This window comes from Photobacterium sp. GB-210 (genome assembly GCF_003026075.1).
In the GTDB taxonomy this organism is placed as follows: Bacteria; Pseudomonadota; Gammaproteobacteria; order Enterobacterales; family Vibrionaceae; genus Photobacterium.
This window is the reverse complement of record NZ_PYNU01000001.1, coordinates 1-115,343: the sequence shown is the minus strand read 5'-3', so window position 1 is coordinate 115,343 and position 115,343 is coordinate 1. Positions and strand designations below refer to the sequence as shown.

Sequence of the window (115,343 nt, the reverse complement as noted above, 5' to 3'; positions counted from 1 at the left end):
GCCCCCTGCTCGATCAGACTCGCCTTCGTGAAAATCTAATGAACGCTGCGTCATATCAATCGTTTGTTGCATAATCACTTCGATTGGCGTTGGCTCAGGCCGGCCTGGCCTAAACTCTTGCGCAATAACACTCGTACCTTTAGGGATATCATTAACTTCAAGCATATTTTGCACCCCGAAAGCATATTTCATTGAACCTGCAATTTGCTTAAATTTCAGTACATCCATTTCAGAAAAAGAAAGTAGTAACACAAAGAAACACATTAATAGTGTGGCAAGATCAGCAAAGGTCGCCATCCATGGAGGCGCACCTTTTTTACATTTACAAGATTGCTCTTCCATAAAACTGTCTCTTACTCGTCAAGGATCACACTACGTTTCTTCTCATGAAGGTAGTTTTTCAAATAACCATCAATCACTCGTGGATTCTGCCCATCCTGAATTGCCAGCACGCCATCTAAGATTAAACGCTTATTTAAACGCTCTTGCTCTTTACGCAAGGTTAATTTATCCGCGATAGGTATCGCTACCATGTTTGCCAACATCGAGCCATATAGCGTCGTTAATAAGGCAACGGCCATTGCAGGACCAATAGCTTTCGGATCATCCATGTTAGAAAGCATGGCAACCAAGCCAATAAGCGTACCTATCATTCCCATAGCAGGCGCAACATCACCAAAGGAGGAGAAGATCCCTACCCCTTGTTCATGACGTTCATTGGTTAATGAAATATCTTTTTGTAGCGTGACGCGAACCACATCAGCATCATGGCCATCCACCAGCATATCAATGCCTTTACGCATAAAAGGATTCGTAATTTCCATCTCTTCTAATGCTAAAAATCCACCTTTACGCGCCGCATCAGCCATTTCTACAATTTTGGCAATTAACTCTTCTGGATTATCAGTCTTAAACATAAAGGCTTTAATGGCGATTTTTGCAGCACCAAAAAATTGCCCAATGTTGTATTTCATTAACACAACAAAAGTACTGCCGCCTAATACAATCAAAATCGATGATGTATCGTAAAACATAACCAGATCGCCGCCGAGCAGCATAGCCATAACAATGAATGCGAATGCACCAAGCAATCCTATAAGCGTCGCCAAATCCAAAGCATGATCCTCTTTTGCTAGGTAAAAATAATGGCTTGCGTTTATTGAACATCAATCAACACATCTGAATCTATCACTGAGATAATACGCTCTAAAGACAGCCAAAACTTTAAAGCCACCGCCATATTCACTATTTCGCCAAGGCATTTCTTAGCATTAAATGATGAATGTCATCAGCAAAGTAACTCTTTATCGACCAATTCAGCTTTTCATTTAGCTTTTTATTAACCAATTAATGAAGACTATTTATTAAAATTACTGTCAGCGACACAGATTCCTGTGACATAATTTGACCCCAGTAATTCTCTACGTTATTTTTCGTGCACTTAGATAAGAGTGAAAATGATATGGCAGCAAAAAAACCAGAAAATATGGCATTCGAAGCCGCCCTTGATGAGCTAGATGCCATTGTCAATGAACTAGAATCTGGCGATATCCCACTGGAAGATGCGCTAAAAAAATTCGAACGAGGTATTTCTCTTGCTCGCAGCAGCCAACAAAAGCTGACACAAGCTGAGCAACGTGTAGAAATTTTGCTTCAGGCAGATGATGAAGCTCCACTGACTGATTTTGAACCAAGCCATGACCAATAGTTCTTCTTTATCGCTATCCCTTAAGTGCTATCAACAACGTAGTAATGACGTATTGGCAAACTGGTTATCAACTCAACCATTTGCAGATAAAGCCCTACTTAAAGCCATGCAATACGGAACACTGCTGGGTGGCAAACGTGCGCGTCCTTTTCTAACCTATGTAACCGGTGAAATGTTAGGGGTAACTCAGGACTATCTTGACACGCCAGCCGCTGCGGTTGAGTGTATTCATGCGTACTCATTAATCCATGATGATTTACCTGCGATGGATGATGACGCATTACGTCGTGGTCAGCCCACTTGTCATATTGCGTTTGATGAAGCCATTGCCATTCTTGCGGGTGACGCACTACAAACACTGGCTTTTGATATTTTGGCGAATGGACAATTGAGCCAAGATGGCAACACCCAACGTATTGCTATGGTAAGTGAGCTTGCAAAAGCATCAGGCGCTGCCGGAATGTGTCTAGGGCAAGCCTTAGATCTTGATGCTGAAGGTAAACATGTTGGATTAGAACAACTAGAATTAATCCACCGACACAAAACTGGGGCTTTGATTCGCTGTGCCGTCCGCTTAGGAGCATTAGCTGCTGGTGATAAAGGCGTAGCAATTTTGCCGCAACTTGATAAGTATGCAGAAGCTATTGGCCTTGCATTCCAAGTGCAAGATGACATTTTAGATGTGATCAGTGATACCGAAACCTTAGGTAAACCACAAGGTTCTGATCTTGCCTTGGATAAAAGTACTTATCCTGCCTTGCTTGGCTTAGATGGTGCACAAGAAAAAGCACAACTACTTTATCAAGAAGCACTACAAGCATTAGCGGCTATACCCTACAATACATCCCAATTAGAAGTTTTTGCCCGATATATTATCGAACGCAAAAGCTAAATCAGTATAAGCGCCGACACTGTTATGACTTTGGATATCTCAAAATACCCTCATCTGGCCCTCGCAAACACGCCCGATGAATTACGATTATTGCCAGCTGAAAGCCTTCCACAAGTATGCGATGAACTTCGTACCTATTTGTTGAAATCTGTGAGTCAGACCAGCGGCCACTTTGCCTCCGGACTCGGTACAGTCGAGCTTACCGTTGCGCTTCACTACGTCTACAATACGCCTTTTGATAAAGTTATATGGGATGTTGGTCATCAAGCCTACCCACATAAAATTTTAACAGGACGTCGTGATGATATGGCAACCATTCGCCAAAAAGGCGGTTTGCACCCATTCCCATGGCGCGGTGAAAGTGAGTACGACACACTTTCGGTTGGCCACTCATCAACTTCCATTAGTGCAGGTCTAGGTCTCGCGATTGCAGCAGAAAAAGAAGGCCTAAATCGCAAAGTTGTTAGCATTATTGGCGATGGCGCTATCACCGCAGGCATGGCGTTTGAAGCGATGAACCATGCTGGTGATGTTCACAGCGATATGCTAGTTATCTTAAATGACAATGAAATGTCGATTTCTGAAAATGTCGGCGCGTTAAATAATCATTTAGCCCATTTACTATCGGGTAATTTCTATACCTCTATTCGCGAAGGTGGTAAGAAAGTCCTATCCAATGCGCCTCCTATCAAAGAAATGGTAAAACGTGCAGAAGAGCATATCAAAGGCATGGTTGTGCCAAGCACTATGTTTGAGGAGTTAGGCTTTAATTACATTGGCCCTGTTGATGGCCACGATGTGCATGAGCTTGTTAAGACACTGAAAAACATGCGTAACCTAAAAGGCCCACAATTTCTTCATATTATGACGAAAAAAGGCAAAGGTTATGCGCCAGCTGAAGCGGATCCAATTAATTACCATGCCGTTCCTAAATTTGATTTAAGCCAGAAACCATTACCCAAAGCGAAGGATGCAAGTCCGACGTTTTCTAAGATTTTCGGTGATTGGCTATGTGATATGGCAGCTATTGATGACAAATTGATGGCTATCACACCGGCTATGCGTGAAGGCTCAGGTATGGTGCGCTTTTCTAAAGAGTTCCCAGATCAATACTTTGATGTGGCGATTGCTGAACAACACGCGGTGACACTGGCAACGGGCATGGCAATTGGTGGTTATCATCCTATTGTCGCTATCTACTCAACTTTCCTTCAACGTGGATATGATCAATTAATTCATGATGTTGCTATCATGGATCTTCCTGTGATGTTTGCCATTGATCGTGCAGGCTTAGTCGGTGCTGATGGTCAAACCCACCAAGGTGCATTTGATATTAGCTTTATGCGCTGTATTCCTAACATGGTGATTATGGCACCGAGTGACGAAAATGAATGTCGTCAAATGCTCTATACTGGTCACCAATACCAAGGACCAAGTGCGGTCCGTTACCCTCGTGGTTGCGGTATGGAGGTCGATGTCGATCCTACAATGACAGAGCTTGAAATCGGTAAAGGTATCATTCGCCGTGAAGGTGAAAAAATCGCAATTTTAAACTTTGGCAGCATGCTCGGCTATGCATTAGAAGCAGCAGAAAATTTAAATGCGACTGTTGCTGACATGCGCTTTGTGAAACCGCTTGATGAAGCCTTAGTACTTGAATTAGCAAAAACTCATGATGTTCTTGTAACTGTTGAAGAAAATGCGATTGCTGGCGGTGCGGGTAGCGGCGTTATTGAATTTTTAATGAAAGAGAAGACACTGAAACCAGTACTGAATATTGGTTTGCCTGATCGATTCATTGAACAAGGAACACAAGCTGAACTGCATGAAATGTTAGAAATTGATGGTGCGGGTATCGAAAAGCAAATTCGCACTTATTTAGCTAAGTAATTTCACCGTTCAAATAAGCACTATGAAAAGGTTTTCTCTGTTATTAAGCAGGAAAACCTTTTTCTTTATTAGCCTTACGTTTATTGTTCATCTCAGCCCTTCTCAACTTTCTTTAAAATCACACCCTCATAGCCATTGACTTCAACATACTGTGTCGGCTCACCGAGTGAACCATCGTAATTTACTTTTTGATACAGGCCAGATAATGCTACACGTATCGAATCAACTTGATAAAATTCAGCGTGATTACGGTATTTAGAACCGCGATATAGCACTAACCCTTGCGTATATTGCCGCGCGATAACCCCATCTTTAGGAACATCGTCAAACCACCCTGTTCGATATAACCAAAACCAATTCGCAGGCTCTAATGCAATATCTCCAAACTTTGTCTCATCCGTTGCTACTTTTCCTGTTTTAGATAGCCATTTAACCGCTTCAAAGCCGTTAGGTATGGTCGTTGGTTTACCTATATCAACCGATAATAACTTTTGGGGCTGATACGCCCAATTCTTAGGCTCTCCAGTACGATACCAAATGGTTTTATTTAGCTGTTTCGGATCGGCATGGGTGTTATTACTGCCATAGATAAAGGTTTGATTCCAGCTGTGGTAGTAGGTTTTATTGGGAATATTAAACAGATAGTACAGGGCTAATCCGGTATAGATATCGTCTTCCCATGCTTGCTGAATTAATGGTGTTTGTTGGCTTTTGCCACCGCGAGTTGTGGTCATTATTAAGCTTTTATCGCCGAGTGCTGCTAACGCATAGCTGTCCCAATAGGATTGTAATCGCTCTAAGCCAATTGCAGGGCTTAAATAATGCTCTCGTAACCAAACATCCACCACCCCCCTTAATTGCTTTGGCCAATCAGGGTATTCCCACAAATTAAGCTCAGAAATATTAGCAGATAGCCACTGACTGCCCGTAGTCGATTTAACTAAATCAAGAAAATCAGACATTTTCGCTGCATAATATCCCGCCGCTTTTGAGGTACCAGCTCGAATCGGCGCTTCTAATATTTGTCCGCCAAATTGAACATTAAATTGGTTGGTACTGAACAATTTGGCCATATCATCATTGTAAGCACCGGTTAAACCTTGACGTTTCCAATCATATTTATACCAATTAGCATGATTTTGATTAAAAGAGTCATCATTAAAATTAGTCCGATACCAGCAACTGCCCGCCCACATTTTTCCAGTAGGGATCACTCTAGCTTGATGTTTAAATCTCGCACTTGCCGCTTGATTAGCTCTTACTAAAAACTCATCATCATCAACATAACCATCACCATTAGGATCGTTTTTAGGATCCCAACCAGGAAACAACATTGTCGCTGTGGATTGCTGACCAGATGTATTCACAACGGATAACCAAGGCTCAATATTAACGCCTTTCACTTCCGCCTTGCTGTTCCAGTTTAAAACGACTACCCAACTACGATACCCCGCCTTTAATGCCTTATTTCCAGTATTCAGCTCACGTCCTTGGAACCTAGCGTTTGTCGGTAACCAGCGCTGGTTAATATGACCAAACCATTTACCTTCTCGTTGAATCCAATGTACATCTGCTTTTTCTAAACCACCAATATCACCATCATCATTTACTCTCGTGATCCGTAATTCAGGATGCTGATTACTATCAATGACGATATTTTCAAACGGGTAAGCAGCATGAAAAATAATTTGTTCATTATCATTAACGGTTAAAGGAAAACGCGCAGTCAAGAAGTCATTATTTCGAATAAGAATACTTAACATCGATTCGCCATTTAATAGGTAATCTAACCCTTGGCTTTGATCAGGAACGGTAAGTTGAGTATCATTTTTATAATGCATGTAGCCCTTTTCAGGATCGTGCCCATTCAGGTAAGCATGGCGGTGAAGCCACCCTTGCTGTTCATCTGGGCGACAATCAAGTTTGTGTACGTAGATATAACCCATCGCAATGGTCTTTTGATTTAAATCGACATCTTGTAAGCTACCAAATACAACATCAGCATGATCCGCTTCCCAGCGCCTAACTTCTTTAATCGTATTTAATTCCGATATTGCGGTTGGCTGTTGCCAGTTTCCCGTTAACACCCAAGCCGTTTCCGTTGATGGATAAACTTGTCCATCAGCCATCGAAGCAACGGTTAATAAACCAACACTGATTATTTTCAGATAGGTACTCATAGAGCAATCCCTTCTCTCTATCTACATAATTTGAGACTAGTTAAACCGTCAGATTTATGATGAAAAATAAATGATTTTATTAGGAATGCGACACATTATATTTTGTAAAAATTGAGGAGATAAAAACAAAAAAAGCTGCACGAATGCAGCTTCTAAATCAATTTTATAATGTGATCGTTAGGTTTAACTAAAAACCAAGCCAGTAGCCAACCACCCATAACGCAATCATTGCCATGAAACCGGCAAGAATATCGTCAACCATAATGCCAAAGCCACCTTTAACATGTTTGTCTAGCCAGCTAATTGGCCATGGTTTTACCATGTCGAAGAAACGGAATAAAATAAAGCCCGTTAATACCCACTGCCATGTGGCTTCTGGGGCGATTGCCATTGTGATCCAAAAACCAACAAATTCATCCCACACAATACTGCCATGATCATGTACCTGCATATCGTTAGAGGTGATGGTACAAATTTTTATACCAATCAACGCAGCAATAAACACGACAACTAAGTACCAGCTAAAAGGTAACTGTGCTAACAGTAAATAGAGTGGAACAGCAGCTAATGTACCCATCGTGCCAGGCACGTACTTCGCTAAACCACTACCAAACCCTGTTGCTAATAAATGCCAAGGGTTACTCATTTTCAATAAATCTTTAGGATTTGTAGACACGCTGATACCTTACTTATTTGAACTCATAAAATGATCCCACCCTGACACTTGCCAATCAATAGGCTCACCTTGTTGTAATAAAACAATACCACTAGATTGAGTTAACTGACCAATACGAGACACTTGAATACCTTTTGCCATCATTAAAGATTCAACTTCAAGACATTGATGCTTCGGTACAGTAAAACACAATTGGTATTCTTCACCGCTGCTTAATGCCAATTGCTGCGCTTGCTCTGGTGTCGAACAATAGGCGATTAGCTCAGAAGATAAAGGAAGCTGCTCGATATAAATTTCAGCTCCGACACCTGATCGTTTAACTATATGATCTAAATCTGCAATTAAACCATCGGAAATATCTAACGCAGCAGATGCAATACCACGCAATGCAATTCCTGCTTCTACCTGCGGTGTCATCATAAAATGACGTTCTTTTAAGGCATAAGACAGAGCAAGATCATGATATGGTTTGTCCGTTAATAATAACGCTAAACCTGCTGCGCTATCACCCAATTGACCGGTCACATATATTGAATCACCTACCTTAGCACCACTACGTGTCAATGCTTGCCCGTTAGGAACAAACCCTTGAACCGTTAGAGTAATACTGAGAGGACCTTTGGTGGTATCCCCACCAATAAGTTGAACATTATACTGCTCAGCTAATTGGAAGAACCCCTCACAAAACTGATTTAGCCAATGCTCATCAAACGTCGGTAGTGTTAACGCCAAAGAAACCCAAGCAGGCGTTGCTCCCATGGCGGCTAGATCACTTAAATTTGAGGCTAATGCTTTATGTGCGACTAATTTAGGATCAGCATCTTGCAGAAAATGCGTGCCGGCAACTAACGAATCGGTACTGATCGCTAATTGACACCCTTCTGGAACACGAACTAATGCGCAATCATCACCAATCGCAAGATCAACATCTTCTCGCTTAACATTCTGGTGTTCAAAGTACCGCCCAATTAAATCAAATTCACCTTGTGCCATAATCGTTCAACTCATCCATTATCAGCCACCATTATAATGCCCTTATCTTTACGATTGCTTCATATCAACACAATAGATAAAAAAAAAGCCAGCTAAGCTGACTTCTTTTATCTAGTTTCGTTACTTCGAAAATTACTTTTCTTTACGAAGTGTTGGTGCAGCTTTATCAAGTACACCATTAACGAACTTGTGGCTATCTTCCGCACCGAATAGCTTAGCTAATTCGATTGCTTCGTTAATAACAACTTTAAATGGTACGTCTTCACGCTTAACCATTTCGTACATTGCAAGACGAAGTAGCGCAAGTTCCATCTGATCAAGATCCTGTAGAGGACGAGATAAGTATGGACGCATCTTGCTATCAAGTTCTTGGTGGCTTAGTACTACGCCTGTGAACAGATCACGGAAGTAGCTAACATCAGTATGTGGTGCAGCAAGAACTGGCGCATCAGCTTGATGTTCTTCTTCTTCAAACTTATCGCCAGAAAGAAAATGTTGCTCAATATCAGCAACATTACCTTTCGTAAGTTGCCAAGAGTAAATAGCTTGTACAGCAAACTGACGTGCATTACGACGTGCGGCTGGTTTCACAGTAACCCCCATTATTAGGATTCGATTTGGGACAGGACATTAACCATTTCGAGCGCGCTTAGTGCAGCCTCTGCCCCTTTATTACCAGCCTTGGTACCGGCACGCTCAATGGCTTGTTCAATAGAATCTACAGTCAAAACACCAAAAGCAACTGGAGTATTATACTCAAGTGCGATTTGTGCTAGACCTTTATTACACTCACCGGCAACATAATCGAAGTGCGGTGTACCGCCACGAATAACTGAGCCTAGAGCAACGATTGCATCATAACGGTCGCTTTTAGCAACCTGTTGAGCAACAAGTGGTAGCTCGTAAGCACCAGGACAACGAACAACAGTAATGTTGTCTTCGCTAACCTGTCCTTGACGTTTCAGCGCATCTAATGCACCTGAAAGTAAGCTTTCGTTAATAAAGCTGTTGAAGCGTGCAATTACGATAGCAACTTTTGCGTTTGGTGCCGCGATGGCGCCTTCAATTACCTTCATGGGCCTTCCTGTGACTATGTCTTTCCGGTTTGAGAAACCGCGGGAGTCTATCACACTTTGCAATATCTCTGCTATGGACAACCGTCGGTTTCAACAGATTTGTTAATATTTATTGCTTATCTGTCCTTGATTCGACCAATAAACAGTATTGAAAGCGGTAGTTAAAAATAATAATTGTCTTTAGCTACCGCAGATATCAGTTATTTTATCACTAGCATCTAACATTTGGTGAATTTAATCACAAATATACTCAACGACTTCTAAGCCAAAACCTGATAGTGAATGATAACGTTGCGTACTTGATGACAATAAACGCATTTTACTTACGCCTAAATCAGAAAGAATTTGTGAGCCTACACCAACTTGGCGAGACGGATCTTTCTGTGTCACTTTCACCTTAGGTTGACCTGCTTCTTCCGCAGCAATATTTTTCACTTTATGAATAATGGCATCAGTTGGTTCTTGTTTACTTAAAATAACCAATACACCATTTTCTTCGCTAATGCGCTTCATTGCTGCAGGCAGCGTCCATTGCGTTGCACCTGATTGCAGAATATCTTTAAACGTATCTTGCAAGTGAACACGTACAAGCGTTTCTTCACCCGCTTTGATATCGCCTTTACGCAGCGCATAGTGCACTTCGTTATCAATCTTGTCACGGTAAGTGATCATCTCAAACTCACCGAACTCTGTTGGTAATCGACACTCAGCTACACGCTCAATCGTGGTTTCATGATTATTACGGTATTCAATCAGATCAGCAATTGTACCTAATTTAAGGCCATGTTTTTCCGCAAACACTTCAAGCTGCGGGCGACGTGCCATCGTGCCATCTTCATTTAAGATCTCAACAATCACACTTGATGGCTCAAGGCCAGCTAAACGCGCAACATCACAACCCGCTTCAGTGTGACCTGCGCGGGTTAATACGCCACCTTCTTGTGCCATTAATGGGAAGATATGGCCCGGCATAACAATATCAGCTGCAGTCGCATTTGCTGCAACGGCTGCTTGTACTGTGCGAGAACGATCAGCGGCTGAAATACCCGTAGTTACCCCTTCAGCTGCTTCAATAGAAACAGTGAAAGGTGTGCCAAACTGTTCGGTATTTTCTTGAACCATTAAAGGCAAGTTCAATTTTTGACAACGGGCTTTGCTCAGTGTCAGACAAATTAGACCACGACCATAGGTCGCCATAAAATTAATAGCTTCAGGTGTAATTTTTTCAGATGCAATAATCAGATCGCCTTCATTTTCACGATCTTCATCATCCATCAGAATAACCATTTTGCCCTGACGAATATCATCAATAATTTCTTTTGCGCTGCTTAAAGCCATAACACTACCCTTAATTCTTATGTACCTTAGCTGACTAGCTAATCATCATATTTAGCCAAGAAAACCCGTTCTCGCTAATAAATCCATTGTGACTTGCGGTTTTTTATCTGCAGCTTTATCACCCAACATTAAACGCTCTAAATAGCGGGCAATCACATCTACTTCAAGATTTATCATTCGGCCTGGTTTGAATGCGTCCATTGTTGTTTCTAATGCTGTATGCGGAACAATGGTTAACTTAAATTCATCACCATTAATTTCATTCACCGTTAAGCTAATCCCATCAACCGCAACCGAGCCTTTTTCTGAGATATATTTCGCTAAATGCGCGGGTACTTTTACCCAAAACTCAATAGCGCGTCCCGTATGGTGACGTTCAATAATCTCAGCAACAGCATCAACATGACCAGATACCATATGACCGCCAAAACGCGTCGTCGGTAACATCGCTTTTTCTAAGTTGACGACCTGACCAGCCTGATAATGAGCAAAGGCAGTACGTTTTAAGGTTTCTAATGACAGATCAGCAACATAGCCTTTACCTGTCAATTTAACCACAGTTAAGCACACCCCATTTGTCGCAATACTGTCACCCAATTTAACATCGGACAGATCAAGATTGCCTGAGTCGACAGTGACAGAAATATCAGCGCCTTTAGGTGTTAAAGCGGTAATGGTTCCAATTGCTTCAATGATACCGGTGAACATGGAGAGTCCTTGCTTCTTTATTCTATTGATTAACAGCGTTTAACGGTGGCTGTAATTTTTACATCACAATCAACCATACGTAGATCTGTAATATTCAGATCGATAACTTGATCCATCGCGGTTAATGGCGATAAATTCATTAAACTACGACTATCAGCCCCCATTAATTTTGGGGCCAGATATAAAATCAAACAATCAACTAATTGTGCTTCAAGTAATCCACCCGCAAGCCCAGCGCCAGCTTCAACCCAAATATGGTTTATGCCATTTTCTGCTAACTTGCGCATGAGTAATGTGAGATCGAGTTGTTGGCTATTTTCTCGGGTAGGAATTATCCACTGAGACACGGAGTCAGGCCAATCTTCATTCCCCATTTCTGCGCGTGCCAAAATCGTTTCTCCCGGAAGGTGAAATAACTGATATGCCGGGGTTAATCGGTTTTGGCTGTCAATAATAACGCGAATAGGTTGACGAACATCTGCTTGTGGATATTCATCTTGAATCTGTGTACCCAACTCACTCCAACGCACATTCAGTGATGGATCATCAGCGATAACAGTGGCACTGGTTGATAATATTGCACCAGCTTGCGCACGATGACGTTGAACATCAGCACGAGCATAAGGCCCAGTGATCCATTTACTTTCACCGTTCGCTAACGCTGTTTTACCGTCAAGACTTGATGCCAGTTTTAATTCAACATACGGCATCTTGGTTGTCATTTGTTTAATGAACGCTTTATTAATGGCTTGAGCCTCTTCTTTAAGAAGCCCTACTTGCACATCTACCCCCGCTTTTTGCAACATTTCAACGCCACATCCAGCCACTAACGGGTTAGGATCAACCATGGCACAAATAACTCTACTTACGCCTGATTTAATTAATGCTTCAGCGCAAGGTGGTGTGCGTCCGTAATGAGAGCAGGGCTCTAAAGTGACATAGGCTGTTGCACCTTTCGCGCGCGCACCTGCTTGTTTTAATGCAAACACCTCCGCATGGGATTCTCCCGCGCGAAAATGAAAACCTTCACCAAGGATTTCATCGCCATTAGCAATAACACAACCCACCTTCGGGTTTGGCGCTGTTGTAAAACAACCACGTTTAGCTAACTGAATAGCGCGTAGCATTAATCGTGTATCAAGGTTAGTAAACATTACACTCAGCTTAACGTTCTAGTTTGGCTATTTCTTCACCAAACTCACGAATATCTTCAAAACTACGGTAAACCGATGCAAAGCGAATATAGGCGACTTTATCGAGCTCTTTTAATGCTTCCATCACTAAGTTGCCGATCATCTCTGAAGGCACTTCTCGCTCTCCAGTTGCGCGTAAACGAGTTTTAATATTATTAATCGCACGCTCGATGTCATCCGTACTCACAGGGCGTTTTTCTAATGCGCGTTGAATACCACCTCGAAGTTTTTCTTCATTAAACGGATCACGATTGCCATTGGTTTTCACCACACGAGGCATTACCAATTCGGCCGTTTCAAAGGTCGTATAACGTTCATTACAAGCTAAACATTGGCGGCGTCGGCGCACTTGGTGGCCATCCGCAACCAATCGTGAATCGATTACTTTGGTGTCATTCGCACCGCAAAAAGGACAATGCATTTAGCCTCCTACATTTAATCGCTTCAGTGTAACTCATTTAAAACCGTTAATGAGAATATTCACCCTGTTTTTCTACTCATTTTGATTAAAAAGCCACGAATAGTCGGTTTATTGTTCACTCCGAAAAAGCGCAAAATATAAAAAAGGCTTACCTAGTGGTAAGCCTTTATCATCATAACTCGACAGTTATGTTACTTAATGCATCTAAGTAGATTAAGCGTAAACAGGTAGACGCTTACAAATATCTAAAACTTTTGCTTTTGTTTCTGCAATAACTTCTTCGTTATCAACATTGTCTAAAACATCACACATCCAACCTGCAAGTTGACGCGCATCATCAGCAGTAAAGCCACGACGAGTAATAGACGGTGTGCCAACACGGATCCCTGATGTTACAAATGGGCTACGTGGGTCATTTGGTACACTGTTTTTGTTAACTGTGATGTTAGCGGCACCTAGTGCTGCATCGGCTTCTTTACCAGTGATACCTTTATCGATCAAATCAACAAGGAATAAGTGGTTTTCAGTGCTACCAGAAACAATCTTGTAACCGCGCTCTAGGAATTCACCTACCATTACTTTTGCGTTTTCAACAACACGTGCTTGGTAGTCTTTAAATTCTGGCTCCATTGCTTCTTTAAATGCGACTGCTTTTGCCGCAATAACATGCATTAGAGGGCCACCTTGACCACCAGGGAATACTGCAGAGTTCAGCTTCTTATAAAGATCTTCACCTTCATTAGATAGGATAAGACCACCACGAGGACCTGCTAGTGTTTTGTGCGTTGTTGTTGTAACAACATGTGCATGTGGAACTGGGTTAGGATAAACACCCGCTGCAATCAGACCCGCTACGTGCGCCATATCCACAAAGAAGTACGCGCCAACTTTGTCTGCGATCTCACGCATGCGTTTCCAATCAACAATTTGAGAGTAAGCTGAAAAACCACCGATGATCATCTTTGGTTTATGCTCAAGCGCTAACGCTTCAACTTCAGCGTAATCAATTTGACCGCTTTCATCGATACCGTATGGGATCACGTTGTAAAGCTTACCAGAGAAGTTTACAGGTGAACCGTGAGTTAAGTGACCGCCGTGAGCAAGACTCATACCTAGTACGGTATCGCCAGCATTCAGAAGTGCCATGTAAACAGCATTGTTCGCTTGTGAGCCTGAGTGAGGCTGAACGTTCGCGTATTCTGCACCAAATAGCTGACAAGCACGGTCGATAGCCAGTTGCTCGGCTTTATCAACAAACTCACAACCACCGTAATAGCGCTTGCCTGGATAACCTTCAGCATATTTGTTTGTTAGCTGAGAGCCTTGCGCTTCCATTACACGTGGGCTTGTATAGTTTTCAGAAGCAATCAACTCGATGTGTTCTTCCTGACGAGCTGTTTCTTCCTGAATGGCTGCAAATAGTTCCGCATCATAATCAGCAATATTCATATCGCGCTTTAGCATCTGTATCTCCTAACTCAGCTAAGTTAAATACCATTTTGAGCAAAAACTGAAAAATCGCAATGCTAGGCGCCACGTAGACGCAAACGTTTTCGTCTTGCTTGTTAATTATCGTCTATCTTACATAAATTGATCTAAATCAGGTAGTCCTAATTGTTCTTTTTCTTAATGATTAACTCGGTTTATTTTCAATAGAGCATGAATAATTTTCATCTTGATATACGATTCATGGCTCGATTTTAAATCAAATATAGATGGCAAGTATTTTAACAATAAAATTATTTACAACAGTGTAAAAAATAAATTACAACGCTAAAAAGTGCTTTTCACACGTAAACTTTTATAAATTCTTATTCCCTCTTACTATGGCTTTATTATTTACAAGGAGTTGTTCCATTGAGTCGTATTAAACATCCTGTTCATGAAAATATGATCGCTATTTTAACGGGGACATTTATTGTTGCTCAGGGCATATTTTTTCTACAGCAAAGCCAGTTATTAACGGGAGGCACGACAGGACTCGCGTTACTACTCACCCATTTTGTCGATATCTCTTTTGGTAAGCTGTATTTTTTAATGAACTGTCCGTTTTATTTAATGGCATGGTTTAGAATGGGCAAATCTTTTGCTATTAGCAGCGTCTTATCTGGTGCATTGGTCTCTATTATGGTGGATAACCTTCACCATGTATTAGCTATCAGTTGGCTTAATCCAATTTACTGCGCAGTGATTGGTGGCTTATTGATGGGGCTTGGTATGCTGATATTATTCCGTCATCACACCAGTCTTGGTGGATTTAATGTTCTGGTTTTATTCCTTCAAGATAAATTTGGTATTTCAGCAGGAAAAATCCAAATGTCGATAGATATCTGTATCTTGGTTGCATCCTTTTTCTTTGTTACCCCAACCACTTTATTGCTTTCAATTCTTGGTGCAATTACCCTAAATATTGTCCTTGCAATGAACTACAAACCAGGCCGATATAACCCTGTGGTCCCTGATGTGAATTAGCAATAAAAAAGGAGCATTACAGTCAATGTAATGCCCCTTTTTTGTATTCTTATACAACTTAAATCGCGTCTTCGTCTTCTTCTCCGGTACGAATACGCACTACACGTTCAATATCAAACATGAAGATTTTACCATCACCAATCTTACCTGTTTGTGCCGTTTCAACAATCGTATCAATGCATTGCTCTGCTACTTCATCAGTGACAACAATTTCAATTTTCACTTTAGGTAAAAAATCGACCATGTATTCTGCGCCACGGTATAATTCGGTATGGCCTTTCTGACGTCCAAACCCTTTCACTTCAGACACAGTCATGCCAGTAATACCTACTTCCGCTAATGCCTCACGAACGTCATCAAGCTTAAATGGCTTAATTATCGCTTCAATTTTTTTCATTCTCATCATCCTTTACTGAGCAGAAGTAATATTTTTACTTACAAGCAATTGATTTAATTGCTCTCATTATCGCAGATCCTACAGACAAATTTAAATTTATTTAAACTTCATGCAGTAAGTTTCGATCCATCCTACGCAATAATAAAAAAACTGAATACACTAAAACTACACTATTTAGCCCTAAGATCACCTGATTGCGATAAATACTAGGGACAAGTTCGGGGAGTATCGGAATAATACTGATATTAAGAAACATCGTTGCAGCAGGTATGTAGAAATACAGAGGAAGAAATCCCCATTTTTGACCTTTTAGTAAACCAATAATTGCCAACACGCCAGAAAATAAGACCAGTAAAACGATAATATTTGGCACTATAACTATTTGAGAGGTAGTAAAAAATTGGTCAAATCGGTCGAATTGACGAAAAATGCTCAGCGCAACCAGCACTGCCAGTATTTGGGATGCAATACATAAACGTAAAACTCTGGGAATACCTTCTCCCATATATAATCCTTTATCGCAATAAAAATTCCATTACATCTTATTCCCCAATTATAACCGTCTATTTTCAATTTTTAATGTGATTATTATCAATTAAAGGGTTGAAAAAGTGATTTTCATACAAGAAGAATAAAAAACCGCCATTTCTGGCGGTTTTTTGATTCTTCAACGCTGTTCTTTATTAACCTAAATTAACACGCGCATTTCTAAACATACGCATCCATGGGCTATTTTCACTCCAGTCATCTGGGTGCCATGAGTTTGCAACGGTTCTAAACACACGCTCAGGGTGCGGCATCATGATGGTTACACGGCCATCTGTTGTCGTCACACTGGTAATACCGTTTGGTGAACCATTAGGGTTCGCAGGGTACTGTTCTGTTAGCTTACCGTAGTTATCAATATATCGTAGTGCAACAATATCGGCTTGCTCTAATGCAGCAAGATGATCAGCATTACGCACTTCAACACGACCTTCACCATGAGATACCGCAATTGGCATGTGAGAGCCTGCCATTTCGTTAAAGAATAATGATGGGCTTTGTTGTACTTCAACCAAGCTAAAACGAGCTTCAAAACGCTCAGATTCATTGCGTACAAAACGCGGCCATAAATCAGCACCTGGAATTAAGTCGCGAAGGTTAGACATCATCTGACAACCGTTACAAACACCTAATGCCAACGTATCATTACGGTTAAAGAAAGCTTCAAATTGATCACGCGCAATATTGTTAAACAATACTGACTTCGCCCAACCTTCACCCGCACCTAATACATCACCGTAAGAGAAACCACCACAAGCAACTAAGCCGTTGAAACCATCAAGTTTCACGTTACCCGCTAAAATGTCACTCATATGAACATCTTTCGCATCAAAGCCTGCACGATCAAAGGCTGCCGCCATTTCAACGTGAGAGTTAACCCCTTGCTCACGTAAAATCGCCATTTGCGGTTTAGCGCCAAGATTAATCGCAGGGGCAATAAATGGAGCCGCTACATCATCATTAATATCAAACGTCAGCTTCACATTTAAACCAGGATCTTGGGTATCTTTCTTGGCTTCAAATTCTTGCAATGCGCCAGCTGGGTTATCACGCATCGCTTGCATTTGGTAAGTAGTTTCAGCCCATACGGCACGAAGTTCGGTACGGTTTTGCTCTAGCACTAAGTCATTGCCATTCCAAATACGAACAACATCTTCTTCAACCACAGTACCTAAAATATGGCTGCATGCTTCAAGACCGTTTGCTGCAAGTACCGACTGAACAAAATCAAGATCATCAGTACGTACTTGAATAACGGCACCTAACTCTTCGTTAAATAGCGAGGCTAATACATCATCAACTGCATCTTCACTGCCAGTATTAATATCAACTTCAATACCCGTGTGGCCTGCAAATGCCATTTCCGCTAGCGTGACGTATAAACCACCATCACCACGGTCGTGGTAAGCGAGTAGTTTTTCATCACGTACTAACGATTGCATTGCATAGAAGAAGCCTTTCAGTAATTCAGGACTATCTACATCAGCAGGCTTATCACCCAATTGCTTGTAAACCTGCGCCAGTGCTGTTGCACCTAGGCGGTTTTTACCACAACCTAAATCGACTAATAACAGGCTTGTATCACCTTTATCTGTACGCAGCTGAGGTGTCACGGTTTTACGCACATCTTCAACACGACCAAATGCAGTGATAATCAGCGACAATGGAGACGTCACTTCTTTCTCTTCACCATCTTGTTGCCACTTGGTTTTCATTGACATTGAGTCTTTACCAACAGGAATCGTCAAACCAAGTGCTGGACATAACTCCTCACCAACCGCTTTCACGGCTTCATATAAGCCAGCATCTTCGCCAGGGTGACCTGCTGGTGACATCCAGTTAGCCGAAAGATTGATACGCTTCATATCACCAATATCGCTACACGCAATATTAGTAACCGCTTCACCGACAGCTAAGCGTGCAGATGCGCCAAAATCGAGTAATGCAACAGGTGTACGCTCACCCATAGACATCGCTTCACCATGGTAGGTATCGTAACTAGCAGCAGTAACTGCACAGTTAGCAACAGGTACTTGCCATGGACCTACCATTTGATCGCGTGCAACCAAGCCGGTAACGGTGCGATCGCCAATTGTAATAAGGAAGGTTTTTTCAGCCACAGCTGGCAGACGGAGAATACGCTGCGTCGCTTCAACTAAGTCAATACCACTGCGGTCAATCGCTTGGCCTTCTACTTTTTGTGATTTTACATCACGGTGCATTTTCGGCGCTTTGCCCAATAGAATATCCATTGGCATATCAATTGGCGTATCGTCGAAATGGCTATCTTCTAAGGTTAAATGACGCTCTTCTGTCGCTTCACCCACAACGGCATACGGCGCACGTTCACGCTGACAAATCGCATCGAAAACCGCCATATGTTCTGGTGCAACGGCCATAACATAACGCTCTTGAGATTCGTTACACCAAATCTCTAGCGGGCTCATACCTGGTTCATCGTTAGGAACATCACGAAGTTGGAATTTACCACCACGCTCGCCATCATCAACCAACTCAGGTAAAGCGTTTGAAATACCACCCGCCCCCACATCGTGAATAAAGGCAATTGGGTTAGCGTCACCCAGCTGCCAACAGCGATCAATCACTTCCTGACAGCGACGTTCCATTTCTGGGTTTTCACGTTGTACAGAAGCAAAATCCAGATCTTCTGCCGATTGACCGGATGCCATTGATGAAGCAGCACCACCGCCAAGACCGATATTCATTGCAGGGCCGCCAAGAACAATTAACTTCGCGCCAACTGGAATTTCTTTTTTCTGTACGTGATCAGCACGGATATTCCCCATACCACCCGCGATCATAATTGGCTTATGGTAACCACGTACTTCTTCACCGGCATGCGACGTCACTTTTTCTTCGTAAGTACGGAAGTAACCCAATAGGTTTGGACGTCCAAATTCATTATTAAATGCCGCGCCGCCAAGTGGGCCTTCAAGCATAATATCAAGCGCTGTAACAATGCGGTCTGGTTTACCAAAATCAGTTTCCCAAGGTTGTTCAAACCCCGGAACTTTAAGGTTAGAGACAGTAAAGCCCACTAAACCTGCTTTAGGTTTACCGCCAATACCCGTTGCACCTTCATCACGAATTTCACCGCCCGAACCTGTTGATGCGCCCGGCCATGGGGAAATAGCGGTTGGGTGGTTATGCGTTTCTACCTTCATTAAGATATGAGTATCTTCATGGTGGTAGTTATATTGACGAGATTCTGGATCGGGGAAGAAACGCCCTACTTTTGAGCCTTCCATTACTGCTGCATTGTCTTTATATGCCGACAATACGTGCTCATGGTTTTGCTCATAGGTATTTTTGATCATCTTGAACAATGACTTGTCTTGATCAACACCATCAATCGTCCAATCTGCATTAAAGATTTTATGACGACAGTGCTCTGAGTTCGCCTGAGCAAACATCATCAACTCAATGTCATTTGGATTTCGACCTAGTTTGGTGAAGTTCTCAACTAAGTAGTCAATTTCATCTTCAGCTAAGGCAAGTCCTAAGGTCAAGTTAGCTTGCTCTAATGCCTGGCGACCACCAGCAAGGATATCAACGCTTTTCACCGGTGCAGGCTCTGCTTGTTTGAATAAAGCAGCCGCGGCTTCAAAATCGCCAACAATCACTTCCATCATGCGATCGTGGATTAACGCTTTGACTTGCGCTAATTGTGATGCTGATAGCTCGCAAGTTGATTCAATGTAATATGCGGTACCACGTTCAAGACGCTTAATTGATTTTAAGCCACAATTACGGGCAATATCGGTCGATTTTGATGACCAAGGAGAAATTGTCCCCGGACGAGGGGTAACAAGTAGCAAGGTGCCACAAGGCTCGTGCTCTGCAATCGTTGGACCGTAAGTTAAAAGACTCGCTAGTTTGCTATGCTCATCAGCAGTAAGGGCAGCAGATACATCAGCAAAGTGCATAAACTCAGCATAAATACCTGACACAGGCAGATCGAATTCGCGGCAACGCTCAAGTAGCTTATTAACGCGAAACTCAGACAGTGCGGGTGAACCACGCAAAATTTCCATGTGCAAACGTCTCTCGATTAGCGGTTAAAGAAAAGTAATATTGGCCTAACTCCCAAAAAAATGGGGTAATTACGTCAATGTCACCTCTGATTTATCCCTGATTATTGACTAAATAGATGAATAATCGATTTCGCACCCGCGCAGTATAAGCGATTTTTTTTTGTGACGTAACACCTGACGCAACCGTTTGCGTGTTTTTTTTTCAAACATCCTGAATTTATCAGTAATTTTGACATTAGCCCGATTTTTTGAGCAAAAACTAACCGATAAAACAAAAGGAGACTATTTTTTTGTTTCAATCCGTGAATTAACACATCCAACGACAGGGTTCAGCTTTTCCACTACCGTTCACTTTGATATAAATGACAGCTCATTTTTAAGTTAGGTTAGCTTTGTTGATATACCTTCAATCTCTTACCAATATATACCGTGTACTCATATCATTAATGCTTGCTTTATTATTAAGTGGTTGCCAATGGCAAGAAAAACCGCTTGATCCTTTAGAGCGCATTCGTGAAAGCGGTGTATTACGTGTAGGTACGTTAAATAATCAGCTGTCTTATTATATAGGGGCTGATGGACCAACAGGCCTAGATTATGAATTAGCTCAACGTTTTGCTAAAGAGCTAGGCGTAAAGCTGGAAATGCAAACCATGTTTACCCTCTCGGGCTTATTCCCTGCTTTAAAAAATGACGATATTGATATTGTTGCAGCAGGATTAACGGTAACGCCTCAACGTTTGCAAGGTTTTCACCCTGCTCCTGCTTATTATTATGCCAGCCAAGTGGTTGTTTATAAGAAAGGGAAACGCCGCCCTCGCGATATTGAAGAATTAGCCAATACTGACCGTTCGTTAGCTGTTGTAGCTAGCTCTAGTCATGAACGTAAATTAGAAGAGCTCAAGAAAAAATATCCCAACCTAACATGGCAATCGATCAAAGAAACCGATATCGATGACCTATTACGTAAAGTCGCTAATGGCGAGTTAGATTATACCGTTGCCGATTCTGTTGATGTTGCCCTACTACAACGAACTCATCCTGAATTAGCCATCGCACTTGAACTAACTGAAGATGAACCTATTAGCTGGTTTGTCAAAGACAGTAACAATGACAGCTTATATGCCCTCTTAATTGAATTTTTTGGTCATATAAAACAAAGCGGTGAATTAGCACAGCTAGAAGAGAAATACTTCGGCCATGTCGAACAATTTGATTACGTTGACACTCGTGCATTTTTACGCGCACTCGATAATAAATTGCCTAAGTGGCAAGGGCTATTTAAAAAGTATGCTAACGAGTTTGATTGGCGTTTAATTGCCGCTCTTGCTTATCAAGAGTCGCATTGGGATCCACAAGCGGTTTCTCCAACAGGCGTTCGTGGCATGATGATGCTGACCAATCCAACTGCGAAATCTGTTGGTGTTACTGATCGCCTCAATCCAGAGCAAAGTATTCGTGGAGGTACCGAGTATTTGAGAAAAATGGTTGCCCGTGTGCCTGACAGTATTGATGAGCACGAGAAAGTTTGGTTTGCTCTTGCCTCATACAATATTGGATTCGGTCATATGATGGATGCTCGTCGTCTAACGAAAGCACAACATGGTAATCCCAATACATGGGCTGATGTAAAGCAACGTTTGCCACTATTACAACAGCGAAAGTATTACACGCAAACTCGCTATGGGTATGCGCGCGGTACAGAAGCGGTTAACTATGTTGAAGGGATCCGCCGTTATTACCAAAGTATTATTGGTTTTGAGCAGACGCATAGCGACAATTATGATGGTGATGATGTCACGATTATTAATGGATTACAGACCATCACATTACCGAATAACCTAATACAAACTTCATCAGCGGCAAGAAACACCCTAACTAGCCCTTCTCAGGCGACAGCAACCTCAGCTGCGATTTCGGTCTCGACCTCAAAATAAATCGCCCACAATATAAAATTTAAAAACAAAAAAGCTCAGGTTATCCCTGAGCTTTTTCTTTTCCGTTGTTAGGCGATAGGTTAAAGCGACTGATCATTCGCCATCTGTTGTTTAGCTAATAGCTTTGCCGCTTTTTTCTCTGCTCGTCGACGTTTAAAAAAAGCTTGTAGCTGAGCACGACATTCCTCGACTAATACGCCTGATGTTTGCTCTACATGATGATTGACGCCATCATAGCTAAGTAAATTCATGGTACTTCCAGCCGCCCCTGTTTTTAGATCATCAGCACCGTAAACGACCTTTCCCACACGACAATGCACCATAGCTCCTGCACACATTGGGCAAGGCTCTAAAGTGACATACAATGTAGTATCAATTAAACGGTAATTTTCTAGCACTTTACCCGCTTGTCGCAACGCCATTATTTCTGCATGCGCTGTGGCATCATGTTGACCAATAGATCGGTTCCAGCCCTCACCCACCACTTGACCGTTATAAACAACAACGGCCCCAACAGGTACTTCACCTTCTTCTTCTGCTTTGGCTGCGAGCTCTATCGCACGGCGCATAAAGTGTTCGTCGTTTGGTTCTACTTGTATCGTCATCATTTACATATTCAGTCAAAAATACATTTTAGCTTATACGTCGTAATGGCTAATTCGCGGTAATTTCTCGGCCAAAAAGTCCACCAGCATTCTTATTTTAGGTGATAGGTGACGGTTATGTGGATACAGCGCCCAAATCCCTTCATCTGGCTCTTGGTAGTTAGTCAAAATAGGAACAATGGCACCCGAATCTAAATCTTTATCAATATAGTAATCAGGTAACTGCGCTATACCGATCCCTTTTAATACCGCATCACGTAAACCGTAACCACTATTGCAGTTTAAATTCCCAGAGACTCTAACACTTTTCTCTTTGCCTGATTCTTGAAAACGCCAATGATCATAGTTTCCGATCAAGCAGTTATGGTGACGTAATTCAGAAAGTGAATGTGGTACACCAAATCTTGCAAGATAATCAGGAGACGCACAAACATACATCGTACGAGAAGTTAAACGTTTTGCCATCATTGAAGAGCTTGTCAAACGACCAAGACGAATCGCTAAGTCAAAGCTACCTTCAACTAAATCAACCTGTCTATTGGTCATATCAATAACCACTTCAAGTTCTGGGTATTGCAGCATGAAATCATTCACTAACGGCATGATATATTTTTCACCGTAGGTGACAGGAGCCGTTAATTTAATTAAGCCTTGAGGTGTTCCACGTAAGTTACTTAATGCGCGTTCAGCTTCTTCCAAACCGTCCATCACTTGACGACAGTGCTGGTAATACACATTGCCTTCTTCGGTCAATGACACCTTACGCGTAGTACGATAGAATAATTTCGTATTAAGTCGATTCTCTAAGGCACTGACTTGTCGGCTCACTTGCGCAGTTGAAATACTTAATCGTTTAGATGCCGCTGTAAAACTTTCAGTTTCAGCTACAGCTACAAATTCTGTTACGCCTTCCCATAGGAACATCTTACTTACCTATATTTTGATACCAATAACAGTCATTATTACTGTTAGGTAAAAGTTATTTGCACTTTAACCTAATTATCATTTATTCAGAAATAAATACAATAGTCTTCATCGAATCGAGACAGAGAAATTTCGATTAAACTTAATTACTCTCTACGAATATCAATAACAACGTAGAACAAATAGAAGAGAATTATAATGACTGATAAATTTATCAAATCAAAAGCTGCGATTGCATGGGGTCCAAACCAACCACTTTCTGTTGAAGAAGTTGATGTAATGCTTCCTCGTGCAGGTGAAGTTCTCGTTCGCATCGTTGCAACTGGCGTATGTCATACTGACGCATTCACACTATCAGGTGATGATCCAGAAGGTATCTTCCCTGCAATTCTTGGTCACGAAGGCGGCGGTATTGTTGAAATGATTGGTGAAGGCGTTACCGATCTTCAAGTAGGCGACCACGTTATTCCACTTTACACAGCAGAATGTGGTAAGTGTAAGTACTGTCTATCTGGCAAAACAAACCTTTGTCAGGCAGTACGTGAAACTCAAGGTAAAGGCTTAATGCCAGACGGTACAACACGTTTCTACAAAGATGGTCAACCTATCTTCCATTACATGGGTTGTTCAACATTCTCTGAGTACACTGTTCTTCCTGAGATTTCACTAGCGAAAATCAACAAAGAAGCACCACTAGAAGAAGTTTGTCTACTAGGCTGTGGTGTAACAACAGGTATGGGTGCGGTACTTAATACAGCGAAAGTTGAAGAAGGTAGCACTGTTGCTGTATTCGGTCTTGGTGGTATCGGTCTAGCAGCGATTATTGGTGCAACTATGGCGAAAGCAAGCCGCATCATCGCTGTTGATATCAACGAAGAAAAATTCGAATTAGCACGTAAGTTAGGTGCAACTGACTGCATCAACCCAATGAAGTTCGACAAGCCGATTCAAGAAGTGATCGTTGAAATGACTGACGGCGGTGTTGATTACTCTTTCGAGTGTATTGGTAACGTAAACGTAATGCGTTCTGCACTTGAGTGTTGTCATAAAGGTTGGGGCGAATCAGTAATTATCGGTGTGGCTGGCGCAGGTCAAGAGATCTCTACTCGTCCATTCCAACTAGTAACAGGTCGTGTATGGCGTGGTTCTGCATTCGGTGGTGTTAAAGGCCGTTCAGAGCTTCCAGGTATCGTTGATCGTTACATGGCAGGTGAATTCCAACTTGATGACTTTATCTCATTCAATATGGGCTTAGACAAAATCAACGAAGCATTCGACCTACTACACGAAGGTAAAAGTATCCGTACTATTATCCACTTCGATAAATAAGAATATAATTACATAATAATTAATGCGCAGAGATCATCTTCTGTACCCTATCTCTGCGCCTAATCTGACTGAGAGAGCATCCCATGCCTTTAGAAAACATTAGCTGTAATAAAACTGCTGGCGGTTGGCATAAACAATATACACACCGCTCAGAAGTACTTAATTGCGATATGCGTTTTGCTATTTTCCTACCACCACAAACGGCTGCAGGACAAAAAGTACCAGTACTTTACTGGTTATCAGGCTTAACGTGTACTGATGAAAACTTCATGCAAAAAGCGGGCGCTCAACGTATCGCAGCAGAATTAGGTGTTGCCATTGTTGCACCCGATACTAGCCCACGCGGTGAAGGTGTAGAAGATGATCCTGTAGGTAGCTATGATTTTGGTTTAGGTGCTGGGTTCTACGTGAACGCAACAGAAGCACCTTGGAATCGTCATTACAACATGTACGATTACATTGTTAATGAGCTACCAGCATTAGTTGAAGCGCACTTCCCTGTATCAGATCAGCGTGCAATCAGTGGCCACTCAATGGGTGGACATGGCGCATTGATGATTGCGATGCGTAATCCTGAGCGTTTTTCTTCAGTATCTGCATTTAGCCCAATTGCTAATCCAATGAATTGTCCTTGGGGTCAAAAAGCCTTCACTGGTTACTTAGGTAGCAACACTGAAACGTGGAAGCAATACGATTCAAGCGAGTTAATTCGTAAAGCTGAGAAAAAACTGCCAATGCTGGTTGATCAAGGTACTCATGACAACTTCTACATTGAAGGTCAACTTCGTACCGAAAGTCTAGCTGCCGCTGCAAAAGTAAATAACTACCCGGTAGAAATTCGCATGCAAGATGGTTACGACCATAGCTACTACTTTATGGCAACATTTATTGAAGATCACTTACGTTTCCACGTAGAGCACTTCAACAAGCAATGAGTATGCGTGTCATACTGAAGTATTCACATAATATCTTCAGATGCTAAATAGAAAAAAGCCTCACTATTCTTAGCGAGGCTTTTCTTTTATCTGCTCAAATTTAAATGTTCAGTCACTTAAATTATAAGCTGTATGTGTATGGCGCTTGTACACCTAGAGGAATGCCTAACGCCCAGTAAGCAAGTAAGAAAATTGTCCAACCAACTAACATTGCAATTGAGTATGGCATCATCATTGACGCTAATGTACCGATACCAGAACTCTTCACATAACGTTGCATGTAAACAACAACCAATGGGAAGAACACCATCATTGGTGAAATGATGTTAGATACAGAGTCACCAACACGGTATGCCGCTTGCGTTAATTCTGGAGAAATTCCTACCGCCATTAGCATTGGAACCATGATAGGACCAATCAGTGCCCATTTTGCCGATGCAGAACCCACTAACAAGTTAACACTCGCCGTTAATAAAATCATACCCACAATCGTTATCTGGCCTGGCAAATTCATTTCTTGCAGTAACTGCGCGCCAGATAGTGCTAATAGCGTTCCCAGGTTAGATTGGGTAAAGGCTACTAGGAACTGAGCGATGAAAAAGACCATGACCATAAAGCCTGCCATACCAGCCATTGTAGTAGACATCGCTTTAATTACATCGCTGCTTTGCTTAAAGGTACCAGCAACGCGACCGTAAATGATCCCAGGGATCACGAACAGGATAAAGATTAGCGGTACGATTGATTGCATTACCGGTGCATTAAACGCTGCTATTTCACCCGTTGGGGAACGCAGTGGTGATGATTCTGGCCATACCGCTGCAACTAATAGTACGATACCAGCAACCATTGCCCAACCCGCGTAAGAAAATGCTTTGCTTTCAAGTTCAGTGAAAGAGCCCATATCAGGTGCTTCTTCCGCATCTTCATCGATAGCTGTTTTACTTAAACGAGGCTCAATCACTTTATCTGTAATGTACCAACCGATACCAATGATCACGATAGATGATAAACCAGTGAACATTAAGTTCGCTAGTGGGTTCACAATGTAGCTAGGATCCATAATACGTGCAGCTTCTTGGGTAAAGCCTGCAAGTAATGGGTCAATACCAGACGGAATAAAGTTTGCTGAGAAACCACCTGATACGCCAGCGAATGCAGCCGCAATACCCGCTAATGGGTGACGACCTGCCGCATGGAAAATAATACCACCTAGTGGAATAACCAGAACATAACCCGCATCAGCTGCAGTATGTGAAACAATCGCAACTAAAATTAACATTGGCGTTAATAGTTTAGCAGGGGTCACATTCAGCATCTTCTTTAGGCCGGTATTGATAAAGCCAGAAGCTTCAGCAACACCAACACCTAACATTGCCACCAGTACAATACCTAATGGGGCAAAGCCAGTGAAATTCTTCACCATATTGGCAAGGAAACTCGCCAACGCATCACCTGTTAAAAGATTGTTTACTTGTACAACTTGTTGTGTAACAGGGTGAACTAAACCAAAGTCAAACTGAGACATAATCGCGGAAAGTACCCAAACTGCGATTAATCCCCAAAAGAATAATAAAGCAGGATCTGGGATCTTATTACCTGCTCGCTCAATACCATTTAAAAACTTATCCATAGCACTTGATGGCTTCGGTGCTTGATTTAATGTTTTTTCGTTCATGGCAACTCCGTGCCCCCATATTGGTTACGTCTGCAAAGTGGACTTACTTTAGTAAGTCTCATTGTTTTGCCTTTCAGCTACTACGGCTGAATTTAGGTCGGGTGATTGTAGCGAAATACAATAAAAAAAAAGCCATATCACCTAACGAATAACTAAACCTTATTACGGAAGATTGTAACCAAGCATTAACCATAAACAATAAAGCAACAACTCAACAAACAATTAAAAACATAAACACCAACAAATACAAAACAAGTCTCAATCGCTTAGTTATACCTCTAGAAAATCCCCTCCAACAAGTAACCTTACGTGAAGCATGTCTTTCCTCATTTTCATCTTCATTTGAATGGATATCTATAAAATATGAGCAATAAAAAACCCTAGTAAGTCACCTTACTAGGGTTTGATGTTTGCTCAGTATTTTTCAGTAAGAGAGATTATTCCCACTCAATCGTTGCTGGCGGCTTACCTGAAATATCGTAAACCACACGAGAAATACCATCGACTTCGTTGATAATACGGTTCGATACTTTGCCAAGGAAGTCGTAAGGCAGGTGTGCCCAGTGTGCTGTCATAAAGTCGATTGTTTCTACTGCACGTAACGATACAACCCAATCATATTTACGACCGTCACCCATTACGCCAACAGAGCGAACGGGTAGGAACACGGTAAATGCTTGTGATACTTTGTTGTAAAGATCGGCTTTGTGAAGCTCTTCAATAAAGATAGCATCTGCACGACGAAGTAAATCACAATACTCTTTCTTCACTTCACCTAGTACACGTACACCTAGACCAGGCCCTGGGAATGGGTGGCGGTAAAGCATGTTGTAAGGTAAGCCTAGTTCTAGACCAATCTTACGTACTTCATCTTTAAATAACTCTTTTAATGGCTCAACTAGACCCATTTCCATATCGTCAGGTAGACCACCTACGTTATGGTGAGATTTAATCACGTGTGCTTTGCCTGTTTTCGATGCTGCAGATTCAATCACATCAGGGTAAATCGTTCCCTGCGCTAACCACTTCGCATTTTTCAGTTTCTTAGATTCTTCATCAAATACGTCAACGAATACGTGACCAATTTTCTTACGCTTCGCTTCTGGCTCATCAATACCTGCAAGTGCAGATAAGAAACGATCCTCAGCTTGTACATGAACAATGTTTAGACCGAACTTGTCGCCAAACATGTCCATCACTTGTTGACCTTCATTTAAACGAAGCAGGCCGTTATCAACAAATACACACGTTAGCTTGTCGCCAATCGCACGGTGAATAAGCATAGCAACAACTGATGAGTCTACGCCGCCAGAAAGGCCAAGAATCACTTCATCGTCACCCACTTGCTCTTTAATACGAGCAATAGCATCTTCAATGATATTTGCTGATGTCCATAGTTTTTCACAGCCACAGATATTCATTACGAAGTTCTCAATTAACTTCATACCTTGACGTGTATGCGTCACTTCAGGGTGAAACTGAACACCGTAAAAACGCTTCTCTTCATTCGCCATTGCTGCAAATGGGCACGTTTCTGTTTCTGCAACTTTGATAAAATCTGACGGGATTTCTACCACTTTATCGCCATGGCTCATCCACACATCCATTAATGATGTGCCGTCTTCGGCTGTTGCGTCTTGAATACCTTCAAGGAAATGTGTTGGTTCAACAATTTTAACTTGTGCGTAACCAAATTCACGCTCAGATGAACCTGCAACTTTACCGCCTAACTGCTCAGCCATGGTTTGCATGCCGTAGCACACACCAAATACAGGTACACCAGCTTCAAATACATATTGTGGTGCACGTGGAGAACCGGCTTCCGTTACACTTTCAGGACCACCAGAAAGAATAATACCGTTTGGCGCAAATTCACGGATATCGGCTTCATCAACATCCCAGCTCCAAAGTTCACAGTACACACCAATTTCGCGAATACGACGGGCGATTAGCTGTGTATATTGAGAGCCAAAGTCCAAAATAAGGATACGTTGTTCATGAATATTTGTGGTCATGGTCATTAGTGAATGTTCTCGAATAATTTTATATATTGGGAGCAAAGGCTCTGCTCCCGATGTTATTTCTTACTGACGTAATCGTTAAACCCAAAGATGAGTGGGTAACAATTAACCCATACGGTAATTAGGTGCTTCTTTAGTAATAGTCACATCATGAACGTGTGACTCTTTCATGCCAGCCCCTGAAATACGTACAAATTCAGCTTTAGTACGAAGATCTTCAATCGTTGCTGAGCCCGTTAGGCCCATGCTTGAGCGTAAGCCACCCATTTGTTGGTGAACGATTTCTTTTAGGTAACCTTTATAGGCAACACGGCCTTCAATACCTTCTGGTACCAATTTGTCAGCCGCATTATCAGTTTGGAAATAACGGTCAGAAGAACCTTTTGACATTGCGCCTAGTGAACCCATGCCACGGTATGATTTGTATGAACGACCTTGGTATAGTTCAACTTCACCCGGTGCTTCTTCAGTACCAGCAAACATAGAACCTACCATTACACATGATGCACCAGCGGCAATCGCTTTACACATATCACCAGAGTAACGAATACCGCCATCAGCAATAACAGGAATACCGTATTGATCAGCAACAGATGCCGCTTCTGAAATTGCGGTAATTTGTGGAACACCAACACCTGTAACAATACGAGTTGTACAGATTGAACCAGGGCCGATACCAACTTTTACTGCACTCACACCTGCTTCAATAAGAGCACGTGCACCTTCAGCCGTAGCGACATTACCGCCAACAATTGGAAGATTAGGGAATGCCGCACGCGTTTCACGAATACGTTGTAGAACGCCTTCAGAGTGACCGTGTGAAGAATCGATAAGCAGTACGTCTACGCCAGCTTCAACCAAAGCAGCTACACGCTCTTCATTACCAGCACCAGCACCAACCGCAGCACCTACACGTAAGCGGCCGCGCTCGTCTTTACAAGCATTAGGTTTACGTTCTGCTTTTTGGAAGTCTTTTGCAGTAATCATGCCTTTAAGGCGGAATTCATTATCAACAAGTAACACCTTTTCAACACGGTGTTGTTGCATGATAGCTTCAACTTCTTCACGAGATGCGCCTTCTTTAGCCGATGCTAAATCTGCTTTAGATGTCATCACTTCTTCAACTGTCTTTGAAAGATCAGTAACAAATCGAACATCACGACCTGTAATAATACCAACTAACTCATTGCTATCTGTTACTACAGGGTAACCAGCAAAACCGTTCAGCTCTGTTAATCGCTTAACATCAGCAATCGTTGCGGTAGGTTTAACAGTCACAGGTTCAGAAACAACACCTGCTTCGAACTTTTTCACCATGCGAACTTGATCCGCCTGCTGTTCGATAGACATATTTTTGTGAATGAAACCGATACCACCTTCTTGAGCAAGACCGATAGCTAAGCGACCTTCAGTCACAGTATCCATTGACGCTGACACCATTGGGATATTAAGAGAAATATCTTTTGTCAGTTGAGTGCGCAGATCGGCAGTGTTAGGTAGAACGGTTGAATGGGCAGGAACCAGCAAAACATCATCGAAGGTTAAAGCTTCTTGTTTAATTCGTAACATTGCAATATCTCACACCGAATAGGGGTTTAAAGAAGGATAAAATATTGCGGTCGAATTATACGTATGAAGCAAACGTTTGGCTAGATTTTTTTTAATTTTTTTTCTTGACACATTTTAATTGATAAGTAATATATTTCGGTTAACTATCCGGTGATGCGGTCAAGGAAATACGGCCAAGATCTGTCCATTGATCTGCCTGTATACTTTATGTCTTATTCGGTTTTATTTTGACCGCCTGCCTACTACTTCATTCGATAGCAGGTACCATTCCTAGTGACCACTTTTTCCCCTCAAAGCCAAACGAATAGTCGTATTTACACGGTTTCTAGCTTAAATGCACAAGTACGTCTCGTACTTGAAAATGAAATGGGTGTAGTGTGGCTTATTGGTGAGTTATCTAATTTTTCGATGCCCGTTTCTGGTCATTGGTATTTCACCCTGAAAGATTCACGTGCCCAAGTTAAATGTGCCATGTTTAAAGGCAGTAATCGACATGTGACCTTTAAACCTGCCAATGGTAATCAAGTATTAGTTAAGGCGCGTTTGTCATTATATGAACCACGTGGTGATTATCAGCTGATCATTGAAAGTATGCAGCCAGAAGGCGATGGTCGCTTACAACAGCAATTTGAACAATTAAAAATGTCGTTAGCAGCGGAAGGTTTATTTGCGCAATCACTCAAAAAAACGCTGCCAGAACAACCTAAACGAGTAGGTATTATTACCTCAAAAACAGGCGCGGCTCTGCACGACATTTTACAAGTATTGCAACGTCGCGATCCGAGTTTACCCGTTGTAATTTATCCAACCATGGTACAAGGCGAAGGCTCTGCAATTTCTATTGCACAAGCGATTGGTCGAGCCAATGCTAGGCAGGAATGTGATGTATTAATTGTCGGTCGAGGTGGCGGTTCACTGGAAGATCTTTGGGCATTTAATGAAGAAATTGTCGCGCGAACCATTGCCGCTAGCCAGATCCCCATTGTCAGTGCGGTTGGTCATGAGGTCGACGTCACTATCGCAGATTTTGTTGCCGATGTCCGTGCACCAACACCTTCTGCTGCCGCTGAGTTGATCAGTCGCGATATGACTCACCAAACACAATTACTCGATCGTAAAAAACAACAATTGCGCCATGCTATCAGGTCGTATTTATCACACTCTTTGCGCCAAGCAACTCAAATACAACACCGTTTAGAGCGTCAGCATCCACAGCTTCGTTTAAATCAGCAGCAGCAACATCTTGATGAAATTAGTCAACGCTTAGTTCAAGCGATGCAGAAAAAATTACAAAAGCATCAACAACATATCGATAGTAATAACTATAAAATATCACTTTACTCCCCCGCTACGTTAGTAAGCAATGCACAACGAAATTTAGAGCGGAGTGAACGAAGACTCTATGATGCTTTAGACCGTAAGCTGCTAAATGCAAAACATAAATTAGCGGTAGCTGCAGAAAAACTAGAAACAGTAAGCCCCCTCGCAACTTTGGCCCGTGGTTATTCTATTACTCGAAATGAGCAAGGTGATCTAATCAGAAATACATCACAAGTTCAGCATGGTGATAAACTTATCACCACAGTAACGGATGGTGATATCCATTCCTGTGTTATCAAATAACCATAGTATCTGTTAACAAAAATGGCGCTATTTAGCGCCATTTTTTATACATTCTATCTATTTAGCGTGTCTCAGCACGCATTTCAAATTGTACCTTAACCCGAGATTTAGACTTTAACTCATTGCAATGATTACAAAAATAACTTGCAGAACCACACGCTTGTAATCTTTCTAACTGCTCATTGCAATCAGGACAAAATACATGTTTCTCAACTTGTTGTTGGCAAAAATCGCAAAAATAGCCGTGATCTTTCCAACTTAATAAGCTGCTACATTGCGGACAAATATTTTCAACGTTATCAGCCATGCTCTTCGACCTCTGTACAAAATTTACATCTTCGAATGATTATTAAGTGCGGTAATCAGAAATACAATTATCTTGCGCGTAGAACTTCATCTTCATCACAAAGAATTATCATAAATAAGTTTTTTCCATTATTCGACAATCATAAAACAATCAATTTAGATCAACACGATGATCAACATGCTTAGTGGTGATCTTCTTTTAAAACAAACCTGATCAGCTAACAGGTATCAAAAGAACATTTATCAATACACTTCCCGAAAGCATAAGTTACATGTGCTGCATTTGGATTTTAAACAGGATATAAATCCAATAAATAATATTAAAACACAATGATCATGCATTATATAAATTAGGATCTTTATCTTTATAAGCATAACTCAGAGAATAAAATCTAAATAAACGTTTAATATTACGCTTTCACACTCTTGGTATACATCACAATCTCTTGGTCTGAATTCACTTTAAAATTAACGGTAACTGATTGATATTCAGATAAAGATAAAATATGAGTTCCACCACAAGGGATCTCAATAACGCCCTCAGAGCCTAAATTACATTGCCAATAACGCGAATCTGTCAGATGATCACCTTCTCGCCTCATTACCACAGCAGTTTTTAATGCTACCCAATCACTGAGTTGCAGATTAATACGCTCAGCTACAACATTAAGTTCTGCTAGTAGATCTGCGCTGTTTAGCCCACGCTTACGTAATGTTTTACCTAAACGATACGTGTCAGTACTGAGATCGGGCGTCACTTCACTTTTTTCTTGGGCATAGCTATGAAAATCATAGAAACCAAGCTCATCTCTACGAGTCGGCTCTTTTCGCCAGAAGTCATTATGAAGAACTTTATTTAACGCTAAAGAAGATAAATGCCCCGCACTATGTCCACGACTCAAACTTTGCTGATATTCCCTATCAACAGACAATGTCACTGTATCGCCAATATCAAAGTCTATTGTTCCTGTAATAATATGAACAACAACAAACACCCATCCTTCCGTATCCCGTTTAACCGGAATGTCTTGGGCAATAAAAAGATTGTTTGTTGCTAGCTCAATAGCACCAACGACACAATTGTTAACCTGATACTGTTTATCAGCATGAATAATCATCCCTTGATCAGCAGGATGATCAGGCCAAATATGGCTAACAGGATGAAAAGGGGTCGACTGGGTAACAACATAATTTTCGTCACCTGAATGACTTATCATTAGTACAGTACTATCAAGCAACCATTGTTGTTGAGTAAATACGACTTGCGTTGGCGCGATAACAGGCATCTTCTATCCTTAGTTCTACTTATAAAAAAGCCCAGCACAATGGCTGGGCTCTACATAAAATTAAATCACATAAGACAATCAACTTGCATTAGTTTTTTCAAATACCAAAAACTTATCGCCAGCATCAACAATGAGGCTATTGTTAATCACTTCAATACTTGTCGCACTGCGTAACACATTTAGCATATTATTTTCTTGTTTAACTAACTCAGGTAAACACATTTTGCGCGTGACAAATGGAAGCGAAAAATCACCGACTGGCTCAACCTTACCTTTAAAAACATTACAACCGGTAAAACCTGTTACCTTCATGTTTGATTCAATATTTAATGATGGTCGATGCTTTGTAATACCGGGGATCTCAACTCCACCTTTTAGTTTCCAATCACCAACCATTTGTGCTGATTTTTCAAATTGCTGGTTGGAAAAGCACCCAGTTAATGAAATGGTCATTAATGCTAATAAACATAACGTTGTTTTTTTCATTATTAGTCCTTACAACATATCTTAATTCATTCTAATTAAATCGCTTACGCTTGACGTACACCGTCCTCCGCATTAAGCGCGACGAATTAAAAGTGATTTAATGAGAATGTGATTAAAAAAATAATGCCGGTGAAAATATCACCGGCATTAATTTATCTTAGTAATAAAATACTAGATAGATGTGGATCAGTCTTAATTACTTAAGGATGATCTGTACTGAACGCTGAACGTAGTTAGTATTAGTCGCAGAGTCAGTTTTAAGTGGGTTGTTGTAACCTACAGAAGAAACAGTTAGACGAGATGCGTCGATACCGTTAGCTTCTAGGTATTTAGCAACGTTTGCTGCACGCTCTGCAGAAACTTTTTCGTTAACTGCAGCAGAACCAACTTTGTCTGCACGACCAATGATTTGAGCGTTAACTTCTGGGTTAGCTTGCATAGTTGCAATAACTTCACCTAGGTTGTAACGGCCGTAGTCATTTAGCTTAGTTTGACCATTTTGGTATGGTAGAACGTAAGAAGAACGAGTTGGTACTTGAGACTCAACAGCTACTTCTTTAACTACTTCAACGTTGTTAGTAACAACCATTGGAGTTGCTGGTTGACCGAACTTGTAAGTCATACCCCAGTACGCTTGAGTTAGATCAGCGTGACCGTGTGAAGTACGTAGGTCTTGGTAGTAATCAGCACCGATTTGAGTAGATAGTGCATGAGTGATTTGGTAAGACAGACCTAGACCAACTGTTGGTGAGAAGCTGTCAGACTTCATGTGTAGCGCGTTGTTTGCAAAGTTCTTGTTATCAGCGTAGATGTATGTAGCACCTAACTTACCGAACGCAGATAGTTTTTGAGTTAGAGGTAGGTTACCTTTCACACCCAAAGTACCTAGGTGCATGTCAGCATTACCTAGATCATGCATGTAATCGTAGCTACCGTAGATACCGAAGTATTGGTTGAAGTCGTAACCAGCATCTAGTTTAACACTTGGTGCTTCACCGTTTGCAGAACCAGGGAACTTAGAAATATCGCTGTTAGATACGTAACCCATACCTAGTGCGCCACCAACCCAGAAACCAGATTGATCGTAAGAAGGAGCAGTTTGTGCAGGCGCTGTAGCTGTAGTGCTAGTAGTTGCATCAGCTGCCGTAGCAGATGTAGCAACACCTAGAGATAAAGCTGCTAGTACAGATAGAGATAGAGATTTCAATTTCATGTTTAACTCCATTGAGTAATGCTTAAACTTTTTAAGTCTGCTTTATGTAGTGCGTACTATTTTTTTAATGTGTATCGCAAAGCAGTTATTGTCAGGAACGGGGTGTATTTTGTGACGAATACGATGTTATGGCAAGTAATAAAAAATGATGTTCACAATTATTTTGTGTTTTTCACCACAAAAAAAATCGGACTTCTGAAAAATAGTTTTTTCAGAAAAAAAAGGAGATAAAGGAAAATACAAAACAATTCATCTAGAAAAAACAGTTCTAAAAAAAGATAAAAAAACCATGTAAAAAAACATAAAGCAATAAAAAACAAATAATTAAATAGTTCTTTTTTATGATTCCAGCCATCTAAAAACATTACTTTATATAGGTGTATTGAATTATCAAAAAACGTTCAAAGATTAATTTATCTGCACAATGTGGTATCTGCTACTTTTATTATCTCTTCCATAAATAAATTTTTTTGTTAGCATCAATGCTGACAAAAAAGATACTGGATTATTTTTTGTTTTTCTTTCATCCAATACATGTTACTTAAGTCTTCAATTTAGACAGAGTAACTGCTAAAAATTGCGTAGTTTATCCCGCTGCGCCAAGATACATTTAGCACTATAAATAATAACAATGATAAATACGTTAAAAGGCGACTATGGTCTTTTGTAGATAGTGAATAGGTAAATCAATGATTATATATAAGCAGGGTAAAGATAGCTTTGAACCCCAAAAAAGCGCTTATTCTACACCTGATACTACAACCAAACTCAGTGCTAGTGAGACAAAAATACTACAATACTTAATTGATAATAATGGTGAGATTATTAGCCGCGATAAATTACTGGAGATCGGTTGGCCTGATAAAGTCGTTGTACCTAACTCATTAAATGTTGCTATCGCTAATTTACGCAAAGCTTTTAAAACAAAAAATGAAATTATCATTACGATAAAAGGGGCTGGATTTACGATTGCTAAAAACACTTTTATACAGCATAAAATCCAACCAGAGCTCGTATCAGACAGTGACCATATAACGACTAGTCAAAGTGCAAACGCATCTTTAAATAAAGAAGAGAATGTAACTGCATTATTGGATAATAACGGTGAGCAGAAAAATGACACCACAGCAAAACAACCGTTATCAAAGATAGCAAAAATTGGTTGTGGTATATCCATGATTGCATTATTAGCATGGATAGGACTTTGGACCAGTAGTTGGCAAACACCACCCTGTGTATCCGTTAATAATCAGCAGATCTGTGGTAATATAGAGCTTCTTAACTTAAATGAATTGCCTAAAAACCTGCCATCGAAAGGCACTATATATATAGATTCAGCAGGTAAACTGTATGAAAAAAATTAAATACATCATCATGGCCTTAGTTGCTCTGATGTTATTTCCAATTATTAACGGTATGGGTTGCGACTTTAACTATAAATTAACCACTCCCGGCCATGAACAGTTCGGCAGTTGTAAATTTGGTCAATACACCTTAATAGACTATCCCGACCCAAAACAAGATAATGGCTATACCGTATTAAAAGGACTGTATTTTTACGCTTTTGGCAATGCGGCAATATTAATCACCAGTAATGAAGATCACACCAAGAAAATTACTGATTCTTCGATAGAGAGCTTAAACTTTGCAAATAAACGTTTTTGGTACCAGCTTTCGTTACAAAGACTGAATAAAGATGAACTTGTGATTTTCACAAAGCATCCAAAACCCAAGCTACAAGTGATCCCTTACGACGGCACACTTGCAATGACTGACAGTAATTCATAATCAGAATTAATAACAGGTGCTAATTTTCTAGCGCCTGTTTATTCTTGTTGTACTAACCCTTCCAATATCGGACAGGTTGAATTTTTATCTCCAGGACATTGCTTCGTTAATGCTTCTAGTGTTTTCTTCATCTGTAGTAATTCATTAATCTTAATATCTATCTCTTTTAACTTTTCTTCCGCCTTTTGTTTTACATCACGACTCTGACGACTTGAGTTCATTGATAACGTTAATAAATCACGGCATTCATCAAGAGAAAATCCAATCATTCGAGAACGTTTGATCAACAGTAACTCTGAAATATGGTTTTGATTATAATAACGATATCCATTAGCACCTCTAGGAGCTGGGCTTATCACACCTTTCGCTTCATAAAACCGAATAGTTTTTGCTGTTAGCCCTGTTTTTTCAGCGACTTCACTTATATTAATCATCTTTATCCTTCCACGTTTTATCTATTCTTTAAAATACACCAAACATACCTTGACCTTACAGTAACTGGAAGGTTTATTCTTACTTCATCCTTTAAATATAGTAAGGCGTAAGGGCTCAAAATGAATGCTATTACTCTCCCACTCGCGAACGTCCATTGCATGAGCTGCGTAAATAAAATACGTTCAGCTTTAGCAACATTGCCCGACTGCCAAATTATCGATATAGATACAAAGCAAATTACTGTAAATAGTGAAAGCCCACTAAAAACAATGTCTGAAAAGATCAATGCATTAGGCTATCACGTCGGTTTCCACTATCAACTTGCACTAGCTGGTTTATCATGTGGTCGATGCGTGGCTAAAGTTGAAGCCGCACTAGCAAGCCGGAATGATATTTTCAGCGCTAGTATAACGAAAGAAACAGCTGATATAACGGGCTCTCTAAGTGAGCAAACACTTACCGATATTATTACATCACTGGGTTATCAAGTAATACCTGCTTCGTCGGAATTAGAAAAAGACACACTGATGTTTACTCTATCAGGGCTTTCATGCGGAAAGTGCGTTGCCAAATTGACAGAGAAACTAAAAGCCAATGATCAGATCAAAATCCTTGCTTTAGATAAAACGCATGCAGAAATTAGAACAATACTTACTGCAGAAGATGTCATTTCCATTATTACAGAGGCTGGCTACCAAGCAACACAAACAACTATAGATGACAAATTAGCTCAACCAGTAAACACCAATGAGCAAGAGAACAAGGATGATAAAGCGCTAAATGCTCTTCTCTCATCTGAAAGTTCTCAGGTTCAACAGTTACTGTTATCAGGTATGACATGTGCCAGTTGTGTCGCCTCTGTTGAAAAAGCGATTAAGCAAGTTACAGGTGTTGATACCGTCAGTGTAAACCTTGCGGAGCGTACAGCACTTATCTCAGGTAATCCTGATATAAAAGCCGTTATTACCGCGATTACTGCAGCCGGTTATGGCGCTGAAATCAGTGAAGATGAACAAACTCGACGTCATCGTCAACAACAACAAAATACTCAAACATTCAAAACACACTTAAGAAATGCATTTATTGCACTTGGCTTAGGGGTTCCTATGATGGCTTGGGGGATCTTTGGCGGTAGTATGATGATCGACTCAACCACCAGCCAATTGGCATGGGGATTTGTTGGCTTAATCACCCTATTATTGATCGTAACTGTTGGTAAAGATTTCTATCTCAATAGTTGGAAAGCATTTAAACATCATCGCGCTACTATGGATACATTAGTTGCGCTGGGGACCGGTGCTGCTTGGCTATTTTCAATGTTAGTTGTGCTTAAACCTGATATGTTTCCAGCTGCTGCTCGCCATGTGTATTTCGAAGCAACAGCCATGATTATAGGTTTAATTACATTAGGCCATGCCCTTGAAGCTCGCGCGCGTAGTCAAACATCGAAAGCATTAGAGCGTTTAATCGATCTACAACCACAAACGGCTATCGTAGTTGAAAACGGCGTGGAAAGTGAGCGTCCACTTAATGAAATAAAAAGTGGGATGACGTTACGTCTTCGCCCTGGTGCAAAAGTCGCTGTTGACGGTGTCGTTATTGAAGGTAATACCTATATAGATGAATCCATGCTAACGGGTGAGCCTCTTGCTGTTCACAAACAGAATGGTGACAAAATCAGAGCAGGGACGATCAACCAGCAAGGAGCATTACTCTTTAAAGCTGAGCATATTGGCAGCGATACAATGCTAGCTCGAATTATCCAACTCGTTCGTCAAGCTCAAAGCAGTAAACCTGCACTTGCACGCTTAGCTGATACTATTTCAAGTATCTTTGTGCCAAGTGTCATGATCATCGCCATCATTACTGCCATGGTGTGGTACTACTTCGGTCCAGCACCGTCATCGGTTTATATGTTAGTCGCAGCGACAACCGTACTTATCATTGCTTGTCCTTGTGCATTAGGGCTCGCTACACCAATGTCAGTGACTGTAGGAGTTGGACGCGCAGCAGAGCTAGGAATTTTAATTCGTGATGCTGAAGCTATGCAGCAAGCAGCCAACATCAATACTGTTGTGTTAGATAAAACAGGTACGCTCACTGAAGGAAAGCCACAAGTGGTAAGTATTCAGAGCTATACCGCTCTTACTGAAGATCAGCTATTACAATTAACCGCTACCTTAGAACAAGGTTCGGAGCATCCTTTAGCGAACGCTATTATTGAATCAGCGAAACAAAAAGATCTGACTCTCAGTCGAGTAACAGAATTTAAAGCCATTGCAGGTATGGGTGTGTCAGGCACTATTGATACAAGCAGCGTGATACTGGGAAATGAAAAATTAATGACCCAATACAATGTTGATATCAATCAAGCCCAAACTGACTTTGATAATATCGCCTCTCAAGGTGCAACACCTGTTTACTTAGCGAAAAATAACCAACTTATCGGAATTATTGGCATTAGCGATCCTCTACGTAGTGACTCATTAAGTGCGGTTAAACGAATGCAAAAAATGGGTCTGACTGTTGTGATGCTAACGGGAGACAGTTTTAAAACAGCACAAGTTATCGCGACTAAATTAGGCATTACGGATGTAGTTGCTGATGTGCTACCCGATGGTAAAGCGGAACAAATAAAACAGCTTCAACAACAAGGTAATCGAGTTGCCATGGTCGGTGATGGTATCAACGATGCTCCGGCTCTTGCATTGGCAGAAGTCGGTATTGCGATGGGAAGTGGTACTGATGTTGCAATAGAAAGTGCGCAGTTTACATTAATGCGTCACTCTCTTCATGGAGTGGTTGATGCATTAGAGTTATCTAAAGCAACTTTGCGAAATATGAAAGAAAACCTATTTGGTGCTTTTATTTACAATAGCTTAGGTATTCCTGTTGCTGCAGGTGTATTGTACCCACTCACGGGGGCATTACTCAGCCCAGTCATTGCGGGGGCTGCCATGGCGTTATCATCCATAACGGTAGTTACCAATGCCAATCGACTTCGCTTATTTAAACCTAGCTACCAAGCTAAATCAGCACAGGAGAAATAGTATGTGCTTGTTATTAGGCATTGCTGCTATTGCATTAATTATTTGGTGGTTCTGGCTTCACCCTAGCCTTAGTTAACCAAACTAATACCAAAGGCTACTCTCAGTAGCCTTTTTTATTACTAATCAGGAATATTTTGTTATAACTAAGAAAACGTATAATTTCTTATTTTAAGGCGATGAATGTTTAGATCTTTACTTTCAAAAATTCTGGTGCTGCTGCCATTTATTTCTCATCATGCATTCGCAGAGCCCATTGTTTGGAAAATTTATGACACGCAACGCCAGTTCTATGTATTAGGTTCAATACATGCGGGTGAGAAAGACATGTTTCCATTACCAAAGGCTTTTTTAACGCAATGGAAACATGCTGATGCATTAATTGTTGAAGCCAATATACTCACTCAATCAACATCGACCATAGAACAATACCAGCCACCATTAACCCAAGACAAACTCAATTCCGAACAACTCCAAACGCTTCAAATAATCACAACATCACTACAACTTCCTTATGAACACCTTATTGCTCAGCCACCATGGTTGACAGCAACTTATCTCCAGCTTGCACTCGCTAAGCAACAAAATCTATCGACCGATCAGGGTATCGATTATGTGTTATTGAAAAGAGCGCAGCAGCAAAATCTACCAATTAAGGCATTTGAAACGGTTGAGCATCAATTAAACCTGCTTCAAAACTTACCTGAAAATGGCACTAACATGTTGTTAGAGACCATCAATAACTGGCAACAAACAGAGCAAGCACTGAAATGTTTAGTTAATGTATGGAAACAAGGCGACAGTAAAAAATTTACCGAACTATTCAACGATACCCAATTTGATCCAGAAACCAACGATGCCTTAATTTTTTCTCGGAATCGTCAATGGACAAAAATACTCAGTGAATCAGAAGATTATCAATCTGGACGGTTTATGGTTGTTGTCGGCGCATTTCATTTAATCGGAGAGCAAGGACTTCCCGCTTTGATGGAGAAAGAAGGATTTACTGTTGAAAGGATCACCAAAGGTGTTACGGCACAGTGTGATGGATGGGAAAAGCTAACGTCATAAATACCAACACATGGCTGTGTAAAAACACTTTAAATCGTATTATTTACTCACAGGGTTTATAAACATCAGATGTAAAAAAGCCCCGTTTTTCAACGAGGCTTTTTATAAGTGGTCGGTGAAGAGCAGGTTTTTAATAGATCAGGAACCCCCGACCCTCTGGTCCGCCATTTACCTAGAGCTGTGATGCTCTACCAAACATGCTATTCAACAAAATATGAAAGACATCTGATGCAAAAAAGCCCCGTCTTTCGACGAGGCTTCTAATAAGTGGTCGGTGAAGAGGGATTCGAACCCCCGACCCTCTGGTCCCAAACCAGATGCGCTACCAAACTGCGCTATTCACCGACTGTAAATAATGGCTTTATTAAACCACTATTTTTAAATAGTGGTCGGTGAAGAGGGATTCGAACCCCCGACCCTCTGGTCCCAAACCAGATGCGCTACCAAACTGCGCTATTCACCGACTGTAAATAATGGTTATATTAAACCACTACTTTTAAATTGTGGTCAGTGAAGAGCTGAGTCTATATAGAGAAGGAATCTCCGACCCTCTGGTCCGCTATTTCCAAAAACAGGATGCTTACCAAGCTACGTCATTCACCGACTGTAAATAATGGTTATATTAAACCACTATTTTTAAATAGTGGTCGGTGAAGAGGGATTCGAACCCCCGACCCTCTGGTCCCAAACCAGATGCGCTACCAAACTGCGCTATTCACCGACTGAAATAATGGTTGATTACAACCACTACTTTTAATAGTGGTCGGTGAAGAGCTGAGTCTATATAGAGAAGGAATCTCCGACCCTCTGGTCCGCTATTTCCAAAAATAGGATGCTTACCAAGCTACGTCATTCACCGACTGTAAATAATGGTTTTATCGAAACCACTACCTTTTAATAGTGGTCGGTGAAGAGGGATTCGAACCCCCGACCCTCTGGTCCCAAACCAGATGCGCTACCAAACTGCGCTATTCACCGACTGTAAATAATGGTTTATTAAACCACTACTTTTAAATTGTGGTCAGTGAAGAGCTGAGTCTATATAGAGAAGGAATCTCCGACCCTCTGGTCCGCTATTTCCAAAAACAGGATGCTTACCAAGCTACGTCATTCACCGACTGTAAATAATGGTTATATTAAACCACTACTTTTAAAATAGTGGTCGGTGAAGAGGGATTCGAACCCCCGACCCTCTGGTCCCAAACCAGATGCGCTACCAAACTGCGCTATTCACCGACAAATTCAACAACGCTCTGCGTCGTCGAGGTCGCTTATAATACTCGCCAAATTGATTTTAGCAACCCCTATACGGTATTTTTTTTTGTAACGAATTTTTTTGCTCATCAAGCAACCAAATTTGTGCATTCTCGGTAACTTAAGTGCTCTCAAACGCACAAATAACCACAACAATGAAACAGCCTTTTTACTCCTGTTCTAGATCATAACAACAGGCAATACACATGGCTTAAATAACCACCATCATATCTAAATGTTAGGGCTATAATATGGACATTTGATTAGAGCGTTTATTTGGAAATAATATAGGACTTGCTTCTATACTTGTTATTTTTTCATTTTCTTACCTTTCACCATCAACTAGGCAAGATTTTATTACACTTGTATAATCAATAGCATCGGTTACTTAAAGTGAAAGTCCTATGCCAGATAATAATGAATTAGACCTTTTTAAAGAAATGATGGCCGATGTTGCGCCAATCAAACAAGATACTGTGACCATTTCACAAAAATATCAGGTATCAGAGTCTCAACTAGCTCGTCGAATTGCAGCTCAAAGTCTCGCTGAAAGTGATTCTGAATACTTATCATTAGATAATGCCAAAATGGTAAAACCTGATGATATGATTGAATTTAAACGAGATGGTGTACAAGAAGCTGTATTTAGAAAAATGCGTCAAGGTAAGTACGATATTCACGGCCGTTTAGATCTTCATAAAAAGTCATTACAACAAGCCCGTGATGAAATATTAGCATTTCTAAAGCAATCACAACGTTTAGATATTCGCACCGTTATGATAGTTCATGGCAAAGGTGAGCGTGCTAATCCACCAGCATTAATGAAAAGCTATGTCACAACATGGCTAGAGCAAATATCTGATGTGCTTTGCTTTCACTCGGCGCAACGGCAACATGGTGGCACTGGTGCGCTATATGTCATGCTAAAGAAAAGCCCTGAGAAAAAAGCTGAAACACGTGAACGACATCTAAATCGTCGCAGTGAATAATTCAAAGACCATAAAGAGCGGTTTTGCCGCTCTTTTCTTTTAGACTTTACAATCATACTAGCCAGAGTACACGACAAGCCAGTCCAATAAGCACTACACCAGATAGACGATCAATCAGTACAGCGCGGGATCTTAACGTTTGTAATACTCGAGGGTATGACAAGACACAAGCAACTAAGGTGTACCATAATCCATCGACTAATAGTGGTGTCGCCACAATAACAATTTTACTTCCAGTTTCTGTACCCAACGCAACAAACTGACTAAATAGAGCCAAAAAATATAACGCTAATTTAGGGTTTAATAATGAGATCATTAAACCATCTCTTGCCGCATGAAGAAGGGAAGAAGGCTTTCCTGCTGCGAGTTTTTCTGCAACGCCGCCTTTAGAACGCAACGCATTAACGCCTAAATAGGCTAAGTAGCCAGCTCCTGCATAGCTAATCAGATTAAAGACTGTTGGTGATTGTTTTAAAACAACCGCAAGCCCTAATAATGTTAATAATGCGTATAAACCTACCCCACAAGCATGAGACCAAGCCGTTACTAAGCCATGTTTACGCCCACCGGTTAAGCTATGCTTAGCAACAACAGCAAGACTCGGTCCTGGTGACATCGCCCCTAAAATACAAATTAATAATAATGATAGCCAAATACTGATGGTCATGATGTTCTCCTTACATTGGTAGAAAAAATACCAAGTAAGCGTTATAAGAAGAAATCAAAAGAAATCATTACGGTCATGATAAAAAATCATTACCTTTCGGTGTCGTAAAAACACATCATTGTTCGTTAATGATTTATTGCCCCATTGAATACAAAGAGTTCTTCATTAACGTTAGCACATGCTCTCGCAACCATTGATGGGATAATTCGTTGTTATATTTAGGGTGCCATAGCAGCCAATACTGATTCAGCACACTTGGAAATGGTAATGGCTTATAAACAATATTATAGAAATCTTGCATCGTAACAGCTATATGTTCTGGAATAACAAGAAACATTTCTGTACGAGATACAATACTTAAAGCAGATCCGAAAAATGGCACTGTTGTTTGAATATGTCGCCGATAACCTAAAGTACGTAACTCCACATCAACGAAACTGTCTTTATCTCCACCACCGTTAACAGAAATATGATTGTAGGCAACAAAGTCTTGTACCGTTAAATCTAACTTTGTATTTGCTAATGGATGCGTTGTACTCATCACGCACACTGCACGATCAGATCCAATCTGTATCCCAGATAATCCGGTAGGTATCTTTGGGGCCATAGTCGAGACTAATTGAATATCAAGATCGGCTAATTGATCAGTATAACTTGGTGACCATAGCTGATAGCTCACATCAAGCAAAGGCGCGTGCAATGTTAATAACTCGACGATATCAGGAAAGATATATTGCGCGACATAATCAGAAGATGACAAGACTATTTTCCCGCGCCAGTGATGCGGCGAGAACTGTTCTGGTTCAAATACCAAATCGCAATCGGTAAGCAATGACGTAATTTTATCTTGTAGTGAAAGTGCGCGAGGGGTCGGTAATAACCGGTTTCCCTCACGCACAAACAAAGGATCAGAAAAAATTTCACGTAATTGTGTCAGTTGCCGACTTACTGCAGACTGCGTAATGTGTAAACGCTCAGCCGTACGTGTTACATGGCACTCATCCAATAAGACATGTAATGTTCGAAGTAAGTTTAAATTAGGTACTGACACACTCTTTGCTCTCTATCCTTGGTATTAGTCTTCCTTGCCAATCGGGGCAAATTTACCGCCAGTCAAACTAACTAAATCTTTTGCCGCAAGTTCTATTTCTAAGCCGCGACGACCTGCACTAACACAAATAGTATCAAACGTTTCTGCGCTGCTATCAACAAAGGTTGGCAGCCGTTTTTTTTGTCCTAACGGGCTAATACCACCCACTATGTACCCTGTTACTTTTTCCGCAAGCTTTGGATCGGCCATTTCAGCCTTCTTACCGCCCGCAGCTTTAGCTGCTGCTTTTAAATCTAACATGCCAGATACAGGAACGACGGCAACCGCTAAATTTTTAGGATCGCCATTTAATGCAAATAATAAGGTTTTAAATACGCGATTAGGATCTAGCCCTAAGACTTCTGCCGCTTCATGACCAAAATTATTATTGGCTGGATCATGTTCATATTGATGCACTTGATACGAAATTTTTTGTTTCTTTGCTAATTGAATCGCTGGAGTCATTATTTTTCACTCTATTTTTCATTCAAACAGCTGTGGTTAATTCCCCCTATTGCTCAAAAGCAACTAAAGAAATTAAGAACATCTGTTTACCTGTAATGATTATATCGTGAGTTGACAGTTTTCGGCTATATCCATCAAAAGAAGGATTTTAAATACAAAAAAGCGCATCGAATAAAAATATAAGATGCGCTTTCGAGCAATTAATATTGCTTATTTATAAACAATTTCACCTTTCGGCGCGAATTTGTTTACATCAATGGGTGAATTCGTTTCCAAGTATTGCTTTAATACTTCCGCGTCAACAAACCCCGTATTTACATGGCCTGCATGATCATTGATCTTCGGATAGCCGTCACCACCAGCTGCGTTGTAGCTTGGTACAGTGAAACGGTAAGTCTTTTTCAGATCTAACGGCTTACCAGCTAACTTAACATCACTTACTTTGCCATTTTCAACCGTCATTGAAATACCGTAGAACTGCGCATAAGCACCAGAATCTATCGGCTTAGTGGCAACAATATTCAGATAATCTAAAACTTCTTTACCTGACATATCGGTGTACGTCACGATATTGCCAAAAGGTTGAACGGTGAGTACATCTTTATAAGTAATATCGCCGCCTTCAATTGAGTCACGAACACCACCAGAGTTCATTACAGCAAAGTCCGCTTTAGCACGTTGCATGTGTGACGCAGCAATAAGACGACCTAAGTTTGTTTGCTCAAATCGAACCACATTACGATCGCCTTCTAGCTTGCCATTCGACTTGGCAATCTTAACGTTTAACTGCTCTTGTCCATGCTCTTGGTAAGGCTTAAGGAAGTTATACACTTCTTGGTTTTTTACAATTTCATCTTGAATAAAGACACGCTTGCTTGAGCCATCATCTAGCTTAACTTTTTTCTTCAAGTTAACGGGGATCAAATCGTAACTAACCAGTGAAAGCTCACCGTTCTGAAATTCAAAGTCAGCACGACCTACATACTTACCCCACTCGTGGGCTTGGACAATCCATGTACCATTTTGCTGATCAGGTACACACTCGTCACCCGGTTTAAAATCTTTCTTCGCAACATTTGGGCCTTCCATACAGACAGGCTCTTGCGAGTGACCACCGACGATCATATCGAGATCGCCATCATCTAAATAACGTGCAAGCGCAACATCACCCGGAGCATTAATACCACGATGACCATCTTCATAGTGACCCATATGAGTTGCCGCAATGATCACATCAGGCTTTTCTGTTTTTTCTAGCTCAGCAATCACTTTTTTGGCTTCAGATTTTGGATCGCGAAACTCTACATTGCCGATAAATTCAGGATTACCAATTTTAGCCGTATCTTCTGTCGTCAAACCAATGACGGCAATCTTGATCCCTTGCTTTTCAAAAATTTGGTAAGGCTGAAATAAGCGCTCACCTGTTGTCTTATCGTAAATATTAGCCGACAACATTGGGAAATTCGCCCACTCTTCTTGCTTACGTAGTACATCTAATGGGTTATCAAATTCATGATTTCCTAATGCCATTGCATCATAGCCAAGCAGATTCATTCCTTTAAAATCAGGTTCTGCATCTTGTAGATCTGATTCAGGAACACCCGTGTTAATGTCACCGCCAGAAAGTAATAAGCTAGTACCACCTTGTTCTTCTACTTCTGCGCGGATTTCATCAATCAATGTCTTGCGGGCAGCCATACCGTACTCACCATTCTGGTTATGCCAGAAACGACCATGGTTATCGTTGGTATGAAGAATCGTGATTCTATAAGTTGTATCAGCATCCCATGCTGATGAGGCTTTTTCCGCTGTCGTTGCACAACCTGAAAGAACGGCAACGAGAGCGGCGCTTAATGCTGTTTTAGCAAATAGGCGTTGCTTCATGGTATCCACCTTAACTGTATTTTTAATGGCGACTTCAAACGAAGATAATATTCGTAAAACTGGAAAAATTAATTAGTCACATTTTCACCACAAAAAAATGTCGGTAAAAGTGAAACAATGTGACCAATATCGCCAGTGTAACGAAATAAATACGTATGAATTTTCCATTTTAAATTTTTGTTAACAGGATCACTTTTCGTCTTTTAAAACTCTTGTTTATGTCACACCCAAGCACAAAAAAGCCCAGTAAATACTGGGCTTTTTTCAAACAGTTATGCTCAACACTACTTTATAGTGATAGATATCACATTATACTTTCGCCAATTTTCGACTAGGGTGTTTCAACATAATCGCAACAATGGCAGAAAGAGCTAAGAAGAAACAGTAATAAGAGTGCGCAACAACATCTAATGGTGATAACTCAAAAACAGAACCAAGGAGTAACGCTTGCGCTCCGTATGGTAAAACACCTTGAATTACACACGAGAAAATATCGAGTAAACTCGCGGAACGACGTGGTGTAACCCCATTTTCATCAGCCAGTTCACGTGCAACACCGCCTGATACAATAATCGCAACAGTATTATTTGCCGTACATAAGTTAGTCAAGCTCACAAGACTAGCAATACCAAACTCACTCGCCCGTAAATTTTCAGATGACTGATGTTTTTTGCTAAATACATTAATCACACGACTGATACTTTGAGTTAAGAAAGCGAGTCCACCTTGTTGGCGCATTAATTCACTAATACCACCAATCAACATAGAGAGCAGGAAGATTTCCTGCATATTGCTAAAACCACCATAAATATCTTTGCCAAAACTGGTAAAACTATAATCAGCAGCAGATGTTAGACCGACACCACCAGCCAGTAAAATACCGACAGATAGAACAACAAACACATTAACCCCAGAGACTGCGAGCACCAAGATAGTGATATAAGGAATGACTTTTAACCACTCAATAGGTGCTGTTTCAGGCAATTGTGTAACCGAGCTATTAAACGCAAATAATAAAATAGCGGCAATTGCAGCAGGTAAGGCGATTTTAATGTTTTCACGGAATTTATCTTTCATCTGACAGCCTTGTGATCGCGTTGCTGCGATTGTGGTATCAGAAATAATTGAAAGATTATCACCAAACATTGCCCCACTAAGAACCACACCAGCAGTTAATGCGACATCCATACCAGACGCATGCGCAATGCCTAATGCGACGGGGGCTACTGCTGCAATCGTCCCCATAGATGTTCCCATTGCAGTAGCAATAAAAGCAGAGATCACAAAGATACCGGGTAAAATCATGCTTGCAGGAATAAGTGATAAACCAAGGTTAACCGTTGCATCGACCCCACCCGACGCTTTAGCAACAGAAGCAAAAGCGCCTGCCAATAGGTAAATCATACACATTGCGATAATGTCACTATGACCCACACCGCGGATAAATTGCTCTATCGCTTTATTCAGTTTTTCTTTACTTAATAAAATCGCAACAACAACAGCAGGCAAAGCTGCGACAGGTGAAGGTAATTGATAAAAAGCAAAATCAACCCCTTGCATCGTAAGGTAAGTACCTACACCAATGAATAAAGCTAAAAAAATACCCAAGGGTAAGAGTGCTAATGCAGAAGGTGAAATGGTTTGATTTTTTTTATCTATATTTGGCATGGCGACGACTAAAGTTCTATTTATACATTCATTCCAAGACTAAAGGGATGCGCTCACAGTGTCAACATCTAGACGTCTAAACATCCAAAAGATATGTAACTAAATTACATATTCAGTCAAGTTCAGTTTATTTCTTGTGTTTTATGACAAGAAAAACGCTTATTTTGTAGTAAAAGCACAAAAAATGGAACGGTCATCACTCAATTCAGTAACACTAATAACAATTCCATTATTTAAGGTGCATCAATGATAAACAACCGCTAAAATCTGCTAACATTTACTGGATTTTAGGGATATATAATGCAGTTAACATTAAAACAAAAACTTATTGTCGCGAGTTTATCGGCAGTTTTAGTGATGGCGACTGCACTCACTTGGCTCTCTGCTAATCAAATTGATACTCAAGCTAAACGTGATCTTTACGCTCGAGCAAGTAGCCTAACCGAGGCTGTTAGCAGCAGTGTGGGTGACTGGGTAAATATTCGTACCAATATTATTGACTCAGTAACAATTAACAATCCTGACATTGCTACGATCCCCTCTTTAAAGCAAGCCCGTTTAGCGGGTCAATTTGAAGATATTTACTTCGGCAGCACCGCAGGTATCGCCACTAGCTCTTTTGCTGAACGTGATTTATCTCAGGTAGATCCACGTACCCGTCCTTGGTACCAACAAGCACAAAAAGCGAATGAAACCATCATATCGTCACCGTATATGGACACCTTAACTAAAGCTAAAATGGTGACCATCGCCAAACCTGTTTATGATAATTCCACTTTTATCGGTGTTATCGGCGCTGATATATTGATCACCCAATTAATCGACGACATCGTCAATTTGAATGTTGGTCAAAATGCATTTGCTATGTTGATCAATAAAAAAGACGCCACATTTATCGCTCACCCCGATCAGCAGCTATTGCTACAACCTATTTCACGTTATAGCAACGCGCTTTCTATTAATTATATTGAGCAGCAAATTCATAATAATGCACTGACTAACCTGACCATTAACGATCAGCCTAAACTACTTTATTTTGCTAACATCCCTCATACTGACTGGATATTAGCACTCAACATGGATAAAAAAACCGAGGAAGCCAGCCATAAAGCATTGCTTTATAAGCTCCTTCTTACCGCTGCGGTTATTGCACTGTTAGTCATTACTACAGTGGCATGGTTAGTTAACTTCTTGTTCCGCGATTTAGATCGCGTATCAAACGCGCTGGCAGAAATCGCCAGTGGTGAAGGCGATCTAACTCAACGTATTGAGCCAAAGAGCAATGATGAAGTGGGCCAACTCGCCAATAACTTCAACCAGTTTGTTGGCAACATGCATCAAATGGTGGCACGTTTAAACCATGTATCTCAATCTCTCAGTCAACAGTCACATTTAACGGCAACCCAAGCAGAAGAACGTAGTACCCGTATCCAGCATCAACAAGATGAAATCAATATGGTCGCAACTGCTATTAACGAAATGGCAGCGGCAACCAAAGAAATTGCCTCTAACGCTGAGAATACAGCACGAACAGCAGAAGAAACTGTGATGGCATCTAATCATGGTGCTACTCAGGTCAATCAAAGCCAACAATCTATTTCTAGTTTGGCGCAAGAAGTTGAAACGGCAACGACAGTGATTAGCGATCTTAATAGCCATGCCCAAAGTATCAATACGATTCTTTCAACTATCCAAGGCATTGCAGAGCAAACTAACTTGCTGGCATTAAACGCCGCGATTGAAGCTGCACGTGCTGGCGAACAAGGTCGTGGATTTGCGGTTGTTGCAGATGAAGTACGAGTATTAAGTCAACGTACCCATGCCTCGACCCAAGAAATTCAGCAAATGATTGAAACGCTACAACAAACCACAGGGCAAGCGGTTGGGATAATGGAAGATAGTCGTCACCTATCTGAAACCAGTGTTGATGATGCAAGCTCTGCTTCTGCTAGTTTGGCGCAAATTACCAATGCTGTTAATAACATCAATGATATGGCAACCCAAATAGCCTCTGCTGCCGAAGAGCAATCATCAGTGACATCAGAGATCACGCGCAATACCGAAGGGATCCGTGATGTCTCAAACGAGTTGGCTGTTGAAGCTAATGAAGCCGCAAAACAAGCCGCTGAATTATCAGAGCTCTCTTATGAACTGCAGCAAGAAATCAACCGCTTTAAATTATAAAGCCTGATACTGCTAAATAAACAAAAAGGCTTGCGTATAACGCAAGCCTTTATTTTAGAAACCAATTTAAACCAGCTATCAAGTAAATGTTTACACTAAGCTAAAAATAATCGCCGCGACTGCTAAACATCCCATCAATAAAATAAACCAAGTACTGATTTTACCTCGGTACATTTTCAGACTTTCAATTCGATATACCGCAAGCATTGGCATAATAAAAAGTATCATCGCAATCACAGGGCCTGATAACGCTTCCATCATCCCTAAAATACTTGGGTTCATAACAGCAGCAAACCAAATAGAGAAGAACATGATCACTACCCCAACCTTGTCGATGGTTTTTAATGGCAGTGATGTTTGTTTCGCTACAATGCCATTGAAGCTTTCACGTGCGCCCATAAAGTGCCCTAAAAACGATGACGTAATTGCAATAAAAGCAATTAAAGGGCCTAGCAACATAATAAAGTGACTGTCTTTAACGTTCGCTAAATAAGATAACACTGACACGTTATCCATTTTTGCATGCTGTAACTGCTCAGGGGATAAACTTAGCACGCAAGAGAACACAAAGAACAAAACAAAAGTAATCAACATCATTGAGGTACGCTTTAAGATTGTTTCTGATTTTCGATGTGCATGATCGCCATACTGACGACGTTGAGCATTCACAAAGCCAGAAACGACAGGCGTATAACTAAAAGCAAAAACAACAACTGGTATTGATAACCATAACGATGAGCTAAATTCAGTAATACTTTGAGAGAAGTTAAGATTAGGTACATGCCAGCTTGGGATCAGGTAAATAGAAATGCCCGTCAGAATAAATGCCAGTGGGTAGACAATCACTTCAAACGCTTTAAGCATCGCTTTTTCACCCGCAAGCATCACAGTGATCATCAAGAAGACTAATCCGCCTGATAACAACACCCGTGACGGCGCTTGCCAACCTAATTGATGGACAATAAAACTATCAACGGTATTGGTTAGGCCGACACCATAAATGAGTAAAATAGGAAAGATAGAAAGAAAATACAGGACTGAAATTAAGCGTCCGTAACGGGAACCAAAATGCTCTTCAACTACATCGGTAAAATCAGCGTCAGAAGATGATGATGATAAAACAAAACGCGCTAATCCACGATGAGCCCAAAATGTCATAGGTCCTGCTAATAATGCCATTATAACCAGTGACCAGAATCCACCTGAGCCAATATTGATAGGTAAAAATAAAATACCCGCCCCGACCGATGTGCCAAACAAACTTAACATCCAACGGGTGTCATGCTGTGTCCATTTAGAAGGATGTGCTGTGCTCTCTTTTTCGGGGTGCGCTTGGATTGTTGTTAATGACACAAGTAACTCTCTAACCAAATAAAATCGGCTATAAGTATGAAACTACGATCTTTAAGTTTCAAAACAAGCGAGACACATATCACACTGGATAACTAATACCCAATAAGCATGAGAACTGCAATACTAACAAATAACAATATATAACTTCACATATCACTTAAAAAATAAGAATTAAATATCGTTTTTGTGGATTTATTAACTTTTCATATATTGAATATTTATCACACAAAATAATCATTCAGTTCGTTATCGGCAATAAAAAAGCCCAGTGATTTATACTCTCTGGGCTTTAAAATCTAAATGAAAGACTTAGTTCACTTCAATTGGAGCAAAGCTCTTAATCAAATCATCAAGCTGTTTAATTTGTGCTAAAAACGGTTCTAGCTTATCGAGTGGGAATGCTGATGGACCATCACAAAGCGCGAGATCTGGCGTTGGGTGTGCTTCCATAAATAGGCCCGCAATACCCGTTGCAATACCAGAGCGAGCTAGATCAACGGTTTGCTCACGACGACCACCAGAAGCCGCACCTAGTGGATCACGACACTGCAGCGCATGTGTCACATCAAAGATGATTGGGCTACCCTTTGATGCTTTTTTCATTACATCAAAACCAAGCATATCAACCACTAAGTTATCGTAACCGTGCAATACACCACGCTCACATAAGATCACATTGTGATTATCACACTCAGCGAATTTCTCAACAATGTTACCGACTTGACCAGGGCTCATGAACTGTGGTTTTTTCACATTAATCACAGCGCCTGTTTTTGCCATTGCTTCAACAAGATCAGTTTGACGAGCCAGAAACGCTGGAAGCTGAATCACATCAACCACATCAGCAACAGGTTGTGCCTGCTCTTTCTCGTGAATATCAGTGATAATTTTCACACCAAACGTATCTTTTAGCTCTTGAAAGATTTTTAAACCTTCTTCCATACCAGGACCACGGTATGAATGAACAGATGAACGGTTAGCTTTATCAAAAGAAGCTTTAAATACGTAAGGAATACCTAATTTCTCAGTGACCTTCACGTAGTGCTCACACATTTGCATCGCTAAGTCGCGAGACTCAAGCACATTCATGCCACCAAATAAAACAAATGGCTTATCATTTGCAACATCAATATCGCCAATGCGAACAGTTTTTTGTTCCATCATATTTGTTGTTCTCTTCTAGTGTAGAATCAGAGGCTCATCAAAGAGCGTCTCTACTTGAGTTTTAAGTAAATCAGCGGCTGGATCTTCTGGGCATTGCTCAATAAAGTATGAGTAATCCATCGCTGCAGCGTGATTACAGTCAAGCTGTTGATAAATATAGCCTCGGTCACGGATCTCATGGGGATCGCCTGGGCTAAATACCAGCGCAAGATCACTACAACGTAAAGCATCCGTAAAATGCTCTTCACGAAGAAGTGCACTTTTCATAACCGTTAACCAACGCGTTAAAATTTCATGATTCTGCTGCGTTTTAAGGTATTCAGGTTTAAGTTCAGTAAATGGACCACGGTGACCAATCAACCAGCTACGTAATATATGCGTGCTAACAAACTCACCATCAAACGGATTAATATACTGAACATCGCTTTCAGACCATGTCGCTTTTAATAGAAACTGGGTCGGAAAGCCTACGCTTTCAATCGGCAGATCAAGGTGCTGAGATAAATAAAGAAATAAAGCACCAAGGCTTACAGGGATCCCCTTTCGACGCTCCAGTACTTTATCTAAGAATGCATTATCTGACGAAAAGTATTGTTGGTGATCGCCTTGAAATCCCCACTCTCGATAAAAAAGGCGTAACAGCCCCTCTAACCGTAAACGAGGATTAACTTCTTCCATTAATGTTTGCTCAGCTTCCTGCGCTAATTGAGATAACTTTAACTCCACCCACTGGGTTGGAAATTCAGGCACGATGTCCTTCATCATATCAATAGCACCATAAACTAATGGCCGCGAATTTAATTCGTCTTCATTAAACAGCATCATGATATAACCTAACTTAACCTAAAATTGGCGTTTTCGTTACCGCCAATTGCGCAGCCAGAAATACCCAGCCCAATGCGCCTAAAAAGGCAAATGTCTTAAAGACTTTATTTTTACCCATATGCAGTGTGACATAACCAAGGGCGATGTAAGCGAGTACACAAGTTAACTTTTCAGTTAACCAACTATTACCAGCCGTAAAAGGCATAAATCCTGTAATAAAAATTAATGCCACACCACTTGCTAAAAGCACAGTGTCAACAATATGGGGAGTGATCTTGAAAAACTTTTTATTTAAAAGTGATGAGTTTGCCATCATCATGATGTAGCGAGTCACAAACAGTAAAACACTGAGTGCGATTGCCACTAAATGAAGATGTTTCATTGCCATATACATAATTATAATTCTCCTTGCCAGCAGCCCATCGTGACACGATCGAGCCCTGCATAGTCTTGACTGGTAGATACTTGTTGATAACCCAACTGTTCTAAAATAGTTCTTACAGCCGAACCTTGTTCGAAGCCATGCTCCATTAACAACCAACCACCTACTGTTAAGTGTTTGCGTCCTTGCGCGCTAATAATACGGATATCAGCTAAGCCATTATCATCAGCAACTAATGCACTCTTTGGTTCAAAGCGGACATCGCCTTGAACTAAATGGGGATCGGCCTGATCAATGTAAGGCGGATTACTCACAATTAGCTCAAACACATCATTGTCTTGTAATGGTGAATACCAACTTCCCGCTAAAAATCGGGTATTTAATATTGATAAACGTTGGCTATTTTCATGCGCAAGCTCAGCCGCTTCTTGACGTAAGTCAATGCCTGTAACCTGAAGACTTGGACACTCAGAAGCAATCGCCAGTGCAATCGCACCGGTTCCGGTTCCTAAATCCAATACTTTGGTAGTAGCGCTTGTGATTTTATCTAATGCAAGTTCAACCAAACGCTCAGTATCAGGACGAGGGATTAAGGTTGAAGGTGAGACTTTTAATGGCAGTGACCAAAATTCACGCTCACCAACAATATATGCGATAGGCTCACCATTTCGGCGGCGTGCAAGTAACTGCTGAAAAAAATTATATTGCTCATCATCTAGTTGCTTTTCAGGCCACGTTAATAAATAACTGCGTGGCTTATCAAGCGCATGACATAGCAAAACAACGCTATCAAGTTGCGGACTCTCAGAGCCCGCACTTGCTAGTTGTTCAGTGGTTTGCTTTAGCAAATATTCAATGCTTTGAGGCATTAGTTTTGCTCAGACATCGCAGCTAACTGATCCGCCTGGTATTCAGTAAATACCGGTTGGATCAATGCATCTAAATCACCTTCCATCACTTCATTTAAGCGGTAAAGTGTCAGTGTAATACGGTGATCAGAAACACGACCTTGTGGGTAGTTGTAAGTACGAATACGATCAGAACGATCACCTGAACCTAGTAGGTTACGACGTGTGCTCGCTTCTTCAGCATGACGTTTCTCTTCTTCTGCTTTGATAATACGAGCAGCAAGTACCGACATCGCTTTTGCTTTGTTTTTATGCTGTGAGCGCTCATCCTGACACTCAACAACAATACCTGTTGGTAAGTGAGTAATACGGATTGCAGAGTCGGTGGTGTTAACGTGCTGACCACCCGCACCTGATGAACGGAAGGTATCAATACGTAAATCGCCAGCATTGATTTCTGGAATTTCCGCTTCTGGAATTTCAGGTAATACCGCAACAGTACAAGCTGAAGTATGTACACGACCTTGAGATTCTGTTGCAGGAACACGCTGAACGCGGTGACCGCCTGACTCAAATTTCAAAATACCGTAAGCACCATCGCCGTTCACTTTTGCGATCATCTCTTTGTAACCGCCTTGTTCTGAGCGGTTTTCATTGATGATCTCGATACGCCAGCCACGACGTTCAGCATATTTGCTGTACATACGGAAAAGATCACCCGCAAAGATACCCGCTTCATCACCACCCGCACCTGCGCGGATTTCGACAAAACAGTTACGATCATCGTTAGGATCTTTAGGAATCAATAGCACCTGAAGTTCATCAGCTAAGCGTTCAATTTCAGCTTTGGCTTCTTTGATCTCTTCTTGTGCCATTTCACGCATTTCTGCATCGTCTTCCTGCGCCATTTCTTCAGCAGCCACTAAATCTTCTTTTGCTTGTTGGTAAGCTTGAAAACACTTAGTCACTTCTTCTAGCTGAGAATATTCTTTTGATAACGCACGAAAGCGGTTTTGATCCGCAAGAACACTTGGATCACCGAGGAGATGTTGAACTTCTTCGTAACGTTCAACAAGAGTTTCTAATTTAACTAAAATTGATTGCTTCATAATCTTCTAATAGTGCTGAGCGAAAGCCAAAGGCGATCAACTACTAATCGTTATAGGAATCCAGACCGAGTGCTTCACGAATCACAGCTAATTTTTCAGATTCGCCATTTTTTGCGACCTGCTGCATAGCCTTGGTTGGTGCATGGATAAGCTTATTGGTAAGTTTGTTACTGAGCTCTGCTAACGCCTTTTCAGGCTCGGTACCATTAGCAATGGCTTGGAGACTACGCTGTAGTAGCTCCTGTTTAATTTGTTCGGCAAATTGACGATAATCTCGAATACTATCAACTGCTTCAAGTGAGCGTAACCACTGCATAAACACAGCGCTTTCTTCACTTATAATGGCTTCAGCTTGAATCGCTGCGACCTTACGCTGCTCACGGTTCTTCTCTACAATCGAGTGAAGATCATCAACAGAATATAAGTAAGCATCGTTCAATTCGCCAACTTGTTGTTCTATATCTCTAGGCACAGCAATATCCACCAACAGCATAGGTTGATGACGACGTTGTTTTAATGCCATTTCAACCATCCCTTTACCAACAATCGGCAATGGGCTTGCGGTTGAACTAATAACAATATCAGCGCGATGGAGGTGATCAGGAATTTCTTCAAGACTGATCACTTCAGCACCAAACTCTTGTGCAATGCCTTCTGCTCTCTCACGCGTACGGTTAGCAACAATCAAACTATTACAACCTTGTTCAACGACATGGCGAGAAACAAGTTCAATTGTTTCGCCTGCACCAACAAGTAAAATAGTAGCACCCGATAAAGACTCAAAAATTTGTCGCGCTAAAGAACACGCCGCATAAGCTACAGAGACAGCATTGCCGCCAATGTCCGTTTCAGTACGTACGCGTTTCGCTACTGTAAAGGTTTTTTGAAACAGCTTTTCTAAGGTGCCACCTACTGCTTCGTTGTCTTTTGATTCCGAATAAGACTGCTTCACCTGTCCTAGGATTTGCGGCTCGCCCAATACTAACGAATCAAGGCCACAAGCAACACGCATTAAATGACGTGCTGCCGCTTGCTCTTCATGAAAGTACAGGCTTGGCATCAGTTCTTCGGCTGTGATCTGATGAAATTTGGTCAACCAGTCAATGATCACACCCGGCCCTGACTGTGAAATCTCACAGTAAACTTCAGTACGGTTACAGGTAGATACTATAACCCCACTTAATACCTCAGGGTGGTTTTTCAGCTGCTGCAACGCCAAAGATAGCTTTTCAGGAGAAAAAGCTACTTTTTCGCGTAAATCAACAGAAGCTGTTTTATGGTTGATTCCTAATGCAAGCAAGGTCATGGAGACGGTGTACCCACTTCGCCAGTGAAAAAATCTAAGGAGGGGATTTTACTTGATGCCCTGACTTAATAAAAGGTAGCTGACGTAATCAATCAATAATGACTGCATTTTTATTGCCTTATTTGCCTAATTTACCCCTTATTTTTGCTTAATATTTGGCTTTAATTAAAATAATCGTTATTGTTTTTGCTCATTCTTATTACGAGCTTTCATCATGAGATTACGTAATTTAGCCTTTATTGCTATTACATTTTCCTTATTATCTGGCTGTGCGCAAACGCCCAAAAGCACCGCAAAAGTCGATTGGGAAATCCATCAAGCCCAATTAAAACACCTCACCGATTATCAAGCGAAAGGTGTGTTTGGCTATTTAAGCCCTGAGCAACGCATATCTCTCACCTTTAACTGGAAAAATCATGCTGATAAATACCAGTTAATCTTAACAAAAATGTACAAAACCGTCCTTAATCTCAATGCAGAGCCAGGCAACGTAACACTCATCGATCCTGATGGTAAAACCTATCATGGCACTGATGCTGCGCAATTAGTGAAGCAATTAACAGGAATCGAATTACCCCTATCACAAATGCGCGATTGGCTAATTGGTTTACCGACGGCTGCTGATACTTATCAGCTAAACAAAAATGATCAAGTCGCTTATCTCGCCAAAGAGATTGATGGTCAAGTATGGGAAATGCACTACAACACGTATAATGATCAAAGCCCTGCCTTACCCACACAAATGGTACTAAACCAAGGCAAACTCAAAATTAAAATAAAAATCTCTAACTGGTTAGCAAATTAAACAGCAAAGCATTTTCGATTACTCAAAATAGACGAGCATTGCATGAGTCAATACATCCCTTTTGGTGTCGCGAGCCAATGGCCAGCGCCAGCAAAACTGAATTTATTTTTATACATTACAGGCCAACGTCCAAATGGCTACCATGATTTACAGACGCTGTTTCAGTTTGTCGATTATGGCGATACTTTAACCATCACGCCACGTCGTGATAACCAAATTAATTTAACGCCTGCAATTGAAGGAGTTAAAACCGAAGATAACCTGATTTATCGCGCTGCAAATGCACTTCGTCAAGCCTCACATTGTGACTTAGGAGCCGATATTCATATTGATAAGATCCTTCCTATGGGAGGTGGTCTTGGTGGTGGCTCCTCTAATGCAGCCACAGCATTAGTCGCCCTCAATCATCTTTGGCAAACCCAGCTATCGGTTGATGAATTAGCAGATATTGGTCTTAAATTAGGTGCTGATGTCCCTGTTTTTGTCCGTGGTACTAGCGCATTTGCCGAAGGTATTGGTGAAAAACTGCAACCGGCAGAACCGCAAGAAAAATGGTTTTTAATCGCAAAGCCTGATATTAGCATTGCAACTGTCGATATTTTCACCCATCCAGAACTTCCGCGTAATACTAAAAAACGTAGCCTAGATGCACTGTTACGTGGAGTTTACGAAAACGATTGCGAGAAAATTGTAAGAAGTCTTAATCCCGAGGTTGATCAGGCGCTTTCGTGGCTGTTAGAATACGCGCCATCAAGATTGACCGGCACTGGCGCTTGTGTATTTTCGGAGTTTAATACGCAGGAAGAAGCCAACGCAATTTTGAAAATTTTACCTGACTGGCTCCACGGATTTGTCGCAAAAGGTGTCAACACGTCTCCTCTTATGACAACCTTAGCCGCACATTCTACGGATTGTCAGTAATTACAACTTGGACGCAACCTGAGGTTTACACCGTGCCTGATATGAAGCTGTTTGCTGGTAACGCAACACCAGAACTAGCCCAACGCATCGCTGATCGTCTTTATATTTCATTGGGAGATGCAACGGTTAACCGTTTCTCCGATGGTGAAGTATGTGTACAAATTAATGAAAACGTACGTGGTAGCGACGTATTCATTATCCAATCAACTTGTGCACCAACGAACGACAACCTAATGGAACTGGTTGTTATGATCGATGCACTACGCCGCGCTTCAGCTGGCCGTATTACAGCAGTAATTCCATACTTTGGTTATGCTCGCCAAGATCGCCGCGTTCGCTCTGCTCGTGTACCAATCACTGCAAAAGTAGTTGCTGATTTCCTTTCTAATGTGGGTGTTGACCGTGTTCTTACTGTTGACCTACACGCTGAGCAAATCCAAGGCTTCTTCGATGTTCCTGTAGATAACGTATTTGGTAGCCCAGTTCTTCTAGAAGACATGCTAGCCAAAGATCTTCAAGATCCTGTTGTGGTATCACCAGACATCGGTGGTGTTGTCCGTGCTCGTGCTATTGCAAAACTACTTGATGACACAGATATCGCTATCATCGATAAGCGTCGTCCACGTGCAAACGTATCTCAAGTCATGCACCTAATCGGTGACGTTGAAGGTCGTGACTGTATCATCGTTGATGACATGATCGATACAGGCGGTACCCTATGTAAAGCAGCAGAAGCGCTAAAAGAGCGTGGTGCAAAACGTGTATTTGCATACGCTACTCACCCAGTATTTTCAGGTAGTGCACTAGAGAATATCCGTGAATCTGTTATCGATGAAATTATCGTTACAGACTCAATTACGCTAACAAAAGAAATTGAAGCGACGGGTAAAGTATCAGTATTAACACTGTCAGGTATGCTAGCTGAAGCTATTCGCCGCATTAGCAACGAAGAATCAATTTCAGCAATGTTTGAGCACTAATTTGCTCACTCGGTTAGGTTGCCTTAATTTAACCGAATAAGATATTTAACGCCTCGCAATAGCGAGGCGTTTTCTTTTGTCTAGCCAGCAAAAACAGTGACTACGAAGAGCCATATCAATTTTAGTTAATTTAATATAATATATGGCGCGTTTTGAGCCCAACACCCAGTAACTCATTGTCACTATAATTTCAGGTGCAACCTGCTAAGTTACTGGTAAATGACAAGAGAGATAAACGTGAGTAATAATATTCGTTTGCTTGTTGGCCTCGCTAACCCGGGTCAAGAGTACGCCAACACCCGCCATAATGCCGGTGCATGGGTCGTTGAAGAATTAGCGCGCGTCCACAATGTAACCCTTCGCCCTGATCCCAAGTATTTTGGTTTAACAGGAAGAATTACAGCCAATGGACAAGATCTTCGCCTATTGATCCCATCGACTTTTATGAATCTGTCAGGAAAGTCGGTTGCTGCGTTAGCTAACTTCTTCCAAATCAAACCCGAAGAAATTTTAGTTGCTCACGATGAATTAGATTTACCACCCGGTGTTGCGAAATTTAAAAAAGGTGGTGGTCATGGCGGACATAATGGTCTTCGCGATATCATTAGTAAAATGGGCAACAATAAAGATTTCTATCGTCTGAGGATCGCTATCGGTCATCCAGGCGATAAAAACAAAGTCGCAGGCTACGTACTTGGAAAAGCACCTGCTAAAGAGCAAGAATTGATTGATGCTGCAGTAGATGAATCTGTTCGCTGCATTGATATCTTACTTAAAGACGGCTTAACAAAGGCGCAAAATCGCCTACATACATTCAAAGCAGAATAGCCACACATTTTCGCGTACTATTTTGCCGCTATAGATACAGTCATTCGTACTATAGTTGAGTTGTTACACAGAATAATCACCAAAAGGGTTTTAAACCATGGGTTTTAAATGCGGTATCGTAGGTCTACCAAACGTTGGTAAGTCAACTCTATTCAACGCCTTAACAAAAGCAGGCATTGAAGCAGCAAACTTCCCGTTCTGTACTATTGAACCAAACACAGGTGTAGTACCTGTTCCTGATCCACGTATGGATGCATTGGCAGTATTCGTAAATCCAGAACGAATTATGCCAACGACGATGGAGTTTGTTGATATCGCGGGTCTTGTTGCTGGTGCATCTAAAGGTGAAGGTCTAGGTAATAAATTCCTAGCTAACATCCGTGAAACAGATGCTATTGGCCACGTTGTTCGTTGTTTCGAAAACGATAATATTGTCCACGTTGCTGGCCGTATCGATCCGTTAGAAGACATGGATATCATCAACCTTGAGCTTGCGATGGCAGACTTAGATACGTGTGAACGCGCAATCCAGCGTTTAGCTAAACGCGCAAAAGGCGGTGATAACGATGCTAAGTTTGAAATCAAAGTACTAGAGAAGATGCTTCCTCACCTAACTGAAGGTGGCATGCTACGTGCACTTGAGCTGACAAAAGAAGAAAAAGCAGCGATCGATTACCTACACTTCTTAACGCTTAAGCCAACCATGTACATCGCTAATGTTAATGAAGACGGTTTTGAAAATAACCCATTCCTTGACAAAGTTATTGCACGTGCAACTGAAGAAAATGCGGTTGTTGTTCCAGTATGTGCGGCAATGGAATCAGAGATCGCTGAACTGGATGATGAAGATCGTGAAGAGTTCCTTGCCGATATGGGTATCGAAGAACCAGGTCTTAACCGTGTTATCCGTTCAGGTTATCAGCTATTGTCTCTTCAGACTTACTTTACAGCAGGTGTTAAAGAAGTGCGAGCATGGACAATCCCTGTCGGTGCAACAGCACCAAAAGCAGCGGGTGTTATCCACACGGACTTCGAAAAAGGCTTTATTCGTGCAGAAGTTATTGGCTATGACGATTACATCAATTTCGGTGGTGAGTCAGGTGCTAAGGAAGCAGGTAAATGGCGTCTAGAAGGTAAAGAGTACATTGTTAAAGACGGTGATGTTGTTCATTTCCGTTTTAACGTGTAATTTGTAGCTTAGCCGCTAATTTTACAAATTCTATAAGCCAGCTTTATTAGCTGGCTTATTTTCATCTAAATATAAATTTCACTTATTTGTTAGCAATATAAATAACTTGATAGTGTTCACATTTTTTGAAGTTTTAAGCTGACAATCGTAATTTCAGTTTGTCATTCGCACACATCGCCCAAATATGCGCCGAACAAACGAATTTTGACGATATATTTAAAAAAACTATTGACGGTTTTCGCTGGTATGAGCATAATGCGCCCCGTTCCCGACACAGTGATTCGTTAAGAATCAGTGTTAAAAAACGGAAAATGGCTACGTAGCTCAGTTGGTTAGAGCACATCACTCATAATGATGGGGTCACAGGTTCGAATCCCGTCGTAGCCACCATTCAATTTTCACGTTAAAATTGAATATCGGTTCTAGAAACTGATAACATGCGGAAGTGGCGGAATTGGTAGACGCACCAGATTTAGGTTCTGGCGCCGCAAGGTGTGAGAGTTCAAGTCTCTCCTTCCGCACCATTCTCTCAATAGCGTTGAGAGATGCTTTTAAAAAGCACTAGTAGGTCTATCGCCAAGCGGTAAGGCAGCGGCTTTTGATGCCGCCATTCCCTGGTTCGAATCCAGGTAGACCTGCCATTATTTAAGAGTATTGATGAAATTCAGTATTCTATGTTGGCTACGTAGCTCAGTTGGTTAGAGCACATCACTCATAATGATGGGGTCACAGGTTCGAATCCCGTCGTAGCCACCATTTATTCTTTAAATCAGCTTTTTACCAATTACTGATTTAAATTATACAACTAGAGAAACAACAGTTATTTGTAACTGACAATATGCGGAAGTGGCGGAATTGGTAGACGCACCAGATTTAGGTTCTGGCGCCGCAAGGTGTGAGAGTTCAAGTCTCTCCTTCCGCACCATTCTCTCTAGTTTGTGAAAAGTCTTGTGTAAACAAGCGCTGTAGGTCTATCGCCAAGCGGTAAGGCAGCGGCTTTTGATGCCGCCATTCCCTGGTTCGAATCCAGGTAGACCTGCCATTATTTAAGATTGATTGTCTCGACGATTAATCATGCGGAAGTGGCGGAATTGGTAGACGCACCAGATTTAGGTTCTGGCGCCGCAAGGTGTGAGAGTTCAAGTCTCTCCTTCCGCACCATACACTAGAAACCCACTCTTTGAGTGGGTTTTCTTTTATCTAGCGATATATTATTAGATAAAGAAAAAGCCGATAGATCATGTCTCTCGGCTTTCTGCATTTCGTTATAAAAATAGCAAAATCTTTAACTAAAGACCCATCGCGTATTTCAATACTTGTTTTTTAATGCCGCCAGCCCCATCAGCTAAACGAAGTCCTGCATTACGAATAAACTTTAATGGCGTGATGTTATTACTAAATGTCACATAGAAAAAATCCATCCCTGTTTGCATTATAAGGTTATCAGGACGACGACGACGTTGGTACTTATCAAGTACCGAACTTTCCGCCCAATGCTCACCTGCCGCTTCTATTTCTTGAAGTAAAACATCAACATCTTTAAAGCCAAGATTCACACCTTGGCCTGCTAATGGATTAATCGTATGAGCAGCATCACCTAATAAAACGACATTTGGCTTGTAATAGGTTTGTGCGTGACGACGCGTTAATGGAAAAGATCCATGATCAACCACACTGAACTCACCAAGCTCTTCAGGAAAAACGGCAGAGATCTCTGCATGCAACTGTTCGGTAGTCATATGTGATAGGCGTCGAATACGTTCAGGGCTGTCATACCATACTAATGAACCTTGATGTCCTGGCAACGGTAAGAATGAACGAGGGCCTGCTGGCGTAAACTGCTGCCAAGTAATATCTTGTTGCGGCAATGCTGTTTCTATATTAATGAGCATGCAGTGTTGACGGTAATCCCACGCAGTAATACCAATACCGGCTTGTTGGCGTACTTGAGAATTAGCACCATCGGCACCAATTAATAATCGACACTGTAGCTGTTGAGTATTTTCTAGCTCAACGATATAGCCATTTTCAATCGATGTTGTTGAAACCATTTTTGATGGGCAATATAACGTCAAGTTCTCGATATTGTCGAATTGCTGCCAAAGCGCAAGTTGCAACAGGCGATTTTCAACAATATAGCCTAGTTGATCTAATCCCATATCATCAGCATTAAAGCGTGTACGACATTCTGGATTTTCCCATGTTTCCAATCGTTTAAAAGGACACAAACGCATGTTGAGCACCTCATTCCATGCGCCTAACCGATCTAATAATGCAACGGAATGAGGAGAAATTGCGGAAACACGTAAATCCATCGGTTGTGTGTTTGCAAAAGGTCGAGGGGCAAAGCCTTCTAATACAGCAACATCTAAACCTAACTTCGCTAAGCCAAGCGCGGTTGCAGCCCCAACCATACCGCCACCCGCAACGATGACATCATACTGCTTCATTATTTACCTACCTATTACGTTCAGGCTCATTATTTGGTTATAATCCAATAAACCATCATAGTAACTCGAATTGTATAAAAAATTTTAATATATAAGGAATGTCACTAAGATAAACATTCTTTTATTGTGCAATCACTTTGATAATCAGGAAACAGTCTTACCATGCTAAAACGTTTTTTTACTAAATTTCTTTTATTTGTACTTTTGTTTCCTATATTTCTCGTGATTATTTTTAAGTTTATTAATCCACCATTTTGGGGATGGGAGATTAGCCGAACACTATTTCCACCTCAAGGTTACCCTGCGCACACTCAACATCAGTGGGTTAATTTAGATGAAATATCAAAAAATATGCAGTTAGCGGTGATTGCTTCAGAAGATCAAACCTTTCCTGAGCATCACGGCATTGACATACAAGCGACACTGTCAGTGTTAAGACACGAAGGTAAAAATGGGCCTGTACGTGGAGCCAGTACGATTAGCCAGCAAGCGGCTAAAAATATGTTTCTATTCCCAATTCACTCATATATTCGTAAAGGTATCGAATTATACTTCTCTTTATTGATGGAAATAGTTTGGGGAAAAGAACGTATTCTTGAAGTTTACCTAAATATTATTGAATTCGGTCCTGGTATTTATGGTGTAGAAGCAGCAAGTGAACACTTTTTCCATATACCTGCCAGCCAACTAAGTATCCAACAGGCTGCACAGCTTGCTGCGGTATTACCAAACCCATATAAGATAAAAGCATCACCAATGAGTAATTACGTCTATCAACGTACTCTATGGATCCGCCGTCAAATGCACCAACTTGGTATGGTAACGCTCGATAAAGTCTATAATGAACAATCACTTTTTAAATCATTCCATCTTTACCCATAGCTTGGAATAAACCCACAATTTATTCAGGGTGGTGATGTTCTGGTCAGAGCGAGTTTAAAGCAGTACAATACGCGGCTTGCTACAGGCGATGACTATCATGTCCCCTGTCAGCCCGTAATCTGAATGTAATGAAATCAACACTACGAGCGAAGAGTTAGAGATGGCGAAGAAACTGCTGATCAAAACCTGGGGCTGCCAGATGAACGAATACGATTCATCTAAAATGGCAGATCTTCTTAATGCAGCTAATGGCTTTGAGTTAACCGAAATCCCAGAAGAAGCAGATGTTGTGCTACTTAACACCTGCTCGATCCGTGAGAAGGCACAAGAGAAAGTTTTCCATCAGCTAGGGCGTTGGAAAAAATTAAAAGATAATAAGCCAGATCTTGTGATCGGTGTCGGTGGTTGTGTAGCCACGCAAGAAGGTGACTCGATTCGTAAACGTGCACCGTATGTTGACGTAATCTTTGGTCCGCAAACACTGCACCGTTTGCCAGAGATGATTAAGCGTTCACAATCAAATGAAAAAACCGTTATGGATATCTCCTTCCCTGAAGTTGAGAAATTCGATAGCTTGCCTGAGCCTCGTGCTGAAGGCGCAACAGCATTTGTATCTATTATGGAAGGTTGTTCTAAATACTGTACTTACTGCGTAGTACCTTATACTCGCGGTGAAGAAGTGAGCCGTCCACTAGATGATGTACTGTTTGAAATTGCACAACTTGCAGAACAAGGCGTTCGTGAAGTCAATCTACTTGGACAAAACGTAAATGCTTATCGTGGTCCAATGCACGATGGAGAACTAGCAAGCTTTGCCGAGTTACTGCGTTTAGTCGCTGCGATTGATGGTATTGACCGTATTCGTTACACAACTAGTCATCCTATTGAATTTACTGATGACATTATTGATGTGTACAAAGATACACCAGAATTAGTGAACTACTTACACTTACCAGTACAAAGTGGTTCAGATCGTATTCTGACGATGATGAAACGCCCTCATACGGCAATAGAGTACAAATCTAAGATTCGTAAATTGCGTAAAGTTCGCCCAGATATCACAATGAGCTCAGACTTTATCGTCGCGTTCCCTGGTGAAACGGATCAAGATTTCGAAGATACGATGAAGTTAATTCGTGAAATCGACTTTGATATTAGTTACAGCTTTATCTTCTCTCCACGTCCAGGTACACCAGCAGCTGATTACCCTTGTGATTTGTCTGAAGAAGTGAAGAAAGAACGTTTATACGCACTACAGCAACAGCTAAACAGCCAAGCAATGCGACATGCGCGTCAAATGTTAGGTACAGAACAACGTATCCTTGTTGAAGGTCCTTCACGTAAAAACGTGATGGAACTGCGTGGCCGTACTGAAAACAACCGAATCGTAAACTTTGAAGGTTCTGCTGATTTAATTGGTCAATTCGTCGATGTGAAAATTGTTGATGTATTTACCAACTCCCTACGTGGCGAATTAGTACGTACTGAAGCAGAAATGGATCTACGTGTTGCAATGTCACCATCTGAAATGATGGCAAAAACACGTAAAGAAAATGAATTGGGTGTAGGCGTATTTACACCAGAGTAAACCGTTAGCTCTTGCTCTACATTGGTAGGCATGTACGTTTTACCTGAGTACGTCTCCTGCCCTGAACCTATGGCCGTCATCATGGCGGCCTTAATGAGAGGCAAACCTTGAGCAAAATAATTACTGTAGAATTTCAACTAGAGCCGGCTGATAACCAACGTTTATCTAGTCTTTGTGGCCCTTTCGACGATAATATCAAACAATTAGAACGTCGATTAGGGGTTGAAATTAATCACCGTAGCAATAACTTTAGCGTAGTTGGAAAAAACTATTCCGTAGAGGCTGCGACAAATATCATCAAAGATCTCTACGTTGATACGGCGCCAGTTCGTAACGTTATTCCTGATATCGAACCAGATCAAATCCACCTTGCGATCAAAGAATCTGGCATATTAGAGCAAACAACAGAATCTTCTATCCCATACGGTAAAGAAATTCACATCAAAACCAAAAAAGGTGTAATTAAACCGCGTACCCCTAACCAAGCGCAATATATTGCCAATATGGTGACGCATGATATAACCTTTGGTATTGGTCCTGCTGGTACAGGTAAAACCTACCTTGCCGTTGCCGCTGCCGTTGATGCATTAGAACGTCAAGAGATCCGACGTATTCTATTAACACGTCCAGCAGTAGAAGCTGGGGAAAAGTTAGGTTTCCTTCCTGGCGATCTAAGCCAAAAAGTCGACCCTTACTTACGTCCTCTCTATGATGCGCTATTTGAAATGTTAGGTTTCGAGCGTGTAGAAAAATTAATTGAACGAAATGTGATTGAAGTTGCCCCATTAGCATATATGCGTGGACGTACCCTTAATGATGCATTTATTATTCTAGATGAAAGCCAAAACACTACAGTGGAGCAGATGAAAATGTTCCTTACTCGTATTGGTTTTAATTCTCGTGCCGTGATCACAGGTGATGTGACGCAAATTGACCTACCTCGTGGTGCACGTTCAGGGCTACGTCATGCTATTGAAGTATTGTCTGAAGTTGATGAGATCAGCTTTAATTTCTTCTTAGCCGATGATGTCGTTCGACATCCTGTGGTAGCACGTATTGTTCAAGCTTACGAAGTATGGGAAAGCGAAGACCAAAAACAACGTAAGCTTGCAGAGCAACGCCGTCGAGCAGAGCAGGAAGCAAAAGAAGCGGCATTAGTTGCCGTCGCTACTGCGGCAAAGATAGAATCAGAAAAGAGTAATTAATGGCTATTTACCTCGATTTACAACACGCCACTGAGAGTCTGGACGGGTTACCGACAGAAGCGGAGTTTCAACAGTGGTTAAATGCAGCCGTTATCCCTTTTCAAGCTGATGCAGAAGTCACGATCCGTTTAGTTGATGAAAAAGAGAGCCATGCACTAAATCTCGAGTACCGTGGTAAAGATCGTCCAACAAATGTGTTATCTTTCCCATTTGAAGCGCCTCCTGGCATGGAATTGGAACTGCTTGGCGATTTAATTATTTGTCGTCAAGTTGTAGAAAAAGAAGCCGTTGAACAAAATAAGCCCCTAAAAGCACACTGGGCACATATGGTTGTACATGGCAGTCTCCATCTGCTAGGTTATGATCATATTGAAGATGAAGAAGCTGAAGAAATGGAAAATTTGGAAACAGAGATCATGCAAAACATGGGATTTGTTGACCCTTATATTTCTGAGAAGCTGTAATCATTTATATCGCGATTCATCCAACGATGAATCGCATTTCCGTGGCATCGTCCACTTAGCTGACAAGCTATTTGCTGAAAGTAAATAATGAACGAAGATAACTCTCCAACATCTGAAGGTCCGAGTAGAAAGTCCTTCTTTGAACGTATTGGCCAACTATTTCAAGGTGATCCACAAAACCGTGAAGAATTGGTTGAAGTTTTTCGAGATTCAGAAGAAAACGATCTAATCGACCATGACACTCGCGATATGCTTGAGGGTGTTATGGAAATTTCTGAAATGCGTGTTCGTGACATCATGATCCCACGTTCGCAAATGATCACGATTGAACGTTCTCAGAAGTTAGAAGATCTGATTGATTTAATTGTTGAAGCCCAACACTCTCGTTACCCAGTTATCAGTGATGATAAAGACCACGTAGAAGGTATCTTACTTGCTAAAGATCTCCTGCGTTATCTGCTTCCTGATAGCGAGCCTTTTGATATGGATAAAGTGCTGCGTCCCGCCGTTGTGGTGCCGGAAAGTAAGCGCGTTGACCGACTATTAAAAGAGTTCCGTGAAGAACGTTACCACATGGCTATTGTGGTTGATGAGTTTGGTGGTGTTTCAGGCGTTATCACCATTGAAGATATTCTTGAACAAATCGTTGGCGAAATTGAAGATGAATTCGATGACGAGGAAGAGCAAGATGTCCGTCAGTTAAGTAAACATACTTTTGCGGTAAAAGCACTGACAACCATTGAAGATTTCAATGAACTATTCCAAACCTCATTCTGTGATGAAGAAGTCGATACTGTCGGCGGACTTGTGATGATGAACTTTGGTCACCTACCAACACGTGGTGAAGTTGTTGAAGTTAATGGTTACTCGTTTAAAGTGACTTCTGCCGATAACCGTCGTGTTATCCAGTTACAAGTAACGGTACCTGACGAAGCATTTCAACCGACTATTACTTCTTAAAGAATGACAAAAAAATCATTATTATCGTGGGGACAGCTGCTTGCAGCTGTACCTGCGGGTGCAATTGCAACACTTTCTTTTGCACCTTATAACTACTGGCTTCTCGCGCCATTATCTCTCATCGCTTTTTTCTTTTTACTCCAACATAAAACAGCCAAACGTTCAGCCCTAATCGGTTTTCTTTACGGTTTAGGTATGTTTGGTACTGGCATAAGCTGGGTACACGTGAGTATAGATAACTTTGGTGGTATGCCAAAGATTGCAAGTGTCTTCTTAATGACACTGCTGATCAGCTACTTAGCACTATACCCTGCGTTATATGGCTATCTCTACAATCGCTTTAATCGTACTCGCCCTTTCCACCAGCTACTGTTAACAGGCCCTGTGATCTGGTTAATTTTAGACTGGATACGTGGTTGGCTATTTACTGGCTTCCCATGGTTATGGATGGGTTACAGCCAAATTGATACTCCCTTGGCTGCTATTGCGCCAATCTTCGGCGTTGAAGGTATTACCCTTGCCTTAGTGCTTATTTCCGGTGCGATTGTTGCTGCGATAACCTACCGTAATTGGAAACCATTACTGATCCCTATTGTCATTATTGGTTTGTCTTTATGGGCAGGAAAAGCACAATGGGTGAAACCTGATCATAAACACAGCGTGTCTGTCGCTTTAATTCAAGGCAATATTCCTCAAGACCAAAAATGGCTACCGAGCCAACGTTGGCCAACCTTGATGAAATATATGGATCTCACCCGTGAAAACTGGGGATCCGACCTTATTATTTGGCCTGAAGCTGCAATCCCTGCACTCGAAGCACATATTCCTGTTTTTTTACAAGGCTTAGATAATGCAGCCCGTGCCCATAACAGTACAGTGATCACCGGTATTCTTGATCAAAAACCTGATGGTCAGTTCTTCAATAATATCTTAACTCTCGGTGTGGATGCTGATGGTCCGTATAACTACGACACAGCAACACGATACAGTAAGCATCACTTACTCCCATTTGGTGAGTTTGTGCCGTTTGGCAATTTATTGCGCCCTATTGCACCGTTGTTTAACTTGCCAATGTCATCATTTAGCCGTGGTGCTTATATACAACCGAATATTCAAGCCCATGGCTATTCAATAGCACCTGCATTATGTTATGAAGTGGCATTTAGTGAGCAAATGCGTGAGAACATAACCAAGCACACGGAAATGCTACTAACGCTTTCTAATGACGCATGGTTTGGTCACTCTATTGGTCCTTTCCAACATATGGAAATAGCCCAAATGCGCGCATTAGAATTGGGGAAACCACTCTTACGTGCAACTAATACAGGTATTACAGCGGTCGTTGATTATAAGGGGATGATCACTAAAAAATTACCTCAGTTTGTCACTGGAGTACTAAAAGCAACGGTGATCCCAACGATAGGTATGACACCTTATACTACCATGGGTAGTTGGCCTTTATATTTCTATAGCTTCTGGGCTTTCGCGTTATCTTGGATCCTTATCCGCCGTCAACGTGGACATTTCCGTGACACAAGGCAATTAGAAATAGAATAAGATACTCAAAAAGGTGAAGCTTTAAACTTCACCTTTTTTTTCAGCTCATGGTATGTTGAGTTGAATAACAAAATAAATATAGAAAGAACACTTAATAATGAGAACCTATGATTCGTAAGGCTTCCCTTGGTACTTACGCAACCCACAAGGATCGGATAATGAAAGCGATACATAAACTATTTGTAACCTTATGTGCCTGTGCCGTAATGCTGAGTTCAACGTCTGTGTTTGCACAAGATAGCGATACAAAAATCGCATTAGATCATTTTTACCAATCACCGCAAACACAACCTTTCTTTAACTCAGCCTATGGCTATGCGGTTTTTCCATCTGTCGGTAAAGGTGGCTTCTGGGTTGGTGGTGCTTATGGTAAGGGCGTTGTCTTTAAAGCGAATAAAGCCACTGGATTTGCAAAACTATTTCAAGTTTCTATTGGCTTACAATTCGGGGGGCAAGCTTACAGCGAGATTCTGTTTTTCCAAGACAAACGTGCTTATGACAATTTCGTCAGCGGCAGCTTTGAGCTAGATGCCCAAGCATCAGCAGTAGCCATAGATGAAGGCGCATCTGCAAAAGCGGGAACCGCGGGTGCCGGTGCTGGCTCTAATGGTAACTATGCAACAAAAAGTTACATCAATGGCGTAGCCATTTTCACCAAAACGAAAGGCGGTGCCATGGTTGAAGCATCACTGGCTGGACAAAAGTTCACTTTCGAGCCGATGACAGAAGCAACGCGAAAAGTAAAAGGTTACGATAACGATGTTCCCCAAGGGCTTCAGCAGCCAGCAAAACAGAAACAGCAAAAACCAGCAGCAACGTTAACTCAACCCCAAGATGATTCTGCTGTTGTGGTTGATACTATCGAGCGCCCTGACGATTTTTAACGCCTAAGCGTCATGACTTATTCTAAAATAAAAAACGCAGCCTATTCGCTGCGTTTTTATTTTTTGCATTAATCCCCTATACGAAGATTAAGGCTCTAAAGGCTGACGATTAAACTCTACGCAACCGCACTTAATGCATGGCTCAATACGAGTCACATGCGTAATGGTTTGTTGATGACCACATTTTTCACAAACTAAATGTCCAAGTCCAACCAGCTCACCTGCGCGATACACTCCTTTATGTTTAATATCATCCATCACCTCAATCCACTCTAATTGTGTTTTGTCTGTGATCTCAGCAAGGTGTCGCCATACTGTTTCACTTACTAACTTATAGAATGGACTTTCTTTGAACGGTTCAGGGCTATTTTTCACTTCATCACTGAATGTTTTTAAATCACTTTTTAAATATGCTTCGATCAGTGCAAGTTCATCTTTGGTCATATCGCTGGCGGCTTTACCATACAGTTCAGTCGTCTCAATAAACTTCTTAAGCTCGTGTGGGCTATTCTTTAATGTCTCTGTTACTTTTTCTAATAGTGCTTCGTAATGTGCTTTTTGCTGAGTCATGATGTTTCTCCTTAGCCTATATTGACTAAAAGCGTGCTGAAATACCGCCAAATAGAAGATTAAAGGTACCGAATTGCCTTCAGCTATTGTTGACACCTTTACCTTTGGTTATTCTATGTCGATTAATTTTAATGTGTTTATATTAAACTCACAAAATCCCGGATGTCATCGATGCAAGAACAATATCGTCCACAGGACATTGAACAAAAAGTTCAAGAACATTGGGACAACAAAAAAACATTTGTTGTTAGTGAAGACCCTAATAAAGAAAAATTCTATTGTCTGTCCATGTTCCCGTACCCTAGTGGTCGACTGCACATGGGTCACGTGCGTAACTACACTATCGGTGATGTTATCTCTCGCTACCAGCGCTTACAAGGTAAAAATGTAATGCAGCCAATCGGCTGGGATGCATTTGGTCTACCTGCTGAAAATGCGGCAGTAAAAAATAAGACAGCCCCTGCACCATGGACTTACGAAAACATTGAGTACATGAAAAACCAGCTTAAGCTATTAGGCTTTGGTTATGATTGGAACCGTGAATTCGCAACGTGTACGCCAGAGTACTACCGTTGGGAACAAGAGTTTTTCACTAAGCTTTACAATAAAGGCCTAGTTTATAAGAAGACTTCATCTGTTAACTGGTGTCCTAACGACCAAACTGTACTTGCTAACGAGCAGGTTGAAGATGGTTGTTGTTGGCGTTGTGATACACCTGTTGAGCAAAAAGAGATCCCACAATGGTTCATTAAGATCACTGAGTACGCGCAAGAGTTACTTGACGATCTTGACAACCTTGATGGCTGGCCTGAAATGGTTAAAACCATGCAGCGCAACTGGATTGGTCGCTCTGAAGGTGTTGAACTAACATTTAACGTTAAAGGTCAAGACGATCTAGAAGTTTATACTACCCGTCCTGATACCCTTATGGGGGTTACATTTGTCAGCATTGCTGCAGGCCACCCGCTTGCTGCAAAAGCGGCTGAAAATAACCCTGCGCTTGCCGATTTCATTCACGAATGCCGCAATAACAAAGTTGCAGAAGCCGATCTTGCAACGATGGAAAAGAAAGGCATGGATACAGGCTTAACAGCTATCCACCCACTAGATGGTCGTGAAGTACCAGTTTACGTTGCAAACTTTGTACTGATGGATTACGGCACAGGTGCGGTAATGGCAGTACCTGCGCATGATCAGCGTGACTTTGAATTTGCAACAAAATACAACATCGACATCATGGCGGTTATCAAGCCTGAAGATGGTAGCAATGCTGACATTTCTGAGGCGGCATACACAGAAAAAGGTGTACTGTTTAATTCAGGTGAATTCGATGGCCTTAACTTCCAACAAGCGTTCGATGCAATTGCAACGAAACTTGAAGCTGAAGGCAAAGGCAAAAAGACAGTTAACTTCCGTCTACGTGACTGGGGCGTTTCTCGTCAACGTTACTGGGGTGCGCCAATCCCAATGGTCACAACTGAAGATGGCGAAGTTCACCCAGTACCTGCAGATCAACTACCCGTGATCTTGCCTGAAGATGTGGTAATGGATGGCGTAACGAGCCCAATCAAAGCGGATAAAGAGTGGGCAAAAACTACCTTTAACGGTGAACCAGCACTTCGTGAAACAGATACATTCGATACTTTCATGGAATCGTCTTGGTACTACGCGCGTTACTGTTCGCCACAAGCTGACGATATTCTAGATCCAGAAAAAGCGAACTACTGGCTACCTGTTGATCAATACATCGGTGGTATTGAACACGCATGTATGCACCTGCTGTACTCTCGCTTCTTCCACAAATTGCTACGTGATGCAGGCTACGTAACATCTGACGAACCATTCAAGCAACTACTATGTCAAGGCATGGTACTGGCTGACGCATTCTTCTATACCACAGAGAAAGGCGGTAAAGAGTGGGTTGCACCAACAGATGTAACTGTTGAACGTGACGGTAAAGGTCGCATCACGTCTGCTGTTGACTCTCAAGGTCACAACGTTGAACACTCAGGCATGATCAAAATGTCTAAGTCTAAGAACAACGGTATCGACCCTCAAGAAATGGTAGATAAGTACGGTGCTGATACCGTTCGTCTATTCATGATGTTTGCATCACCTGCCGACATGACACTTGAATGGCAAGAATCAGGCGTTGAAGGCGCTAACCGTTTCCTTAAGCGTGTTTGGAAACTCGTACGTGAACATACAACGAAAGGCGCAGCTGAAGCAGTTGATACAGCCGCACTAACTGCAGATCAAAAAGCACTTCGTCGTGATATTCACAAAACTATTGCAAAAGTAAGTGATGATATTGGTCGTCGTCAGACATTCAACACTGCAATTGCTGCTATCATGGAGCTGATGAATAAGCTGGCTAAAGCCTCTCAAGAATCAGTTCAAGATCGCGCAATTCTTGATGAAGCACTAAAAGCAATTGTTACTATGCTTTACCCTATCACGCCACATATCTGTTTCGAAATGTGGGCGGCACTGGGCGAAACTGATATTGATAATGCACTATGGCCACAAGCTGACGAAAAAGCATTAGTTGAAGATGAGAAGCTGATCATTGTTCAAGTTAACGGTAAGCTTCGTGCTAAGTTAACAGTTGCAGCAGATGCAACAAAAGAACAAGTTGAAGAACTTGGTCTAAACGATGAGAACGTCATTAAGTTCACTGATGGTTTAACGATCCGTAAAGTCATTTACGTACCGGGCAAACTGCTTAACATTGTTGCTAGCTAATTAGGTTATTTTCTCTGTTAGTGCATCTAGCAGAGCGAGTAACCCTAAGATCCCCGCTTCTGCGGGGATCTTTATAATAACCGTTCAATTTTATTTTGCGCCTAGCGCACCTTCTTTTACTTCAAGGAGCTGACTTTCGTGAAAAGTTTTTTCTCGGCCAACAGCCTAACTCGACTACTTATCATTACTCTTCTCGCGCTAACAACAGCTTCTTGTGGCTTCCACCTTCGCGGTAATTACATGCTTCCTGACGGTATTGCTAAACTATCATTAACCAGTTTTGACCCTTATGGTCAGCTAACCCGTATGGTTAGATACCAATTTAAACTCCATGGTATTAGCGAAGTTGCACCTGCGAAAAATGTGCCGAACCTAAATATAAACAGTGAGTCTCAAGGTGAGCGCACTTTATCGATTTATCAAAACAACGGTAAAGCGGAATACGATTTAACCTTAACGGTTAATTACTCAGTCACTATCCCTAATCAAGGTCAGCAAACGTATACCACCAAAGTGACTCGTACGTTCCTTGATAACCCATTAACAGCATTAGCGAAGTCTGTTGAGCAAGATGAATTGGTTAACGTTATGCGTGAACAAGCCGCGCAACAAATTATGCGTAAATTAGCGCGTCTAACCACCGTATTTAATAAGATTGAAGAAGATAAATTAGACTCTCAATTAAAAGAAATTCTTAACGAAGAAGATAAAAAAGAATCTTCAGATGAGACAGGTAAAACGATTATTACAACGTTACCTGCTAAGCAGTCAAATACAGTTATTGAGCATGATAGTCATAACGCGCAATGAGAGTTTATCCTGAACAACTGACGCAGCAACTCAATAAGGGCCTGCGTCAGGCTTACCTTTTATTTGGTAATGAGCCACTACTTAAACAAGAATGTGGTGACAATATTAAGCAACTTGCTCAACAGCAAGGCTTTCTTGAGCGCCACCGTTTTACCATTGATAACCAGTTAGATTGGAATCAAGTTCTCGATTGCTGCCAAGCCATGAGCTTATTCTCAGCCCAGCAAATCATTGAATTAGAATTTCCAGAAACAGGGCTTAATGCTAACCAAGCAAAAGCCTTGTTAGAGATTGTTGCACACTTAAACCCTGACATTCTTTTATTACTGACAGGCCCTTATTTAAATAAGAAGCAAGAAGCGACAAAGTGGTTTAAAGCACTTGATAGCTTAGGCTTATATGTGCCATGTAATACCCCCGACGCTAAACAAATGCCGCGCTTTATTCAAACCCGCTGTCGAATGCTCGGTTTAAAGCCAGATCATGAATCGGTACAAATGCTAGCGCAATGGCATGAAGGTAATTTACTGGCGTTAGCACAAAGCTTACATAAGCTGGTTTTACTTTATCCTGATGGTGAACTAACCATTATTCGCCTACAAGAAGCATTAAGTCGCCATAATCACTATACCCCTTTCCAATTGGTTGATGCGGTATTAGCAGGACAGGCAAAACGCAGCCAACGCGTGCTTCGTCAATTGCAAGGTGAGGGAGTTGAAGCCACGATCTTATTACGTACCTTGCAACGAGAGTTAACCCAGCTCTATAAGATGCAAGAGATGGGGAAAAAAGGGACACCACTTAATATCATTTTTGAGCAATTTAGAGTGTGGCAAAACCGCCGTGAAATTTATATTGGTGCACTTCATCGCTTACCGTTGTCGCGTTTAGTAAAGATCATTCGGCAATTAACTCAACTTGAAATCCAGGTTAAAACTGATTACGACACCACACCATGGCCAGCCCTTAGTGCCCTGTGTGCTGAAATCTGCGGCTTAGAAACTCACTTACAACACACATAATTCTATATAAATACGGTCTTCAGTCATTGTTGACCGTTTTTTTTATAAAACTAACCTTAAGCGGTCGAAAAATCACCGTCTGAACCATGTCCTTTTATCGCTGTCAGATAAGAGCGTGGTATACTTCCGATCTTATTACGGTCGCAACCTTTTTACCTATCCTAGCCAGTAGTAAAATAGATCATAACGACTAAACATTTATTAAACGCTTATTGAGGGAATCCCTTTGCAAGTTCAAGAACTACACGATTTCATTGTTGATAAAATTGACGACATTAAAGCACAAGACATCGTAACAATTGATGTTCGTGGTAAATCAAGCATCACAGATGTAATGGTTATCTGTACTGGTACTTCAAACCGTCACGTGAGCTCTATTGCTGATCACGTAAACAAAGAATCAAAGTTAATTGACTTCCCTCCATTTGGTATTAGTGGCGAAGAAGAAGGCCAATGGGTGATAGTTGATATGGGTAACGTAATGCTACATATCATGCAAGAAGATGCTCGCCAAGTATACCAACTGGAGAAGCTTTGGAGCTAAGTGAGTCATGAAGCTTCAATTAATTGCTGTTGGCACAAAAATGCCTAAATGGGTTGAGGAAGGCTATAAAGAATATAGCCGCCGTTTCCCTAAAGATATGCCTCTGGAATTGATTGAGATCCCAGCAGGTAAGCGCGGAAAAAATGCAGACATTGCTCGTATCCTTCAAAAAGAAGGTGAAGCGATGTTAGCTGCCGTTGCTAAGGGTAACCGAATTGTTACTCTAGATATTCCTGGCAAACGCTGGGATACCGAGCAACTAGCAGGTCAGCTAGAAGTTTGGAAACTTGATGGTCGCGACGTCTCAATTTTAATTGGCGGACCTGAAGGCCTTTCACCAGCCTGTAAAGCAGCTGCAGAGCAAAGCTGGTCACTATCACCATTAACACTTCCGCACCCGTTAGTGCGTGTCGTTATGGCAGAAAGTTTATACCGTGCATGGAGCATCACGGCTAACCATCCGTACCACAGGGAATAACCATCGATGAGACAAAAGCGAACCCAGATCCGCGACCATCGCGCTGAGTCGGCGCTGTTTTTCCGCCGAGCTCTTGTCTCATTTATTGGAATTATCATTCTGGTCAGTGTCTTATTGTTCAATCTCTTTAATATTCAGGTTGAACAACACCAAGACTATAAGACCCGTTCTAATGACAATCGAATCAAAATTGTTCCTGTCGCACCTAATCGCGGTCTTATTTATGACCGCAACGGTGTGCTTCTGGCTGAAAATCGACCTATCTATAACCTTGAAGTCACCATTGAAAAAGTACCAGACATGGAACAAACCTATGCGGATTTAAAATCAGTATTAGGTCTAACCGATGAAGACATTGAGCAATTTAAAAAAGAGCGTCGCCGTACTCGCCGTTTTAAGTCTGTGCCGATCCTTGAGGGATTAAACGAGCAGCAAGTTGCTTTGTTTGCAGTTAACCAACATAAATTCCCAGGCGTGGAAGTTAAAGCCTATTTAAAACGTTACTATCCATATGGTGATTCGCTCACGCACGTCTTGGGTTATGTCGCGAAAATTAACGATCGTGACCTTAAAAAACTCGATAAAGCTGAGAAACTCAGTAACTACAAAGCCACACGCGATATCGGTAAATTGGGTATCGAACGTTATTACGAAGATCTACTACATGGAACTTCAGGCTACCAAGAAGTCGAAGTTAACAGCCGTGGACGTATTATTCGTACCCTTAAGTACGTGCCTCCTATCCCTGGCAAAGATATTGCGTTAAATATTGATCTTCAGCTCCAGCTTTATGTACAAGAACTACTGACTGAACGTAAGATCGATCCTAAAACCGGTGAAGAGATCATTAAACACAAGCGTGGCTCTGTCGTAGTGTTAGATCCAAAAGACGATGCTATTCTCGCCATGGTTTCTAGCCCAAGTTACGATCCCAATTTATTTGTTCGTGGGATTTCCAGTAAAAAATATCGCGAATTATTAAATAATCCTGATCGCCCATTAGTTAACCGTGTCACGCTTGGCATTTATCCACCAGCATCGACGGTAAAACCGTTAATTGCAGTCGCTGCATTAACAGAAGGTGTGATCACGCCAAAAACCACCCGTAACGATCCCGGTTGGTGGCAGATCCCTAACACGACTAGCCGTAAATTCCGTGACTGGCTACGTTGGGGACATGGACGCGTCAACATTTATAAAGCCATTGAAGAGTCAGTAGATACTTACTTTTACCAAGTCGCCTACGATATGGGGATCGATAGACTTTCAACCTGGATGAATAAATTTGGTTATGGCGTCTATACCGGTATCGATATTCACGAAGAAAGTAAGGCCAACATGCCAACACGTGAGTGGAAACAAGCACGCCATAAACGTCCTTGGTATCAAGGGGACACCATTCCTGTCGGAATTGGGCAAGGCTATTGGACAGCAACACCATTACAAATAGCAAAAGCGACATCTGTACTGGTCAATAACGGTGTAGTTCATCGCCCTCATCTTCTAAAAGATGTTATTGACGAAGAAACAGTTAAACCAGCTGAATTTAAAGATTTCCCACCGATAACAGGCGTGACACCTGAAACATGGGAGATTGCTCGTGAAGGTATGCATCGTGTGCTTTATGGCAATCGTGGTACAGCACGTAAAGCATTTTATGATACGCCATATGAAGCGGGCGGAAAGTCAGGCTCAGCACAGGTATTCGGTTTGGCTGAAAACCAAAAATATAATGCTGATGAACTTGAAGAGCGTCTACGTGACCATGCGTTATTTACTGCATTTGCGCCATTTGATAAACCTGAAGTCGTCGTTGCTATGGTATTAGAAAATGCCGGTGGTGGCTCGAGTAATGGTGGGCCAATTGCACGTCAAATTTTTGATCATATGTTAATTAAACCAATCGCTGACAGCGATCTTAAATCAAAGCCTGAACTCACTGCAACACAACCAACAGAGGTACAATAATGAGTATTATGGCGGCAACCGGTACCAAGCGAACGTTAACTGATCGCTTACATATCGATATGCCACTATTACTAGGGATCCTTGCCTTAATGGGATTTGCCCTTATCATCATGTGGAGCGCAAGCGGACAAAACATTGCTATGATGGAACGCCAGGCAATGCGCATGCTGATGTCACTAGGGATCATGGTTTTACTCGCGCAAATTGCACCACGCCATTACGAAGCATGGGCACCTTACCTCTTTGGTATTGGCTTACTGCTGTTATTCAGTGTATTAGCTTTTGGTGAAGTATCAAAAGGTGCTCAACGTTGGTTAAATTTAGGTTTTGTTCGCTTTCAGCCATCAGAACTATTAAAACTCGCTGTACCTTTGATGGTGGCAAGATTCATTGGTAATCGTCCCTTACCGCCATCGATGCGTAATATCTTTGTTGCCTTAGTATTAATCTTCACACCGACCATCTTAATTGCTAAACAACCCGACCTTGGAACCTCCATTTTGGTGGCTGCATCAGGTATCTTTGTTCTGTTTCTGTCAGGAATGAGCTGGAGACTGATTATCGGGGCGTTAGTATTACTCGGTGCGTTTATTCCTGTGTTATGGTTCTTCCTTATGCACGACTACCAGCGAACACGAGTGTTGACTTTGTTTAATCCAGAGTCTGATCCGCTTGGTGCAGGATATCATATTATCCAATCCAAAATCGCGATTGGCTCTGGTGGAATAAGCGGTAAGGGTTGGCTCCATGGTACTCAATCACAGCTTGAATTTGTTCCAGAGCGACATACCGACTTCATTTTTGCTGTAATTGCAGAGGAATGGGGATTAACCGGTGTGATTGGTTTACTAACAATGTACCTGTTCATATTAGGACGAGGTTTATGGTTAGCCAGCCAAGCACAAACTGCATTTGGGCGTATGATGGCTGGTAGTATTGTATTAAGTTTCTTTGTTTATGTTTTTGTAAATATCGGCATGGTAAGTGGCATTCTGCCTGTGGTGGGTGTTCCACTTCCTTTGGTGAGCTACGGCGGCACATCCATGATGACCCTACTAGCTGGCTTCGGTATTTTGATGTCTATCCACACTCACAGAAAAATGTTGTCTAAGGCGACCTAAATGCGTTCACTTTTTTTATTGTTCTTTGTTCTACTTGCAGGATGTAGCTCCGCGCCAGATAAACCTCAACAGGCAGAGACAAAAGCAGATCAAGCCACACCCGGTTTACTGTTTAAACCCAATACTCCAACCAATGATGATCCCAACGCGGGCCGTTATTCATTAAAAGATGACCGTGCACCAAAGGTTGTACCTGATTTTAGTAAAGTGCCGCCAGTGGTACCGCATTATGAACCTTATAGCCGTGGTGGTAATAAAGACTACACATTACGTGGTAAACGCTACCATATTATAAAAAACACCAAAGGTTACACCGAGACAGGCTACGCTTCTTGGTACGGTGAAAAGTTCCACGGACACAAAACCTCTAATGGTGAAACGTACAATATGTTTGCTATGACAGCGGCACATAAAACCTTACCGCTTCCGAGTTTTGTACGCGTAACCAATACCCTTAATGGTAAATCGACCATCGTTCGAGTGAACGACCGTGGTCCATTCCATGACGGTCGTATCATCGATTTAAGCATGGCAGCTGCCGCAAAAATTGGCGTCATTAGTCTTGGCACAGCCCCAGTTAAGATAGAAGTGATAAATGTACCCAAGCCGACAAATAAAAGTACGATGAAGAACTCTCCAATTCCTCATCACTATTTTGTCCAATTGGCGGCGGTAAATAGCTTAGCAAAAGCCGAAGAGATGAAAAAAGAGCTAAAGCGTAACTTCAATACCGATATTGATATCGAAAAAATTGAGAGTCGTGCGGTATATCGTGTGCGCTTAGGCCCCTATATGGATCACCGAGATGCTGAAATACAACTTAGTAAAGTAAAATCTCATCACTATCCAAAAGCATTTATAACCACTGTTAATAGATAATGGGAACCTAATCAACATTTAGGACTCATAACATCGGCTTGTATGTTTACTCGTTTAACGTAATGAACATACAAGCTTTATTTTGTTCACAACAATGAGGTAATCACCAATCTTTGCGCACATTACGTCCGCTTAATGTCAATAATTGGGATTCTCCCCCCCATTCAACTGATAGGTAAGGCGTTATCTGCTATAGTGAACGTCATTTCTTGTCTTAGATAAACTAAAGTTATAATAATCATGAAGAAAACAGCTGCGCTTTTCCGTTCTGTCGCCATCTCAGCCACTTTGCTGGCTTCAGCTACTGTTGCTGCATCACCAGCAGTCGTACCTGAAGCTCCACAAATTGCGGCAAAAGGCTATATCCTCGTCGACTATAACTCAGGTAAAATCCTTGCCGGTCATAATGAATATGAAAAATTAGCGCCTGCTAGTTTGACAAAAATGATGACCAGTTACGTTATCGGTCAAGAAATTAAAAACGGTAACATCTCACCAGATGACACTGTTGTTATCAGTAAAAATGCATGGGCGAAAAATTTCCCAGGCTCATCCAAAATGTTCCTTGAGGTCGGTAAAAGCGTAAAAGTTTCTGACTTAAACCGCGGTATTATCGTAGATTCTGGTAACGATGCCTGTGTCGCAATGGCTGAGCACGTTGCTGGCTCTCAAGAGTCTTTTGTTGATTTAATGAATGGCTGGGCTAAAAATCTTGGCATGAAATCAACACACTTTGCAAATGTTCATGGCCTAGATCGCCCAGATCTATACACAACACCTTACGATCTTTCAATTCTAGCGCGCTCACTCATCCGTGACTTGCCTAATGAATTTAAAATCTACTCAGAAAAATCATTTACTTACAACGGCATCACCCAATACAACCGTAATGGTCTACTTTGGGATAAAAGCATGCACGTTGACGGTCTAAAAACAGGCCATACAGATAACGCAGGTTACAGCCTCGTAAGTACTGCCACAGAAGGCAATATGCGCCTGATCTCTGTTGTGATGGGCACTGCAAGTAAAAACGCTCGCCTTGCTGAGAGCAAAAAGCTACTGAACTTTGGTTTCCGTTTCTACGAAACACTTTCACCAAACAAAAAAGATCAAACCATTGAAACTGAAAAAGTTTGGATGGGTGACACTGACACAGTAAACCTAGGTGTGGCTGAAAACACCTACGTAACATTACCTCGTAGCCAAGCTAAAGATCTGAAAGCTAGCTTTGTGCTAACTAAAGAGCTAAAGGCGCCAATCACCAAAGGTGAAGTCGTCGGTAAATTAACTTACCGTGTTGGCGATCAAGACGTTGCTGAATACCCTCTTGTGGCATTAAACGATGTAAAAGAAGGTAGCCTATTTAGCCGTATGGTCGACTACGTAATGATGCTAGTACAAAGTTGGTTTAAGTAATTTAAACCATCGACTTCATCAACGACTAAGGGGCAACTTCGGTTGCCTCTTTGTTTTCATTACTGAATACAAACATTACCTCCTATATTCCCTATCCTCTTCATCCTTCCCTTGTTTTACAATCACTGACACATTAAGATGCCTGCAATACACTACTATTAACCATAATAGTAATGATGAAAGACACATTGAAAGCGAACTTTGGAGTTCTATATGCAAGAACAAGAGCAACCAAAACTAAAAGATCTACTGGAATTCCCTTGTATCTTTACTTTTAAAGTAATGGGCGAAAACAAGCCAGAATTGCCAGATCGTGTGGTTGAAGTTATTCAGAGTATTATCCCTGGTGATTACACTCCAACAACAAAACCAAGTAGCAAAGGAACATACACTGCAGTTTCTGTTGCTGTAAACGCGACCAATGTTGAACAAATTGAAACCTTATACAAAGAGTTAGGTTCAATTGATATTGTTCGTGTAGTGTTATAAGCACTATTTTTCAGGCGGTTATAATACCGCCTGTCTTCTATTCTCTTTACCTTTCTTATAATCCTCATTTATTATCCATAACTCCTTCATCAGTCGTTAACATTACATCCACAACAAGTTTAGGTATAATGCCCTGACCTGGCCTTCTTTATGATTGGCATCTTAATTATTATCTGGGTAGTACATTGCAAACAGCTCTTATTATTAAAAACCTTGGCCGTTGCGATTACCAAGCGACGTACGATGCCATGCATGAGTTCACCAATAATCGAACTGAAGACTCCGCAGATGAAATCTGGCTGGTCGAACATTCACCTGTTTTCACTCAAGGACAGGCAGGCAAAGTCGAACACTTGCTCAACACAGGCGATATCCCTGTTGTTCAAAGTGACCGTGGCGGTCAAGTAACCTATCATGGTCCTGGACAACAAGTGGCTTATATCTTGATCGACTTGCGCCGTAAAAAATTAGGTGTACGTGAATTAGTTACGCACATCGAAAATACAGTAATCAATACTTTATCCCGCTTTGGGATTAGCTCTAACGCTCGCCCTGATGCGCCTGGTGTGTATGTGAATAACCAAAAAATATGCTCATTAGGATTACGGATCAGACGTGGGTGCTCTTTTCACGGTCTGGCACTCAATATAAATATGGATCTGGCGCCTTTTCTTCGTATTAATCCTTGCGGTTATGCTGGAATGGAAATGACACAAACAGCGTCATTAAATGGCCCAACTGAACTGACGGAAGTTCAGCCTGTACTCGTTGAAGAATTAACTAAATTACTCGATTATCCGAAAATCGAGTGGATGACGGAAAGCAATCAACCATGAGTAAACCAATTAAAATTGAACAAGGCGTCAAATATCGCGATGCCGATAAAATGGCATTGATCCCAGTTCGTAACGTTGCGAATGAAGATGCGCCAAAAGAAGTATTACGTAAACCTGAATGGATGAAAATCAAGCTACCGTCTGATAGTAAGCGTATTCAGGAAATCAAATCTGCCCTACGTAAAAACAAACTTCACTCAGTTTGTGAAGAGGCTTCTTGCCCGAATTTAGCCGAATGTTTTAACCACGGTACAGCCACCTTTATGATCTTAGGTGCCATTTGTACCCGTCGTTGCCCATTCTGTGATGTTGCTCATGGTCGTCCTCTACCACCGAATGCTGAAGAGCCTGCGCATTTAGCACAGACAATCGCAGATATGAAGCTACGTTATGTGGTTGTCACCTCTGTTGACCGTGACGATCTACGTGATGGTGGCGCACAACATTTCGTTGACTGTATTACTGAGATTAGAGCCAAAAACCCAAGCATTCATATTGAAACATTAGTGCCTGATTTCCGTGGCCGTATGGACCGTGCACTAGAAATCTTCCGTGATACTGCACCTAATGTTTTTAACCACAACTTAGAAACTGCACCACGCCTGTACCGTAAAGCTCGCCCAGGTGCTAACTACCAGTGGTCACTAGATTTATTGAAAAAATTCAAAGAGCTTCATCCTGATGTACCGACTAAATCGGGTGTAATGATGGGCTTAGGTGAAACCAAAGAAGAAATCATTCAAGTATTAAAAGATCTTCGTGCTCATGGCGTTACCATGCTGACACTGGGTCAATATTTAGCACCAAGCCGTCACCACTTACCGGTTGAGCGTTATGTTCCGCCAGAAGAGTTTGATGAACTTAAAGCAATCGCTCTCGATCTTGGCTTTACGCACGCGGCATGTGGGCCATTTGTGCGATCGTCGTACCACGCCGATCTACAAGCACAAGGTGTAGAGATTAAATAATATCTCGACATTTTTGGCAGTAAGATAAAAATTAAATATAAAAAAACCGCTTTAACTAAAGCGGTTTTTTTTATGACAGAAATAACGAATTATTTCTGGAAACTTGCAGCAAAAGCGGGAGCCGCTGATTCTAAAATTTCACCGGTCACTGGCTTACCATCATTGTCAGTAATATTAATTGACGTACGATTACCAAGATCACCAACTAAAATACGGTACTTATCATCCGTTAATTTCATTGGTTTAGTCCCTAGTTTTTGCCAGAACTCATCATTAGGCTCACGGTACTTAACATCAATCAAACCTTGTGAACGGTTACGATCTTCAACAGTAAAGCCAAGTTTTTCTAACGCTTTCGGTAAACGTTCCCACATATCATTATAAGAGGCACGAGCAATAAGCACAGGGAAACCGCTGCGATCCATTCCCATTGAAATAGGGATATTTTTCAGCTGCTCAGCCGCTGCTAAACGTGCTTGCTCACGAATAGTCTCATCGTATTTCGACATCACCAAGTTAGTCATCAAAATGCTGTAACGACGTTTATTATTCGCCGTAACAGGCATCGTTTTACCATCTTCACGCCAATCCGTTAAGATAATGCGGTAACTATTCGTCGCTGGTGATTTCTCAATACTATAGCGACTGCTCACTTCATGATCTTCATCTTCATTTGTCCAGCTTACCCAATCAGTATCAATACGATCAGCGCTTTGCTTTGCAATTCCAATGTTATTTTTACTGATCAAATTTTGGGTAACTTGCCATAGTTTGGTTAAATCAGAAGTTCGAGGAAGTTGAACTGTTACACCATCTTGGTCCACGTTAGAGCGCATACCAGGGATCAGATTAAGAACCTGTTGCGGTGGGCGAATATCAACGCTAGCACCAACATCACCAGCAAATGCCTTACTCGGAATCGCGTAACTGGCATTACTAAAAGGCATAGCCCCTGACGGCAACGTCCATGATTCTAAGGGGTGAGTATCAAGATAGTTAAAATCTTGATTAGCTTGACGACGAGCCTCTGGCCCACCGGAACAAGCAGACAAACTGGTTACCACGAATGCAGCTAGTGCTAGTCGATATTTATAATTCATTTATGCTCCTGCGCTCCTACGCTTGTGCAACTTAAAGCACACCGGCATCCAAAAGAGCCTGTTTAACAACCGGTTGCTGTGACTCGCTTAATACAGTTAGCGGAAGTCGTAATTCACCATTATCAATCAAACCTAACTGATGAGCGGCCCATTTCACTGGAATAGGGTTAGCTTCAACAAACAGATGACTGTGTAATGGCATTAAACGCTGATTAATTTCTCGTGCAGCGTCAATTTGGCCACTTAATGCGAGTGTAAACATTTGAGCCATATCTGCAGCGGCAATATTTGCCGTAACAGAAATAACACCGTGACCACCTTCAGCGACAAAATCTACGGCTGTCGCGTCATCACCGCTTAATTGGATGAAATCTTCGCCACAAAGTTCCCGTGTTTTTTTCACACGAGATAAATCAGCTGTCGCATCTTTAATACCAATAATATTATCAATTTTAGCTAAACGTGCGACAGTTTCAGGTAATAAGTCTACCGCAGTTCGTCCTGGTACATTGTAAAGAATTTGCGGAATATCTGTTGCTTCAGCAATAGCTTTATAATGTTGGAATAAACCTTCTTGGGTTGGTTTATTATAGTACGGTGTCACACTTAAACATGCTGCTACACCCGTGCCAGAAAAAAGCTTGGTAATAGTGATGGCTTCATGCGTCGCATTTGCGCCTGTACCTGCAATAACAGGAACTCGTCCATCAACATATTCCAATGTTTTTAAAACAACCTTGATATGCTCATCAACGGTAAGTGTTGCAGACTCTCCCGTGGTACCCACGGCAATAATCGCATTTGTTCCTGCGTTAATATGATAATCCACCAGCGTTTTCAAACCGACGTAATCTACTTCGCCTGCTGAATCTAGTGGAGTTAATAGCGCAACCATGCTTCCTTTAAACATGTCCATCCCCCTCTTCTTATATATCCAAACGGCTTTCTCACCATTACCTTATGGGGCTGTATGCTAAAACCGTTAGGGTATAACTTTGTCATGGTACTTTTGAGTGACTATAAACTCAAGCAAAGGCTGATTGAAAACAGTGAACTAACAGGCTTTATCATCTTCTTTCATCACAATTTTGTACTTTGAAACTCAAATATCAATAAACCCAATCATGTTTCTCTTTTTTTGCTTAAAAATCAGTCAAATTTGATCTCAACAGCAATGACTATTGTCATTAAATTTGCCATCGTATCAATAGCAGTCTGTGCTAACATGTTTAAATTATAATTTTACAATGAAGACCAATATGGAACACTACCTTGTCATCACTGCTGTAGGTACTGATCGCCCAGGTATCTCTGATGAAATCACCCACCTTGTGACTCAATGTGGCTGTAATATCGTAGATAGCCGCATAGCCCTGTTTGGTTCTGAGTTTACCTTGATCATGCTGTTATCAGGTAATAACAATGCAATATCTCGAATTGAATCGACCTTGCCATTAAAAGGGCAAGAGCATGATCTTATTACTGTTATAAAACGTACGAGTAAACACCAACAACGTTTTTTCCCTTATACCGCTGATTTCCATGTCGAAGCTAATGATAGTCCAGGTTTAATTAAGCAATTTACTCACTTTATGGCGAGCCGACACATCGATATTTCGACGCTTAGTGCCAATACCGTTGAAAGCCAAACTGTGGAAACAATGAATAAACTTATTTTGCAAATTAGCACAAATTTACCTGAAGACTGTAATCTGATGACGCTGCAAGAGGAATTTGAAACCTTGTGCCATAGCTTATCAGCAAAAGGGTCTGTGAATTTTATTAGTCATAAAAATTAACGAAAGCAAAAATAATAAGACTTTCATTATCAGCCTCATGTTCGTTCAACATGCAATGCATCGAGATACGATAACTAAAAGGATATTATACTTATGAATACGCTCACAGCAGGCATGCCTGCACCTGATTTTACTTTAATGAATCAAGATAACGAGCCTGTTAGTCTCAGTGATTTTAAAGGTAAGAAAGTACTTGCTTACTTTTACCCTAAAGCAATGACCCCTGGTTGTACGGTACAGGCATGTGGACTGCGTGACAGCAAAGCCGAGCTTGATGAAAAAAATGTAGTCGTACTGGGTATTAGTATTGATGCGGTAAAACGTCTACCAAAATTTATCGAACGCGATAACCTAAACTTCACCCTTTTATCTGATGAAGATCATGCCGTCGCTGATCAGTTCGGTGTTTGGGGACTGAAGAAGTATATGGGCAAAGAATATGACGGCTTACACCGCATCAGCTTTTTAATTGATGAAAACGGTATGATTGAGCACGTATTTAATAAGTTTAAAACAAAAGATCACCACCAAGTGGTACTTGATTATTTAAATCAATGATCGCTTAGGTTTTAATTAGATATAAAAAAGGCCGTTTTCACGGCCTTTTTACTACACTTTTTCTGACACATCGGAGGATGATAAATTATTATCGCTCGCAGGTAATGCTCCCCACACGGCTTTAACTAATGTCGCTAATGGGATAGCAAAAAATACTCCCCAAAATCCCCATAAACCGCCAAAAAACAACACAGCAACAATAATTGCGACAGGGTGTAGATTTACCGCTTCAGAAAATAGAATAGGTACTAATACATTGCCATCTAACATTTGAATAATACCATATGCCAGTAATAGCCACCAAAAATCTGACGTCCATCCCCACTGGAATAATCCAACCATAGCAACAGGAACCGTTACAGCAGCCGCGCCAATGTAAGGTATTAGAACAGAAAGCCCGACTAATACACCTAATAGTACGGCGTAGCGTAAATCCATAACTTCAAAAGTGATATAACTTGCAATGCCAACAATAATAATTTCAGTGACTTTACCGCGAATATAATTAGAGATCTGCTGATTCATCTCGCTGCCAACTTTGCTGGCTAAACGACGATTTTGAGGCAAAATGTTTAATAACGTGCGCAACATTTCGTCTTTATCTTTAAGTAAAAAGAAAACAAGCAATGGCACTAAGATCAGATATACCCCGATTGTTGCTAAACTGACTAATGATGCCAGTGAGCCTTTTACAACACTTTCGCCCAGTCCTAATACCTTCTCACGCAGTGTATTCATGAAATCAACCACTTGAGCCGGTTGAACAAAATCAGGGTAGCGTTCCGGTAAGCTAGATACATAGATTTGAAGATCGTTAAACATCTTCGGCACATCAGCACTTAAATTGGTAATTTGATGCCAAATCGTCGGCACTAAACCAAATAAAGCAAGCACCATTAACCCTGCAAAGACCAATAGTACGATAGCGACTGAAAGGGTTCTTGGCATCCCTAGTTTATGTAACCTTGCTACTGGCCACTCTAATAAATAAGCCAAAACAATGGCGACTAATAACGGCGTAATTAAACTGCCAAAAAAGTAAATAGTAAGAAAGCCGCCGAGAAGAATAACAACAAGGCTTACAGCGTGGGGGTCTGAAAATCGACGCTGATACCAGCGATTTAGCATGCGTAACATGTTGATCTCTATCCTTTTTCCACCATTATGATTAGTTGGGCATTATCATCAACTAAAATATCGGTAACATATCCATTATTATGCAAGAAACGAGGGATATCACTTCTTGCGCCGCTGTCTGAAATTCGTATTTCTAACCCTTGATAGGGAAGAAGTGTTGCGCATGCGCGTTTAGCTAACAATAAAGCCAGCGGACAACGTTCGGCCATTAGATCAAGTGATATAATTTCCATTTCATTTAAGTGACAGGTATTTTGTATTGCCGTATTGTAACCTCAGCACATATAAGATGCGAGATATCGAAAGGACATGAATCACATTAACGAACCTCTAAAGTATTTCGGTGTCCTAACTTATAGATATTAAAGATAACTCAACAAGGAGGTTGTATCATTCCCATGTTTCGATTTACCAAAGCACCGACCTATCTTTTGCTTTCTGCGCTTTTTAGTAGCAGTATTCCAGCTATTGCTAGTGATGATAATCGCTTACCTGAAATGGGAACGACAGCCTCTTCTACATTAACGATTGATAAAGAACGTGAATATGGCGATGCATATATGCGCATGCTAAGCGCCAGCCAGCCTGTTATTAACGACCCTTTACTCTCAAATTATGTTCAAGCTTTGGGCCATAAACTTGTTGCCAGTGCGGAAGATGTCCGAACACCATTCCATTTCTTTTTGATCCAAAACCCTGAAATTAATGCTTTTGCTTTTTTTGGCGGCTATGTTGCGATCCACTCTGGGTTATTTCTTCATGCCGAAACAGAAAGTGAGCTCGCCTCTGTTATGGCGCATGAAATTGCCCATGTCACCCAAAGACACCTTGCGCGAAGAATGGAAGCAGAGGCCAGAAATTCGCCTATCACGATGGCTGCACTGATTGGCTCACTGTTATTAACAATCGCAGCTCCTGAAGCAGGTTTAGCCGCCATTCATGCCACCACGGCCGTGGGAATTCAAGGACAAATTAACTTTACGCGCAGTAATGAAAAAGAAGCCGACCGTATTGGTATAACAACCCTCGCCAAAGCGGGGTTTGATGCCTATGCGATGCCACGTTTTTTTGGTCGTTTAGCCGATCAATATCGTTATACTTCAAAATTGCCCGCAATGTTGTTAACGCACCCATTACCCGAATCACGGGTCACAGATAGTCGTATGCGCGCAAGAAAATATCCGCTTGTAAATTTACCCCCCTCTGAAGATTATTTACTCGCTCGTTCACGTATTGTCGCCCGTAATGCTGGTTTGAGCGATACTTCTGCGCTCAACTGGCTTAACCGTGAGTTAAAAAAAGCACCACCCAATCGCCGCAAAGAGCTCAATTACGGTAAGGCACTGATTTATTTAGATAATGATAAATACGAATTAGCGCATCAAATACTTGACCCATTATTGGCTGGCGAACCCAATAATTTATTTTTTATTGATGCTGCAACCGATCTCGATCTCAATCAAAAACAATTTGATCGTGCGATCACCCGCTTAAACAATGCGCTTAAAATGAGTCCTGACAGTAATGTATTGCGCTTAAACTTAGCCAATATTTACCTTGAATCGGGACAATATCAAAAGAGTATTCAAATTTTGAATCGTTACTCTTACGATCACCCTAATGATATTAATGGGTGGACATTATTAGCACACAACTACGCCAAAATAGGTGATCGTAGCGCAGAGCTTGCTGCCCTTGGGGAGCTATTAGCTTTGCGTGCTCAATGGGATAAAGCCATTCATAATTATACTCAAGCCGCACAAATGGCAAAGCTCGGCTCCATGGAGCAAGCACGTTATGATGCACGCATTGATCAACTTCGCTTTCAACGTCAAAAATTCAAAGCATTACAATAATGTATTGATTTATTATAGTTCATCGACAATAAATCAATCGTAATAAAATACACTAGCTAATACAGTCATCAGTTAGGAGACGACATGTCAGTCACTATTTATCATAATCCTCGTTGCTCTAAAAGCCGTGAAACACTGGCGCTATTAGAAGAAAAAGGGATCACACCGACTATCATTAAATACCTAGAACAAACACCAAGCGTCGCGGAACTAGAAACGTTATACCGCCAACTGGGCTTGGACTCTGTGCGTAAAATGATGCGTACCAAAGAAGCGGATTATAAAACACTGGGACTCGGTAATAATGACGTATCTGATGAGGCACTCTTCATTGCAATGAGTACTCATCCAAAACTAATCGAACGTCCAATTGTAGTAAGTGGTGAAAAAGCGGCATTAGGTCGCCCACCAGAGCAAGTGTTGGATATTTTATAATGCATAAAATCTTAGTTCTTTATTACAGCCGTCATGGTAATACACGTCAGTTAGCACGACATATTGGTCGCGGTATTGAGCAAGTAGCCGGTTGTGAAGCAGTGCTAAGAACGGTTGCTGAAATCGACACAAATGATCTTCAGCAATCGCCCCTTGATCCAATCGTCAATCATGACGATCTGAAACAATGCATTGGTTTAGCAATGGGAAGCCCTGTTCGGTTTGGTAATATGGCTGCGCCATTAAAACACTTTATTGATAGTACTAGCCAAGAATGGTTATCAGGTACATTAATCGATAAACCAGCCTGTGTCTTTACCTCATCATCCTCTATGCATGGCGGTCAAGAAACAACGTTACAATCGATGATGTTACCGTTACTGCATCACGGCATGCTAATTGTTGGGATCCCTTATTCCGAACCCACTTTGCATACCACGCAACATGGAGGTACTCCCTATGGGGCTTCACATCTCAACATTGGTACTAATAAGCAGCTCCATAGTGATGAAATTGAACTTGCACAAGCTCTCGGTAAACGGCTTGCACTAACCGCGATGCAACTTCAGCGTTAACTCATATGGCAAACGAAAAGGGATATTCGATGCCTCCGATGCAACCGCAAACACAATATATTCACCGCTTTGCCGTCTGCGCGAATTTAACTCTTATGCTATGGGTCGCGTTATGGCAAACGATCCTCTCTCCCCACCCACATATTAATAACTGGGTAATGGCTGTTGTTTGGATCATTCCTTTACTATTGCCATTACGTGGGATGTTAGCTGCAAAACCTTATACTTACGCATGGTCTAACTTCATTTTAATGTTTTATTTCCTGCATGCTCTAACGCTACTCACTATTGATGAAGGAGAACGCGGGTTAGCAGGCATAGAGCTACTACTCGTAACCATAGCCTTTCTCAGTAACATACTTTTTGCACGCGTAAGAGCAAAAGAACTCGGCATAAAACTCCAGCGTCTATCGCAAGTGGAGCGACAAGAACGCGAACGTTTTGAACCACCTGAAGATTGAACCAATCGCTCGTTCTCTAATAATGAGATATTAAAAAGCCCTCATCGTGAGGGCTTAATTATTGTTATTAACACCAGATTTTAGTTATGCCATATATACATGTCATCAGGTGCAACATAGTTTTCAGGTTGAGTTTGCGACTGTGATTGTGTCGCTGTGACATCCAACGTATTAGGATCTTGGTTCACATCAGTATTTGGCATTGTCGTTGCCTTAGTATTAGTAACAGTAGAATCATCGGCGCTAATACGACTTTCATGGCTCAATTCGCGCTTAAACTCAGCATCAGATGCTGATAAGTTCATACGGAAAATCACCTTATCACCTTTAATATTTACCGCATTAGCACTACTTACTGTCGTCATCTGATTAAGCATACGTTCAAGCGTAAAAAAGTCTTCTGTTGAATTAACATTCTCCACTTCAATATTAACGCTGCCTGACGCGACACTACCTAATTCGATAGCATATTTCTGTGCTAAGTGGTTTGTCACTTGATTCATCATATCACGGCTAGCTTGTGCCAATGTACCGCTCGCTTTGCCGGTAATAGGTTGAGTATCGGCTGCAATCGTACTAGGCTGTTGAGCATACAGTTGCCATGTTAATTCAACCTTATCTGCGTCTTGTTGGTGAGCTTTTACTAACAATAAACCACCCGCATTATAACGTTGACTTGCGCTAGTGATGGTGTCGATAAAACTCCCCCAAAGATCGGATACGTGTACTGCCGTAACATCGTTAAAATCACCCACTGGGAAAGTAACGGGTAGACCACGATCATTTGCGGCTTGTTTGGTATCAGCGACGAGTGCATTGGTTGATTGATCCCATAAAATATCTCGGCTATTACCGTTATCATCAACCATCCAAACGAGAATATTAGGACGCTGAGCACTCCAAAAATTCGCTTTAGCTTGTGTTAATAGCTGCTTAATTTGTACCTTATCAAAGGTTAAATCTAGCGTCTTCTGTCCATTATATTGGCCATAACCAAACTGGCTGACGTAATTTGAACTGTTCGCTATCGCCTGAGCCACAACACTATTTTGGGTAATGTTCGGATTACCAGTCACTTTAACTAATACTTGCTTAAAGCCTTGCTCTCTTGCTGCTTGATCGGGGGTTTGCCCATCAGTAGGCATCACTACTTGAGCCTGATATAAATCACTGACAGTAGCCGCTTTAATAGGTAAAGCCAGTAGAGCTAAAAATAACAACGCAAATCGCAACATATCGCACTCGTAATTTACAAAAATAAGTCGTCAAAAGATAAAAAGATAAAAAGATAATCAAAAAGACCTAAAGACTCATTGATATTCAGTATAGCCACATAGTCTAAAATTAATTAGCTATACAATATGTACTTTTTCCTGAACCAACACAATACAACAGGCAAGAAACAAACCATTTGCTGAAAAATATTCTCTAGTGAGAAATAGTAGCGTTTACAAAATTAACATTGTGGCGGGGAATGGTATCGCCACTATTGTCGCATCTCTTAATTGCCGATCCAACAAATACGACTGAGTCAGAAGTCACGAGAGGGGTAATGTTAACGAAACCCTTTTATCCTGTGATCATCACATGAGCGACGATAACAGCATTGGTATTAGCGTTTGTCGGTAAATTAAGAGCCGTATTGCAATACGATTCTAGCACCTGTAATGAGCGGTATTGTTGCAGTTGTACTCAACCTAATTTCCCCAAAGACTTGAGCGAGAATAATGCGGTAGACAATGCTCAAATCGAAGATACCGAGTACTTATAATTACTTACCTTAATATTTAGCACTTTTCAGAAATAAAAAACCGGACGTCATGTCCGGTTTTATTTTAATCTTGGCTACTAAGTTACTTAGTACCGAAGATTTTATCACCAGCATCACCTAAACCAGGAACGATATAACCTTTATCGTTTAGCTTCTCATCAATTGCAGCTGTGTATAGCTCAACATCTGGGTGTGCTTTTTCTAATGCAGCAATACCTTCAGGTGCTGCTACTAATACTAGTACTTTAAATTGCGTACAACCGTGCTCTTTTAACAAATCCAGTGTTGCAATCATAGAGCCACCCGTTGCTAGCATTGGATCAACAACAAGCGCAATACGCTCATCAATGTTTGATGCTAGCTTGTTGAAGTATGGAACAGGCTCAAGCGTTTCTTCATCACGGTAAATACCAACAACGCTGATACGTGCACTTGGCATATGCTCAAGTACGCCATCCATCATGCCAAGACCAGCACGCAGAATAGGTACTACCGTTACTTTTTTACCTTTGATCTGGTCAATTTCTACTGGACCATTCCAACCTTCAATCGTAACTTTTTCTGTCTCGAAGTCTGAAGTCGCTTCATATGTCAGTAGGCTACCAACTTCAGTTGCTAACTCACGGAAACGCTTAGTGCTGATGTCACCTTCGCGCATAAGACCAATCTTATGTTTAACCAGTGGGTGTTTTACCTCAACGACTTTCATCTCTGACTCCTGAGCAATTAAAAAATAAAATCGCATTATTATATACTAAGCCAAACGATTTCAGATAGTAGTAAACGTTTAACTGTTTACTTAATATCCAGCTAAAAAAATTGACGCAAACGTTTTCCTTTAGACGGTGACTGCTGTTATCATGTATTCGCTTTTTTTACTTTAATACGTTGAGGGATCATCTGTGAGCGACAAAAACTCTTCTCTTAGTTACAAAGATGCTGGTGTTGATATCGATGCCGGTAATGCATTAGTAGACCGTATTAAAGGGGTGGTAAAACGTACTCATCGCCCAGAAGTTATGGGGGGAATTGGTGGTTTTGGTGCACTTTGTTCACTACCAACCAAATATAAAGAGCCCGTTTTAGTTTCAGGCACGGATGGTGTAGGAACTAAACTTCGCTTGGCTATGGATTTAAACCAACACGATTCAATCGGTATCGATCTGGTTGCTATGTGTGTGAACGATCTTATTGTTCAAGGTGCTGAACCTCTGTTCTTCCTTGATTACTACGCAACCGGTAAGTTAGATATTGATACAGCAGCAAGTGTTGTAACAGGTATTGGCGAAGGCTGTATCCAATCAGGTTGTGCTCTAATTGGTGGTGAAACTGCTGAAATGCCGGGTATGTACCACGGTGAAGATTATGACGTGGCAGGTTTCTGCGTTGGTGTTGTTGAAAAAGCAGATATCATCGATGGCTCAAAAGTGACGGCTGGTGATGCACTTATCGCTGTCGGTTCAAGCGGCCCACACTCAAACGGTTACTCATTAGTACGTAAAATCATTGACGTTTCCAATGCCGATTTGAATCAAGAATTAGAAGGTAAAACACTTTCTGAACATCTATTAACACCAACTAAAATTTACGTTAAATCAACGCTAAAAATGATGGAAAGCTGTGACGTACATGCTATTTCACACATTACAGGTGGTGGTTTCTGGGAAAATATCCCACGTGTACTTCCTAAAGGCACAAAAGCGGTTGTAAATGGCGCAAGCTGGCAATGGCCTGCCATCTTCAACTGGCTACAAACTGCAGGTAATGTCGAAACTTACGAAATGTACCGTACGTTTAACTGTGGTGTTGGCCTTGTCATTGCCCTTCCACAAGATCAAGCACAACAAGCCATTGATATCCTAAACGCTGAAGGCGAAAACGCATGGCTACTAGGTGAAATTGCAAACGCTGCTGATAACGAAGAGCAAGTCGAGATCAAATAACTCTCAACAGTGCTGACTCGTAATAAAAAGAATGAGGACGCTATGTCCTCATTCTGCTATCTACATACCGATAACCTTTCAATAAATGGTAGTACCAAATATGAAAAATATCGTCGTCCTTATTTCAGGTAGCGGAAGTAATCTCCAAGCGATTATCGATGCATGCAGTGCAGGTTTGATTAAAAACAGTCAAATAACCGCTGTGATCTCAAATAAAGAAAATGCTTATGGGTTAGAACGTGCGCGTAATGCCAATATTGAAGCGATACATATTGCGCCTAATCAGTATGCTGACCGTGAACAATATGACGAAGCCTTAGCGGATTGTATTGAACAGTTCAAACCCGATGTGGTTATTTTAGCCGGATTTATGCGTATTTTGAGCGCAGACTTTGTTCGTCGCTTTAAAGGAAAGATGCTAAATATTCACCCATCACTCCTTCCTAAGTATCCCGGCTTAAATACTCACCAACGAGCGATGGATGCTGGCGATGACGTACATGGCACCAGTGTCCACTTCGTAACAGAAGAATTGGATGGCGGCCCTGTTATTTTACAAGCCAGAGTGCCTATTTTTGACAATGACACCGTTGAAGAAGTAACAGCTCGTGTTCAAAAGCAAGAACATGCTATTTATCCACTTGTAACTCAATGGTTAGCGGAAAATCGTTTGACCATGAGTAGTGACGGCAAAGCTATCCTAGATGGTATTGAACTCCCCGCTCAAGGATATGCAGCACAATAAAAAAGGCGATCGTAAGATCGCCTTTTTACTATTGCAGATAATACCACTTCAATAGTGACAGAAAATAACCATTATTCTGTTTTACCTTCAGCCACTAACTGGTTGAAAACAGGCTCACCAAAGTGAAACACAATAAACTCGCCTGTTGCCATTTTGTGCCAATTTTCATCATTGGTTAATGGCTGAGTAGCGATAACTGTCACAACATCATCAGGAGTTGTTTCTTGCTTAAAATCAATCGTGACATCTTCATCAATTAATGATGCTTGTCCAAATGGTGCTCGACGCGTGATCCAATGTAAATTATTAGTGCAATAGGTAAGTACGTACTCACCATTGCTTAACAGCATATTATAAACGCCAAGCTGACGTAACTGATCACAACACTGAGCAAAGTAACTAAATACTGGGTTTAAATCGTCAGGTAATTCTGGAAATCTAGACTCAAGTTGATTGAGTAACCAGCAAAAAGCAATTTCACTGTCGGTATCACCTACCGCTTTATGACGACCTGTTTCTAAACTCTCATAACCCGTTAGCTGACCATTATGAGCAAACGTCCAATAATTACCCCATAACTCGCGCGTAAAAGGATGGGTGTTTTCTAAATTCACCGCTCCTCGGTTAGCTTGGCGAATATGGCTCACCACTGCACGACTTTTTATCGGATATTGTTGGACTAATTCAGCAATACGGGACTGACAGCTTGGATTCGGATCTTTAAAGGTTCGAAAACCTTTACCCTCATAAAACGTAATGCCCCAACCATCGCGATGAGGACCTGTATTGCCTCCTCGCTGCATTAATCCCGTAAAACTAAAACAAATATCTGTTGGCACATTTGCGCTCATGCCTAGCAATTCACACATTTTCCTTTATGCCCTTTATTATTGATTAACGATACTTATCGATAGCCAGAATGACCTAAGGCTTATTCTGCTGCCATTTCCTTTTCCACTAGCATAATTAAAATATGAATAATCTTAATATGGATTTCTTGAATGCGATCCGCATAACCAAAGTGAGGAACACGAATTTCAACATCCGCTAAGCCAGCCATTTGACCACCATCTTTACCGGTTAAGGCTATTGTCTTCATGCCTTTGGCCTTTGCCGCTTCAATTGCCTTTAAAATATTGCCTGAATTACCAGAAGTAGACAGCCCAAATAATACGTCCCCTTTAGCGCCAACGGCTTCTAAATAGCGTGAAAATACGTATTCATAACCGAAGTCATTACTTACACACGATAAGTGGCTTGGATCAGAAATCGCAATACCAGGATAACCAGGGCGGTTTTCACGGTAACGACCTGTTAGTTCTTCAGCAAAGTGCATTGCATCACAATGCGATCCGCCGTTACCGCAAGACAATACTTTACCGCCTTGTTTAAAGGAATCAGCCAATAGCTTTGCTGCCGCCTCAATATCTGCAAGGTTTTTATCATCACTTAAAAAGCGATTGAGTACATCAGCTGCATCTGTTAATTCAGCGCGGATCAGATCCTGATACATAAGCGATTCTCTCTATTATTCTTTAGATACAAATCAAGCGGGTAAATACCCGCTTGATGTTTTAAATACACCGTTATTCGCAGTTTACATACAAATAACTTACAGTGTCGACTCCTGATCAGAATGATTGTGAGAATTAATCAGTAAAACTTGCTGTAATTGACTAACAGAGTGAGCTAAATGCACATTCTCAGCTTCAAATATTCCAGCATGGTAGAGTTTACGTTCAACATGCGGCTGCGTACCTAATAAATAGACAGGTAACTCAGACAAGCGATCTAACGCCATATCAAAGGCATGAATCGCCGTAATATCAATGGTTGATACATCACTAAAATCGAGCACAACCGCACGCGTTTCTGTCGTTGCATGTTCAATAACAGAAAAAGCTTTCTCACTCGCAGCAAAAAATAATGGGCCATTAATATCATAAACCACTACATCACCGCCAAAGTTGAGATGTGGATGCTCATCATGTGAAATCGTAACTGTCGTTAATGTCGCAATACGCTGAATAAATAACACGCCCGCAAGTAATAAACCGACAATAACAGCGACAACCATGTCAAATGCAACGGTTAAGATAAAGCATGTCATCAAGACGGCAACGTCACGACGAGGTGCAACCTTTAATGTATGCACAAAGTGAGGTGCTTCAGACATATTCCACGCAACCATGATCAGTAAGCCAGCCAACGCACTCATCGGAACAAACGATAGCGCTGGTGCTAATACAATCATCGCAGCTAAAACAAAAAGCGCATGCGTCATACCAGATATCGGTGAAAACGCACCAGAGCGAATATTGGTCGCTGTGCGAGCAATCGCCGCTGTTGCTGGAATTCCGCCAAAGAAAGGGACGACAATATTCGCGATCCCTTGACCGACAAGCTCTGCATTCGGATTGTGCTTTTTACTTGTCATACCGTCTGCTACAACCGCACATAATAGTGATTCGATACAACCTAGCATCGCGATAGTTAATGCTGAAGGCATTAATTCAATTACGGTGGCCCAATTAAATGTATTGGACTTCCACAGCGCAATAAACTGCGGTGCTTCTTGTGGAATACCATGACCCACAAGGCTACCAATGGTGTAGCTAAATTTTTCACCCAGCAAAGTCACATGCTCAGGGCCAAATTTATTTAATGCTAAAGCTAAAACCGTCCCTACCAGTAATGAAACTAAATGGGGTGGAATACGCGTTTTTAATTTCGCCCAGCCAATAAAAACAAAAATGGTGACCACACCGACAATCGCGTCAGCATAGTTCGTGGTAGGTAGTGCATGGGCATACGACATCACTTTTTCAGGAAAATGGATTGGGCTACCTTGAAGATGTAGGCCTAATAAATCTTTAAGTTGTAAAAAAGCAATAACAAAACCGATACCGGCAGTAAATCCGGTGGTAACTGGGTATGGTACATACGCCACCAGCTGTCCTAAGCGGAAAACGCCCATCAATAACAGGATAATGCCTGACATCATGGTCGCTAACATTAAGCCTGATAAGCCATATTTTTGAGTGATCGGTAAAAGGATGACTACAAAGGCTGCGGTTGGGCCTGTGATATTAAATCGTGAACCACCTAATAACGCCGCTAAAAAGCCCGCCACAATGACGGTATACAATCCATGTTGTGGTGGCACACCGACAGCAATTGCTAATGCCATCCCCAATGGAATCGCCACAATACCGACCGTAATACCCGATACAATATCGGCACGAAATTTAGAGAAGGAATAACCATCCTTCCACGCCTGTGATAAAGCATGAAATAACAACACAACAAGACCTCTTGTACTTTGCGTACATTTGATAAACAGGAATTGATGTCAACCCGATGTAAGGGAGTCCGGCGGGCATGTGTCAGTCGGAATCGGGAAAGGCAACAAAGGGAAATACCATTCAGTACAGATGGTCAGAACTCAACCACTCAAAATAACGTGAACAGTATCACAACACGGCGTATGTTAACGCTCTGCTAAAAATCTGCAAGTAAAAAAAATAGTCACAATGATTTCGATCAATCCCTTTAATAACCTGACCTCAGCCCACTTTGTACACATAACAGTTTACTTTCATATCAAAAAACTATTTTACATTTTGTTAAAAAACGCATTACAATAATTTAAAAGTGGTAAGACCTCTTACCTTAATAATAATTACCCTACAATTAACAATAAAATGTGTAGCAATGTACTGAACTCTTCATCATGAAATCAGGTGTCGCTCGATTATTCTTGATGATGTGTAAGTAGTCTTACTATACAGATTAAGGAGAATCACTATGGTTACGCTTGCGTATGTCATTGGTTTTATCGGTGTTATGTTCATATTGGCGTATCATCGCGCGTCGTTAAAAACCTTTACGGCAGTAATTGCTGCAACACTATTAATTGGTACTGTTTTTTCCATTACAGGTATTATTAGTTGGTTAATTTTCGCTGCGATTGCGATTCCTCTTAATATCCCAGCCTTACGTAAAAAATATCTCGCCGCTCCTGCGTTAAAAGCCTTTCAAGGTGTTATGCCAGAAATGTCTCGTACCGAAAAAGAAGCAATCGATGCGGGTACAGTGTGGTGGGAAGCTGATTTATTTGGTGGTAATCCAGACTGGAAAAAGCTCCATGATATCCCTGCACCAACCCTTTCAGCAGAAGAGCAAGCTTTTCTCGATGGACCAGTAAATGAACTTTGCCGCATGGTGAATGATTTTCAAATTACCCATGAACTTGCCGATCTACCACCCGAAGTATGGCAATACTTAAAAGATCATAAATTCTTCGCCATGATCATTAAAAAGCAATATGGTGGACTTGAGTTTTCTGCTTATGCCCAATCTTTAGTACTGCAAAAATTAACCGGTGCTTCTGCGGTATTATCATCAACCGTTGGTGTGCCTAATTCACTAGGTCCAGGTGAACTGCTTCAACACTATGGTACTGAAGAGCAAAAAAACCATTATTTACCCCGCTTAGCAGCTGGCCAGGAAATCCCTTGTTTTGCCTTAACTAGCCCAGAAGCAGGCTCAGATGCTGGTTCTATCCCAGATTTCGGTATTGTGAAAAAAGGTCTGTGGCAAGGCGAAGAAGTTCTTGGGATGGAGTTAACATGGAACAAACGTTACATCACTCTAGCACCGGTGGCTACGGTACTAGGTCTTGCCTTTAAACTATCGGATCCTGACAACTTACTCGGAGATCAAAAAGATCTGGGTATCACTTGTGCATTGATCCCAACCGATCTAGAGGGCGTTGAGATTGGCCGTCGTCACTTCCCTCTTAATGTACCATTCCAAAATGGTCCTACTAAAGGTAACAAGATCTTTGTTCCTATTGATTTTATTATCGGTGGTCAGGAAATGGCAGGCCAAGGATGGCGTATGCTAGTGGAATGTCTATCGGTGGGTCGCGGTATTACGCTCCCGTCTAATTCAACGGGTGGATTAAAAACCGCAGCAATCGCAACAGGCGCTTATGCTCGTATTCGTCGACAATTTAAAATGCCTATTGGTAAAATGGAGGGGATTGAAGAGCCACTTGCACGTATTGCGGGTAATGCTTATGTCTTAGATGCAGCCAGTACTCTAACCGTCGCGGGTATCGATCTTGGAGAAAAACCTTCCGTTATCTCTGCGATTGTAAAATACCATTGTACCCATCGTAGCCAACGCGGTGTGATTGATGCGATGGATATTGTCGGTGGTAAAGGGATCTGTATGGGACCGAGCAACTTTATTGCTCGTGCTTATCAAGGAGCACCTATTGCAGTCACCGTTGAAGGAGCGAATATTCTAACACGTTCAATGATCATCTTTGGACAAGGCGCCATCCGTTGTCACCCTTATGTGTTAGAAGAGATGAACGCTGCTTATAATGATGATAAAAAACAAGCCTTAGAGAGCTTTGATAAAGCCGTATTTGCGCATGTTGGCTTCGTGATAAGTAACATGGCACGCTCTTTCTGGTTAGGTATTACCGATGGCTACGGTTCATCCGCACCACGTAAAGATGCAACCACACGTTATTACCAACAACTCAACCGCTACAGTGCTAACCTTGCTCTACTGGCTGATATTTCTATGGCTGTGCTTGGTGGTTCATTAAAACGTAAAGAGCGTTTATCTGCCCGTTTAGGTGATGTGCTTAGCCAGCTTTATTTATCATCAGCAACACTAAAACGTTATGCCGATGATGGTTATCAACAGCAAGATCTTCCATTAGTACATTGGGGTCTACAGGATTCATTATACCAAGCAGAAACAGCCCTTGATGACTTCCTAAGTAACTTCCCTAATAAGTTCATTGCTGGCGCACTACGTGTTGTATTGTTCCCATTAGGTCAACGTCGTATCAAACCAAGTGATAACTTAGATCATGCCGTTGCTCGTTTAGCACAAACACCATCAGAAACTCGAGATCGCCTAGGTCGAGGTCAATTCTTAGAAGCATCTGAAGGGAATCCAGTCGGTATGATGGAAGCTGCACTTAACGATATTCTTGCCGCTGAGCCGATTTATGATCGAGTGTGTAAAGCTGCGAACAAAAAATATCCGTTTGTACAGTTAGGTAATGTTGCAGATAAAGGGCTTGAACTCGGTGTAATTGAACATGCTGAAGCTGAGTTATTGCGCCGTGCAGAATTAGGTCGTTTACGTACGATTAATGTTGATGACTTTGAGCCTGAACAATTAGCAGCAAAGACAAACCCTGATTACTCAATCAATCACGCGGCTTAAGCACGACATATTTCGTTGTTTGAAGTCAGTTAAAAATACAAAAGGGAAGCTAGCGCTTCCCTTTTCTTTGTTCTCTGACCATTGTTTATAAGGGTAAAACAAGGGCTTCTTTTTTCTCTTTTCGACGCTTTTTAAATACTCGCCAGCCCCATATTCCACTAATGACCAATACGATTACCGCTATATTCCCCATTACCATCACGCTAAGTGTTTTTTCACGTGAGGTTTTTTGCAATTCAATTTCTTTCAATATCTGTTGTCGTTCAAGTTCCGCTTTATCGATAGGCGTGATCTCAACATGAGTTTCTGAACGAATATTATTAATCACCGCAAAATGGCTCTCAACTAACGGAAATATCAGCTCGCGTTGATACAAACGATCAGTACCATAGATCCAACCTTCCCACGAATATTTCCCCGCCTCACCATCAAAAGGTAATCTCATCGACAGCTTAGTTTCATTTGGTAATGTTCGTTGCTGAATAATTTGCTGCTTGGTCTTTGGTGTACCGTAGCGAATATAAGCAGCTAACGATCCTGCGACCAACGCATCATCTTGTGGTAATACGACTAACTGGTGAGGTTCTTGCGGCTTATGACTTCTAATGAGAGTGGCAGAAAACGGTTTAGGGTAAACTAATACTTCTTGCTCTATGGCTCGCGTAAAAACACCATTCATTGATTTAATCACAACCCGGTATTTACCCGGTGCAACCGTTACAGGAAGAGAAACAGTAAAGATACCATCCCCTGCCACTTCATCACGATCTTGACCATTATCTTCAAAATTACCCACCACTATTGGCTCAGGCTGTACATCATGAACGAGTTGCTGCTCTTTCGATATATAGGGGTAAAATGACACACGTAATTTAACCCGATCTAAAAAGTCACGGACGGTTAAAGGTTGGTCATTCTGCAACAGTTTTGCTGAGAACTTTAACACTTCAGATTGGTATAAATTCTGCGGCAACGTGTCAGCTGTTAGGCGAAGATTAGACAGCAAGGTAATACGGTTATCTTGCGACACACGTCCAATTGCTTGCCAAGGTCCAGCCATTGGCTCATCAATCGAAATAATATCGAGATCATTTTCAGAATACCAAGAAACATGCTTAGGATGACGACTGGAGTAATATTTCGTGCCATCCGGCGCAACCAACACCACAGGGCGACTTGGTTGCTCTCGTTTAACCATGAAAGACACTTGCTTTATTGTTGGATCCACACGGAAACGGTTATCAAGCCACGTCATCCGATCATTATCTTGCGCCCAAGCAAATAATGGCCAGACAGCCATACATATTAATAACCGCTTCAGCATAACTCTCCTACAGACGCCAAAGAACGTCAGCTTTTTTTCCGATCAAATCGAGTCTTTCTTCGTGTGAAACTAATTCATCGGCAGAAGCACAGATAACCTTTAGCCCTTTTCTCTCTCCGACTAAACGCTTTATCGCAAATTCTTTCTCACTATCCCCTTCGTTATCACCACTTAATTTCAATGATGTTTGACCACCCGTCATCATTAAGTAAACATCAGCAAGGATCTCGGCATCGAGCAAAGCCCCGTGGAGCGTTCGATGCGAGTTATCTATGCCATAACGTGAACAAAGAATATCAAGGTTATTACGTTTACCAGGAAAGAGGCGTTTTGCCATTTCCAAGGTATCCGTTACTTTGCAGATATCTTCCGTTTTCTTAAGATCAGATCCCATTAACTGGAATTCATAATCCATGAAGCCAATATCGAACGATGCGTTATGAGCCACCAGCTCTGCACCATCAATAAAGTCGATAAACTCTTGATGGATGTCAGCATAGCTCGGCTTACCGATTAAGAACTCATCCGTAATACCGTGAACATCAATCGCTTCAGGATCGATTGGGCGATCAGGCTTGATATAAACATGGAATGTTTTACCGGTTAATTTACGGTTAATGATTTCAACCGCACCAATTTCAACAATCCGATGCCCTTCATAATGCGGGCCCGTCATATTCATACCGGTAGTTTCTGTATCAAATACAATAATGCGTTGGTTAGTGGCTTTCATAGTGGCTTATGTGTCAGACTTAAGTTTTTATCTAGGGCAATACTACCAAATATGATGAAGCAGGTAGAAATTTACACAGACGGTTCTTGTTTAGGTAATCCAGGTCCCGGTGGCTATGGCGCAGTACTTAGGTACAAGCAACATGAAAAAGAATTAAGTGACGGCTTTTTCATGACAACTAACAATCGAATGGAGCTACTTGCAGCCATTGAAGGGTTAGCAAGCCTTAAGGAATCATGTTTAGTTGATCTTACCACTGATAGCCAGTATGTGCGTCAAGGAATTACCCAGTGGATCCATAATTGGAAAAAACGGGGCTGGAAAACAGCCGATAAAAAGCCGGTAAAAAATGCAGATTTATGGCAACGTTTAGACACAGAAACCCAACGTCATCAGGTGCAATGGCATTGGGTAAAAGGTCACGCGGGTCATCCAGAAAATGAACGTTGCGATGTATTAGCTAGAGCCGCGGCAGAAAAACCCACCTTTACTGACGAAGGTTACCAAGCCAATTAGTTTGACTTTTTATACGCCTCATCTCTCTTCTCCATTTTATTACAGGCTTCGGTACGACAATTTACTTGTAACGGAGCCAATTGACGTCTCACTTTCCATTTTGGTTCTATCGGCTTTAATGGAAAAGTACGCTTTCTAGCCACGATAAAGTACAAACTTCCGACTGCAGATAAGGGTTCTGATAAGATATTTTCCAGCCATGCTGAACACGTTAAATGACGCGTAGAAGGTAATACCGCAAATGTTTCGTGATATATCACCTCATAGTTTAACAACCTAAGCCAATCAATCACTCGAGAGGATAAATACATTCGTCCATTCCATGGCGCTTTTTTTCTATTCCACGGCAATAATCCACAAAACCCATTAACACTTAATGGATTATTACCACTAAGTAACAGGTAGCCATCATCAACAGTAACTCTATCAATTTCACGCAATAATCGATGAGGATCCGTTGAATAATCGAGCTGATGAATAAGCAAACACGCATCAAATGACTTTTCAATAAAGGGCAATTCAAAAGATTCAGCCTCGACGTTACGATAACTACTGAATTTATCTACACTAATTTGATGTTGGATATTACAATGGTGACTGGTCAGCTCTGCACTTAAGCCACCAAGCTTTAACATATGGTAACCAAACAGCTTCGGACACCACTCATCGATTCGAGCTTGTAATAATTGTGCCGCCCATTCACCATTGGTCACATTAGACCAAGAATAAGGCACTTCAATATGTGTTACTGTACGCGCTGGCTTCATAATAGTACTGCTCAACACTTGAATAAGGCTGGAGAAGAAATTCATGCTAACAGTTAAAAGCATACCCGCATTTAATGACAATTACATCTGGCTCATTCACAACAAAGATAATCACTGTGTCGTTGTCGATCCCGGTGATGCAACTCCGGTTTTAGAAACCATCGATAAATTCGGTTTTACCCTTGATGCGATTTTAATCACTCACCATCATCATGATCATATCGGGGGGATCAGTGAACTCAAACGCCGCTTTCCATCAACGAAAGTCGTTGGACCGGTTAATGAGCCAATCCCTGGGCTAACGCAGCCAGTAGAAGATGGCGACCAAGTGGATATTTTTGGTGAACGTTTTATGGTGCTTAGTGTTCCAGGCCATACCTTAGGTCATGTCGCTTATGTCGGGGATGAAAAACTCTTTTGTGGTGATACCCTTTTCTCGGCGGGTTGTGGACGCTTATTTGAAGGCACGCCAGCACAAATGTTCGATTCACTACAAAAAATTGCTAGCCTTCCTGATGAAACAGAAGTTTTTTGTGCTCACGAATACACCGCAAGTAATCTCGCTTTTGCTCTTGTCGCTGAGCAAGATAATCCCCACCTACAGCAATACCGCGATAAAGTGATTCGACTTCGTGCCAACGGAAAATCAACGCTTCCATCAACACTAAGTCAAGAAAAACGCATCAATCCTTTTTTACGTTGCGATCAACCTAGCATCAAGCGTTCTGTTGCTGATAAAGCATATGATAACTCCGATCTTGAGACTTTCGCAGCACTTCGACGTTGGAAAGATAAGTTTTAACATACTAGACCTTGTCACTAAGGTGGTTGGACACGTATTATCTCCAGCCACTTTAGCAATAGACGACAGTTATGAAATCACGGATTCTTTTAGCAAGCGTGCTTTTATTAGTTGGCTGTGAAACATCACAGCCTATCACCAAAAAAGCCGAGACTAACGATGTAAATACCGTCGTTGTAAAACCGACAAATGAAGTCATTCCCCCCTTGTTTGAATCCCAACCAGACAAGGTAACTTCAGAAGTAAAAAAAATTACACCCCAACAACAAAAAAATGTCTGGGATCGCATTGGCATGCAAATCGATACCCACATCCCAAATAATAAACGTATCCGTTATTACCGTAACTGGTACTTAGAACACCCTCGCAATTTAGAAATCATTGCAGAGCGTGCTCAACCTTTCTTGTACTACATTACAGAACAAGTTGAGAAACGCGGTATGCCATTAGAAATTGCCTTACTGCCTATTGTAGAAAGCTCATTTGATCAAAACGCCTACTCTAATATGGCAGCGGCAGGTTTATGGCAAATTATCCCCGATACAGGTCGTCGCTTTGGCTTAAAGCAAAATAGTTGGTACGACGGTCGTCGCGATATTGTGAAATCAACAAATGCTGCATTAAATCTACTGACTTATCTTAATAAAAAATTTGATGGTAATTGGCAGTACGCACTGGCTGCATACAATACCGGTGAAGGCCGAGTATTTAATGCCATTAAGAAAAATAAAGCGCTTGGTAAATCAACCGATTATTGGGATTTAGATCTACCGGATGAAACCAGTAGTTATGTGCCTAAACTTTATGCTGTTGCTGATATTATCAAAAATCAGAAAAAATACGGCATCACATTACCCGCAATTAGTAACAAACCTGCGGTTGCAATAGTTAAGCCCAATACACAAATCGATCTTAATATTGCAGCAAAGTTTGCAGGTATCAGCACAGCTGAAATAAAAGCGCTAAATCCGGCTTATCGTCGAGGCGTTACGGCACCTAATGGGTTAAACGATTTATTATTGCCAATAAACAGCGTCAATAAATTTAATCGCGCATTAGCTAATAATAGGAATAAAGCCTTAAGAACTACGACTTACACAGTTAAGTCTGGCGATAGCTTAGGTGTAATAGCAGCTCGTCATAACACAACAATCAGTGCGATTAAACAAACAAACCACCTCAAAACAAGCAATATACGCATTGGCCAAAAACTGAAACTACCATCATCAAGTTATGCCTTAGTTCGTACTCAGCACAGCAATGCGGTTGCTCACACACACCATACCGTTCGTAAAGGTGATAGCTTGTGGACAATTGCACGTCAATACAACACCTCTGTTAACGCACTAGCGAAAGCGAATAAACTCTCCACGAAATCAACGTTACATTTAGGTCAAAAACTAAAAGTTTCTGATAATAAAGTATCGACAAGTACTGGAAAATCAACCAATAAAGTCAAAACAATTAGCTATAAAGTAAAAAATGGCGATAGTTTAAGTGTTATTGCACAACGTCACAAAGTGACAGTAAAACAAATAGTAAAATGGAATAATCTCAATAGTAAAAAGTATCTAAAACAGGGCCAAACACTTAAACTGGTTATAGATACAAGCAAGGTTAAAGCATGACACCGTCCAAAAATCCATTAATTGCTCTTGTTGATCTTTTCCGTTCGCCGATTGATTGTTTTGCAGCGGTTTATGAACGTCCAAAGTGGGCGTTCTTACCCTACATCATCATTATTTTAGGCTCATTTATCTTATGGGGGAGTTACTTTAATCACGTTGATCTACCTTGGTTACAGCAAGCCTTACAAAGCCAACTGGGTAGTGTGGATGAATCCGTAAAACAAGCGTGGTTAACAAAAGAAGTATTACTAGCAGGAGAAGTATTTAGCGATTTTTCAGGCAGAACTGCGGTTATTTTTCTACTGGCATTATGGTTAAAAATGGCCACTAAAGGAAGTCAATATCAACACAGTTACGGTAAATGGTTAGCAGCCTCTTGCTTTATCATGTTACCTGCATTTATTGGTGATATTGCGAGTTATATAAATGTTATCTTTAATTCTGCAAATATTCTGCCCAATGCCGCTGATTTAAACAGCATTAATGGGCTATTAAAGTTACCGTTAAACAATCCATGGGCACCGTTTGCGACCACAATACCATTGTTAGCGCCTTGGTATATTGCACTCACTTATGCAGCTGTAGGCGCTTGGACTGACTTTGATCGTCCTAAAGCAATTATTGTTGCCGTATTACCTTGGGCATTAACACTTATCGTTTGGCCACTACTGATTATTGTGGCCTAACAACTTCGTCGCTCGCCTTGTTACTTCAACCTAAAGGATGCAAGTAGCGGATTATGATCAGAAGCATCAGTTCTTGGTGCTTCTGATTTAACTAACGTTAAATCACGATAATACAAATGATCAAGTGGCTTGCCTAAGATACGAATACGTTGATCATCTGCAAATGATACTTCTTTCAATCCTAATGAATGTGCAAACGACTTTAGCACCTTGATCCGCCCCTGACGCCAAGTATTAAAATCCCCAGCCAAAATGATTGGACCAACATGATTGGACAACACATTTTTTAAACTATTGAGCTGTGCTTTGTACTCATCAAGCCCTAATGCAAAGTTCACACCGTGCAAGTTCACAACAACCAGTGTTTGCCCATTAGAAAGCGAAAACTCTGATAACAATGCTGACTTTGGTAATCGTAACCAAGGCTCCATGGCTAGATAAGCGCACGTCTGCTTAGAGTCTACTCGAGATAAATTCATCACCCCTGCCGGCGTATCTAGGAAACGAAAAGCATTCGCCATCCGTACCATCCAGCTATTATCATCAAGGTATGATTTTAAATCAGTATTTAAGCTCGCTTCTTGCAGTAAAACTAAATCCGTTCCTGCTGAAAAAGACTCTAAAGCCTTACGCCAATTACTGCGTTGTTGTTTATAGATGTTCCAGACCGCTACCGTTAATTCACCATCAATATCCAATGGCGGCGCAATAACACTTTCCATACAACGATACGAGAGGTGTGGAGCAAAGACCTCATTAGTAACATCAGGTTGGGTTGATATATCAAAAGAAGCATTAAAAGCCCCAAGGCCTAACGCCCCTGCCACCACCCCGACACCAGCAACAAGCTTCGTTTTTGTATAACGTGCCATACTACCCCTTAAACAGAGTAAGTCAGCCTATTGGATATAAGCTGACTTATAAAAATGAATACTTAAACGTTTGAATATCTGTTTTAGAGAGGAATATTAATAATGTTCGCCATTATCATAATAAGCGGTTGCCGTTAATGCGGTAAAAATGACGGCAACATCCTGATCTTTATCATCCAGTACTTTACGTATAGAAGCGGTTATTACCGCTGCAACTTTATCTTGCGTTTCTTGTCCGCGCTCAAACCACAAAACTTCTACAAACGGGTAAGCATCAGATACTTCTCCGTCAAAGATAAAAGATGCCGGAATATGCTCTAGAGTAAAATCTTCGCGAGGACATGACATAAGTGGTTGAAGTTCATCAACAAGATCTGTTGATAATGTTTTCACTGCATCAAACTCTACAGCACGGAAACGAAGATGAGGCATGAACTCTCCTTGATTGATCAATGTTAGCAGCACTAGATTATCACTTAATCTTACCTAAGCTCGAGATTTTATTGTTAGCGATAGGTCAATCTCTTTGCTTATAAGCGTAATCATACCCCTCCTTTTTTGCTTTTACACCAAGCAATACAATATCAACAGCAGAATACATTGAAGAGTAAATACAATGATAATTTACATTCAATAAAAGAAATCAATAAACGAGAGTTAAAAAGAACATAGCGGAGCTAATAATATCCAGACGTAAAAAAGCCCCGTCATTTCTGACGAGGCTTTCTTGAAGATGGCAGGGGTGGAGAGATTCGAACTCCCAACACGCGGATTTGGAATCCGCTGCTCTGCCAATTGGAGCTACACCCCTGTAGTTATTTTAAAGACTTAA

General features: G+C 41.4%; 104 protein-coding genes and 13 tRNA genes (1 of these 117 running past the window's edge). 58 read left to right on the top strand and 59 right to left on the bottom strand.

The annotated features are described in order from the left end of the window. Both C9J38_RS00595 and pomA read right to left on the bottom strand, forming a co-directional pair. On the bottom strand, positions 1-342 hold the 5' end (the start) of the coding sequence (locus tag C9J38_RS00595; RefSeq protein ID WP_107205422.1) for a flagellar motor protein MotB. 582 nt of this gene lie to the left of the window's left edge; only the first 342 of its 924 coding nucleotides appear in the window; the start codon lies at positions 340-342; its stop codon lies beyond the left edge, outside the window. Between the two features lie 11 nt (positions 343-353). Beyond that, a complete protein-coding gene (gene pomA / locus C9J38_RS00590) occupies positions 354-1,115 on the bottom strand; it encodes a flagellar motor protein PomA (RefSeq protein ID WP_107205421.1) in 762 nt (253 codons plus the stop codon). A 347-nt stretch (positions 1,116-1,462) separates the two neighbouring features. Here pomA and xseB point away from each other — a divergent pair, with 347 nt between their 5' ends. From xseB to dxs, 3 genes are read left to right on the top strand one after another with little or no spacing between them, the layout of a single operon-like run. Then, positions 1,463-1,708: an exodeoxyribonuclease VII small subunit gene (gene xseB, locus C9J38_RS00585; protein ID WP_005370105.1), complete on the top strand. Its 246-nt coding sequence runs from the start codon at positions 1,463-1,465 to the stop codon at positions 1,706-1,708. Beyond that, positions 1,698-2,600 (top strand): (2E,6E)-farnesyl diphosphate synthase, encoded by a 903-nt coding sequence (gene ispA / locus C9J38_RS00580; RefSeq protein ID WP_107205420.1) that lies wholly within the window; start codon positions 1,698-1,700, stop codon positions 2,598-2,600. The genes xseB and ispA overlap by 11 nt, the downstream gene beginning before the upstream one ends. Before the next feature lie 24 nt (positions 2,601-2,624). Then, complete coding sequence (dxs, locus tag C9J38_RS00575) at positions 2,625-4,490, top strand: 1-deoxy-D-xylulose-5-phosphate synthase (RefSeq protein ID WP_107205419.1); 1,866 nt, start codon at positions 2,625-2,627, stop codon at positions 4,488-4,490. 92 nt (positions 4,491-4,582) lie between these two features. Here the strand turns inward: dxs and C9J38_RS00570 are convergent, their stop codons facing one another. From C9J38_RS00570 to glyA, 10 genes are all read right to left on the bottom strand, one after another. Next, entirely contained in the window at positions 4,583-6,670 is a 2,088-nt protein-coding gene (locus C9J38_RS00570; RefSeq protein ID WP_107205418.1) for a hypothetical protein, read from the bottom strand. Between the two features lie 187 nt (positions 6,671-6,857). Continuing rightward, the gene (pgpA, locus tag C9J38_RS00565; protein WP_107205417.1) at positions 6,858-7,346 is read right to left on the bottom strand and encodes a phosphatidylglycerophosphatase A; all 489 of its coding nucleotides are present in this window, start codon (positions 7,344-7,346) and stop codon (positions 6,858-6,860) included. A gap of 9 nt (positions 7,347-7,355) precedes the next feature. Next, positions 7,356-8,339 (bottom strand): thiamine-phosphate kinase, encoded by a 984-nt coding sequence (gene thiL, locus C9J38_RS00560; protein ID WP_107205416.1) that lies wholly within the window; start codon positions 8,337-8,339, stop codon positions 7,356-7,358. Between the two features lie 132 nt (positions 8,340-8,471). After that, positions 8,472-8,942, bottom strand: a complete 471-nt coding sequence (gene nusB / locus C9J38_RS00555; RefSeq protein ID WP_005370080.1) for a transcription antitermination factor NusB — start codon at positions 8,940-8,942, stop codon at positions 8,472-8,474. A gap of 2 nt (positions 8,943-8,944) precedes the next feature. Beyond that, on the bottom strand, positions 8,945-9,415 hold the full coding sequence (gene ribE, locus C9J38_RS00550) for a 6,7-dimethyl-8-ribityllumazine synthase (protein WP_006646664.1): 471 nt from the start codon (positions 9,413-9,415) through the stop codon (positions 8,945-8,947). A gap of 234 nt (positions 9,416-9,649) precedes the next feature. Continuing rightward, a complete protein-coding gene (gene ribBA, locus C9J38_RS00545; protein ID WP_107205415.1) occupies positions 9,650-10,753 on the bottom strand; it encodes a bifunctional 3,4-dihydroxy-2-butanone-4-phosphate synthase/GTP cyclohydrolase II in 1,104 nt (367 codons plus the stop codon). A 51-nt stretch (positions 10,754-10,804) separates the two neighbouring features. Next, the gene (locus C9J38_RS00540; RefSeq protein WP_105060781.1) at positions 10,805-11,461 is read right to left on the bottom strand and encodes a riboflavin synthase; all 657 of its coding nucleotides are present in this window, start codon (positions 11,459-11,461) and stop codon (positions 10,805-10,807) included. Between the two features lie 29 nt (positions 11,462-11,490). Then, on the bottom strand, positions 11,491-12,615 hold the full coding sequence (ribD, locus tag C9J38_RS00535; protein ID WP_107205414.1) for a bifunctional diaminohydroxyphosphoribosylaminopyrimidine deaminase/5-amino-6-(5-phosphoribosylamino)uracil reductase RibD: 1,125 nt from the start codon (positions 12,613-12,615) through the stop codon (positions 11,491-11,493). A 10-nt stretch (positions 12,616-12,625) separates the two neighbouring features. Further along, a complete protein-coding gene (nrdR, locus tag C9J38_RS00530; protein ID WP_107205413.1) occupies positions 12,626-13,075 on the bottom strand; it encodes a transcriptional regulator NrdR in 450 nt (149 codons plus the stop codon). Between the two features lie 213 nt (positions 13,076-13,288). Then, complete coding sequence (glyA, locus tag C9J38_RS00525) at positions 13,289-14,539, bottom strand: serine hydroxymethyltransferase (protein ID WP_107205412.1); 1,251 nt, start codon at positions 14,537-14,539, stop codon at positions 13,289-13,291. Between the two features lie 393 nt (positions 14,540-14,932). Between glyA and C9J38_RS00520 the strand changes: the two genes are divergently transcribed. Beyond that, on the top strand, positions 14,933-15,547 hold the full coding sequence (locus C9J38_RS00520) for a YitT family protein (RefSeq protein WP_107205411.1): 615 nt from the start codon (positions 14,933-14,935) through the stop codon (positions 15,545-15,547). Between the two features lie 58 nt (positions 15,548-15,605). Here C9J38_RS00520 and glnB read toward each other — a convergent pair whose 3' ends face one another. From glnB to purL, 3 genes are all read right to left on the bottom strand, one after another. After that, complete coding sequence (gene glnB, locus C9J38_RS00515) at positions 15,606-15,944, bottom strand: nitrogen regulatory protein P-II (protein ID WP_006646656.1); 339 nt, start codon at positions 15,942-15,944, stop codon at positions 15,606-15,608. Between the two features lie 100 nt (positions 15,945-16,044). Beyond that, entirely contained in the window at positions 16,045-16,449 is a 405-nt protein-coding gene (locus tag C9J38_RS00510; protein WP_107205410.1) for a hypothetical protein, read from the bottom strand. A 178-nt stretch (positions 16,450-16,627) separates the two neighbouring features. Then, on the bottom strand, positions 16,628-20,545 hold the full coding sequence (gene purL / locus C9J38_RS00505; RefSeq protein ID WP_107205409.1) for a phosphoribosylformylglycinamidine synthase: 3,918 nt from the start codon (positions 20,543-20,545) through the stop codon (positions 16,628-16,630). A gap of 446 nt (positions 20,546-20,991) precedes the next feature. On the opposite strand from purL, the gene mltF reads away from it, so the two are divergent. Further along, complete coding sequence (gene mltF, locus C9J38_RS00500; RefSeq protein WP_107205408.1) at positions 20,992-22,482, top strand: membrane-bound lytic murein transglycosylase MltF; 1,491 nt, start codon at positions 20,992-20,994, stop codon at positions 22,480-22,482. A gap of 80 nt (positions 22,483-22,562) precedes the next feature. On the opposite strand, the gene tadA is transcribed toward mltF, so the two are convergent. Both tadA and C9J38_RS00490 read right to left on the bottom strand, forming a co-directional pair. Beyond that, positions 22,563-23,090: a tRNA adenosine(34) deaminase TadA gene (gene tadA, locus C9J38_RS00495; protein ID WP_107205407.1), complete on the bottom strand. Its 528-nt coding sequence runs from the start codon at positions 23,088-23,090 to the stop codon at positions 22,563-22,565. A 30-nt stretch (positions 23,091-23,120) separates the two neighbouring features. Further along, positions 23,121-24,011: a LysR substrate-binding domain-containing protein gene (locus C9J38_RS00490; RefSeq protein ID WP_107205406.1), complete on the bottom strand. Its 891-nt coding sequence runs from the start codon at positions 24,009-24,011 to the stop codon at positions 23,121-23,123. A 198-nt stretch (positions 24,012-24,209) separates the two neighbouring features. Here C9J38_RS00490 and C9J38_RS00485 point away from each other — a divergent pair, with 198 nt between their 5' ends. Next, positions 24,210-25,340, top strand: coding sequence for an S-(hydroxymethyl)glutathione dehydrogenase/class III alcohol dehydrogenase (locus tag C9J38_RS00485; protein ID WP_005370059.1), 1,131 nt, complete (start codon positions 24,210-24,212; stop codon positions 25,338-25,340). 83 nt (positions 25,341-25,423) lie between these two features. Further along, positions 25,424-26,275, top strand: a complete 852-nt coding sequence (fghA, locus tag C9J38_RS00480) for an S-formylglutathione hydrolase (RefSeq protein WP_107205405.1) — start codon at positions 25,424-25,426, stop codon at positions 26,273-26,275. A gap of 121 nt (positions 26,276-26,396) precedes the next feature. Here fghA and C9J38_RS00475 read toward each other — a convergent pair whose 3' ends face one another. From C9J38_RS00475 to guaB, 3 genes are all read right to left on the bottom strand, one after another. After that, positions 26,397-27,953 carry an AbgT family transporter gene (locus C9J38_RS00475; protein ID WP_107205404.1) on the bottom strand — a complete coding sequence of 519 codons (1,557 nt, stop codon included), beginning with the start codon at positions 27,951-27,953 and terminating at the stop codon, positions 26,397-26,399. Positions 27,954-28,390: 437 nt separating this feature from the next. Then, positions 28,391-29,968: a glutamine-hydrolyzing GMP synthase gene (gene guaA / locus C9J38_RS00470; protein WP_107205918.1), complete on the bottom strand. Its 1,578-nt coding sequence runs from the start codon at positions 29,966-29,968 to the stop codon at positions 28,391-28,393. A 111-nt stretch (positions 29,969-30,079) separates the two neighbouring features. Further along, the gene (gene guaB, locus C9J38_RS00465; RefSeq protein WP_107205403.1) at positions 30,080-31,543 is read right to left on the bottom strand and encodes an IMP dehydrogenase; all 1,464 of its coding nucleotides are present in this window, start codon (positions 31,541-31,543) and stop codon (positions 30,080-30,082) included. Between the two features lie 273 nt (positions 31,544-31,816). Here guaB and xseA point away from each other — a divergent pair, with 273 nt between their 5' ends. Then, entirely contained in the window at positions 31,817-33,166 is a 1,350-nt protein-coding gene (gene xseA, locus C9J38_RS00460; protein WP_107205402.1) for an exodeoxyribonuclease VII large subunit, read from the top strand. Positions 33,167-33,227: 61 nt separating this feature from the next. Here xseA and C9J38_RS00455 read toward each other — a convergent pair whose 3' ends face one another. From C9J38_RS00455 to C9J38_RS00440, 4 genes are all read right to left on the bottom strand, one after another. After that, complete coding sequence (locus tag C9J38_RS00455) at positions 33,228-33,473, bottom strand: zinc ribbon domain-containing protein (RefSeq protein ID WP_045150963.1); 246 nt, start codon at positions 33,471-33,473, stop codon at positions 33,228-33,230. Between the two features lie 409 nt (positions 33,474-33,882). Next, positions 33,883-34,758, bottom strand: a complete 876-nt coding sequence (locus C9J38_RS00450; RefSeq protein WP_107205401.1) for a metal-dependent hydrolase — start codon at positions 34,756-34,758, stop codon at positions 33,883-33,885. A 78-nt stretch (positions 34,759-34,836) separates the two neighbouring features. Next, the gene (locus C9J38_RS00445) at positions 34,837-35,244 is read right to left on the bottom strand and encodes an META domain-containing protein (RefSeq protein ID WP_107205400.1); all 408 of its coding nucleotides are present in this window, start codon (positions 35,242-35,244) and stop codon (positions 34,837-34,839) included. 196 nt (positions 35,245-35,440) lie between these two features. Further along, a complete protein-coding gene (locus C9J38_RS00440; protein ID WP_107205399.1) occupies positions 35,441-36,457 on the bottom strand; it encodes an OmpA family protein in 1,017 nt (338 codons plus the stop codon). Between the two features lie 689 nt (positions 36,458-37,146). Between C9J38_RS00440 and C9J38_RS00435 the strand changes: the two genes are divergently transcribed. Together C9J38_RS00435 and C9J38_RS00430 are read left to right on the top strand one after the other, a co-directional pair. Then, positions 37,147-37,821, top strand: a complete 675-nt coding sequence (locus C9J38_RS00435) for a winged helix-turn-helix domain-containing protein (protein WP_107205398.1) — start codon at positions 37,147-37,149, stop codon at positions 37,819-37,821. After that, positions 37,808-38,245, top strand: coding sequence for a hypothetical protein (locus C9J38_RS00430; RefSeq protein ID WP_107205397.1), 438 nt, complete (start codon positions 37,808-37,810; stop codon positions 38,243-38,245). Before C9J38_RS00435 ends, C9J38_RS00430 begins: the two co-directional genes overlap by 14 nt. Before the next feature lie 38 nt (positions 38,246-38,283). Here the strand turns inward: C9J38_RS00430 and cueR are convergent, their stop codons facing one another. Next, positions 38,284-38,679: a Cu(I)-responsive transcriptional regulator gene (gene cueR / locus C9J38_RS00425; RefSeq protein WP_107205396.1), complete on the bottom strand. Its 396-nt coding sequence runs from the start codon at positions 38,677-38,679 to the stop codon at positions 38,284-38,286. Between the two features lie 120 nt (positions 38,680-38,799). On the opposite strand from cueR, the gene C9J38_RS00420 reads away from it, so the two are divergent. After that, positions 38,800-41,730, top strand: coding sequence for a copper-translocating P-type ATPase (locus C9J38_RS00420; protein WP_107205395.1), 2,931 nt, complete (start codon positions 38,800-38,802; stop codon positions 41,728-41,730). 180 nt (positions 41,731-41,910) lie between these two features. Next, positions 41,911-42,798: a TraB/GumN family protein gene (locus C9J38_RS00415; protein ID WP_107205394.1), complete on the top strand. Its 888-nt coding sequence runs from the start codon at positions 41,911-41,913 to the stop codon at positions 42,796-42,798. A gap of 268 nt (positions 42,799-43,066) precedes the next feature. Here the strand turns inward: C9J38_RS00415 and C9J38_RS00410 are convergent. From C9J38_RS00410 to C9J38_RS00390, 5 genes are all read right to left on the bottom strand, one after another. Then, a tRNA-Pro gene (locus C9J38_RS00410) sits at positions 43,067-43,143 on the bottom strand. A 41-nt stretch (positions 43,144-43,184) separates the two neighbouring features. Continuing rightward, positions 43,185-43,261 (bottom strand) — tRNA-Pro (locus C9J38_RS00405). Positions 43,262-43,442: 181 nt separating this feature from the next. Next, positions 43,443-43,519, bottom strand: a tRNA-Pro gene (locus tag C9J38_RS00400). Positions 43,520-43,699: 180 nt separating this feature from the next. After that, positions 43,700-43,776 (bottom strand) — tRNA-Pro (locus C9J38_RS00395). A 181-nt stretch (positions 43,777-43,957) separates the two neighbouring features. Beyond that, positions 43,958-44,034 (bottom strand) — tRNA-Pro (locus tag C9J38_RS00390). 422 nt (positions 44,035-44,456) lie between these two features. Here C9J38_RS00390 and smrA point away from each other — a divergent pair. After that, positions 44,457-45,041: a DNA endonuclease SmrA gene (gene smrA, locus C9J38_RS00380; RefSeq protein WP_105060798.1), complete on the top strand. Its 585-nt coding sequence runs from the start codon at positions 44,457-44,459 to the stop codon at positions 45,039-45,041. A gap of 52 nt (positions 45,042-45,093) precedes the next feature. Here the strand turns inward: smrA and C9J38_RS00375 are convergent, their stop codons facing one another. From C9J38_RS00375 to C9J38_RS00355, 5 genes are all read right to left on the bottom strand, one after another. Further along, positions 45,094-45,708 carry a LysE family translocator gene (locus tag C9J38_RS00375; RefSeq protein WP_107205393.1) on the bottom strand — a complete coding sequence of 205 codons (615 nt, stop codon included), beginning with the start codon at positions 45,706-45,708 and terminating at the stop codon, positions 45,094-45,096. A gap of 133 nt (positions 45,709-45,841) precedes the next feature. Beyond that, on the bottom strand, positions 45,842-46,759 hold the full coding sequence (locus C9J38_RS00370; RefSeq protein WP_107205392.1) for a LysR family transcriptional regulator: 918 nt from the start codon (positions 46,757-46,759) through the stop codon (positions 45,842-45,844). A 24-nt stretch (positions 46,760-46,783) separates the two neighbouring features. Continuing rightward, positions 46,784-47,263: a Cys-tRNA(Pro) deacylase gene (ybaK, locus tag C9J38_RS00365; RefSeq protein WP_006646632.1), complete on the bottom strand. Its 480-nt coding sequence runs from the start codon at positions 47,261-47,263 to the stop codon at positions 46,784-46,786. Between the two features lie 210 nt (positions 47,264-47,473). Next, the gene (gene ushA / locus C9J38_RS00360; protein WP_107205391.1) at positions 47,474-49,147 is read right to left on the bottom strand and encodes a bifunctional UDP-sugar hydrolase/5'-nucleotidase UshA; all 1,674 of its coding nucleotides are present in this window, start codon (positions 49,145-49,147) and stop codon (positions 47,474-47,476) included. Positions 49,148-49,456: 309 nt separating this feature from the next. Further along, the gene (locus C9J38_RS00355) at positions 49,457-50,815 is read right to left on the bottom strand and encodes a Na+/H+ antiporter NhaC family protein (protein WP_107205390.1); all 1,359 of its coding nucleotides are present in this window, start codon (positions 50,813-50,815) and stop codon (positions 49,457-49,459) included. Positions 50,816-51,115: 300 nt separating this feature from the next. On the opposite strand from C9J38_RS00355, the gene C9J38_RS00350 reads away from it, so the two are divergent. Next, positions 51,116-52,999, top strand: a complete 1,884-nt coding sequence (locus C9J38_RS00350; RefSeq protein ID WP_107205389.1) for a methyl-accepting chemotaxis protein — start codon at positions 51,116-51,118, stop codon at positions 52,997-52,999. A gap of 90 nt (positions 53,000-53,089) precedes the next feature. Here the strand turns inward: C9J38_RS00350 and C9J38_RS00345 are convergent, their stop codons facing one another. The 7 genes from C9J38_RS00345 to hemA form a co-directional block, all read right to left on the bottom strand. Further along, positions 53,090-54,352 (bottom strand): HAAAP family serine/threonine permease, encoded by a 1,263-nt coding sequence (locus C9J38_RS00345; protein WP_107205388.1) that lies wholly within the window; start codon positions 54,350-54,352, stop codon positions 53,090-53,092. A gap of 309 nt (positions 54,353-54,661) precedes the next feature. Then, complete coding sequence (gene kdsA, locus C9J38_RS00340) at positions 54,662-55,516, bottom strand: 3-deoxy-8-phosphooctulonate synthase (protein ID WP_005369997.1); 855 nt, start codon at positions 55,514-55,516, stop codon at positions 54,662-54,664. Between the two features lie 15 nt (positions 55,517-55,531). After that, entirely contained in the window at positions 55,532-56,341 is an 810-nt protein-coding gene (locus C9J38_RS00335) for a SirB1 family protein (RefSeq protein WP_039872581.1), read from the bottom strand. A gap of 13 nt (positions 56,342-56,354) precedes the next feature. After that, a complete protein-coding gene (locus C9J38_RS00330) occupies positions 56,355-56,735 on the bottom strand; it encodes a SirB2 family protein (RefSeq protein ID WP_107205387.1) in 381 nt (126 codons plus the stop codon). A gap of 2 nt (positions 56,736-56,737) precedes the next feature. Continuing rightward, positions 56,738-57,592 (bottom strand): peptide chain release factor N(5)-glutamine methyltransferase, encoded by an 855-nt coding sequence (prmC, locus tag C9J38_RS00325; RefSeq protein WP_107205386.1) that lies wholly within the window; start codon positions 57,590-57,592, stop codon positions 56,738-56,740. Continuing rightward, on the bottom strand, positions 57,592-58,680 hold the full coding sequence (prfA, locus tag C9J38_RS00320; protein WP_107205385.1) for a peptide chain release factor 1: 1,089 nt from the start codon (positions 58,678-58,680) through the stop codon (positions 57,592-57,594). The genes prmC and prfA overlap by 1 nt, the downstream gene beginning before the upstream one ends. A 43-nt stretch (positions 58,681-58,723) precedes the next feature. After that, positions 58,724-59,986 carry a glutamyl-tRNA reductase gene (hemA, locus tag C9J38_RS00315; RefSeq protein ID WP_107205384.1) on the bottom strand — a complete coding sequence of 421 codons (1,263 nt, stop codon included), beginning with the start codon at positions 59,984-59,986 and terminating at the stop codon, positions 58,724-58,726. Between the two features lie 214 nt (positions 59,987-60,200). Between hemA and lolB the strand changes: the two genes are divergently transcribed. The 12 genes from lolB to C9J38_RS00255 all read left to right on the top strand — a co-directional run bounded on the left by lolB (position 60,201) and on the right by C9J38_RS00255 (position 65,870). Beyond that, the gene (gene lolB, locus C9J38_RS00310) at positions 60,201-60,791 is read left to right on the top strand and encodes a lipoprotein insertase outer membrane protein LolB (RefSeq protein ID WP_107205383.1); all 591 of its coding nucleotides are present in this window, start codon (positions 60,201-60,203) and stop codon (positions 60,789-60,791) included. A 42-nt stretch (positions 60,792-60,833) separates the two neighbouring features. Next, a complete protein-coding gene (gene ispE / locus C9J38_RS00305; protein ID WP_107205382.1) occupies positions 60,834-61,712 on the top strand; it encodes a 4-(cytidine 5'-diphospho)-2-C-methyl-D-erythritol kinase in 879 nt (292 codons plus the stop codon). Positions 61,713-61,744: 32 nt separating this feature from the next. Next, positions 61,745-62,692, top strand: coding sequence for a ribose-phosphate pyrophosphokinase (locus C9J38_RS00300; protein WP_005370023.1), 948 nt, complete (start codon positions 61,745-61,747; stop codon positions 62,690-62,692). Between the two features lie 237 nt (positions 62,693-62,929). After that, positions 62,930-63,520, top strand: a complete 591-nt coding sequence (gene pth / locus C9J38_RS00295) for an aminoacyl-tRNA hydrolase (RefSeq protein ID WP_045153818.1) — start codon at positions 62,930-62,932, stop codon at positions 63,518-63,520. A gap of 97 nt (positions 63,521-63,617) precedes the next feature. Further along, positions 63,618-64,709, top strand: a complete 1,092-nt coding sequence (gene ychF / locus C9J38_RS00290; RefSeq protein ID WP_107205381.1) for a redox-regulated ATPase YchF — start codon at positions 63,618-63,620, stop codon at positions 64,707-64,709. Between the two features lie 313 nt (positions 64,710-65,022). Continuing rightward, positions 65,023-65,099, top strand: a tRNA-Met gene (locus C9J38_RS00285). Positions 65,100-65,148: 49 nt separating this feature from the next. After that, a tRNA-Leu gene (locus C9J38_RS00280) sits at positions 65,149-65,233 on the top strand. A gap of 42 nt (positions 65,234-65,275) precedes the next feature. Then, a tRNA-Gln gene (locus tag C9J38_RS00275) sits at positions 65,276-65,350 on the top strand. Positions 65,351-65,388: 38 nt separating this feature from the next. Then, positions 65,389-65,465, top strand: a tRNA-Met gene (locus C9J38_RS00270). An 84-nt stretch (positions 65,466-65,549) separates the two neighbouring features. Then, a tRNA-Leu gene (locus C9J38_RS00265) sits at positions 65,550-65,634 on the top strand. 42 nt (positions 65,635-65,676) lie between these two features. Continuing rightward, positions 65,677-65,751, top strand: a tRNA-Gln gene (locus C9J38_RS00260). Between the two features lie 34 nt (positions 65,752-65,785). After that, positions 65,786-65,870, top strand: a tRNA-Leu gene (locus C9J38_RS00255). A gap of 128 nt (positions 65,871-65,998) precedes the next feature. Here C9J38_RS00255 and C9J38_RS00250 read toward each other — a convergent pair. Beyond that, the gene (locus tag C9J38_RS00250; protein ID WP_107205380.1) at positions 65,999-67,159 is read right to left on the bottom strand and encodes a 2-octaprenyl-3-methyl-6-methoxy-1,4-benzoquinol hydroxylase; all 1,161 of its coding nucleotides are present in this window, start codon (positions 67,157-67,159) and stop codon (positions 65,999-66,001) included. 162 nt (positions 67,160-67,321) lie between these two features. On the opposite strand from C9J38_RS00250, the gene mtgA reads away from it, so the two are divergent. From mtgA to C9J38_RS00215, 7 genes are all read left to right on the top strand, one after another. Next, entirely contained in the window at positions 67,322-68,041 is a 720-nt protein-coding gene (mtgA, locus tag C9J38_RS00245) for a monofunctional biosynthetic peptidoglycan transglycosylase (protein WP_107205379.1), read from the top strand. A gap of 160 nt (positions 68,042-68,201) precedes the next feature. Beyond that, complete coding sequence (gene miaB / locus C9J38_RS00240; protein WP_107205378.1) at positions 68,202-69,629, top strand: tRNA (N6-isopentenyl adenosine(37)-C2)-methylthiotransferase MiaB; 1,428 nt, start codon at positions 68,202-68,204, stop codon at positions 69,627-69,629. Positions 69,630-69,736: 107 nt separating this feature from the next. Beyond that, entirely contained in the window at positions 69,737-70,834 is a 1,098-nt protein-coding gene (locus C9J38_RS00235) for a PhoH family protein (protein ID WP_107205377.1), read from the top strand. Beyond that, positions 70,834-71,298, top strand: a complete 465-nt coding sequence (gene ybeY, locus C9J38_RS00230) for an rRNA maturation RNase YbeY (RefSeq protein ID WP_107205376.1) — start codon at positions 70,834-70,836, stop codon at positions 71,296-71,298. Before C9J38_RS00235 ends, ybeY begins: the two co-directional genes overlap by 1 nt. Before the next feature lie 87 nt (positions 71,299-71,385). Beyond that, positions 71,386-72,258 (top strand): CNNM family magnesium/cobalt transport protein CorC, encoded by an 873-nt coding sequence (gene corC / locus C9J38_RS00225; protein ID WP_107205375.1) that lies wholly within the window; start codon positions 71,386-71,388, stop codon positions 72,256-72,258. 3 nt (positions 72,259-72,261) lie between these two features. Further along, positions 72,262-73,815 (top strand): apolipoprotein N-acyltransferase, encoded by a 1,554-nt coding sequence (gene lnt / locus C9J38_RS00220; protein WP_107205374.1) that lies wholly within the window; start codon positions 72,262-72,264, stop codon positions 73,813-73,815. Between the two features lie 158 nt (positions 73,816-73,973). Then, positions 73,974-74,699 carry a YSC84-related protein gene (locus tag C9J38_RS00215; RefSeq protein WP_107205373.1) on the top strand — a complete coding sequence of 242 codons (726 nt, stop codon included), beginning with the start codon at positions 73,974-73,976 and terminating at the stop codon, positions 74,697-74,699. 87 nt (positions 74,700-74,786) lie between these two features. Here the strand turns inward: C9J38_RS00215 and C9J38_RS00210 are convergent, their stop codons facing one another. Further along, positions 74,787-75,269 (bottom strand): zinc ribbon-containing protein, encoded by a 483-nt coding sequence (locus tag C9J38_RS00210; protein ID WP_107205372.1) that lies wholly within the window; start codon positions 75,267-75,269, stop codon positions 74,787-74,789. A 171-nt stretch (positions 75,270-75,440) separates the two neighbouring features. Between C9J38_RS00210 and leuS the strand changes: the two genes are divergently transcribed. The 12 genes from leuS to lipA all read left to right on the top strand — a co-directional run bounded on the left by leuS (position 75,441) and on the right by lipA (position 88,545). After that, complete coding sequence (leuS, locus tag C9J38_RS00205) at positions 75,441-78,014, top strand: leucine--tRNA ligase (protein ID WP_107205371.1); 2,574 nt, start codon at positions 75,441-75,443, stop codon at positions 78,012-78,014. 138 nt (positions 78,015-78,152) lie between these two features. After that, positions 78,153-78,824: an LPS assembly lipoprotein LptE gene (lptE, locus tag C9J38_RS00200; RefSeq protein WP_107205370.1), complete on the top strand. Its 672-nt coding sequence runs from the start codon at positions 78,153-78,155 to the stop codon at positions 78,822-78,824. Then, positions 78,821-79,846, top strand: a complete 1,026-nt coding sequence (gene holA, locus C9J38_RS00195) for a DNA polymerase III subunit delta (RefSeq protein WP_107205369.1) — start codon at positions 78,821-78,823, stop codon at positions 79,844-79,846. Before lptE ends, holA begins: the two co-directional genes overlap by 4 nt. 226 nt (positions 79,847-80,072) lie before the next feature. Further along, positions 80,073-80,390: a ribosome silencing factor gene (gene rsfS, locus C9J38_RS00190; protein WP_005363382.1), complete on the top strand. Its 318-nt coding sequence runs from the start codon at positions 80,073-80,075 to the stop codon at positions 80,388-80,390. A 7-nt stretch (positions 80,391-80,397) separates the two neighbouring features. After that, a complete protein-coding gene (gene rlmH, locus C9J38_RS00185) occupies positions 80,398-80,868 on the top strand; it encodes a 23S rRNA (pseudouridine(1915)-N(3))-methyltransferase RlmH (RefSeq protein ID WP_005363385.1) in 471 nt (156 codons plus the stop codon). Between the two features lie 6 nt (positions 80,869-80,874). Continuing rightward, positions 80,875-82,836, top strand: coding sequence for a penicillin-binding protein 2 (gene mrdA / locus C9J38_RS00180; RefSeq protein ID WP_107205368.1), 1,962 nt, complete (start codon positions 80,875-80,877; stop codon positions 82,834-82,836). Then, entirely contained in the window at positions 82,836-83,957 is a 1,122-nt protein-coding gene (gene mrdB, locus C9J38_RS00175) for a peptidoglycan glycosyltransferase MrdB (protein WP_105060818.1), read from the top strand. Before mrdA ends, mrdB begins: the two co-directional genes overlap by 1 nt. Continuing rightward, positions 83,958-84,836: a septal ring lytic transglycosylase RlpA family protein gene (locus tag C9J38_RS00170; protein ID WP_107205367.1), complete on the top strand. Its 879-nt coding sequence runs from the start codon at positions 83,958-83,960 to the stop codon at positions 84,834-84,836. Positions 84,837-85,076: 240 nt separating this feature from the next. After that, positions 85,077-86,252: a serine hydrolase gene (locus C9J38_RS00165; RefSeq protein WP_107205366.1), complete on the top strand. Its 1,176-nt coding sequence runs from the start codon at positions 85,077-85,079 to the stop codon at positions 86,250-86,252. A gap of 213 nt (positions 86,253-86,465) precedes the next feature. Beyond that, complete coding sequence (ybeD, locus tag C9J38_RS00160; RefSeq protein ID WP_105060821.1) at positions 86,466-86,741, top strand: DUF493 family protein YbeD; 276 nt, start codon at positions 86,466-86,468, stop codon at positions 86,739-86,741. Between the two features lie 185 nt (positions 86,742-86,926). After that, the gene (gene lipB, locus C9J38_RS00155; RefSeq protein WP_107205365.1) at positions 86,927-87,577 is read left to right on the top strand and encodes a lipoyl(octanoyl) transferase LipB; all 651 of its coding nucleotides are present in this window, start codon (positions 86,927-86,929) and stop codon (positions 87,575-87,577) included. Further along, on the top strand, positions 87,574-88,545 hold the full coding sequence (lipA, locus tag C9J38_RS00150) for a lipoyl synthase (RefSeq protein WP_107205364.1): 972 nt from the start codon (positions 87,574-87,576) through the stop codon (positions 88,543-88,545). Before lipB ends, lipA begins: the two co-directional genes overlap by 4 nt. A gap of 89 nt (positions 88,546-88,634) precedes the next feature. Here lipA and bamC read toward each other — a convergent pair whose 3' ends face one another. Next, positions 88,635-89,645: an outer membrane protein assembly factor BamC gene (gene bamC / locus C9J38_RS00145; RefSeq protein ID WP_107205363.1), complete on the bottom strand. Its 1,011-nt coding sequence runs from the start codon at positions 89,643-89,645 to the stop codon at positions 88,635-88,637. Positions 89,646-89,676: 31 nt separating this feature from the next. Further along, entirely contained in the window at positions 89,677-90,555 is an 879-nt protein-coding gene (gene dapA, locus C9J38_RS00140) for a 4-hydroxy-tetrahydrodipicolinate synthase (RefSeq protein ID WP_107205917.1), read from the bottom strand. A gap of 349 nt (positions 90,556-90,904) precedes the next feature. Here dapA and C9J38_RS00135 point away from each other — a divergent pair, with 349 nt between their 5' ends. Together C9J38_RS00135 and bcp are read left to right on the top strand one after the other, a co-directional pair. Next, positions 90,905-91,444, top strand: coding sequence for a glycine cleavage system protein R (locus C9J38_RS00135; protein ID WP_107205362.1), 540 nt, complete (start codon positions 90,905-90,907; stop codon positions 91,442-91,444). A gap of 93 nt (positions 91,445-91,537) precedes the next feature. After that, positions 91,538-92,002, top strand: a complete 465-nt coding sequence (gene bcp, locus C9J38_RS00130) for a thioredoxin-dependent thiol peroxidase (RefSeq protein WP_107205361.1) — start codon at positions 91,538-91,540, stop codon at positions 92,000-92,002. A gap of 51 nt (positions 92,003-92,053) precedes the next feature. On the opposite strand, the gene C9J38_RS00125 is transcribed toward bcp, so the two are convergent. Further along, entirely contained in the window at positions 92,054-93,139 is a 1,086-nt protein-coding gene (locus tag C9J38_RS00125) for an AI-2E family transporter (protein WP_107205360.1), read from the bottom strand. A gap of 8 nt (positions 93,140-93,147) precedes the next feature. Then, the gene (locus C9J38_RS00120) at positions 93,148-93,348 is read right to left on the bottom strand and encodes a sulfurtransferase TusA family protein (protein ID WP_233217817.1); all 201 of its coding nucleotides are present in this window, start codon (positions 93,346-93,348) and stop codon (positions 93,148-93,150) included. Positions 93,349-93,537: 189 nt separating this feature from the next. Between C9J38_RS00120 and C9J38_RS00115 the strand changes: the two genes are divergently transcribed. The 4 genes from C9J38_RS00115 (at position 93,538) to C9J38_RS00100 (ending at position 96,466) form a co-directional block, all read left to right on the top strand. Continuing rightward, positions 93,538-94,995: a M48 family metalloprotease gene (locus C9J38_RS00115; protein WP_107205358.1), complete on the top strand. Its 1,458-nt coding sequence runs from the start codon at positions 93,538-93,540 to the stop codon at positions 94,993-94,995. Between the two features lie 84 nt (positions 94,996-95,079). Beyond that, positions 95,080-95,430, top strand: a complete 351-nt coding sequence (gene arsC / locus C9J38_RS00110; protein WP_107205357.1) for an arsenate reductase (glutaredoxin) — start codon at positions 95,080-95,082, stop codon at positions 95,428-95,430. Continuing rightward, the gene (gene wrbA / locus C9J38_RS00105; RefSeq protein ID WP_107205356.1) at positions 95,430-96,005 is read left to right on the top strand and encodes an NAD(P)H:quinone oxidoreductase; all 576 of its coding nucleotides are present in this window, start codon (positions 95,430-95,432) and stop codon (positions 96,003-96,005) included. The genes arsC and wrbA overlap by 1 nt, the downstream gene beginning before the upstream one ends. A 29-nt stretch (positions 96,006-96,034) precedes the next feature. Next, entirely contained in the window at positions 96,035-96,466 is a 432-nt protein-coding gene (locus C9J38_RS00100) for a DUF2069 domain-containing protein (RefSeq protein WP_107205355.1), read from the top strand. 80 nt (positions 96,467-96,546) lie between these two features. Here the strand turns inward: C9J38_RS00100 and C9J38_RS00095 are convergent, their stop codons facing one another. Together C9J38_RS00095 and upp are read right to left on the bottom strand one after the other, a co-directional pair. Further along, positions 96,547-97,701, bottom strand: a complete 1,155-nt coding sequence (locus tag C9J38_RS00095) for a DUF2066 domain-containing protein (protein WP_107205354.1) — start codon at positions 97,699-97,701, stop codon at positions 96,547-96,549. Between the two features lie 618 nt (positions 97,702-98,319). Beyond that, entirely contained in the window at positions 98,320-98,946 is a 627-nt protein-coding gene (gene upp / locus C9J38_RS00085; protein ID WP_045129097.1) for a uracil phosphoribosyltransferase, read from the bottom strand. Between the two features lie 193 nt (positions 98,947-99,139). Here upp and purM point away from each other — a divergent pair, with 193 nt between their 5' ends. Then, on the top strand, positions 99,140-100,180 hold the full coding sequence (purM, locus tag C9J38_RS00080) for a phosphoribosylformylglycinamidine cyclo-ligase (protein WP_107205353.1): 1,041 nt from the start codon (positions 99,140-99,142) through the stop codon (positions 100,178-100,180). A gap of 100 nt (positions 100,181-100,280) precedes the next feature. Next, positions 100,281-100,925 (top strand): phosphoribosylglycinamide formyltransferase, encoded by a 645-nt coding sequence (gene purN, locus C9J38_RS00075; protein WP_107205352.1) that lies wholly within the window; start codon positions 100,281-100,283, stop codon positions 100,923-100,925. 71 nt (positions 100,926-100,996) lie between these two features. Here the strand turns inward: purN and C9J38_RS00070 are convergent, their stop codons facing one another. The 3 genes from C9J38_RS00070 to dauA all read right to left on the bottom strand — a co-directional run bounded on the left by C9J38_RS00070 (position 100,997) and on the right by dauA (position 104,229). Further along, a complete protein-coding gene (locus tag C9J38_RS00070) occupies positions 100,997-101,794 on the bottom strand; it encodes a class II glutamine amidotransferase (protein ID WP_107205351.1) in 798 nt (265 codons plus the stop codon). 62 nt (positions 101,795-101,856) lie between these two features. After that, a complete protein-coding gene (lpcA, locus tag C9J38_RS00065) occupies positions 101,857-102,438 on the bottom strand; it encodes a D-sedoheptulose 7-phosphate isomerase (protein ID WP_006647091.1) in 582 nt (193 codons plus the stop codon). Between the two features lie 99 nt (positions 102,439-102,537). Next, the gene (dauA, locus tag C9J38_RS00060) at positions 102,538-104,229 is read right to left on the bottom strand and encodes a C4-dicarboxylic acid transporter DauA (protein WP_107205350.1); all 1,692 of its coding nucleotides are present in this window, start codon (positions 104,227-104,229) and stop codon (positions 102,538-102,540) included. 503 nt (positions 104,230-104,732) lie between these two features. On the opposite strand from dauA, the gene fadE reads away from it, so the two are divergent. Further along, complete coding sequence (fadE, locus tag C9J38_RS00055; protein ID WP_107205349.1) at positions 104,733-107,183, top strand: acyl-CoA dehydrogenase FadE; 2,451 nt, start codon at positions 104,733-104,735, stop codon at positions 107,181-107,183. 85 nt (positions 107,184-107,268) lie between these two features. Here fadE and C9J38_RS00050 read toward each other — a convergent pair whose 3' ends face one another. Together C9J38_RS00050 and dnaQ are read right to left on the bottom strand one after the other, a co-directional pair. Further along, positions 107,269-108,507 (bottom strand): TIGR03503 family protein, encoded by a 1,239-nt coding sequence (locus C9J38_RS00050; protein WP_233218456.1) that lies wholly within the window; start codon positions 108,505-108,507, stop codon positions 107,269-107,271. A 7-nt stretch (positions 108,508-108,514) separates the two neighbouring features. Beyond that, on the bottom strand, positions 108,515-109,240 hold the full coding sequence (dnaQ, locus tag C9J38_RS00045) for a DNA polymerase III subunit epsilon (RefSeq protein ID WP_006647095.1): 726 nt from the start codon (positions 109,238-109,240) through the stop codon (positions 108,515-108,517). Between the two features lie 51 nt (positions 109,241-109,291). Between dnaQ and rnhA the strand changes: the two genes are divergently transcribed. Next, positions 109,292-109,756 (top strand): ribonuclease HI, encoded by a 465-nt coding sequence (gene rnhA, locus C9J38_RS00040; protein WP_045084816.1) that lies wholly within the window; start codon positions 109,292-109,294, stop codon positions 109,754-109,756. Here the strand turns inward: rnhA and C9J38_RS00035 are convergent. After that, on the bottom strand, positions 109,753-110,523 hold the full coding sequence (locus C9J38_RS00035) for a methyltransferase domain-containing protein (protein WP_107205916.1): 771 nt from the start codon (positions 110,521-110,523) through the stop codon (positions 109,753-109,755). The genes rnhA and C9J38_RS00035 overlap by 4 nt on opposite strands. 43 nt (positions 110,524-110,566) lie before the next feature. Here C9J38_RS00035 and gloB point away from each other — a divergent pair, with 43 nt between their 5' ends. The 3 genes from gloB to C9J38_RS00020 all read left to right on the top strand — a co-directional run bounded on the left by gloB (position 110,567) and on the right by C9J38_RS00020 (position 113,639). Continuing rightward, positions 110,567-111,325: a hydroxyacylglutathione hydrolase gene (gene gloB, locus C9J38_RS00030; protein WP_005363468.1), complete on the top strand. Its 759-nt coding sequence runs from the start codon at positions 110,567-110,569 to the stop codon at positions 111,323-111,325. 71 nt (positions 111,326-111,396) lie between these two features. Then, entirely contained in the window at positions 111,397-112,953 is a 1,557-nt protein-coding gene (locus tag C9J38_RS00025) for a LysM peptidoglycan-binding domain-containing protein (protein WP_107205347.1), read from the top strand. Further along, positions 112,950-113,639: a YIP1 family protein gene (locus C9J38_RS00020; protein WP_107205346.1), complete on the top strand. Its 690-nt coding sequence runs from the start codon at positions 112,950-112,952 to the stop codon at positions 113,637-113,639. The genes C9J38_RS00025 and C9J38_RS00020 overlap by 4 nt, the downstream gene beginning before the upstream one ends. A gap of 20 nt (positions 113,640-113,659) precedes the next feature. On the opposite strand, the gene C9J38_RS00015 is transcribed toward C9J38_RS00020, so the two are convergent. From C9J38_RS00015 to C9J38_RS00005, 3 genes are all read right to left on the bottom strand, one after another. Continuing rightward, positions 113,660-114,511 (bottom strand): endonuclease/exonuclease/phosphatase family protein, encoded by an 852-nt coding sequence (locus C9J38_RS00015; protein ID WP_107205345.1) that lies wholly within the window; start codon positions 114,509-114,511, stop codon positions 113,660-113,662. Positions 114,512-114,607: 96 nt separating this feature from the next. Beyond that, the gene (locus C9J38_RS00010) at positions 114,608-114,943 is read right to left on the bottom strand and encodes a DUF1904 domain-containing protein (protein ID WP_107205344.1); all 336 of its coding nucleotides are present in this window, start codon (positions 114,941-114,943) and stop codon (positions 114,608-114,610) included. Between the two features lie 302 nt (positions 114,944-115,245). Then, positions 115,246-115,322, bottom strand: a tRNA-Trp gene (locus tag C9J38_RS00005). Positions 115,323-115,343: the final 21 nt, after the last annotated feature.

Excerpts from the sequence above, each read along its gene's own strand:
- xseB (WP_005370105.1), top strand. The coding sequence starts at position 1,463 with ATGGCAGCAAAAAAACCAGAAAATATGGCATTCGAAGCCGCCCTTGAT.
- ispA (WP_107205420.1), top strand. The coding sequence starts at position 1,698 with ATGACCAATAGTTCTTCTTTATCGCTATCCCTTAAGTGCTATCAACAA.
- dxs (WP_107205419.1), top strand. The coding sequence starts at position 2,625 with ATGACTTTGGATATCTCAAAATACCCTCATCTGGCCCTCGCAAACACG.
- C9J38_RS00570 (WP_107205418.1), bottom strand. The coding sequence starts at position 6,670 with ATGAGTACCTATCTGAAAATAATCAGTGTTGGTTTATTAACCGTTGCT.
- thiL (WP_107205416.1), bottom strand. The coding sequence starts at position 8,339 with ATGGCACAAGGTGAATTTGATTTAATTGGGCGGTACTTTGAACACCAG.
- nusB (WP_005370080.1), bottom strand. The coding sequence starts at position 8,942 with ATGGGGGTTACTGTGAAACCAGCCGCACGTCGTAATGCACGTCAGTTT.
- ribE (WP_006646664.1), bottom strand. The coding sequence starts at position 9,415 with ATGAAGGTAATTGAAGGCGCCATCGCGGCACCAAACGCAAAAGTTGCT.
- ribBA (WP_107205415.1), bottom strand. The coding sequence starts at position 10,753 with ATGGCTTTAAGCAGCGCAAAAGAAATTATTGATGATATTCGTCAGGGC.
- C9J38_RS00540 (WP_105060781.1), bottom strand. The coding sequence starts at position 11,461 with ATGTTCACCGGTATCATTGAAGCAATTGGAACCATTACCGCTTTAACA.
- ribD (WP_107205414.1), bottom strand. The coding sequence starts at position 12,615 with ATGTTTACTAACCTTGATACACGATTAATGCTACGCGCTATTCAGTTA.
- nrdR (WP_107205413.1), bottom strand. The coding sequence starts at position 13,075 with ATGCATTGTCCTTTTTGCGGTGCGAATGACACCAAAGTAATCGATTCA.
- glyA (WP_107205412.1), bottom strand. The coding sequence starts at position 14,539 with ATGCTAAAGCGCGATATGAATATTGCTGATTATGATGCGGAACTATTT.
- glnB (WP_006646656.1), bottom strand. The coding sequence starts at position 15,944 with ATGAAAAAAATTGAAGCGATAATTAAGCCATTTAAGCTTGATGACGTT.
- C9J38_RS00510 (WP_107205410.1), bottom strand. The coding sequence starts at position 16,449 with ATGGGAGAAGGTATTCCCAGAGTTTTACGTTTATGTATTGCATCCCAA.
- purL (WP_107205409.1), bottom strand. The coding sequence starts at position 20,545 with ATGGAAATTTTGCGTGGTTCACCCGCACTGTCTGAGTTTCGCGTTAAT.
- mltF (WP_107205408.1), top strand. The coding sequence starts at position 20,992 with ATGCTTGCTTTATTATTAAGTGGTTGCCAATGGCAAGAAAAACCGCTT.
- tadA (WP_107205407.1), bottom strand. The coding sequence starts at position 23,090 with ATGATGACGATACAAGTAGAACCAAACGACGAACACTTTATGCGCCGT.
- C9J38_RS00490 (WP_107205406.1), bottom strand. The coding sequence starts at position 24,011 with ATGTTCCTATGGGAAGGCGTAACAGAATTTGTAGCTGTAGCTGAAACT.
- C9J38_RS00485 (WP_005370059.1), top strand. The coding sequence starts at position 24,210 with ATGACTGATAAATTTATCAAATCAAAAGCTGCGATTGCATGGGGTCCA.
- fghA (WP_107205405.1), top strand. The coding sequence starts at position 25,424 with ATGCCTTTAGAAAACATTAGCTGTAATAAAACTGCTGGCGGTTGGCAT.
- C9J38_RS00475 (WP_107205404.1), bottom strand. The coding sequence starts at position 27,953 with ATGAACGAAAAAACATTAAATCAAGCACCGAAGCCATCAAGTGCTATG.
- guaA (WP_107205918.1), bottom strand. The coding sequence starts at position 29,968 with ATGACCACAAATATTCATGAACAACGTATCCTTATTTTGGACTTTGGC.
- guaB (WP_107205403.1), bottom strand. The coding sequence starts at position 31,543 with ATGTTACGAATTAAACAAGAAGCTTTAACCTTCGATGATGTTTTGCTG.
- C9J38_RS00455 (WP_045150963.1), bottom strand. The coding sequence starts at position 33,473 with ATGGCTGATAACGTTGAAAATATTTGTCCGCAATGTAGCAGCTTATTA.
- C9J38_RS00450 (WP_107205401.1), bottom strand. The coding sequence starts at position 34,758 with ATGCCTGTTATCGCGCCAACGCAAGTCGTATTTACTCAACAACAATGG.
- C9J38_RS00445 (WP_107205400.1), bottom strand. The coding sequence starts at position 35,244 with ATGAAAAAAACAACGTTATGTTTATTAGCATTAATGACCATTTCATTA.
- C9J38_RS00440 (WP_107205399.1), bottom strand. The coding sequence starts at position 36,457 with ATGAAATTGAAATCTCTATCTCTATCTGTACTAGCAGCTTTATCTCTA.
- C9J38_RS00435 (WP_107205398.1), top strand. The coding sequence starts at position 37,147 with ATGATTATATATAAGCAGGGTAAAGATAGCTTTGAACCCCAAAAAAGC.
- C9J38_RS00430 (WP_107205397.1), top strand. The coding sequence starts at position 37,808 with ATGAAAAAAATTAAATACATCATCATGGCCTTAGTTGCTCTGATGTTA.
- cueR (WP_107205396.1), bottom strand. The coding sequence starts at position 38,679 with ATGATTAATATAAGTGAAGTCGCTGAAAAAACAGGGCTAACAGCAAAA.
- C9J38_RS00420 (WP_107205395.1), top strand. The coding sequence starts at position 38,800 with ATGAATGCTATTACTCTCCCACTCGCGAACGTCCATTGCATGAGCTGC.
- C9J38_RS00415 (WP_107205394.1), top strand. The coding sequence starts at position 41,911 with ATGTTTAGATCTTTACTTTCAAAAATTCTGGTGCTGCTGCCATTTATT.
- smrA (WP_105060798.1), top strand. The coding sequence starts at position 44,457 with ATGCCAGATAATAATGAATTAGACCTTTTTAAAGAAATGATGGCCGAT.
- C9J38_RS00375 (WP_107205393.1), bottom strand. The coding sequence starts at position 45,708 with ATGACCATCAGTATTTGGCTATCATTATTATTAATTTGTATTTTAGGG.
- ybaK (WP_006646632.1), bottom strand. The coding sequence starts at position 47,263 with ATGACTCCAGCGATTCAATTAGCAAAGAAACAAAAAATTTCGTATCAA.
- ushA (WP_107205391.1), bottom strand. The coding sequence starts at position 49,147 with ATGAAGCAACGCCTATTTGCTAAAACAGCATTAAGCGCCGCTCTCGTT.
- C9J38_RS00355 (WP_107205390.1), bottom strand. The coding sequence starts at position 50,815 with ATGCCAAATATAGATAAAAAAAATCAAACCATTTCACCTTCTGCATTA.
- C9J38_RS00350 (WP_107205389.1), top strand. The coding sequence starts at position 51,116 with ATGCAGTTAACATTAAAACAAAAACTTATTGTCGCGAGTTTATCGGCA.
- kdsA (WP_005369997.1), bottom strand. The coding sequence starts at position 55,516 with ATGATGGAACAAAAAACTGTTCGCATTGGCGATATTGATGTTGCAAAT.
- C9J38_RS00335 (WP_039872581.1), bottom strand. The coding sequence starts at position 56,341 with ATGATGCTGTTTAATGAAGACGAATTAAATTCGCGGCCATTAGTTTAT.
- C9J38_RS00330 (WP_107205387.1), bottom strand. The coding sequence starts at position 56,735 with ATGTATATGGCAATGAAACATCTTCATTTAGTGGCAATCGCACTCAGT.
- prmC (WP_107205386.1), bottom strand. The coding sequence starts at position 57,592 with ATGCCTCAAAGCATTGAATATTTGCTAAAGCAAACCACTGAACAACTA.
- prfA (WP_107205385.1), bottom strand. The coding sequence starts at position 58,680 with ATGAAGCAATCAATTTTAGTTAAATTAGAAACTCTTGTTGAACGTTAC.
- hemA (WP_107205384.1), bottom strand. The coding sequence starts at position 59,986 with ATGACCTTGCTTGCATTAGGAATCAACCATAAAACAGCTTCTGTTGAT.
- lolB (WP_107205383.1), top strand. The coding sequence starts at position 60,201 with ATGAGATTACGTAATTTAGCCTTTATTGCTATTACATTTTCCTTATTA.
- ispE (WP_107205382.1), top strand. The coding sequence starts at position 60,834 with ATGAGTCAATACATCCCTTTTGGTGTCGCGAGCCAATGGCCAGCGCCA.
- ychF (WP_107205381.1), top strand. The coding sequence starts at position 63,618 with ATGGGTTTTAAATGCGGTATCGTAGGTCTACCAAACGTTGGTAAGTCA.
- C9J38_RS00250 (WP_107205380.1), bottom strand. The coding sequence starts at position 67,159 with ATGAAGCAGTATGATGTCATCGTTGCGGGTGGCGGTATGGTTGGGGCT.
- mtgA (WP_107205379.1), top strand. The coding sequence starts at position 67,322 with ATGCTAAAACGTTTTTTTACTAAATTTCTTTTATTTGTACTTTTGTTT.
- miaB (WP_107205378.1), top strand. The coding sequence starts at position 68,202 with ATGGCGAAGAAACTGCTGATCAAAACCTGGGGCTGCCAGATGAACGAA.
- ybeY (WP_107205376.1), top strand. The coding sequence starts at position 70,834 with ATGGCTATTTACCTCGATTTACAACACGCCACTGAGAGTCTGGACGGG.
- corC (WP_107205375.1), top strand. The coding sequence starts at position 71,386 with ATGAACGAAGATAACTCTCCAACATCTGAAGGTCCGAGTAGAAAGTCC.
- lnt (WP_107205374.1), top strand. The coding sequence starts at position 72,262 with ATGACAAAAAAATCATTATTATCGTGGGGACAGCTGCTTGCAGCTGTA.
- C9J38_RS00215 (WP_107205373.1), top strand. The coding sequence starts at position 73,974 with ATGAAAGCGATACATAAACTATTTGTAACCTTATGTGCCTGTGCCGTA.
- C9J38_RS00210 (WP_107205372.1), bottom strand. The coding sequence starts at position 75,269 with ATGACTCAGCAAAAAGCACATTACGAAGCACTATTAGAAAAAGTAACA.
- leuS (WP_107205371.1), top strand. The coding sequence starts at position 75,441 with ATGCAAGAACAATATCGTCCACAGGACATTGAACAAAAAGTTCAAGAA.
- holA (WP_107205369.1), top strand. The coding sequence starts at position 78,821 with ATGAGAGTTTATCCTGAACAACTGACGCAGCAACTCAATAAGGGCCTG.
- rlmH (WP_005363385.1), top strand. The coding sequence starts at position 80,398 with ATGAAGCTTCAATTAATTGCTGTTGGCACAAAAATGCCTAAATGGGTT.
- mrdA (WP_107205368.1), top strand. The coding sequence starts at position 80,875 with ATGAGACAAAAGCGAACCCAGATCCGCGACCATCGCGCTGAGTCGGCG.
- mrdB (WP_105060818.1), top strand. The coding sequence starts at position 82,836 with ATGAGTATTATGGCGGCAACCGGTACCAAGCGAACGTTAACTGATCGC.
- C9J38_RS00170 (WP_107205367.1), top strand. The coding sequence starts at position 83,958 with ATGCGTTCACTTTTTTTATTGTTCTTTGTTCTACTTGCAGGATGTAGC.
- C9J38_RS00165 (WP_107205366.1), top strand. The coding sequence starts at position 85,077 with ATGAAGAAAACAGCTGCGCTTTTCCGTTCTGTCGCCATCTCAGCCACT.
- ybeD (WP_105060821.1), top strand. The coding sequence starts at position 86,466 with ATGCAAGAACAAGAGCAACCAAAACTAAAAGATCTACTGGAATTCCCT.
- lipA (WP_107205364.1), top strand. The coding sequence starts at position 87,574 with ATGAGTAAACCAATTAAAATTGAACAAGGCGTCAAATATCGCGATGCC.
- bamC (WP_107205363.1), bottom strand. The coding sequence starts at position 89,645 with ATGAATTATAAATATCGACTAGCACTAGCTGCATTCGTGGTAACCAGT.
- dapA (WP_107205917.1), bottom strand. The coding sequence starts at position 90,555 with ATGTTTAAAGGAAGCATGGTTGCGCTATTAACTCCACTAGATTCAGCA.
- C9J38_RS00135 (WP_107205362.1), top strand. The coding sequence starts at position 90,905 with ATGGAACACTACCTTGTCATCACTGCTGTAGGTACTGATCGCCCAGGT.
- bcp (WP_107205361.1), top strand. The coding sequence starts at position 91,538 with ATGAATACGCTCACAGCAGGCATGCCTGCACCTGATTTTACTTTAATG.
- C9J38_RS00125 (WP_107205360.1), bottom strand. The coding sequence starts at position 93,139 with ATGTTACGCATGCTAAATCGCTGGTATCAGCGTCGATTTTCAGACCCC.
- C9J38_RS00120 (WP_233217817.1), bottom strand. The coding sequence starts at position 93,348 with ATGGCCGAACGTTGTCCGCTGGCTTTATTGTTAGCTAAACGCGCATGC.
- C9J38_RS00115 (WP_107205358.1), top strand. The coding sequence starts at position 93,538 with ATGTTTCGATTTACCAAAGCACCGACCTATCTTTTGCTTTCTGCGCTT.
- arsC (WP_107205357.1), top strand. The coding sequence starts at position 95,080 with ATGTCAGTCACTATTTATCATAATCCTCGTTGCTCTAAAAGCCGTGAA.
- wrbA (WP_107205356.1), top strand. The coding sequence starts at position 95,430 with ATGCATAAAATCTTAGTTCTTTATTACAGCCGTCATGGTAATACACGT.
- C9J38_RS00100 (WP_107205355.1), top strand. The coding sequence starts at position 96,035 with ATGCCTCCGATGCAACCGCAAACACAATATATTCACCGCTTTGCCGTC.
- C9J38_RS00095 (WP_107205354.1), bottom strand. The coding sequence starts at position 97,701 with ATGTTGCGATTTGCGTTGTTATTTTTAGCTCTACTGGCTTTACCTATT.
- upp (WP_045129097.1), bottom strand. The coding sequence starts at position 98,946 with ATGAAAGTCGTTGAGGTAAAACACCCACTGGTTAAACATAAGATTGGT.
- purN (WP_107205352.1), top strand. The coding sequence starts at position 100,281 with ATGAAAAATATCGTCGTCCTTATTTCAGGTAGCGGAAGTAATCTCCAA.
- C9J38_RS00070 (WP_107205351.1), bottom strand. The coding sequence starts at position 101,794 with ATGTGTGAATTGCTAGGCATGAGCGCAAATGTGCCAACAGATATTTGT.
- lpcA (WP_006647091.1), bottom strand. The coding sequence starts at position 102,438 with ATGTATCAGGATCTGATCCGCGCTGAATTAACAGATGCAGCTGATGTA.
- fadE (WP_107205349.1), top strand. The coding sequence starts at position 104,733 with ATGGTTACGCTTGCGTATGTCATTGGTTTTATCGGTGTTATGTTCATA.
- C9J38_RS00050 (WP_233218456.1), bottom strand. The coding sequence starts at position 108,507 with ATGCTGAAGCGGTTATTAATATGTATGGCTGTCTGGCCATTATTTGCT.
- dnaQ (WP_006647095.1), bottom strand. The coding sequence starts at position 109,240 with ATGAAAGCCACTAACCAACGCATTATTGTATTTGATACAGAAACTACC.
- rnhA (WP_045084816.1), top strand. The coding sequence starts at position 109,292 with ATGATGAAGCAGGTAGAAATTTACACAGACGGTTCTTGTTTAGGTAAT.
- C9J38_RS00035 (WP_107205916.1), bottom strand. The coding sequence starts at position 110,523 with ATGAAGCCAGCGCGTACAGTAACACATATTGAAGTGCCTTATTCTTGG.
- gloB (WP_005363468.1), top strand. The coding sequence starts at position 110,567 with ATGCTAACAGTTAAAAGCATACCCGCATTTAATGACAATTACATCTGG.
- C9J38_RS00025 (WP_107205347.1), top strand. The coding sequence starts at position 111,397 with ATGAAATCACGGATTCTTTTAGCAAGCGTGCTTTTATTAGTTGGCTGT.
- C9J38_RS00020 (WP_107205346.1), top strand. The coding sequence starts at position 112,950 with ATGACACCGTCCAAAAATCCATTAATTGCTCTTGTTGATCTTTTCCGT.
- C9J38_RS00015 (WP_107205345.1), bottom strand. The coding sequence starts at position 114,511 with ATGGCACGTTATACAAAAACGAAGCTTGTTGCTGGTGTCGGGGTGGTG.
- C9J38_RS00010 (WP_107205344.1), bottom strand. The coding sequence starts at position 114,943 with ATGCCTCATCTTCGTTTCCGTGCTGTAGAGTTTGATGCAGTGAAAACA.